Origin of the sequence: Zobellia sp. OII3, from assembly GCF_002211465.1 — a bacterium.
Lineage (GTDB): Bacteria > Bacteroidota > Bacteroidia > Flavobacteriales > Flavobacteriaceae > Zobellia > Zobellia galactanivorans.
This window is the reverse complement of the sequence record NZ_MWRZ01000001.1, coordinates 1,672,475-1,756,401: the sequence shown is the minus strand read 5'-3', so window position 1 is coordinate 1,756,401 and position 83,927 is coordinate 1,672,475. Positions and strand designations below refer to the sequence as shown.

Sequence of the window (83,927 nt, the reverse complement as noted above, 5' to 3'; positions counted from 1 at the left end):
CTATAAAAGTTTTCTTAAGTTAGTTGGCAAAATTAAAAAATAAAAAAAAAAAAAAAAAAAAAAACAAACTAACAAAGAAGATGCTCACCAACAAACCTACCACCCTCCTACTCCTTTTATCCTATACGTTTCTAGCTTGCGGGCCCAGTTTCGGTCAAGATAAAAACCAAAAAGTCGACCGTCCTAATATCATATATATCCTTGCCGATGATTTGGGCTATGGCGATGTTAAAAGCTTTAATCCGAAAGGCAAAATCGCGACACCAAACCTCGACACCATGGCCGCCAATGGCATCAAGTTCACTGACGCACATACCTCATCCGCAGTGTGCTCCCCAACCCGATACGGCATTTTAACAGGGCGCTATAATTGGCGTAGCTCCCTAAAAAGTTTCGTTTTAAGCGGCTATTCAAAATCTTTGATCAAACAAGAGCGCACGACCGTGGCCGAAATGCTAAAAATCCAAGGCTATACCACCGCTTATATCGGAAAATGGCATCTTGGTTGGGATTGGGCGATCGAGGACGAAAATGCCAACTTAGAGCATGACAAACTGAATGTAAACCCAAAGGTTGATTTTTCCGTCCCTGTAAAAAATGGGCCTTCTACCCACGGCTTTGATTATTCGTTCGGATTCTGTGGTTCTTTGGATATGGCCCCATACGTCTATATCGAAAACGATAGGCCCACCATGGTGCCGACGAAAACCACTGTATCCGTAGACGACAAGGGGATTTGGAGAAAAGGACTTACTTCAGACGATTTTGTACATGCCACGGTACTACAAGATCTAACGGACAAAGCCGTAGGTTATATAGAGAAGAACGCAAAAGACAGCTCGCCTTTCTTTTTATACTTCCCCTTACCTGCCCCACACACCCCAATTCTACCGACCACTGAATTTTTAGGTAAAAGCAATACCAATATGTACGGAGATTTTGTAATGCAAGTAGATGATGTGGTACGCCAAATACGGGAAACCCTAAAAAGTCAAGGCATTTCAGAAAACACGCTATTGGTATTTACCAGTGATAACGGGTGTTCGCCAAAAGCCGACTTTAAAGAGCTTGAAAAGGTTGACCATGACCCCAGTTATGTTTTTAGGGGAACCAAAGCGGATATTTTTGAAGGCGGACACCGCGTACCCTTTATCGTAGAATGGCCAAGCAAAGGGTTGAAGAACGCAAGTTCCGACAAGCTTATCTGCACGACGGACTTCTTTGCGACCTGCGCAGAGCTAACCGGCTACGAAATTCCGGATACGGAAGCGGAAGATAGCTACAGCATGCTTTCTTTGATCAAAGGCACTAAGGATAAAGACATTCGTGAATATATAGTCCACCACTCCATCAATGGGTCTTTTGCCATTCGACAAGGTGACTGGAAACTGAGTGTTTGCCCAGGCTCTGGTGGTTGGAGCTATCCTAGACCGCAGGATATAGAAAAAGAGAAGCTTGATTTACCCGATATGCAGTTATACAATTTAAAAGACGATATCGGTGAAACCAAAAACCGGATCGAGGACAATCCTAAAAAAGCCAAAGAGCTAAAAAAAGCCCTTAAAAAAATAATATTGGACGGGCGGAGTACCCCTGGCGTAAAGCAGAAGAACGATGGCATGGAGGGCTGGAAGCAAATTGAAGGAATCGTAACCAAGTAACGCTTTAAGTCCTATCTATGAAAAACAAAAAATGGCTTATAATTGGTTGGATCTTCTTCGTTGCAAGCCTATCAAAGGCATGTAAAGTGCCTTCCCATACTTATATCCTAAAATCCCCGGACCAATCGATTGAACTCACACTTGCCCATACCGATGGTATTTTAAGTTATTCTATCTTCCAAAATGGACAACAAACACTTGAAAATTCAGCGTTGTCCATTTTTCCGAATACAAAAGTAAAAGTAACGGACACCAAGATTACTTCCTTCTCTAATACCTGGAGTCCGGTTTGGGGGCAGTTCAGTAAAATTCAAGACACGTATAACGAGCTAGAGGTGTCCCTAGATTATGAAGGTGTTCCGGCTACCCTATATATTCGTGCCTATGATGGCGGCAGTGCCTTCCGTTTTATGACCGATGAATTCCCTATAGCTAAAAAACCTGCCTTTTACATGGAATATGGACTCTCCGCTTCCGACAAAATCTATATGCCGGCCGGGGAAAGTATGCCGATTGGCCCTATTGTTTTGAGTGATTTGGAGCGAATGGATTCTATTCCTTACCGCTGGAAAGTACCTTTGGTAATAGAGACCGATCAAAGCAAATACATATCGCTTCTCGAATCAGATTTGGTAAGCGCTCCCGGTTTTTCCGTAATCGATTTTGAATACGATAAGAAAAAAGGGAAACTCATTTCCAATAACGAATTTACTTCCGAAGGAAGCAAACTGACAACCCCTTGGCGCTTGGTTCTCATAGAAGAAAACATAGGTGACTTGCTCACCAACACCATTCCACAAAATGTAGCCGCACCACTGGCGCTCGAAGATACTTCATGGATCAAGCCCGGAAAAACGGTATGGGATTGGCGTGTGCACGGATATACCGCAGCAGATGGATTTACTTACGGAATAGACACGGAAAGCTACTTACGGTTTATCGATTTTGCCGCAGAGAACGGTATTGAATATTTCATAATCGATGATGCTTGGTATACCGATGTTTCCAAAGGACAAATTGAAATGTCAGACAAACTCGATTTGCAAAAGGTAATGGACTATGCAAAAGAGAAAGGAGTGTCCGTATTGTTGTATTATGACAGACGCCAAGGAGATTACGGAGATGCCGCACTTTTCCCGTATTATCAAGAATTGGGCGCCAAAGGAATTAAATACGGCTTTATGGGAAGCAATGTTTCCTTTACAAGGGAGGCCATTAAAAAAAGTGCAGAAAGTGAACTTTTAATCGACTTTCACGATAGTCCGGTACCGTTTACCGGGGTTACCCGAACCTATCCGAATGCCATTACAAGGGAATATTGCCACGCCCAACAAGACTCTAGACGGGCCTTCACCCCACAAGCCTTTATTCGCATGGCATTGATAAACGCCTTGCAAGGCCCCTTGGATATGAACAATGGTGTATTTGATATCACCGGAGTCAATACTGGGGAAAGGGAAAAAGGCCCGAAAGCCAAAAATCTATATACCACGGTCACTGCGGAAGCAGCCAGAACCTTGATTATTTTTAGCGGGCTTGTGTGCATTCCAGATGCCCCGGAAGCCTACACCGAAAAAAGCGACCTGTTTGAATTTATTAAGGAAATGCCCATAGGACAATGGGACGAGACCAAAATACTCCACGCCAAAATGGATGCTTACATCTCTACGGCAAGACGACATAACGCGTCTTGGTTTATCGGTTCTGTTTATAATGAACCAGGAGGCGAGTTACCTATTGTCTTGGATTTTCTGGAAGCTGGAAAGGCGTATGATATTACCTATTATGAAGATACCGATGCGACTCACTTTAAGACCAAGCCGGAAGCCTATCAGGTACGAAGGGGAAGCGTAAAAAAAGGAGATGTTATCAATGCAAAAATAGCGCCCGGCGGTGGGCATTGTATGTGGATCAGACCAAGTAAGAAGTAAAAAATGACAATGAGAACAAGTACCATAAATAGTATTTTAGCTTGCCTTGGCATAGCGTGTTTAGTTTCCTGTGGAAACCAAAAACAAAGCCTTGTACCAAATAAAAAACCGAATATCCTTTTTATTGTGGTCGACGATTTGGGCTATACCGATTTGAGCGTTATGGGAAGCCCCTTTTACGAAACCCCCAATATTGATAGTCTGGCAAGGTCGGGTACTATTTTCACCAATGGGTATGCCACCTGCGCCGTTTGTAGTCCATCCCGGGCGAGTTTGTTGAACGGACAGTTTACGGCAAGACACGGGCTCACCCAATACGAAGGGGCCAAATCAGGACAGGCTTGGAAAGAGCTCAACCGACATACCAAATTGCTGCCTCCGGAATACAAACATCACTTAGACCGAGAAGATGTTATTCTGCCCGAAGTTTTAAAGGATAATGGATACACCACTTTTTTCGCGGGAAAATGGCACTTAGGAAGCAAAGCGGACCACTCCTTGCCCACAGACCATGGGTTTGACATCAACCAAGGCGGATATGAGAAAGGCGGCCCCTATAGCGGAGGTTATTTCTCCCCTTTCAACAATCCGCAAATGACGGACTATCCCGAGGAAAAAGGGATGTCGCTTTCTATGAAGCTCGCAAAGGAAACCTCAACGTTTATTAGGGAACAAAAAGACTCAACATTTCTAGCCTATCTCTCATTTTACGCCGTTCACTCCCCTATACAGACCACACAGGCCAAATGGAAAAAGTACAGGGACAAGGCCGAACGTATGGGCATTGCCGAAACAGGTTTTGAAATGGAACGGGTATTACCGGCCAGAAAATACCAAGACAATCCCGTATATGCAGGTTTGATAGAGCAAGTAGATGAGGCCGTTGGCAGTGTTCTACAAACTTTAAGGGACCTCGACCTCGACAAAAACACCATAGTGGTCTTTACTTCCGATAATGGAGGAGTTACCTCGGGGGATAATTTTTCTACCAATCAACTCGATCTTCGCGGGGGTAAAGGCTATCAATGGGAAGGCGGATTGCGCGTGCCCTATTTTATCTATGTACCGTGGATGTCACAAAAAGGAACCCACAACCAGGTACCCGTTTCCGGTGCCGACCTATTCCCCACCCTTCTAGATTTAGCCGATATTCCCCTTCAGCCCGAACACCACGCAGATGGGGTAAGCCTTGAGCCACTGCTAAAAGGAGGGCGCATTGCCGAAAGACCTTTGTATTGGCACTATCCGCATTACGGCAATCAAGGAGGGGAGCCCGTTTCCATCATGCGAAAGGGAAGCTGGAAAATCATTCATTATTGGGAAGACGGCCACACGGAACTTTATGATTTAGATACGGATTTGGGAGAAACCAAGGACCGCTCGACTGAAAAGGAAATCCTGACACTTGAAATGAAAGAAGAGCTCTTGGCCTGGCTGGAAGCTATGCAAACCGAATATGCCGAAGAAGACGCTTCATGGAACGAAACCGCATGGAAACAAAAGCTGGAAAACAATAGAAATATTTTGATGCCTCGATTGGAAAAACAACGCGAAAAGATGTTATCTCCAGATTGGCAGCCCAATACAAATTGGTGGGGAAGCCAACTATAATAAAAACTCAACATAATAAACATGAACACAACTATCACCCACCCGTACCTCATACCCCTACTCCTTATCATGGCCATGACCGCCTGTAAATCGGAGAAAAAAGAAACCCAAGTCCCCAAAGCCGTAGATACCCTAACCTTTACCCCTTACGAGGATGATTTAAGCTTTATGAAAACCTATACCCCGATAATAGAACTATCGGATCCATCGGGCAAGTCCAAAGTCGCCCTAGCCCCTAATCTACAAGGTCGAGTAATGACCAGTAGTTCATCAGGACCAGACGGACGAAGTTATGGATGGATCAATAGGGAACTTTTTGAATCACAAGACACCCTAGAGCACATCAATGCCTTTGGTGGAGAAGAACGTTTTTGGCTAGGCCCCGAAGGCGGGCAATATTCACTGTTTTTTAAGGAAGGGAATGAGTTCAACTTAGAAAACTGGCAAACTCCAAGGCTTATAGACTTAGAACCTTTCGATATAAAGAGCAGTGCCCCGAACAAGGTGGTATTTACCAAAAACGCCGCGTTGACCAATTACTCAGGATTTCAATTCGACTTGGGCATTGAACGTGAAATAACACTTTTATCCCCAGAAGAAATACAGAAAGAACTTGGTATAGGTACATTGGGGGAAACTAGGGCCGTGGCCTATAAAACCACAAATACCGTAACCAACACCGGAAAAGAGGACTGGAAAAAAGATTCCGGACTGGTATCGATATGGCTCTTGGGCATGTTCAACCCTTCTCCTAAAACAACCATTGTCATACCCTATATCTCGGGTAATGAAGACCGATTGGGCGCAGTCGTAAACGATACCTACTTTGGCAAAGTCCCACCAGAACGATTGGTTGTTCGAGAAAATGTTCTCTATTTTAGCGGTGACGGACAGTATCGGAGCAAGATAGGCCTACCTCCCCTTCGCGCAAAAAACATAGCGGGCTCTTATGATACGGAACACAAAATACTGACCATTTTAAAGTACAACAAACCCGAGGGCATAAGCGATTACGTAAATTCGATGTGGGAAATACAGGAAGAACCCTACTCGGGAGATGTAATCAATTCCTATAATGACGGCGCCCCTGCTCCCGGCAAAAAGCCCCTCGGCCCTTTTTACGAACTGGAAACCTCCTCCCCTGCCTTGGCACTAAAGGCCGGTGAGAGCGGAACGCATATCCAACACACCTTTCATATTGAAGGGAATGAAAATAGCTTGGCGCCCATAATAAAGCAAGTATTCGGAGTAACCATAGATGACATCAAAAAGGCCTTTAACTAAACCTATGGCAAGAAATCAAAAATCAAATCGCGCAAAGTGGCCAAAAAAAAGTACGCTTTATCCTATCAGTCTTTTTATGATAGCCCTATTCGCTTTATCAAGCTGTAAGCAAACCAGTGAAAAAGCGATCAAAAAACAAGAAACCGATGACCCCCTTAAATCGGTCCGGTTTACCTACCAAGAGGTCAAGGGCATTGGGCATGACTCCCTTTTTAACAGACGAGACAATAGCGATATCATTCAAGTGGATGGCACGTATTATGTTTGGTACACAAAAATGGAGAGCCCCCAAACCGCAGGCTATTGGGGTTCTATCTGGTATGCGACCTCCGTAGACGAGGGACTTACTTGGAAGGAAGAGGGCATGGCACTGGGGCTAGGCCGTGAAGGGAAATTTGACAGTCAATCGGTTTTTACCCCCAACATCTTAACTTATGAAGGGCGGTATTACCTGTATTATACAGGAGTGAAGCCTACACCCGGAAATAAGGACCATATATTCGAAAACAATTCGATAAATGATATAACCGCCATCGGACTTGCAGTAGCCGATCATCCGAAAGGGCCTTTTAAGAGGGTGGAAAACAATCCCATACTTGAAATCTCCCAAACACCGGAAGCCTTTGACAGCTATAGGATCGATGATGCCAGTTTATTGGTAAGGGACGATAAAATAGGGCTCTATTACAAAGGGCGCTCCATTATCCATGGTAAGCAAGGACCTTCAAAAACACAAATGGGCGTAGCTTACGCGCAACGACCGGAAGGTCCCTACGTAAAACATAAGGCTCCCTTACTCGACAAAAGCCACGAGGTTCTAATTTGGAAAAAAGATAAAGGCGTTGCCGCTTTGGCCTCGATCAGTTCCTCCATCAGTTATGCCGAAGACGGCATTCATTTTATAACACTTCACGATAGCCTGACCGATATCCCACAAGCCCCAGGTCTATACCGACCTGATCTTGAAAGCAGCGAACACAAAGCAGAATTTCCGGTTTGGGGCATAGCCATGAAAGGAAGAAAGGGCCTAACCTATTTGACGCGATATGAAATGAAGTAAAAACAACAAACTATAATCATTCGGTGACGGGGCAGGGAAATAACCTCGTTCAAACACACCGAACCGGCCTTCGTTCTTTTTCCTCTTTTACCCCAAAAAATACTTCCTTCAATGGGGTGTTTTCAATCACCCGTAGTCAACCTCTCCTCAAACCAACATGACTTAGTCGATTTTAAAGGCGCAAAATCATGTAAGATTGTTTCCTACAAAACAAAAGCCCCTAAAAGTTTTATATTTTTTCAAAACTACCGTATTTATTAAAACTTCAAGATTAGCATTGTCATGTGTTTTCCTGTAAAACAACTACATACATATTGAAATAACCTACATTTTAAGTAAGATAAAAGTCTATTTAGACTACAATAACAAAATCTTAACATTTCATATTTGTAATAGCTATTCATTATGATATGTTACAAGCTAAATACATTTTATGAGGTTATTATATATCAAAAGAAAAACAAGAACAGAAAAACACTACAGTGAAAAAATGGGGGCCCTGACCACAAGGGTAACTTCTATCAAACGCTACTTTTTGGGGCTGCCCATCAGCACCCTGCAGAAATACCGTAAAACCTATTACGGAAAAATAAAGAACTACGACGACTGTCAACTCTTTATCTAAATACAACCACAAGACTTTACTTAGAAATTCACAAGAACTCCTTAAAACAAATTCATGAAAGTACTAGTAATCGGAGCCGGAAATATGGGATTGACCTATGCTGAAGGCATGTCTAAATCTAAATTGCTCAAAAAAAAGAACATCATGGTGCTAGACAGTTCCGAAGAGAAACTGAAAGAGCTAAATGAAATGGCGCATTTCGATGCCTTTAAAAAGTTGGAAGAATGTGTGCCCCAAGCAGACATCATCTTTATTGCGGTAAAGCCCTACCACGCCAACGCCTTGTTCGAGACCATTAAACCTTTGGTCCATTCCGACCAAATCTTGATTTCCATTATGGCCGGCGTTACCATTGATGCCATAAAAACACATACCGGCCTGAACAAGATCGTTCGCGCCATGCCCAACTTACCGGCCAAAGTCGGCAAGGGACTCACCTCTTACACCTCTTCAAAGGAGGTGTCAAGAATAGAGCTTTTGACCGTGGAAAGCCTACTCGACACCACAGGAAAGTCCATTAGGGTACGCGACGAGAACTTTATAGACGCCTCTACGGGCATATCGGGCAGTGGCCCGGCCTATGTCTTCTATTTTATGCAAAGCATGATGGAGGCCGCCCTACAAATGGGCTTTTCGAAAGAAGTATCGAGTGTTTTGGTGAGCGAGACCTTTACTGGCGCCGTTGAGCTCTTCAACCAGAACAACCTTAGCCCTAATTCTTGGATGGACCGTGTGGCCAGTAAGGGAGGTACCACACAGGCGGCCCTAGACTCGATGGACGACAACAATGTCAGCGAACTGATCAAGGAAGCGGCTTTTGCAGCTTTTGAGCGCGCAGTGGAATTAGGCAAAGAGGAGAACTATGCATAAGGAACTCATCGTTATAAAGGTCGGCACCAACGTAATGACCAATAAAGACAATCGTATCGTACGCCCCGTACTCCGCCGGTTGGTAGAACAGATTGCCGAGCTCTATGAGCGTGGCATCATCACCATTTTGGTCTCTTCAGGTTCGGTAATCGCGGGCAAGGAAGTATTGGGCAATTCAAGTATTGAAAACGATACCCAGAGAAGACAGGTATATTCGGCCATCGGCCAACCCCGAATGATGCGCCTTTACTATAATATTTTTCATGATTACGGTATGAAATGTGCCCAAGTACTGCCCACCAAACGCGATTTTAGTCCAGGCGTACACCGCCAGAACATGATCAAGTGTTGTGAAGGCCTGTTAGCCGAAGGGGTCATTCCCATAGCCAATGAAGACGATGCGGTATCCGTTACCATGTCTATGTTTTCAGATAACGACGAGTTGGCCAGTTTGATCGCACAATTGATGAATGCGGATAAGTTGATCATCCTCACCGATATTGACGGACTTTACACTGGCCATCCGAATGCCGAAGACAGTGACCTTATTCCACATGTAGGACCGGAAGACAATTTTGAAGCCTATATCAAAGACAGTAACAAGGCTGCCGGTGAAGGCAGGGGCGGTATGGGCTCAAAACTAGACTATGCCCAGCAGGCCGCCGCCAACAGCATACCCACCTATATCGCCAACGGAAAAAAAGACCGTACGATAATCGATATTATAGACGGAAAAAACGTGGGGACCCGAGTGGCCCTCGAAAAACAGGAAGTATAAATGAAACTGATTACAACGGATATAAAGAACAAGGTACTGGATTCCATGGTCCGCATTTTGGACAAAAACCGAACGGAACTACTGGAAGCCAACAAGAGAGACCTGGAACTTTTCAATAAAAACGACCAAGCCCTCTATGAGCGGCTGATCGTAGACGACAAGAAAATAGAAGAAATGATCGCGGCGGTACAAAAGGTACGTTCGCAAGAGGATCCCGTAGGAAGGGATATTTCTGAGGAAGAATTACCGAACGGCTTAAAAGTGACCAACAAAACAGCGCCTTTTGGCACTATAATGATCATTTACGAATCACGGCCCGACGTTACGATCGAAGCGGCCGTACTAGCCTTCAAAGCGAACAACAAAATTCTTTTAAAGGGTGGTAAGGAAGCGCTTCACAGCAATACCGTACTTGTCGATTTTTGGCATCGTGCCCTGAAGGAAAACAACCTTTCGACCGATTACATTCAACTATTGAACCTCAACCGCGAAGAAACCCGGGCCTTCTTGAAAAATCCAAACCAAAAGCTCGACCTGATCGTCCCAAGGGGAGGTGAACGGTTGATCGCTTTTGTAAAGGAACACGCCAGCTGTGCCGTATTGGTAAGTGGAAGGGGCAATAATTTTTTGTATGTCGATGAGCAGGCCGACTGGGAAATGAGCCTACAGGTCATATTAAATGCTAAAACCGCCAAGATATCGGCGTGTAATGCCTTGGACAAAATCCTTATCCACACCAATATTGAAGATTTTTCGCGAAAAATGATGGACTTGGCACACGTACTAAAAGAAAACGGGGTAAGCCTTTTGGTCGATGAAGGCGCGCAAAAAGTATTGAAGGACGAAGCTTTAATCCCCGAAACATCGGTTTGGAAAGAAGAGTTTTTAGCCCTGAAATGTTGCATCGGCACCGTAGAAAAAACCGAGGATGCCATTGAAACCATCAATGAACACTCCGGAGGACATTCAGCGACCATCATGACACAGAACAAGGAAACCGCCCTACGGTTTATGGAGCAGGTAGATTGTGCAGCCGTCTACCAAAATGCCTCTACCCGTTTTACCGATGGCGGAAAAATGGGAGTTGGCGCAGAATTGGCCATTAGCACCGATAAATTGCACCATCGCGGCCCATTGGGGCTCAAGCAGTTGGTAACCAATAAATACTATGTCTTTGGCGAAGGACAAATAAGGGAATAAAAAAGGGAGCGATCAAATCGCTCCCTTTTCTTTTTTTACTTCATGCTTAGCGGTGGTCAACGATCAGTTTACGATCAAACACCTCTCCGTCGCTTATGGCAATTCGGAGGAAATACACTCCGTTCGTCAAGCCGGAAACGTTCAATTCATATTCGTCCTCACCCGTTTTCAGAGCTTCCCCCAGGTGTACGCTGATCAATCGGCCCGAGGCTTCATGAATGCGTACCTGTACAATCTCGACCTCCGGGTTATCTAACCTTATTTTGGTTTGCACTACCGCGGGATTAGGAAACAGATGTACTGCATTAGGTACCTTTTCGCTATAAAACTGGGTATCGGCTATTGCTTCTACTTCTAGGTTTCCTGCGATAATTTGTTCTTCGAACGTTTTTCCACTACCTCCACAATTCGAGGCCGTACCCCCAAGACCGGAAGGTAGGTCGCCGGTTTTGGTCAAGAACAATTTATCGAGCCCCAGACCATCTTCCCTGTGGCCAATTTCAATTTTATTGATACCCTCTATAAGCTCAAAACTTCGGGGTTTGCTCAATTGTTCATTAAGGTGTACCCTGTGCCATACGAATTCATTACTGGCGGGAATACTGTTCCATCGCACCCAAGCCCCGTTGTTCACACGGATCCAGAAACTATCGTTGACACCTGACGGCGTCCTTACGAGTCCGAAAATAGCATAGGTACCTTCGCTTACCGAAACATTGTAGGTCAATACCGCAGCCCCTATACTTCCAGAAGAAGAGTTAAAGCCTGTGGGTGGCACCACATATTTGCCACCTGACCGGGAGGAATCCTCGACTACGGTCCATCCCGAACCAAGCACACCACACTCCGCCTCTATCCAAACTTCTTCTTGGGCATCGTTATTGACCGTAACAGCGACCTCGTCAAAAGCGGTCCGGCCTTCATCATCCGTAACCGTAAGTCGCAGTACATATACCCCTTCGACCAAGAAAACGGCCTGTAACTCCAGTGTATTGCTATTGGTCATAATGGCCGTATCCGGTCCTGAAACCTGAGACCATTGGTAACTTACGGCCCCACCGTCAGGATCATGGCCGCTTCCCACCAAGCTGGTTTCATTAGCTGACAAATCGATTTCAATATCATCACCGGCATGGACTACAGGATCGAACTGAAGTACGGAGCCGCTTCCTATGATCTCAATGGCCGACAGTTTGGGTTCGTTTCTACCATCGCTGCCTTCCGCATCGAAGACCAAGTTCAACCGACCATCCTCGATAGTCGCATTAAAGCTTTTTATCACTATGGTCTCCGAACCTGATTCTGCAATAATATCAAAATCGTCGAGTATTTTAGTGCCTTCCATTTCTACATCAAAGACGCGTCTGCCTACTGCTCCCGAAGCCCCTCCTTGGGCGCCCCAAAAGATTTCGGCAAAATGAAGCACCACTTGATAGCTTCCGTTCGGAACGGGAATATCATAGGCAAAGACCGGTGGCAAGGCACTGCGTTCCGTTTTATACAACTGGGGTACATTGGCACTCGCATTGGTATACGCCTTGCCTCCCACAAAGTATTGGTCGGCCGCAAACACCTGACCGTTATGGGTCATTTCAGGTCCACCGGCATTGATCCGTAAGGCAAAGTCGTTGACAACGGGCTCATCTACCTGAACGGTGACCGTATGTGTATCGGTCTTCCCTTGGGCATCGGCAACGGTCAGACTGACCTCATATACACCAGGATCAACAAAGGTATGAACGGGATTCATTTGTGTAGAACTACCGCCATCTTTAAAGTCCCATGTATAGGAGACCACTTCCACATCATCGATCGAACCGCTACCGTTAAAGTTCACTTCTAGCGGTGCCACACCATTTAAAGGCGTTGCACTGGCAAAAGCGACCGGCGCTTCGTTAACGGCACCTACACTAACAATCTCAATGGCCGATAGCTTGGGCTCGTTTTGCCCATCCGGTGCATTGGCATCAAAACCAAGGTTTAGCACGCCGTCGACAAGGGTTAGGTCAAACGTTCGGGTCACCACGGTCTGTGGTCCCACTTCATCGAAGATATCGTAATCGTCCAAAATGGTATTTCCTTCCATGACCACGTCGAACACACGTTTTCCTACAGCACCCGTTCTTCCACCTGTAGCGCCCCAAAAGATCTCTGCAAAATGCAAGGTCACCTGATATTCACCGTTTGCCAACGGAATGTCATAGCCAAAATTAGGAGGCAATGCACTGCGTTCGGTCTTGTACAATTCAGGTACTTCGGCACTGGTATTCGTATAAGATTTACCTCCTACAAAATCACGGTCCGCCACGTAGACCTCTCCGTTATGGGTCAATTGTGGGCCTCCCGCATTGATTCGCAAGGCAAAATCACCCACGACTACCGGCTCTTCGACCACCACGGTCAGGGTTTCCAGATCGGTAAGTCCTTCTGAATCCGTCACCGTTAAGCTTACGGTATAGGTTCCTTCAGTGTTATAAACATAGACCGGATCGGCCAGCGATGAAGTATCACCGTTTCCGAACGACCATGCGAAATTTAGGTTTTCCGCACCATCGTCATCAGTTGAATTGCTTCCTGTAAAACTCACCTCCAAAGGAGCCTCCCCATTTAAGGGCGTAGCCGTAGCCACGGCCTCGGGTGCCTCATTCGCTGCTTCAACGACGATAGTCACCACATCCACACCAACTTCACCTTCCTCATCGGCAACGGTAAGGGTAACGTCAAAACTCCCTGCATTGGTAAATGTATGTTCAACAAGGGCTCCTGAACCATTTGCCGTTCCATCCCCAAAGTTCCAAGTATAGCTTACAATATTTTTATCATCACTAGAACCATTGCCATCAAAACTCACGACCAAAGGAGCCGTTCCTGTAGAAACATTTACCCCTATGGATGCGTATGGTGCCTGGTTCTGTTGTGTTTCTTCCTGAACACTTACATTCTCGAACACTGCCGTCGTAAGTTCATCATCGTTATGGGAAGTGGTAGCCAGGCCTACAAAGATAGTTTCGTCCATAGGTAAGACCTTCGATCCGACGAGGGTCCAATTTCCATTTGTTTCAGAAACATATCCGGTAAAGGTATTACCCGAACGCACTAATCGCACATAGTGGGGGAAGCCTCCCGGAACCGATTGTGGCGTTGTAAAGTTAGCACTACCCATTGCAGCACCCTTGACCGGACGATCTTGGAAGCTATGCCCTACCCCACCTAAGTTGTTGGGGTTAGGCGAAATGACCATTTGGGCAAGAACCGAATTGGCATCCAGATCATTTCTCATCATGACCCCTGCTTTGGCCCAGACACTGGTTGCTTCCAAACTCATTACTTGTGCAACGATTTCACCGTCACCGGTCAACTCTCTGTATACGTAATGGAACTCATCGGCACTGCTCCAAATATCGGTACCTGAAGCAGTGACCTCATATCGACCGTTCTCAAAACAGGTTTCTCCCGCTATTTGAACCGAGCCTATATCGCTATTGGCCCAAGTATCAGGCAATGCACAAGGAAGAACCGCGTCATCTTTACTTAATATCTCAATACCCGATAGTTTGGGTTGATCGATACCATTGGTGCCCCCTGCATCAAAATGCATATTTAAAACACCGTCTTGTACCACAACCTCGAACGTTCTCACCACTGGGGTTTCCGGACCTGACACAAGGTTAATATCGAAATCATCAAGTACGGTGTTTCCTTCCAAAGAAACATCAAAGACACGTTTCCCTACGCCTCCGGAGCCTCCACTTGTAGCGCCCCAATAAATTTCAGCAAAGTGCAGGGTCACCTCATAGGTGCCATTTTCCAAGGGAAGGTTATAGTCAAATACAGGTGGGGTAGCACTACGCTCCGTCTGGTACAACTCAGGCACCAATGCATTGGCATTTTCAAATACCTTACCGCCAACGAAGCCTTGATCCTGTACAAAGGTTTCCCCTTGGTAAACAAGCTCTGGGCCACCTACGTTAATCCTCAAGGCAAAGTCAGATACCACAGCCTCTTTGGCCTCTACCTGCACGGTAATCGCATCTACCAAATCACCCTCATCGGTAACCGTCAAGGAAACATCGTAAACACCTGCCAAGGCATAAGAATGGTTTACGATAGCCGTAGTAGCCGTATTTCCATCCCCAAAATCCCAAAGATAGCTGAGCGATCCTTCGGGATCGTTCGATGCACTACCGTCAAAATTAAACGATAGGGAGTTTGCCCCGTTCAATGGCGTGACTGCGGCAATAGCGGTCGGCCCTGTATTAGGCGGTGCCGAAACCGTAATCGTCGTCGATGCCGTTCCTATTAAATTCCCATCATCTATAACGGTAAGGACGACTGTGTAAACACCAACCGAGGTAAAGGTATGGCTCGTATCAGGATCGGTGCTATTTGCCGTTCCATCTCCAAAATTCCACTCGTATCGTAAGGTAGCCGGATTTTCATCGGTCGACCCACTCCCCACAAAATCAACATACAAGGCAGCTTCCCCTTCCTGTACACTACTTTGAAGCATGGCTACTGGAGCTTGATTCTGAGGGGTAACGGTTATGGAAACCGTTGCCGTAGCCGAAAGTCCCGTTTCATCTTCAATCGTGTACTCAAAACTATCGGAACCGACATAACCTGCGTCGGGCGTATACAAAACAGAGAGCCCATCGCCTTGAAGCACAGCTTCCCCATTTTGAGGTGTATCTACGGTAACAATCGTAATGGCCTGACCATTAGGTTCCGTATCGTTCGCCAACAATCCCTCCAAAAGAATGGCCGTATCTTGAGTCGTTTCTATATCATCACCCACGGCAAGCGGAGCTTCGTTTATAGCGACCGTCAAGGTTGTGGTAGCCGTAAGACCATTGAGGTCTACCGCCTTCAACACTACCGGCACACTACCCGTAGCATCTATAGGGGCTGTACCCGAAACCGTAGCGGCCTGGGCATTATAGGTCAACCAAGATGGAAGGCTTCCCCCGTTTACCGTAGCTGTTACGGTCAACTCATTACCCACATATCCTTTGTCAAAATACGAGGCGACATCTATGCTGAACTCCTCCCCTACATTGGCCAAATACTCTTGGTCGGGCTGCGCCGTCGGTACGGCCTGAGGACGGATGTTTATGAAATAGAACGTATTATCGTTCCAATCACAATTTGCCGATCCCGCACCGCAACCGTTCTGAACAAAATCTTGTAATACGATATATTCGTTCGGAACTATATTGCCATTGTGGTCGATTACCTTGTAAACCCTAGCCCCCAACAAGTCAGGTCTATTCCCTGAAATATTGTTTCCTCCGGTCGTTAGGTAATTGGCAACCGCAATTCTAAAAGGCTCGGAAATCGAATTACTAGTATCAAAACTAATTACTCCCGAACCATTCTTAGGCAATAAGGTCTGGTAGTTGCTTCCCGTATGGGAAAAACTGATTCCACCAACGGTTTCCGTACCACCGACCTCAACAAATCGGGCTCCGTTTGAACCCGTACCGTGTAAGGCCGATAATTGAATACCGATAACCGGTTGATTTGGATCTGCCTGAACAAAGGCATCGCTCAAAATCAAATCTCCTTCATAGCCTGCCTCAATATTTGCCTCAATTGGAAAATTGGAGCTTGGTCTGTAGGCAAGGTTATTGGGCGGGGTAATACTTCCCTCATCGTTAACAATACTCAACATGCTAGATTGGAAACCAAAGGCATCGAAGACTTCCTGTGCATTGATTTCATCCCCTCCTTCAGGCTGGGGCGCGTAACCTCCGTGAAGCACGGCGGTACTGCTCAACGCATTGTCCGCACTCGAAACAATTTCAATATCTTCTACAAAAATACCATTGTTGCCACTTCCCGTAGTCGCTATAAAGGTAATGTCTACATCGGCATAACTTCCTGACGGAATCGTAATAGGCAATTGGGCCGTGTTCCCGTTCGCATCGAGTAATTCAAACGTATAGTCGTTGGCATCGGATATATTGACTTCGGTCACGACTAAATCACCCGTACCCGTATTATTCAAGCGCATGACATTTGTATCATGAAATTGAGCGGAGCCGGGACTACCCAAGCGATAAAAGGTATAATAATCATCTGCCGGAAAACCTCTATCGGTACCTGGTACCTTGGTCATATTTTCTATGGCCAACAAAGCACCCGTTGGGGTTTCTATAGTAAAGTTGTACGTCTTGGCAAAACTATTGCCATTGTTATCCTCGGCCGTAACGACAAGGGTATGGTCTCCTTCGTCGGCTATATCGAAGGCGTCGGTATAGCTTTCAACCGGCGCTCCATCAAGCACATATTCTATAAAGGCTATGCCTCCACTTCCGCTTTCATCGGTAGCCTCTAGAGCGATATTTACCGCTCCCCTAAACACATCGGTAGCTCTTTCATTTCCATTGAATGTCGCCAAAATAGTTGGTGGCAACAAGGAGCTATCAACAGGGGCCAATCGAATATAACTCACCTTGGCGTTATCTCCGGCAGGAGCCAAAGACAATCGCAGCAGACCATCGGTCACCTCTACCCGTTCGGTATTTTGAAAACTTTCATAACTCTCGGGAACGATACTTTCTTGATCATAATCGACCACAACAACCCCATTTACATCTAAGACATGGTTGCTGTCCGCATAATCGGGATCACCGGCAACACCAATATTCACTGAGTAGATACCATTAGGTACCTCTACTATCCAATCGCGGAGCGGATAGGTATTGGCCGACCTATGCCCTACAATGGAAAAGGTCTTTACCAAGGCATCGTCGTTCGTACCCGTATTTCTATTCCTTGCATTGGCCGCGGCATCGGCCGGGGTAAGCGTACCTGGTATTACCCATCCATAGTTAAGGTCTCCGAGAACGGTATTTTGTACGCCATAAGGTGCACCGACATCATCGATATACCCCTCTGGGGATACCTCCAATTCATCCGGATCTTGAAAATTGAACTGATAGGTATAGACCAACTCGTTGGTAATTTCCAAGGCAATACTCACAACGTCACCTTCATAGTTTGCCGCCGAAGCGCTGATCGTAGCCTCATAAGACCCGATGGGCAAACCTGCAACATCGACACCCACTTCAAATGCCGTACCCATTTCAAAGGTATCGGGAAGAACAACCCATTCCTCGGTGCTTTCCAAATTTATTTCTGATGAGGTAATCCCTCCGTTTCCGTTTAATGTCAACGATTGTAAAGGCACGTTCTCTTGGTTGATCGAAGTAAAGAAACTCATATCCTCCTTATCAAAATCCAAGGCCAATACGCCACTTTCGAAAGGAATTACATTATCGATGATAAACATATAATCTTGATAATCGCCATTGGAGGCATCCTCAAAAGCTATGAGGTAGCTATTTTCAACAGCATTTCCTTCCCTATCATTTACGGGATATATCCTAACCCTATGGGCCACTCCACCGGTGTTAATTGCATCTTCGGTATAATTGAACCTACCAAAGGATTGCGATTCCACGTAGAATCCGAATACCGCGCCTTGGGGATCAAAAGTGTCGGTACCTGAGGAAATGGGCGGAAATAGGGTCTGTGCATTTGCTATATCATCTGCCAGCACCCCTACTTCATGGGTGACCACGGTTCCATCGTTGGTATACCAACCGAAAGGCAATTCTTCCCTTGGGGAATAGCGTCCAACGGGAGTAACCTTAACGGGTTGCTCGGATGCCTTCACCCATCTTTCCACTTCTACCTCATCACCTACAGGAGAAGGATCCGTGGAGCTGGACAAGGACGTCCATCCTACCGAAATACCGATTCCCAAAGCATCGACAACATCTTGCAAGGCAGGTTCCTGACCTCCTTCAAAACCAGATTTTTTCAAGGCATGCAACCCTATTTCAAGGCTGGGGGTATCTGTATCATCACTTTCTAAAGTAAGTACAGCATCTTGATAACCTAAGTCCGCTCCGTCTAAACTGGGTGTATAGGTCAAAGTATATATTTGACTTTCCCCTGGGTTTAGCGTTACGCCGCCCGAAGGTTGAACAGCACTGAATTGACTTGCGAAAGTACCTGTTAGGCTTGCACTCGCAATATTTAGCACGGCATTACCGTCATTGCTTACCTCTACCGTTTTTGTATCGGTGTTGCTTCCTTCGTTGTTCGTTGTCGCTTCAAAAATGAGCTCATCGGGAGTAGCCACTATGGATGGCCCCATGCTTGCCGGCGTAGCCGCCCTTAGCAGGGTCAACCGAGCAGTTCCGTTATTGTCGCGGTCGTATTCCGAAATATAGATATTCCCTGTTGTGGGGTCTTCCACCACATCCAATGGATCATCAAAACCACTAAGTCCTGGAATACTACTATAGGCTTCGGCAATATCGCCGCTTGATTTGGGGTCCAATACCAATAAGTCGTCCTGTCCGCTAAAACGGACTACCATAAGAAGGCCCTGTAATTTTCCTTCAAAGGCATCACTCTTATATTCTATGGCTCCGTTGGGCGATTTGTTCTTTCCAAAATCAAATGCAGGTTCACGATAATTTGGATCTGGCGCCAAATCATCGGGGTATTTGCCCACATCGGTATAGGAGGCCTCCACCTGACCGGGCAATCCACTATATGAAATACCACCGTGATTCAAGATAAACTCGCCCCTGTAAGGGTTGGGGTGGCCATGATACGACCCTCCCTTGGTCTTGAACAACCAGTCTTTTTGTGTTTCCCCGCCTAGTAATTTAGGAGCATTGGGTATTGTGGTCAAGCCATCGATACGCCTTGCCAACGGATAATCAGAAGTTGAAGGCGAATTGGGCGAACTATTATTGTTACCGGCGGTTCCGTTGGTAGGCACATATAACCAACCATTGGAATGCCATACCAAATCATAGGCATTTCGAATACCCGATGCGAATATGGTCAAGGGGGAATTGGTCGCATACGGATTGTAGGTAGCATCACTCATTTGCAGACTACCGTTTGGAGCGGCATTGATCACCGAAATATCATCGGTAGTATACACGCTCAAGGGTAGGCTATTGGGCAATTTGTCCAATTCCAACTTTAAGATAGCCGCGGCCAAAAGGCGTTCGGGCCTATTGCCCCAATTGCCATCGGGACTACCACCTGCCGAGTTACTACCTTGGCTGATATATAAATCGCCTTGGTCATCAAAGGCTATACTGTTGGTCAAGTGATCGTTTACCGACCTAGGCAAATGGATAACAAGATCTTCTACCGTAGACAAATCCGATCCAGTCAAACGCGAGAGTTTGCCATCCCACTCCGGTCCACCCGAAATAGAGGCCTTACTATGGGTTACATAGGCTACAAGATTATCGGCAGTAGATGCTGGATCGAATGCCAAACCAATGATCAATCGGTCATCGTTGCCCCTAGCGCCGGTTTCAGGATGGGCCGAGCCTTGTAAGGGTGGACTTAAAATCTCTAAATTGCTCAAAGTGCCATCAATAGCCATATCCCACCTATAAATTTGGCCATCTGAATTAAAGTTGCCAATGGTACTGGCATATAGCTTACCATCGGGTCCGATCACCAAACTCGAAAAACGTTGGTTATCTACACCGGGGCCTAAATTGGCCACACCCGAAACCTTGGTAAATTCAACTCCTGTCAAATCTCGAATAGGTATGGTTCCATCATCGAGTTCGCCCGTTTCAAATGTAGATTCAAAAGCACGGAAGGGTATTCTATCATTTAAATCGCCCCTTCGGTTTGCCTCTATGTCACTCGTAAGAACAAAGCGATAGGTCGTAAATTCCTTTAAATCTTGAATCGGGGTCAAGGTAATGGCGTCTCCCCCTCCCGTATCATTGGAATTGGAAGGCACTATAACATCTCCGCCTGCGGTAACCTCAAATAGATTAATATTGCCCGCAAGGGTGTTATTATCTATTTCATAATCATCAGGAACGATAACCTCAACGTTAATCTGAAAATCTTCGATTCTCACATCGTTGGCATTATCGGCGGGATTAACATTGGCGAAATACGGTTGGACAACGCCACTGCCTTGGGTAATTTCCAAAGAGTTCAATTTTGTATTGAAACCACCGGAAGCATCTATGGTAAGCCTACCATCGGTAACCGTGACGTTGGCCACTCCCGAAGAGAACCTGGTAGAAGCGCCCTCGACCCCAGTAGGCGAATACCTATTTATGGCATTGACACCTTCAATGTTTATGGTATGCAAAGGTTCCGTACCCGCCTGACCATCAACATTAGGATCACCTACGCCTACGGCCACCGTGTAATTTCCATTGGGTACCTCCATTTCCCAAATTCCCTCTTGCCCCTCAGGTTTTACGTTTTGATACTGCATATGCACTAGGGTATTCCGTAAAATGTCGATTCCCGCAACCGCTCTATTGCGAACCCTTTCGGAGAGGTCCAAGCCCGTTGTTCCGTCAGTAGCCAACCAACCGTAGCTATATCCATTACCGCGATCGGCATACGCCAAACCGGAATCTACCAGATATCCTGAAGGTGGTACGTCTTCGGGAAGCGAAAAATTGATCTTAACCGGCTCAAAGGCCACCACATCATCGGAAACTATCCTAAAATGTTCGAAAGTATGATTTACATTGGCAGTGGTTTCCCTTCGTTTTGTATTGAAGATACCCGCGAAAGACAAGTTATCATAAGAAGAATTTCCGGCAACAAAACCCAAGGGTAGTGGCAAAGAACCCACTTCAACCTCAGCTCCACCGTTCAAGGAGTAGTATCCAACAAATAGACTGTTCTCAACATCCACGAATAACCGCAGACCTACGTTACTCGAATGTAAGTCCGTAATATCATCGGCTTTAATGGATTGTGAAGTCGACGAAAGACCATCTAATTCAGACAGTAATTCTACCCTATTGCCATTAGAAGCCACCAACTTTACATAGTTATCCTCATCGAGACCGAACCACACCCCGGCCTGCTCCGAATTATTCGAGCCATCGCTATACGGGTTCACCAAGGAGGTTTCTATACTAAAACTTCCGTAGCTATCGGCATCGACGGCTACCCCCAAGGTATTGATCTGTGAATTTACATCTGTGCTCGTTCCGGCACCTGGACCATTACGCAGATAGGCGATACCATTTGCGGCATTTAGAACCAGATTGCCATTGGACAAGCTTATCCTACCGGGTTCGTACCCCGGAACATTGGGATTGAAAGCAGTGCCATCTACCGCCAGTCTTGCCGAGGGATTATCGACCATGGTAAAGCCTGTATTGGCCAATCCGCCTTCGGTCCCGTCAAAATTCAAAGAAAAGGGCAAGCTTACCTCAAGCTCGTCACATTCTAAAATACTAATAGGGGAGCAAGCTAGGCTAGGTGCATCGTCAAAAGGTTTGATATTTCTGACAATGACGACAATATCTTGGTAGTCAAATCCGGAAATATGTTCCTCCGTAGCGATAATATAGGCATTCTCTTCCCCAGGAAGCTCATATACCCGCACATGATGCGGAATGGCATCGGCGAATGTATTGAGGGCATCTTCGCTAAACAAATGTCGGTCGCCAAAGAATGGCCATCGACTATAGAAACCAAAACTCACCGCGCCTGGGTCAAATTCGGTTGCCCCCACGATTGGTGGGTTAAGTGTCTGTCCGTTACTAGCGGGACTATTGGAAACCGTAAACAATTCCGAAGTAGTATTGACATCACCACTGACATACCATCCAAAGGCCACTACCGGAGTGGTATTGGTAGGTCCGTACACACTCAACAACTCTACGGTAACCGGGGCGTCAACGGCCCTTTCAAATTTTTGAACGGCTACCTCATCACCTAAAATATCATTATAACCGCTGCCATTCGGTAAATTAATGAGGTTGGTCGTAGGATCGGTATCCCCCACGTTTACGGCGCCATCGCCTAACTGGGTATCCAATATCCATTGCAATGAAGGCTCATTATTTCCTCCCAGTCCCGTTTTACCCAGACCGTTCAATGGCACGACTACGGGTTCGGCATTGCTGCCCGTCAAGGTCAATTCCGCCGATTTAGGTCCGTTCGATGTCGGTGTAAACAGCACCTGGAACGAGGCCGAGTTCTGAGCGTTTATCGAGGTCGGCAAACCGACAATCGAAAACTGATCTTGGTCCGCCCCTGAAATTTGGGCCTGGACATCCACCAAACTGGCATTCCCCAAATTGGAAAGCAAAATCTCGCTCGTGAATGATCCCGAATTGGAAATAGCATCACCTGTTACCTTTTCCGTATCCAATACGATAAGTGGTGTAGGCGAAGCCTGATTACTAGGTTTCAGCAATACGATTTGGCTTCTTCCATAGTCCGATACATATATATTTCCGTTAGAGGTATCCTCCACTAAATCTAGGGGGTCTTGAAAACCTGTAAACCCTGGTATTCCCTCCTTAAAGGTCGATATATCCCCTCCTGATCCGTCGGGCACCAAGGCGATGATATCACTTCCCCCACTGTACCGAACCACCAATAAGGCCCCTTTTAAGTTTCCGTTTTCGGCATTACTCCGATATTCGATAACCCCGTTGGGCGATTTATTGAATTCAAAATCAAAGGCTGCTCCTCTATAGTTTTCGTCTGGCTGCACATTGTCATAAGCAGATTTGCTAACATCGGCATCGCCTCGGTTTAAGACAAACTCACCTCGGAACGGATTCGGATGTCCGTAATACCCCATAGTGGTATTAGGGTTAATCCTAAACAACCAATCCCGCTGTACATTGTTTCCGTTTGAAAAGGGAACAACAGGATACAAGGGGTTGCTATGATCGTAAAACGAACCATCGGGCCGTCGTGTGCCATCAATAGATGCCGGAGCATTACTACCGCCTGCGGTCCCGTTCGCCGGTACGTACAATTGTCCATTGGAATGCCATACCAAATCGTAGGCATTACGAATACCTGTAGCGAACAATTTTAAAGGTGCATTTACGTAATACGGATTGTATAAGCCATCCAAGGTCGGGGAATTGACATCCACGTTGTTTATCGCCATGGCATCCCTCGTGGTCCTTACGTTCAATGGTAAAGTACCCGGTAAAAGGGAAAGATCCAACCTCAGCGTTGCAGCCGTCAATAAACTTTCTTCCCTATTGCCCCAAGAGTTATCGGGTTTCCCTGCGGCACTATTACTCCCTTGGTTAAAATAGATTACATTGGGTTCTCCGGGTCTAAACGTGAGACTATTGGTTAAGTGATCTTTGGTAGACCGAGGTAAATCGGTCACCAGCAATTGTTCGTTTTCTAGGTTGGCCCCAGTGAGTCTAGATATTTTTCCATCCCAGTCCGGAGCGCTATTCAAGCCTCCCGAATCGTGCGAAACGTAGGCGATCAAGTTAGACGAGGTAGCCGCAGGATCAAAAACAAGCCCCACGGAAGTACGGCTTCCTCCATAAGCGGTTTTCCAAGCCGTAAGTACTTCCTCATCGGTCAGGGTTCCGTCCGTATCTATGTTCCATCGGTGAATATCCCCTGAGATTTCCAATCCGTACAACTTGTCATCAGGTCCTATGGTAAGGGTCGAATATTTTCCATTTGAACCCACGACGCCCGCATTGGTAAATGAAACGTTGTCCAAATCGGTAACCGGTCCGGTATTTCCATCACCTGTAGTAAATGAAGAAGTAAAGAATTCGAAAGGTTCCCCTACCAAATCCAACACCCCATCAATTTCAAAAACATAAACGGTATTGGCCTCCAATGGGAGGTTCGGTACCAAATTAATGGCATCGCCACCACCGGTTCCATTAACACTGGCCCCAATAGGGGTAGTACTCCCTTGTTTAAACAAACGTACCGTAGCGTTGGTGATGGTCGTATTGTCAACCCCCGCATTACCATTGGTATCGGAGTTTGGAAGAAAGAGGTTATTCGCGGAAACACTAGTGCTCACCGATACCCCCGTAGCTCCCTCAGGTGGGGTTATCTCGACTACCTTTGGGGTCTGTATACCCACGGAAGTGGCCACTATCTGCACACTATTGATTTTTGTATTCTTACCGGATCCACCTAAGGGATCAAGGGTGAGTCTATTATCGCTAACATTTACTATGGCACTTTCCGATGTAAACCTGGAACTTGCACCGGCCGTACCCGTAGGCACATAGTCGTTCACCAAGGTCACCCCTTCGGCATTTATCCTATGGGCGGGAGTATTGGATGCAGGAGTATCGACATCGGGGTCACCTACGAAAACCGTTACCAAATAATCACCGTTCGGCACTTCAATTTCCCATTTGGCATCGGCCAGGTAACCATTGGATGCATTGGAGGAAACATCCCCATATTGCATATGTATCAGGGTATTGTTCAAGTCGCTTACCCCTGAGACGGCCCTGTTTCTTCCATTTTTGGATAAATCGGCGGGCTGTGATGTATTTGCATCCAACCATCCATAAGAAAAACCGTTGCCCCTATCGGCATAGGCATCACCCCCATCTTTTTCATAACCTGCCGGAGCGTCCGTAACCTGATCTGAAAAATTGATGTTTACCGCAAAATCATTGACCGCTTCGGTAATTTCCAAATTGATCGTCATTTCCGCATTGGCATAGCCCAGATCAGGTTGATCGCTTGCAAAAACGGTAGTACCGTAAGAGCCTACGGGAATATCCGAGCGAACCTCAAATTCTATTTCGCCCAATACCGGATCCGTTGGCAAAATCAACCACGAAGCCGCATCGGGATCATCGGAAAGCACAAAGGTGGGATTACCCGAGCTGGCAGAAACGGTAACACTCTGCGTAGCGATATCGGAGCCCTGTTCCCCGCTAAAATTCAACTCGTTGATATCGAAGGAAAGGACTAAGGGCTCTGGCTCCCCTTCTACGGCAAAATCCTTGAACAGGGCCGTAATGCTTTGGTCTACATCCGCTCTTCTGTGCGTGGTGAATATTCCGGCAAAGTTCAATAGCTGTGCCGGATTTTCGGTATCGTAGGTACTTCCTGAAAAATAACTGGCCGGTACGGATAAACTGTTCGTTCCGCCTTGGGAGACCAAGACTTCGGTTCCCCCATCAAGTGAATAATATCCCGAAACCGTATTATTTACGGGATCAAATTCCATACGCAGATTAATATCTCCCGTATTTGAGGCCAAATTACCCGTATTCAATTCAAAGTAGGCCGTTTGGGAGGAAGTCCCATCCATGTTCTCTAAATGTAGCTGGACTTTCCTAGTCGTGTTCCCCGTTTTTGCGACCGCTAATTTTACGATATGATCCTCATCAAGCCCATACCAAATACCCGCCTGTTGCGAATTATTTCCCGCACTCACGGAAAAATCGGGATTTTCGAGAGTAGCCGATACGCTGAATACGGTTGACGGTAGGGGCAAACCAAGGCCCAAGGCATTCATTTGTGAATTGGTCTCCGTACTATTCGGTGTGCCCTGAGCGGGCAACTGACTGTAAAAAATACCTTTAGTACTTGTTATTGAGAGTCCGGAAGCATCCCGTCCCAAAAGACCGGGAGCGTATCCGGTAATATTTTCATCGGCAAGGCCGTCATCAGAAGCCAACCTGGCACTCGGTTCCAACACCATGGTAAAGCCCGAGTCGGACAACTTGCCATTGGCTGTGGTAAAGTCGAGCGCTAAGGGCAGTGATGCTTCCAATTGATCACAAGGCAACGAACTCAAGGGGCTACAGGGCGAGACCTCAACCACGTCGTCAACATTGACCGTGATTTGGGCAGAAACGGTATTCGTTCCATCACCGACCTCGACCGTAAGTACATATTGTGCTACGGTCTCGGCATCTAAGGGAATTAAGGTAGTTAGTTCCCCATTGTTGGGATCTAGGGCAAAGGTTCCAGCATCGTTACCTGCGGTAATCGCGTAGGTCAAGGGATCCGAATCCGAATCGGAAGCCACTAGGGTAGCAATGGAAGTCCCCACAGGAGCATCTTCCGCAATAGCAAAGACTTGATCTTCCATAAGGGGAGCTGAATTCAATTCCTCGGTCACTACTACGGAATAATCCGAAGCGAGACGTATCCCTCCAATTTTAGCATCGTTGGTACCCACCGAACTGATGAACAAGCGATCGATCTTGGGGGTTCCCTCTACTGTATGGCTTCCTGCCGCGGTCCATACCGTCTGGGCCAAATCGAGCTTGGGTTCAATGGTCCAAGAATAGGTAATGGTACCGGCCCCATCCCATTCGCCTTTTACCACGAACTGGAAGGTCTTATCAGATTCTACCGGTAAATTTCCGTTATCGGACCCGGGGCCTGCCAAGCCAATTCGGGCTATAAGGCCACTACTGCCATCACTGGCCACCTGTTCCCTTACCCATTGATCTCCAGGCACATCATCAGCGATGAGAATAGCCGTACGGACCCTGTTGCTTACGCTCCCCACCTTAAAATAGGTGCTAAAATAAAACGGCTGGTCGGCCTCCAAGGTTATCGGGGCTTCCGTTAAGGGTATCAAGTCGTGCGTATGGGCTCCATTGGAAAAATCAAGGGACTGGGTGGTGTTTGGGGTAATTCCTTCCCCTAAAACCGGTATGGCCACGTCAACGGGCTTCTCCTTGAGCCATTGCGTAGGTGCCACCTCATGTAAGTTACCCAGGGCATAGGTATCAAAATCATCTAAAAAGGAAAATGATGAAGGCGCAACCGACGTAACCGTCAAGTCTATATCCAATACGGCCGGAACAAAACCCTTTGCCGTAGCAATAACCTGTGCATTTCGGACATCCCCTACTAAGAGGGAAGTTCCGTCAATAGTAAATTCATATGATCCGATATCATTTTTTACAGGAAGGGTAAGCCAACCGTTACTAGCGGTTTCGTCAATATTATCATTGATGGCCAAACCAATATCAACGGCACCCGCACCGGCCAACTCGGCGACAAAGCTTGTGCTTTCACCCGCTTCTATGGTTTGGTCGGCAATAGCCGGAGTAAAGGCCAATATTCCGTTTACGGGGCTTGCGGTAGTTTCCACCACATCGATATGCGTGATTTTGGAGTTAAATCCACCTGTTCCGTCAATTGTCAACAGTCCATCGGATACCTGTACCACCATAGTGGAAGTACGTACTTCCTGCTCAGCGGGAACAAAAGCGGAAATAATGGAGTAGCCTTCAACGGTAGCACTATGTCGACTATCGGTATTCCCCACGGCCTTATCCCCAAGTCCTATGGTTACCTCATAGACCCCATTGGGAATTTCCATTTCCCAGAACAGTTCGTTCTTTCGGGCCTGGGCGTTGCCCCAACCTGAAATATTGTCCCCTTGAAAATGGACCAAGGTCCCTTCCAATTTTTCCTGAAGTGGAGCCGCATTATAATTCGATATATTCCCTAATCGCATACGACCGACCCCTGTAGCGTTGCCCGCAACTTCCTCCGAAGCATCAAAAGGATTTCCTGAGGAAGCCAGTTTCCAACCATAGCTGTAGCTATTCCCATTCTGGGTCACGGCAGCATTTCCAAAAGCTTTTCCGTAGTCGGCCAGATATCCGGCTGGAGGAATGGTCACGCTAGGGTTATCTTGAAAATTGATATGTGCCTCAAAGGGAAGTTCTTCCTTAACCACTATAACCGACCAATCTTGGGTCGTAGCGCCATCTTCCGCCGTAACGGTATAGGTAACCGGACCATTACTGAAATCAACGGGCACTCCGGATGCCGGAGTACTATTGGCCCCTGAAGAAAGTGTAATCTGCGGAGCCAAGGCCGTTAGGTCAGAAGTATTATCCACTTCTATGTTTATGGTATGTGCTTCGGTATCTATTAGCGCAGCCCCTGTTTCGTCTAGGAGTACAAAAGTTGAAATGTCCGTTTCCATATTGGCCAAGATGATTTCATCAACAGAAAAATCCTTATACGAAACCACCATGTTTCCAGAGGTCGCCCTTCTGGTGGAGGTCATGATTCCGGCATAGGTCAAAGCCGCGCTTGCACCATCGTTGTCATGGTCGACCCCGGCAAAAAATGAAGTCGGTGCCGTCATAAATTCGTCCACCCCCGTTACCTGAAGCATTTCACCCCCGTCTAAACTGTAATAGCCCCTTACCGAGTTATCGGAAGGGTCGACCACGAGTTTGAACCCTATGGAAGATACCGTACTGGCCGCAAAGGCCGAAGTATTGAATTCCGACAGGATCAAATTAGCTGAATTTACAGGATCGGTCTGCTCTAGGAGCATCTGTATTTTTTGCTCGGTAGCAGAGCTTTTTACGACTACCAATTTTACAAAATTGTCTTCATTTAGCCCCAACCATATACCCGCTTGTTGTGATTTATTACCTGCCGTAGCGGTAAAATCGGGTTGATCTATGGTAGCGGAGACCTCTATTACATTACTTCCTATGGGGAATCCGGTGCCAAGGGCGTTCATCTGGGAATTGGTAAGCGTACTATTGGGAGTCCCCGAGAGTTGGCTATAATTTATCCCATTGGTCGCCGTAAGGTTTAAGCTTCCGCCACTAATCGAAATATGGTCAGATAAGAGTCCGGGCACGTTCGGATCGGCACCAAGATCATCAGCCGCCAATCGGGAAGATGGTGGATCTACCATGGTAAATCCGGAATTAAGAACCCCTGCATCCGAACCGTCAAAACTTAGGCTCAAGGGCAATTCAGATGCTATTTCTGCACAGTTTAAGGTACTAATAGGCGAACACTGGGTCTGCCCAAAAGTAAATGTGGTCAACAAAACCAATACGGTCAGGAGAGTAATTTTTTTCATACGCTAATGTGTAAAGTTGATTTGGAATTCAGATTTTGAAGACGAAGCGGGTAAGCTTCGTTGGTATGGGGGAGAAAAATAAATGGGGGAGAAAAATGAGCACGAGTACTCGACCGGTAGATATAACGGATAAAATTGATGGGGGAAGATAATAGGGTAATCGGTAACGTTCCGAAATGACGAAAAACGTCACTCCAGACACTTGGTTTGGTCTGCTTCATTTTTAATAGGTCGGTTTGGTCAAACAACTACTAAAATCCAAGCAATGTGGGAAAAATAAAAAGTAAGAATTCGTGGGGTTAATTGTTTTAAACCTAAGCGATTTATTTGGATTACCGCGATAACACAAATTTAAAATAGCTGATATACAGTCTTTTGTCGACGAAATGCATAGTGGTCGTTTTAACGTATAAAATCAATGATGTCTTTTCTTACGTCTTATTTTCATTTTTCTTATTTTAGTATGATATAATTACCTCTAGTCATAATGGAAAAAAATGCTCGAGGGCCTATTTCTTCTATTTTAAACCTTAAAACGAAGCAAATTGCAAGTCAATATCATTATTGTATTGTCAAAAATCAGCCAATGAAACAGAAAAAATTGCACCACTTGTCGAAAAAAGCTGTGTGTTTCGCAATTATTGACGTTACTATCTGTATCTCGATTTACTGTATTCATTCGGCAAGCCTATTTTTTCAAACCGGGCCTCGCCCATAATTATAGCAATATGTCCATAAACTTCACCCCAACATCGAACAGGCCTGAAAAGAAAACATATGAACAGCATACGGAACACCTATTGGAAAAGCTATACCAATTAAAACATAGATTTCAATCTTCTTATTACGCCCATTCAGACGGCAAAAAATATGAGAAAGCCCGAAATTTCAATATACGCTTAAGCAATATTCTGTTCAAGGTGAACCAATTGTTGGGTACTTTTGAGACGGCACAGCAAAAAAACTACAATCTTATCGACAACGAGATCCAAAAACTTGAAAGAGAACTAAAGGAGCTAATCTGCTAAAGGCCGAAGTGGATTTCTTTTGACTATATTTATGGTCTACATAGAACTATATGAGAAAAAACTACTACAAAATATGTGGAGCGCTTGTTGCATCCCTTTTTCTACTTATATTTTTATGTAATCTCATCATAAGTTCGTCGGCTGAAGGAAAAACTTTTAACAGCCTTGAGGCCCTTCCTAAGAATAGGGTGGGTATCGTACTCGGAACTTCAAAAAAACTAATTGGAGGGCTTCCCAACCCGTATTACACCTTCCGAATAGAAGCAACCCTTGAGCTTTATCAGGCCCAAAAAATAGATTTTGTCTTGGTCAGTGGCGACAATGGCACACGTTACTACAACGAACCGAATACCATAAAGAAGGATTTGATATCCAAGGGCATCCCTGCGGAAAAAATATTCTTAGACTTCGCCGGTTTTAGGACCCTGGATTCAATGGTCCGTGCCAAAGAGGTTTTTGGATTAAACGATGTAACGGTTATATCCCAAGAATTCCATAATCAACGAGCCATCTACCTGGCCGAAAAGAAAGGTCTAAAGGCTATTGGCTACAATGCAAAAAGTATTAGTGGCAGACAGGGCCTAAAGGTTCGTTTACGCGAATATTTAGCGAGGGTTAAAGTCTTTATCGATTTACTGTTCAACACACAGCCCAAATTCTTTGGCGAGCGCGTTGACATCAAATAACCCCTACCATCGTACCCTAATTTTTCCCAGGAACATATTCGACCATTTGCAAAGCATCGTCATTTTTCGCAAACACCATATATTTACGACCTGAAGCATTGTTTTTTATGAACGCTGCGGTTTTCACATCACCCTTAACGAACAAGCCACTCTCATATGGAAAAAGCGACTTAAAGCCTCCTTTACCATTCCCCAAAAGCAAATTTCCATAACTTCCATCATTTCGGGGTGTTTCAACTTCAGATTGGTACAAATTTCCCGACAGCAGCGCATCGGCATGACCGTCACTATTAAAATCGTCAATGAGGATACTATTGACCGAGGAGAATTGCGTCAACGCATCGAGCTGGTGCACTTTGAATTTAAAGTTGCCTAAATTTTCGATATAGGAACTGGCAAAGGTAGTAGCCCCGTAATGCAATGAATTTTTCAATTCTTCCTTACCGTACACCGTTGACAGGTCGGCTGTCCCAAAATCATCATAACTAGGGAATTTCTTTTTTATAAAAGGCATCTGATCTGATGAACATTGCCTACCCCTTAACGGATAGACCTTTCCTTCTTCATGGTAACCCAATACGATATCTAGTGTGCCGTTCCCATCAAAATCGCTTGTAAACACTTCAAACGGTGCTTCTACAGAGGCTTTGTATTTATAGTTTTCACCTAGATTGCCCACTATAAAATCCATATCCCCATCTTGATCAAAATCTGCCGTAGCCACACTAAACCACCAACCCACCTGATCATCCAAACCGGCCTTAGTGGTGCTATCTATAAATTTACCCTTGTCATTTTCGATAATCTTTACGGGCATCCACTCCCCTACGACAATCAGGTCAAGATCATTATCACTATCGACATCTACCCATTGCGCTTCCGAAACCAAACCGAATTCCGCCATAAAAGGCGCCACATCTTGGGTGACGTCAACAAATTCAATTTTACCTGCTTTGCTTTCGTTTCTAAGCAAATAACTCTTTGCCGGAAAAGGATACTTACCCGGCACCAATTTTCCCCCAACAAAAAGATCTATATCGCCATCATTATCAAAATCGCCAGCTTTGACCGATGCCCCGCTTGTCACTATTTTCGGAATGGCCTTCGCTCCTTTTGCAAACTTACCCTTTCCTAAATTTTCATAAAACCGATCTTGATAGTAGTCATCGTTTTCCTTTGCTTCATTGCCCCCCGAGACCACGTACAAATCAAGGTCGCCATCGCCGTCGGCATCGAAAAATTCCGCTGCCAAGTCTTCATGCATTTTATCTTCTTTCCATGGATGGCCCGACGGCTCAAAATCACCGTTCGATTGCTGCAGCCATAATTCGGAGCTTTCGTTTTTCGCCCCTCCTATATAAAAATCATCCAAACCGTCATTATTTACGTCACCCACGGCTAAAGCCGGACCGTTCTGGGAGAACTTATGGGGTAGCAATATTTCACGTTGAAAGTCGTCAAAATCGTTCTCCTTGTGCTCGAAAGTATTTTTTAAATCGTGTGATACATCCTTAAAGAGAAATGCGTTGTCGCTAGATACATCGTTCGAAAGGCCGCTCTGGGCATCATCGTATTTCAAAACCAACTCTTGGTTCGTTGGCACATCTTTAAGCGACTGACGTTTTCCATCGGGCCAGGTTATCGATACCTTGTCTATTACGTTCTTTTGCCCCGTACCGTAATGCAGTCTATTGCTTACCGACGATTGAAACCCTCTTGACACATAAAGTTCCTTAGACTGCACAACATCATCATACTGCAACGAGATTCGTGCCCCAATACCATTTATATTGCCTTTTTCACCCCTTAACTTGACGGACAAGTAATTATTATCAGGCGCCAATTCGCGACTGTTATTCCGATAAACCGTCACGGGATCATTTATATTGTTTCCGACAATATCCAAGTCACCATCGTTGTCTAGATCAGCGTAAACGGCACCATTTGTTGCGGTAGGTACATTCAATTTCCAGGATCCGTTCATTTCGGAAAATGTAAAATCGCGATTGTTCAAATAAAGTAAGTTTACTTCCTTCTTTTCTGGCATTACCGCTAGAAGGTCTCTATAGTACGATGCAATCAGGGAATCTTTATTGCCATATTTTTTTATATCGTCATATAGTTTTGCTACCCGTTGCCTTTTGTAAATAACAAAATCGTTATTTCGAAATGAGCGCAGTACCCCATTGGAAACAAATACATCTTGCCATCCGTCATTGTTCATATCAAAAAACAAGGGAGCCCAGCTCCAATTGGTCTTTGAAAGCCCGGCGAATTGCGCCACATCGGAAAAAGCCGGTACCGTGCTATTTTCCAACATATTACCATTATTCAATTGTAGTGTATTGAACATATATTGATAATGGAGCCCCTTGCCAACGAGGTCGTGAAATCGTTTGGGATTCATACCGCTCATATTGGTCTTTAAATCATAGTTGTTATTCGAAACCATGTCGACCGATATAAAATCGAAATAACCATCATTATTGATATCGGCGATATCGTTACCCATCGAAAAATTGGAAATATGATTGGTAGCCTGCTGAACCACCTCTTTAAAGGTCCCATCCTTTTGGTTGATATACAGGTGGTCTTTCTCGGAATAGTCCATACCAATGACCATATCGGGCCATTGATCATTATTCAAGTCCCCAATGGCAATACCGAGACCATACCCAATACCGTTGTCGACAATCCCCACCTTTTCCGAAACATCGACATATTTACCTTCGTTGTTCTGAAATAACCTATTGCTACTATATTCCGATTTTTGGCCGAGGAGTTTGTCGATATTCGATTCGGTTTCTGCAGGATCGATACCGTGGTTTAAAAGAAACATATCAAGATCCCCATCTTTGTCATAATCAAAAAAAGCAGCTTGGGTAGAATAATGGGCAAGATCAAGACCATACCGGCTTGCCTCTTCTACAAATTCAGGGACACCTTTATCATTTACCCCTTGATTGATGTAAAGTTCATTTTTTCGATGTTCGGGATTGGGATAATTTCCCGATTTCGAAATATAAATATCGAGTAGTCCGTCTGAATTGATATCGACCATGGTTACCCCCGTAGGAAAGCCCGTCTTTCCTTTTAATCCAGCTTCGAGCGTCTTCTCCTCGAACACCAAACCTCCCTTATTGAGAAAAAGCTTATTGCTATATAAGTTGGATATAAAATACAGGTCTTGTAAGCCATCATTATTTAAATCCCCTACCGAAACTCCGCCCCCGTTGTATAGATACTCGTACAACACCCCATTTATGGTAGGACTCTCGTTGATAATATTTACAAAGTTCAACTGTGTTTCACTTGGTGACAGTATCGTAAACAGGGGTTGGGAGACTTCCTTAGATCCTTGTTTACCTAAAGACGATTCCTTTTTTTCAGCGCATTGTAAGAACAACATACAAATGACTACAATGGTATAATAACGGCGACTCTTCATCTCTGCTGATTTTGGCATTCCATTTCTCCCTGCTATTCGGTCAGACCCTATTATAAGTAAAAGAAAATAATAAGTCCTTAAAAACCAAATGATTTTCCAAAGGAAGGGATATCCTCAGGAAAACCATTTGATCATTTTACTGTATTAAAAAAACGTATTGGGACCAGATATTCTACTCCCCCGTACCGTTTGCTAATAATTCTCATTTTGAATCAGCACCCCATTACTCAAATCGATTTCGCGCTGAGGGATAGGGAAGTAATAATGCTTTGGTCTGACGAAGGTTCGAGGAGGATCAAACTGCCCTCTATCTTCGGCATAAATAGCTGCGATATCGACAATATTGGCCTTATCCCAGCGCATCAAATCTTGATGGCGTTGATTTTCGCCAACGAGTTCAACCCGTCTTTCATGGATAAGTTCTGGCATATCGGCATTTTCAATCGGAGCAAGTCCGGCCCTTCTTCGTACTTCATTAATCTCAAAATCACCAGAACCGGCACCATTTAAACGAATCTTGGCCTCAGCAACCAAAAGATATACATCGGCAACCCGTAATACGGGTACATTCTGATCACCATTTAAATTACCATCGGCCTTGTAGTTGGCATATTTGGTCAAGCTATACCCCGTTTGTGTCAAATCGGAGGTAAATTCTACAACTCCTCCTTCACCTCGGTCGACCATGTCCCCGGGGCTTAAAATTGAATTGGCCAATCGTACATCACCTTCTTCAAATTCATTCACAACATTTTCGACCGGGTCATGAAAATCCCAACCACCCCATGGTCTGGGCGCATCGAACATCTTGGGCACATCGGCCCAATTTTCCTCTCCTTGTACGGAAAATAACATTTCGGGGTTATTCTCGGTCTCAGGCACAAAGTTATCCCTAAAGTTAGTAGCCAATGGATATGGCCCACCAATTACTTCTTCTCCTGCATCAATGGATTTTTGAAACTCCTCTTCGTAAAGATATAGTTTTGCCAAAAGTCCGTTTGCCGATCCCTTATTGACCCTTCCTAAATTTTCGGCATCGTGGGTTTCGGGCAATAGACTGGCCGCCATGACCAAATCAGCTTCTACTTGGGCACGTATGTCGGCCAAAGATGATTTGGGGATATTAAAATTGCCTTCAATAGTGTTGGCCTCCAAAATTAAGGGCACCTCACCATACAGTACGGAAAAACGCCAGTAGGCGAAAGCACGTAAAAAATGAGCTTCACCCAATATTCTGTCTTTAAGGGCCGCATCGATATCTTCAATACCGGGAACATTGATCAAGACCGAATTGGCTCTGGATACAATCTCGTATTTGGCACCCCAACCGCTTCGAAAGCCATCATTACTGGGATCGAACGTAAAGTTCTCCATCGCTTCTTCATAACCGTGGTCACCAGCCCTAAAAATATCATCGGAACAATTGTCGAATACGTTTTCACTGTGACCGTACAAATCTTCCCAACGCAAAGGTTCGTACATGGCCGTGGAGGCCGCATTGGCATCTGCGCCATTTCGCCAAAACTCAGCCGATGTCGATTCCCCGTAAGGAATTGTATCCAACACTTCTTCATTACAACTTATTATGATTCCGGCTATAAGCAGACAGGGAAAAACCTTTTTTATTATCATATTATTTTTCATGGTTCTTTTTTCTTAAATTAAAAACTAAGGTTTACCCCTACCAAAAAGGTTCTAGACTGAGGGAACTGGGCAAAATCAACATTCTGCTGTAGGTTACCATCGGTTAGCCCCAATTCTGGATCCAAACCTGAATAGCCTGTTATTGTGAATAGGTTTTGAGCGGTGACATATAAGCGTAAACGGCTCAAACTAATTTTTTCGATATAGTCACCGGGCAAGGAATAGCCGATTGTCAGGTTTTTTAAACGAAAATAATCGCCAGATTCTATGAACAAATCCGAAGTTCTATGGTTAAGGTTCGTACGAAGCGTAGACACTCTTGGAATTGAGTTACTCGTACCCGGCCCGGTCCATCTGCCTTGAATATCGGAATATACGTTAAAAGGATAGGAAGCATCAAGACCTTGCATTCTGTCCGCATTGTAAATATCTACTCCCGCCGCACCTAAGAAAAAGGCGGTAATATCAAAGCCTTTATAGGCGATGTTGGTATTGATACCATAAGTAACATCTGGGTGTGGACTTCCTATTATCGTTCGGTCTACATCGTCGATTACCCCATCTTCATTAATATCGACAAATCTCACATCACCGGGCACCGCTCCCTCTTGCAGGGCATGGGCATCGACCTCATCTTGTGTTTGAAAAAGGCCATCTGCCTTCCACCCATAGAATGTTGCTATAGGCTCCCCTTCAAAGGTCCGTGTCAGTTCTTGGTTAGGTCGGCCATAAAAATCAGAGGCCAAGAAATTGCCATCTACCAACTTAATGACCTTATTCTTGACAAAGGCCGCGTTGGCCCCTATGCCATAGCTGAAATCCCCTTTGGAATCTTGCCAGTTCAATTCAATCTCGAGTCCCTTGTTCTCAACTTTTCCAACGTTCTGGAACGGAGAGGAAATCGATCCCTGACTACCAATGGCAGGAGGCTGCAACAACATATCTTCCGTATTCTTTATAAAATAGTTGAAATTAGCTGTCAGCCTATTATCCATCATACCCACATTCAAGCCAAAATTACTCATCACCACCGTCTCCCATGTTACATCTGGGTTGGCATAACTAGCTTGGGACACACCTTCTACCTGATTGCTTCCATCAAGGCCAAAAGAATATTTTCGACCTGCACTTAGTCTCGCCAAATATTGCAACCTTGAGATATTTTGGTTCCCCAATTCACCCCAACCTCCGGTCAACTTAAGGTCACTAATGAATGGAACGTTAAAAAATGATTCTTCAGAAAGTCTCCATCCTAAAGAAAAAGCAGGGAAGGTTCCCCTTTGATTGCCATCCGCAAAGCGAGATGATTCATCTGACCTTAAGGTAGCGGTAACTAAATACTTATCCTTATAGGAATAATTCAACCTTCCGAAAATTGATTTCAAACCATCATGTGACCGGAATTCATCTGCCGTATCAGCATCTCCATTTTTTAATAGTTTCTGGCTATCGGAAGATTCTACGTTAAACGTTCTTGCACTGAATCCCTGTGAATCGAAAGATTGTTCGGTATAGCCGGCAACTCCCCCAACCACATGGTCTCCAAAGACTTTGTTATAAGAAAGAAAATATTCCATTAGAAAAGAATAAGTTTCGCTATACCCTCGGTACCTACTGCTAGTTCCTCTCTGTCTAATTTGATCCAAAATCTGCGCACTATACTCTCTTTGATCGTTCAACTCGGCATCCACGCCCAAATTGGCCTTAAACTTCAAAGCCGGGGTCAGTGTGATTTCAGCGGCCACATTTGATAAAATTCGAGTGGTCCTGTTTTTTGCGTCGTCGATATCGACCGTATATATTGGGTTGTTGATGTCGCCGAACTCACTACTTACTTGAGATGAGCTATATGTTCCATCTGAATTACGTACAGGAAGGCCTGGATGAAAGCGAATAGCACTCCAAATCAGCCCTGATTGCGCCGAAGTGGTATCAAAGTTATTGCTGGCACGGGTGGAAAGCGAAAGGTTTTGCTCGATCTTCAACCAACTATTAATCCTATGGTCAGAGTTTATTTGTAAGCTAAGACGATTGGCCTGAGCCTTTTCGATAACCCCTTGCTCATCATAATATCCCAAACCAAACAAGAAAGACGATTTCTCACTTGATCCCGTAATGGTCAAATCTACGTTCTGGGTTGTACCGGTTCTGAACAGCTCATCTTGCCAATTCGTTCTTTGGGTAAGATATTCGGAATCTTCCCAAATCTCATTAACGGGTAGACCATCGTTAACGTAACGTTCCCTTTTTATCGCAGCTAACCCAGGCGCATCGAGTACGTCAATAGTCTTGACAACATTAGAAAAGCCAACATACGAATCTAACGTCATTTGGGTCTTCTCGCCTTTTCTGCCTTTTTTCGTTGTTATAATTACAACTCCATTGGCAGCACGAGTACCATAAATTGCCGAAGCCGAAGCATCTTTCAAAACTTCGATAGACTCGATATTATTTTGGTTTACCCCGGCAATACTGCTTGTAGGCACACCGTCTATAACGTATAAGGGGTCTGAATTATTAACCGTTCCCGTACCACGGATTCTTATTGAAGCTCCAGCTCCTGGTGCTCCACCGTTGTTGACCACTTGAACACCGGCCAGTCGTCCTTGGAGTACTTTATCTACACTCGATACCGGTAAATTTTTAAAATTATCACCACTTACGGAAGATATAGCCCCGGTAACATCCTTTTTCGCCGTAGTACCATAGCCCACAACAAAAACCTCCTCTAATTGAGAGGCATCAGGTTCCAATGAAACATTAATCGTCGACTGAACTCCTACTTGTATTTCTTTTGTGGCATACCCTAAATAAGATATAAGCAAGAAATCACCCTCACCGGTAACCTCTATTGAATAATTGCCATCAAAATCGGTGGTAACCCCAACAGTCGTGCCTTTAATGAGTACGGTAGCTCCAGGCAAAGGTTCTCCGACCTCATCGGTAACCTGCCCCGTAACAGTAGTCGATTGAAACAAGTCATTTGAGTATGCAAGTTCATACTCAAAATTAGAATTTACAGGATTAGCATTTACGTTGGCAACAAATGCTAAAGCAAGGATACAGGTCAATAGGTTGCCTTCCGATAGACCGAACTTTCGTGTAAAGGAAACCGAATGCCCTCCATAGTGTTTTTTTTTCATAATAAGTAGTAGTTAGGAATTAGTTGAATATATCATTTGGCACCAATTCCCAAACCTACTTAGTACTCAGTGGCAACTTTCACCTTAGTAGAATTGAAATAAGACTCCATACAATAGACGTTAAATATACACTTAATGTCGATGCGCCTTTCCAAATCTGCCTTTATTTCATAAAAAAATATTAATTTTTTGCCGGTATATTTACGTTTTAAAGTAAAACCCTACATAGTCGATATTAAAATCTTCGTTTTTTAAAACAATGGAGATTTAAGAACATAAAATTTTAGCCGACACCTCTAGATTAAACTATTAATTTAGGCGGCTCATACAAAGAAATGCTATCCAAACTGAAAATCCTTCTAAAAAACCTCGGACCCGGACTACTGTTCGCCAGTATGGCGATAGGTACGTCACACCTAGTTCTGTCTACCAAGGCCGGTGCCCAATACGGCTGGGTCATGGTCATACCCATTTTGCTCGCCAATGTTTTCAAATATCCTTTTTTTGAATTCGGCGTACGCTATACCAACGTTACCGGAAAAACCTTGACCGAAGGCTACCTCAACCGTGGAAAAACCTATTTGTGGTTTTATGGTTTCATTACCTTGGTATCGACCTTTACCATTTTAGCGGCACTTTATACGGTGACGGCCGGGCTATTCATTAACCTTTTAAAGATATCGCATGTTTCCATAGACATGATCGCCTTGGCCCTATTCTGCTTTATCAGCATACTGTTGATCGTTGGCAAATACCGGTTTATGGAAGTTTCGCTAAAATTTATCGTTTCACTCCTCTTTATTGCCCTGCTGGCAACGACGGCAGTGGTGATTTTTAAGGGCAGTGTAGAACGGATACCCGATTTCACGCCGCCGCCCCTCTTCGACAATGTGGGCATTCTTTTTCTGATCAGCCTAATGGGATGGATGCCGACTACGGTTGAAGCTTCAAGCTGGGTCAGCCTATGGAGTGTAGAGAAATGGAAGACCCAAGCAAAGCCTTCACTTTCCGAATCATTACAGGAATTTAGGGTTGGCTATTATACGACCTGCCTGCTAGCCCTATTCTTTCTGACTATCGGATGTATGACGCTTTACGGCACTCAAACCGAACTCAGCGGTAACGCCGTTACCTTTGCCGATCAAATCGTACAGCTGTTTACCGCACATATAGGCCCATGGGCCTATATCTTGATTTCGGTAGCGGCCTTTGCTACCATGTTCAGTACGTGTATGACCGCCCATGATGCCATCGCCAGGGTCAGTATCGACATACTTGAACTCGGGCTCCCACGCTTAAAGCTGTCGGGAAACAAGCGTATTTTTGCCGTAGGAGTAATCGTTTTGGCACTTGTAAACTATATTGTGGTCAGTTCCTTTAGTGCCAATATGGGACAATTGGTTTCCCTAGCCACATTTGTATCTTTTGTGGTAGCGCCCATTGTGGGCTACATGAACCTAAAAAACGTTATGAGCGATGAAATACCACAGGCCCATCGGCCTAAAAAAGGGCTGAGGATTCTCACCTATGCCGGTATCTTGTTCTTATCGCTCTTCTCCGTTTATTACTTCTACATCGTAGTCTTTTAATCAAAAGAGAAGGAGCAAGCCCCTTTTTTCTACTGGCTTAACTCGTCATAGTTTTCTATAACAAAAAGCGTTCTCAAGTTTTGTTTATGAAGAAAATCGAGACAATACACTCCGTTGGTACAATTGTTCAAGATTTTCTCTTCCCCGTATCCTACCGCTTTGGTAATATTGCTCGGTGAAACACCCTTGTTCAACAAATACTTCTTTATATTCTCCGATCGCTTTTGAGAGAGCCGCTTATTGGTGCTATTACTTCCCCGGCTATCGGTATGTGTTTCGATGGCAATCTTTAGACGCGGAAACCTTTTGACGGCATCTACCACCTTATCAAGCTCGGGCGTCATCTCCAAGGTAATATCGGTCCTTCCCGAAGCAAAGTAAAAGTTGTTGGTGTGCAATACTTTCTTCCCTTCCTTCTCCCTAACAATATCATCAAAGGAAAGTAACTCTATTTGCAATGGCCGCTTCTGTATTTCGGCCAGTTCTTTTGGATTGTAGCTTTCCTTAAAGGTAGAGTAGCCGTTTTTAACGACTTCCAAGGAAACCATGTCCGTATAGGGTATTTCCACCTTATAATCCCCATTCTTGCCCGATACGGTTCTACTTAAAACCTCTCCTTGAACATCAAGTACTCGGACCTCAACGCCAGCTATAGGTTCATCATAGGGAGGCTTTACTATTTTACCCCTAAAAATCAAGGTTTTAGGACCCGGTTTTTCGGCAATTTTAAAGCCGTAGATATCGTCGTTGCCTTTTCCGCCCGGCCTATTGGAAGAAAAATACCCCATAAGCTCGTGTCCCTCGCCCGGCCTAATAATAAAGCCGAACTCATCGTATTTTGAATTTATACCCTGCCCTAAGTTTACAGGTATACTAAAATCATCACCGCTCCCTATATTACTGCGGTAAACATCCATACCTCCGTAACCGTAGAAAACATCGGAAGAAAAGAAAAGGCTATTATCAAACACAAAGGGTGCTATTTCGTTACCGGGCGTATTGATTCGCGGTCCTAAATTGATAGGCTCAGACATAACTTGGCCGTTGTTGGTCACCACATAGTAAAGATCTGTGCCCCCATAACTATCTTCAAAATTAGCGGCAAAGTACAGACGCTCGTTTTTATCATCGTAAAATGGATAGTAGAAGGAAGTACTCAAATCGCGCAATAAAAAACGGAAAAGCCCACCCTCATAGGCCATCCCTATGGACAAAGCATTCTTTCCCTTTTCATCGAAGGTCAAGTTCTTACCGTCGGCATTTGAAAGCACGTAATACGTACCACCTGCGGCTTCGGAATAAAAGGGTGTAGATTTATGGAACGGCGAATCGGGAACGCCTTTATACAGGCTTACATTATCGAGGTTCCCCCCCTTTTCAATATCGGCTTCGTAGATATCGAGGTAGGACTCGCCCGAAGGACCGTAAACCCGTTTCGATTTGCTCTTTCTTCCACTACTGAACAACAGTTTATCGTTGTAAAAGGCTGGTGAAAAATCTGAAAACGCACTATTGGTATTCAGGTTAAACACGAAGAAACCTGCAGCCTCGGTTTCCTTTTTTTCACGTAGGAGGTAATTGAACTCCGCGTTTTCTACCAACTCGCTCGCAAGCTCATTGCTTTTTGATTTCAAAAAGGCCCTTATTCTTTCTTGTTCCGAGATTTTACCGAAACTCTGCAACATCTTATTAAAACGATGGGCAGACATAATGGTATCGTTCTTATGGATATCAAGGTATATTTTTGAAGCCTTGTTGTACTCACCGGTTTTAAAATACGAGTCGGCCAGGTTCAACAATTGATGGTTGGTAATGAACTTACCCGATTGCATTTGTTTCTTATACTCCTTAATTGCCTCTTCGTAGGCGTAACTATAGAAGTATCCATCGCCCTTAGATGTCAGCTCTTGACCAAGGGAAGACCCTATGGCCAAACTAAATAATAATATGAAGATTCTGAATTTCATAGTCTAATATTAGAAAAATCTAGGCGTATCGATTTGTTTTGGTTTTCCTTTCAAGCTCTTTCCGCTTCCGCCGGAGCCGTCTCCCCTACCCAAATAAAATTTGAGGATCACTTCATGCGAACCGCTACTGAACTCTCCAAGTGGATTGGTATTGTAGTCATACGAATAGCCGATAAAACTACCATTGGTTATCTGAAAACCTACGAGTCCGCTCACGGCGCTCCCCAATCGGTACGAGGCTCCCATGGTAAACCTATCGTTGAACAAAAAGTTGGCGCTAAGGTTTGTATTCACAGGCGCCCCATTGATATAGTTGATCAAGAAAGCCGGTTTAAACTTTAGGGTTTCCGAAAAATCGAAGACATAGCCCCCAATAAAGTTGAACTGCAGCTTGTCTTCTATAATCGTGGCCACCTCATCGTTATAGATGCCATCGGTCAAAAAGTTCGGTATCGACGCCCCTAAGTACCAGATATCGTCTTCGTATAAAAAGAACCCGGCACCAATGGTCGGATAAAACTTAGAAATGGTCTCACGCCCCAAAATAGGTTCGCCCGGATTTTCAAACGTACCTTTTGAAAAGTCAACGTTCAAAAAAGAGCCACCGGCATCCATACCAAAGGAAAGCTTCGTATTGTCAGAAACATTAAATTGGTACGAATAGGCCAATTCAACGTAGGTTTGGGTAGACGGCCCTAACTGGTCGCTTATAATATTAAAACCGAGCCCGTTCTTTTCGTTGGCAAAGGGTATATTGGTACCCAAACGAATGGTGCGCGGCGAACCTTCGATATCAAGCCATTGGGCCCGATAGGTCGCAGCAATTTCCGGATTCTGTACCGACCCCACATAGGCAGGGTTGAAACTACCGATGTTATACATATACTGCGTATACTGAGGTTCTTTTTGAGCAAAGCTGTTTGCCGATATAAACAATACACCTATAGTAAAGCAGATGTAACCGTGAAAGGATTTTAGTATTCTATTCTGCATTATCCGTATTATCTTATAAGCTGGATCCAGCCTTTTTTAGTGGTGGTGGTTTCAAAACCTTCTACTTCTTCCTCTAAGGTTAAATTTAAAACATAAAAGTAAGTACCGTCAGGCGCTTCCTTACCCTTCCATGTTCCGTCCCAAATAACCTCATCGGTCATTTGATCACCTTCGAAAACCACTTTACCGTACCTGTTAAATATTTTTATGGAATAAACAATTGGTATTTCACGTTCATCACCGTCCTCATCTACATATTTTGTGTTAATTTTTAATTCCTCATTCTCTCCATTTCCATTCGGAGAAAACATATTGTAGATTATTCCAAAGTCAACCTGTGACCTTTCCCAAACATTGACTGTGGCCGTAGCCCTGTTGTTATCGTAATTTCCTTCACTTTCGGCTGGAGAAGATCTTGTTATTTCCGCGGTGTTCTCAAAAGTACCGGCGATAGGAAGCGCCATCCTAATTTCAAGAACGGCAACCTCGTTCCTAATCAGTTCGGGTATACTCCAAATTCCCGTTTCAGGTATGTACTCGCCTTTATCTGCCGTACTACTGATATACACCAAACCACTATCGACATCAGAGGAAAGGGTATCTCGGACTATTATTCTCGAAACCGCATCTTCATTGGATTCGTTCGTCACCCTTATAGTAAAGATTACTTCTTGTCCGACCAATGGGTTTACCCTACTCAAGTTTCGGTAAGGCCGTTGAACACCCAAGGTGTCATCTTCTTTTACGATCCTAGCAAATTTTTCCAATACCAAATCGATGCCTTCGGGCAAATCAATATTCAATGTCACCTCAGCAGTATCGTTTTCAGGGTTGTCGTCTACCGGAAAGGACTGTAGTAATTCGGCACGGTTGGTATAAGGCCCGCCGTCAAGTACTTCTGCCGTTAGGGTCATAGTGACCGTCCCCCCTTCGGATATCTCTGGAATGGTCCACTCACCCGTAGTCAATACATAACTACCGTCGGAGGTGTTATGACCTTTATAGTCGAATCCTTCTTCCAACATCTCCCCTATGATAACGTTCCGAACAATTCTATTGGATAGATTATTTACCGTAATGGTAAAAATAACCTCATCGCCTGCAATGGCCTCGGCCTTATCAACCGTTTTCATCACTTCAAGATCAATGGGTGTCGGGTCACAGTTTCCGTTGTTGATGTCGGGATCACAAGCATCTAAGGGATTCGTTCCATCAGCTTCTTCTTGTCCATCGGTAATTCCATCACCATCGGTATCACATAATCCGTTAGAATTATCAGGCACACATGGATTATCGTTACCGGGATCCAATTGATCCACAACCCCGTCCAAATCAGAATCCAACACATTGGAATCCAAGGCATCGATTATACCGTCGCCATCCTCATCCAAGGGATTGGCAGGATCATCACCTACTTCGTCCCCATCGTTTATTCCATCATCATCGGTATCGGGATTGTCGGGATCGGTTCCTAGGCTGGCTTCCACTCCTCCTAACAATCCATCACCATCATCGTCGGTATCACAACTGCTGACGGCGATAGAAACTTGGGCCGTTTCGTTTTCACAAGGTGCCTGGGCCCCTGTTGTTGTATAGGTAAACACATAGGTACCGCTAGGCACTCCTTGAAAATCTACCACATTATCCGCATTTGGACTCACATTGACAGGGCCGTCGAACCATGCCCAAGTACCGGCACTGGCGATAACCGAAAACGTATTGTCTAAATCAAAGGTGGTAGTACCATATCTTTCGTCGTTACAAGAAGATGCATCCTCTGGGCTACCTGCGGTAACAGCCGGATTAATCGTAGCTATCACCTCGGTTCTTTCCGAGATACAACTATTGGCTTCAGCCTCGACAAAGTAAGAAGCGGTACGCGTCAAATTATTGATAGTGAAACTCGCCCCTGTGTGTAAGGGCGAACCACCCGTGGCACTTGCATACCAATTAATGGTAGCATCATCCGTTGCGGCAGCGGTAAGAACAACCTGGCCCGGCCCACATCTACTGTCCCCTTCGGTATCCGTAATTTCCGGTGTTGGGTTTACCACCAACGATATGGTCTGTACTGGCCCATCACATTCCAGTGCCGTGTCATAGTAAAACGCATAATACGTTCCAGGCAAGGGATTGGTTATCCTATTGGGCGGAACAGGAGTACCTACTGGATTCCCGGCATTCGTTGCCCATCGTAAAACGGTACCTGCTGGGGCACTACCTTGAATATAGTCGGTCAACGAAGTAGTAATCTCATCACAAAAATCAGTAGGAATGCTCCCATTTACAGCGGGAGCTATCTTGGCCGCACATTTATTACAATCTTCAACGGTAATAATTACCTGTGTAGAATCGTTTTCACAAGGAGCTATGGCTCCGGTCGTAGTATAGGTATACACATAAGTACCGGCCGTTTTACCACTAAACTCGACACGGTCATTGGCCCCTACCGGCTGAACCGTCTCAGGCCCTGAAGAATAACTCCAAGTACCCGGAGCTTCTCCCGTAATCAAAGTACCAAGGTTTACGGCGGTATCCCCAAAATCACCATCCGTGTTATTACACAGCGTAGTTGCCGTAGTAGTACCTGGAGATGGCGGGGTGTTAATAGTTATGCTAACCGGATCACTACTGGCGGTATAACATGAATTGTCGTTCGCCCAATATACGGCGTAATAGGTACCCGACGCGGTAACCGTGGCGTTAGCCAACAAGTTAGCGACTGCCGTTGGGTTGGCCGTTGTACTCCACCTCAACGAACTACCCGCAGGGGCACTTGCGGCACCGCCAACGACAAAAGTATTTAAATTGACACTTGTGCTGGGCGGATTACAAAAAGTCGTCGGCCTTGCTCCATTGATGGCAGGCGGGGTATCCCCGGCCACACAGTCATTATCAAGAATAGTAACCGTTCTTCCCGCAACACCAGGCTGGTTGACTGAAAACAGGGTAGTATTACTAGGGGTACCCAATTGAAGGATTGCGGTTTCGTTGGGTTCGGGATCCGTATCGTCAATTACATCGATAAACAGGTTGACCTGGTTTACCCCGGCCGGAAAAGAAAGTTGGCCTTGGGTAAGATTGGTCACCGTTCGAACCACATAATCGACATTTCGGGTGGCGGTACTTGCAGCAGTAAAGGAATAGGGCACCGTAATGGGCGTTCCCGTTCCGTTGGCCTTATCCAATTTCACTACATATTGCCCCAGATTGGCTGCACCTGGTGCTTCTACTTCGGCGGCATTGGCATCCAGTCTTTCCAAGGTAAAGGTCCCTTGGTCGTCATCGGCGATGTTGATTGTAACTGACTTTTTATTGGAATCAATGCTACCGGCTCCTAATACCGAAACAAGGGTCACCACAATAGTTTCTGTACCCTCGACCAAGCCGTCGTCATTGATATTTACATCAATGGTCAGCGACCCTTCATTGGCGGCATTTAAACTCACGGTCTTTGTCAGGCTTTGGTAATCATCTCCTTCCGAAGCAGTACCCGCTACCGAAAAGGTAACCACACTGGGAATCGCCGGGTTAGAACTCCTTGATATGGTAAAGCTCGCTCCGTTGGGAGTCCCATCGGTCTCGGCCGCTTGGTTATCCGACGAAGTAATGGAAATGTCCTGAGCCATCAACGATTGGCCGGAACTAAGTAGAACCAACAATAAAAATGCTTTGCCAATGGTTCTCAGGTCATTGACAGAACGAAGTATTTTCTTTTTCAATTTCATAACTGTCCTTTGAATACAAATTCAATACACAGCAAATAAAGTAGGTCGTGGCTAAATGGGCGTCAATATTACTAAAAAAAATCGTCCTCAACCTTAAATTAGGGGTTAAATCAAGGTTTTACGGACAAACTACATAATATACGGAATAAAGATCAACTCGGGATATCTGCCGATCGACTTTCTGTTCCCGGAACAATTTTTCTTACCAGTCCTTGAAGCACTTTGCCGGGGCCGACCTCGATAAACAGGGAAGCTCCGTCCTTCACCATTTGTTCCACACTTTGCGTCCATTTTACGGGAGCGGTCAATTGCGAAATCAAGTTCTTCTGAATTTCCGCGGAATCGCTCACAGCAACGGTAGTCACATTCTGATAAACCGGACATTTCGGACTAGCAAAAGTCGTATTCTCTATGGCCGCCGCCAGTTCTTCCCGGGCAGGCTCCATCAAGGGAGAGTGAAAAGCGCCACCTACGGGAAGTACCAAAGCCCTTCTAGCTCCCGCTTCCTTCATTTTCACGCACGCTTTTTCAATGGCTTCCACCTCACCTGAAATCACCAATTGCCCAGGGCAGTTATAGTTCGCCGCAACGACAATACCCGGTGTCTCCTCACATATTTTCTCTACAAGGGCATCCTCCAAACCTAAAACCGCTGCCATAGTACTGGGCTGAAGCTCACAGGCTTTTTGCATGGCCAAGGCACGTTGTGATACCAATTTTAAACCATCTTCAAAACTCAAGGTTCCGTTGGCCACCAAAGCGGAAAACTCGCCTAAAGAATGACCGGCCACCATATCCGGCTTAAAACTGTCGCCCATTACCTTACTTAAAATAACCGAATGTAAAAAAATAGCCGGTTGCGTAACCTTGGTCCGCTTCAAGTCTTCAGGCGTACCTTCGAACATTATATCCGTTATCGGAAAACCAAGGATATCATTGGCCTGTTCAAAGAGTTCTTGGGCCAAGGGATAGTTCTCGTAGAGGTCTAACCCCATACCTACAAATTGCGCTCCTTGTCCGGGAAATATATATGCATTCATTATTTTTATTTTTTAGTGGGTGCAAAAATAGCAAATAAAGTTCAAGTGCCAACCTCGGCCTTAAGGCGTCCTATTCTTTGAACCAAGCCGAGTAGGTGACGTAATTGTTTGCTATACGATCGATCTCGCCCGAACTGAGTTCCGGACTTATATCTTTTATCTTTTTTGCCGGTGTACCGGCAAAGACGCTTCCGGCCGGCACATGGGTGCCCTTGGTCAGCACTGCTCCCGCAGCTATAATGCTATTGCTCTCTACCACACAATCATCCATAATGATGCTTCCCATCCCTACCAGCACATTATCCTTTAGGGTACACCCATGAACAATGGCGTTATGCCCTATGGAAACATTATTACCGATAGTGGTGGGCGATTTTTGATAGGTACAGTGCACTATGGCCCCATCTTGTACATTGACCTTATTTCCCATTTTTATATAGTGCACATCGCCCCGAAGTACGGCATTGAACCAAACACTACATTGGTCGCCCATACTTACCTCTCCCACAATGGTGGCATTTTCAGCAATGAAACAATCGTCTCCGAATTGTGGGGTCTTTCCGTTAATCGTTTTTATCATCTTGGTGTTTTATTCTTGTTCTTTCTTTAAAAATACGCCAAAAGCTCTTTCTTTTTCGAAGCTGAGACCAATAGTTCCTTTCCGTTCGAAACTACTACACTACCGCCTTTTCCCTTTCTGTACTTGACCACCTCATCAACGTTTACCAAATACGATTTATGGATACGGGCAAAGGAAAAATCGGTCAGGGCCTCTTCAAAATACTTTAAAGTCTTGCTTACCAAAATCTTTTTGTTCTCTAAATAGATCTCGGTATAATTATCATCGGCCTTGCAATAAAGAATATCGGCCACGTTCAATACCTGAAACCCATCTTGCTGTGGCAGGGTTATCTTTCCTTGTACCGATTTCAACTTCGGTTGTAAGACCTTATCTTCGAGCTCGTTCTCCTTTTGTTTGATTTCCTGAACATATTCCACGGCCTTTACGAGCTCGTCGATATTTATGGGTTTCATAAGGTAATAGGCCGCATGGCTGTTCAGGGCATCCATGGCATATTGGTTATAGGCCGTTACAAAAACGGTTTCAAAGGAACGGTCGGGCAATTGATCAAGAAGGTCAAAGGCATTTCCGAAAGGCATTTCCACATCTAAAAAAACAAGGTCAAGATCGTTTTTGGAAATAAGGTCAAGTCCTTCTTGGATTGACGCCGCCTCTCCCAAGAGCTTGACGTTTGCACAATATTTTCCGAGATAGTTACGCAAAATCTCCCGGCTATTGGCTTCGTCTTCAACAAGTATGGCATTTAAAGTCATAGTAGTTATTTTTTTAGGAAGGCCCCGATCAATCTTTACGGAGCACAAATACCACTTTCGTGCCCGAACCATCGGTCGTGAGGTCGGAAATAGTGACATCAACCTTGTTTTTGTACATATCGTTAAGAATGGCTATTCGCTTTTTGATATTGCCCATCCCTTTCGATTTTTGTTTTTTCTGGTTCTCCGTCTTCAATTGTCCCGATTTCTTTCTACCGATACCGTCATCGGTTATCACGATCTCTATGGATGTCGAACCCTTTGGTCTTACATCGATTGTCAAGCGCCCCTTATCTTCCTTATAACGGAGTCCATGCCAAATGGCATTTTCAATATAGGGCTGCAATAGCATGGGCGGAATTTCAAATGCCGATACATCGACCTTCTTATCTACATTCAATTGATAATCGAACTTATCGGGAAATCGGGAATGCTCCAATTTCACATACAGCTCCAACTGTTCCAATTCTTTGGCCAGCGGGATAAAGTCCTCTTCGGAATTCTCAAGCACCGAACGCATCAATGTAGAAAACTCACTAAGGAAGCGGTTGGCACTGCGTTCATCGCTCTTGGCGATATAATTATTGACCGAATTGAGCGCATTAAAGATAAAGTGGGGATTCATCTGTGACCGCAAAGACTTTAAGGCCAAGAGATTATTTGCCAATTTCTGCTGTTGATTGCTCCTATAGAAGAAAAAGGCGGCCAGCCCCAATAGGATCATTCCGAAAATAAGGGAATAGATGATCCACCTTTGGCGCTTATTGCTTTCCTGAATCAATTGCTGTTCGGTCAAGGCCAGGTCGTACTTGCTTTGCGAAAGTTCGCGTTCTTGCTCCAATCCCGAAATACGGTTTTGACGCATTGAGATTTCCCTATTGAAACGCGCCGCCCTGGCGATTTCCTGTTCTTTACGCACATATAGGGTATCTACCAAGGACACATAACTTCTATAGGTTTCAAAGGCCTTGGGATAGTCGCCCTTATACTCAAAAACCTCCGACAATTTTCTTGTGGCGTCTTTTTGAACCACAAGGTCGTTTTCAGAATCGGCGGTCTCAATACTTTCCTTTAGGTAGGGAATGGCCTCGTCATACTTATCTTGGGCAATGTAGGCATTGGCAATTTTATAATTAATGCGTTGCGGGGTGATAGAATCCAATTCGTCCCTTGCTTCGCGTTTGGCCGTTTTCCCCTTGGGAAGCGTTTTTAGTTCGCTAAGACTTTTTTTCCGCAATTCAATTTCGGCACCATATAGGTTCTTCTGATTGTAAAAATCAGCTACCTTTTCCTTTTCCTGTACGGCCCGTTTCGGCTCCAAGTCTTCGGTAAGTTGCAGCGAGCTATTGTAATACGCACCGGCCTCGACCAATTTATCATCTTGCGCATAGGTATCGGCGATCTTTGAATTCAGGTCGGCCAATTTGGGTGTTATTTGGTTTTTTTTGGCCACTATGAGTCCTTCTTCAAAAAAAGCAAGGGCCTTCTCCACTTGATCTAAGCCGCGATAGGCATCGCCTAGGCTTTCGTTCAAACGCACTTTTTGATAGGGCACCAACCCTTCTATTTTTAACAGGGGAAGGAGTACCGTTTCCGCTTCCGAAAACTGCTTGTTCTGAATATATGCTTCCGCTAAAAGCAGGGTCGTTCGTGTAGATTTATAGGCTTCTAAGGCATCTATGTAATTCGTAATGGCCAAATCGTACTGGTTGTGGTATTGGTAAACCTCCCCTAAGGCGACCAAAGACTCGGAAAGCGATTTCTTATCGGCCTGCTTGCCCAGAACGGCAATGGAATTGGTGATATAATCGATACTCCTTTCTATATCGCTTTGCCTATAGACATTGGCCGAATCGAGATAGGCTTGGTGCAGATTGCTTTGGGGCTTGGCCATTTTACCGCGCCGCAGCTCCTTCTGCCCCCATACACTTATGGTGGAGCATCCTATAAAAAGAAAAAGCAATATGTGGCGAATTGAACCCATTTGATTATTTGTACAACGTAAACTTAATCGAATTATGCGTCACTAAAAAACGTACCTCTTCCCTAATTCCCCTAAAAACTACCTTCCGTAAAGGCTTCACGCATCCAAAAGAAGCGTTCCCTCTTTGAAAACGCCACTTCCCTCAAAGCCGGTTTTACACGAAATAAGTTGCTTCTACTTTTACCCCATCAACAACAAATAATACGAATAAATCACCCCCTCTAAATAGGGCCTTAAAAAAAATAATTATGAAACACACAAAACAGATTCTTGGATTAGCCCTTATGTCATTCGCCCTTACAACCATGTACGGTTGCGAACCAAAGGCCAAAAAAACGACAGTAGCACCGGTAATGGCCCAAGCCCTTAATGTTCCAGAAAAGGACAAGCCCAAAAACAACACGGTCAAAATTGCCCTATTGTTGGATACCAGTAATAGTATGGACGGACTTATCAACCAGGCCAAATCACAGCTTTGGGATATAGTAAACAAGTTCACCCACGCCAAATGCGGCAACGAGCAACGGCCTGAATTACAAATTGCGCTCTATCAATATGGAAACGACAACCTATCTTCCAATGAAGGATACATTCAACAAGTATTGAACTTTAGCGGGGACCTGGATGAAATTTCGGAAAAACTGTTTTCATTGACGACCAACGGAGGCGAGGAATTTTGCGGGGAAGTCATACACACCTCATTAAAGCAACTAGACTGGGGCAATAACCCCGATAACCTGAAAATGATTTTTATTGCCGGTAACGAACCCTTTAACCAAGGCAAGCTCAACTACAAAGACGCAGTGACCAACGCCAAGGAAAAAGACATCGTGGTCAACACCATCTTTTGCGGTAACTACGAACAAGGCATCAATACCGAATGGAAGAACGGCGCTACCTTAACGGGAGGGGAATACATAGCCATAGACCACAACAGAAAGGTGGTCCATATCGACACGCCTTACGACGATGTTATCATTCAACTGAATTCAAAACTGAACCAGACCTACATTTCGTATGGAGCCATGGGAAGTGCCAAAATGGAGAAACAACGCGTACAAGACGACAACGCCTACGAACTCGAGGAAGCCGTTGCGGTTAAACGTGCCGTCAGCAAAAGCTCTCGATTGTACAACAACAAGCAATGGGACCTGGTAGATGCCTCCAAAGACGAAAGCTTTAATATTTCCGAAATCAAAAAGGAAGAACTCCCCAAAGAATTAAAGGAAAAATCAGAGACCGAAATAAAGGCTTATATCGAAGAAAAAAAATCAGATCGCGCCAAGATTCAAGCCGAGATCCAAGAGCTGAACGCCAAACGCGAGAAGTTCATTGCCGAACAACAGCAAGAAGGCGAAAAAGGAGAACTTGAAAATGCCATGTTGGAAGCCATCAAAAAGCAAGCAGCCAAGAAAGACTACAAGTGGGAAGAATAATTAGCTTCCATAACCAAACAAAAAGCATCCCGAAATTTCGGGATGCTTTTTTATGTTTTCTATTTGGATTACACCACTCTACTGTGCCGCAGGGCAATAACAATCATACTTGCGCTCCTTTTGACCAAAATCGTAACCTAATGTTATTTGGTGAAAACCTCCGCTATCAAAACGGATATCCCCTGTTTGGTAAGAGTAATTGTACGACACCATAAAATTACCGATGTTGGCCCCTACGATAGGTGTAAACAACTGTAAACGCTGTTCCCCAAAACTATCCGAAGTAGCAAACTGGGCACCATCAAAACTTCTACGGTACGAGAGTCCGCCCCAAATACGTCCAAAATCGACATCCTTGTAGACCTTGGCGTTTAAATCTATGGTTTTCTCTTCGGTGAATTCACTTAACTGAAACAGTACCGAAGGCTCGAATTGCCATTCCTGCTTCCCGAAAACATATCCTACCGAAAACAAATACCGGCGTAAATTATCGATAACAGGTATATTATCATTTGCCTTTCCATAACGATAAAGGTTACGCTTGCTCCCCAACAGATTGGTCACTGCCACATGGGCATAAAATTCCATCAAGTTGTATGAAAAGCCCAAATCAATATTAAAATAGCCCTCGCTCAGTTTTATACCGGCAATGGCATCATCGGGCCCAACCGAAACAAATTCGGACTCATCGAGACTACTTTGCAGGTAGGTCGGACTCAGGCCAAATGAAAGCTGGTTCAAATTTCGACCGTCACCACCGAGTTTTAGGTGATGGGCATATGTAGCCTTAAAACCGGTTTGCGAATGATATCCATTGGCATCATTAAAAAAGATAGCCCCCACCCCGCTGTTACTTTCTCCAATTCTAAAATTGGCATTGATGGTCTGCAGATTGGGAGCGTCTTCAACACTAAACCACTGCATTCTTGCGGTGGCCCTAATCTTTCCCCCATCACTGATACCCGCCATAGACGGATAAACAAGGTAATAGTTATCGGAGAGGTAATCAAAGTATACGGGTATGCCCTCTTGAGCGTTCGATGGGATTGCAAAAACGAGGGACGCCAGCAAGAGCAGGAAACGGTGTTTCATCGGTTTAATATAGAGGATGATTATTTTATCGACTAAATATAACATATAACGGACGAAACGCAACATTATTATATCCCCGTTTCAATACACACCGTTCAAAAATTAGGTTGTATTTTTACAAAAATTTTGACACCATGAAGGAGTATACGATTACGGTTGTTAAGACCAACAACCCTGCGATTCTTAAATTTGAGACAAATCATTTTTTGACCAAGAGCAAGAATTACGAGTTCAAAAACATAGATGAGGCCAAAAATTCACCTTTGGCCCAACAACTCTTTTACCTTCCGTTTATCAAAACGGTATATATCTCTGGAAACTTTATCGGGCTTGAACGCTACGACATCGTTACTTGGGACGACGTAAAGGACGAAGTGGCCCAACAACTGGTAGATTACCTAAATGCAGGAGAACCTATCGTAAACGAGGTCGAGGAAACTGTCAAAAAAGTGGCCATTACGGTATATGCCGAAGTCACTCCCAACCCATCGGTGATGAAATTCGTGGCCAACAAACCAATTGTTCCCACCGCCTTTGAATTCAAAAACATAGATGAGGCCAAAAATTCAGAATTGGCCAAGCAGCTATTTACCTTTCCGTTCGTAAAGGAGGTTTTCTTTGACCTGAACTATGTATCCGTAAGTAAGTATGACGTTGCGGAATGGGAAGACGTAACCATGCAATTGCGCGAACACATACGGGAATACCTGGCCAATGGCAACGAAGCCGTTTCCGAGGATGCCATAGCGGCAACAAAGGAAGCAAGCGATACCACTTCGGCTCCAACCCAAGCAACGCCGGAACTAGACGATACCTCCCAGCAAATCGTAGATATTCTAGAAGAGTATGTAAAACCTGCCGTAGCCAGTGACGGTGGTAATATTCTCTTTCAGTCATACGAAGAGGAAAGCAAAACTGTAAACGTAATTTTACAAGGCGCCTGTAGCGGTTGCCCTTCTTCAACCTTCACCCTAAAAAATGGCATCGAGACCATGCTTAAAAATATGATGGGGGACAAAGTGAACGAAGTGGTCGCCCTAAACGGCTAATGAACTAATTTTTATAGGTTTAGAATCAACAAACCTGTCCGATATTTTCGTAATTTAAAGCGAACTATAAAAAATAATGTATTATGGCAGTTTTAAAAGTTATAGAAGTATTGGCGAACTCTGACAAAGGTTGGGAAGACGCGGCGAAGCAAGCCGTTGAGCAGGCCTCTAAATCAGTAAAGAACATCAAGTCGGTTTACATCAACGAGCAAAGCGCTACGGTAAAAGATGGCAAACTGGACAATTACCGTGTAAACGTCAAGATCACTTTCGAGGTCAAGTAAGCACGAAACATTTTTTTAAAAAGGCGCTGCACTTCATGTAGCGCTTTTTTTTGATGCCCACCGCAAACCCTGATCATAAAAAGTACCGCCCCTCTATTTTGGGCACATACGAACAAAGTATTACCGCATTCGATTTACAGATCCTCCATTAACAATAGTTTAATGATTTGTTTTTGACCGAAACCCCTGTATTTAGTAAGTTGCGCCCTTAAAATAAAGCATATAAATGGAAGAATTCGCAAACTATCAAGAACACATAGACAAGGCCATAGAATGGGCTTGGAAAGTACTACCCGATGTGATCATGGCCACCATTATTTTGGTCTTCGGCCTATGGATCATTCGCTTTATAAATAAAATGGTCCGTAAGTTTTTTGAGAAGAAGGACTACGACCTGGCTTTGGAGAGCTTTTTACAGAGTTTTATAAACATCGCCCTCAAGGTACTGCTCTTTGTTCTGGTAGTGACCCAGCTTGGCGTTAAATCATCGTCATTGATCGCCATTATCGGTGCGGCCGGTCTGGCCATAGGACTTGCCCTCCAAGGGTCGCTTTCCAACTTTGCAGGGGGCGTACTCATTTTGCTCTTCAGGCCTTTTAAAATAGGGGATTTTATTTCCGCCCAAGGCGTAGACGGTACGGTCAAGGAAATTACCATCTTCTACACCAAATTGACCACCTTCGGCAACCAATTGGCCATTATACCCAATGGCGAGCTATCAAACAACAATGTCGTTAACTATAGCGCCATGCCTACACGAAGGGACAATATTAAAGTAGGGATAGGCTACAGCTCAAATATCAAGACCGCCAAAGAAATCATGCTCGACATCTGCGCAAAAAACGAGAACGTTCTAAAAGACCCAATGCCCGAAGTATATGTAGATGGATTGGGAGACAGTTCGGTAGACCTGACCTTGCGCTATTGGGCCGAGAACCCGGTGTTTTGGGCTGCACATTTCTTTATTATCGAAGAAATCAAAAGACGATTTGACGAAGCGGGAATAGAAATACCTTTTCCACAGCGCGACGTACACGTCAAGGGACAAGCGATAGAGGCTTAACCCCCTATTTCTTTTTCTGTTGTAGGATAAAATCCTTTAGATAATACGGTTCAAAGTAAGCGACATCTTCAAAATCGCTTGCTTTGAACTTTTTATATGATAATTGGGCCATTTCCTTTGCCGATGGCACTATGGTGGTATCGAATGTAAGCTTAGGGTGAGATAATAGCGTTTTACACTTTTCCGCACCGCTGCCCACCAAAACGGCTTTTCCTTTTTGTAAAAAATCTGAAAATGAATTCTCGTCTATAATCTCGGCTTCGGTAGGTCTCACTTGATTTTTATCCTTATCGAAAACGGCCGAATAAACTTCCATACGCCGGGCATCTAGCACGGGAATGATATAATCGATATCGTTTGACGTTACCTGTGTAGCCATACTCGTCAGGGTAGCGATCGAAATCAAGGGCACCTCTAAGGCAAAACACAGCCCCTTGGCCGCCGAAACCCCGATACGCAAGCCCGTATAAGACCCCGGGCCTTTACTCACGGCGATGGCATCAAGCTCCGACACATCTACATTGACCTCCTTTAAAACATCTTGAACAAAGACATGCAATTGTTCGGAATGTGAATAATTGGGCGTATCATGCTCTTTAATGGCCAATATACGTCCGTCTTTGGCCACACTGACCGAACAATTGGTAGTGGCGGTCTCTAAGTTTAAGATTATGCTCATAAGGGTACAAAGATAGGTGAGACGGTTGAAATTAGCACATAAAAAAAACCTGTTCGACACGAGGCCGAACAGGTTTTCAATTTCTATGTACAAATCTCTATTTAAGCTCTAGGGGCAGTCCGAAATAGAACTCCAGCACCTTAAGTCTAAAGATATAATCATATTTCGTACGGATCAATTCCGCTTCGGCATTGTCTACCCTTGATTGGGCCTGGCTAAAATCGAAGGCATTCATAAGACCTACCTCGTAGCGTTCCTTTGAATATTCATAGGCCAACCTTCTGGCTTCCAAGGTTTTTTGGGCAGCTTCATAAGCTTTCGAAAAACTTTTCACATCTACATAGGCCTGATTGATATTGGTCTCAAGATCCAACTTTTCTTGCTCGAGCTGCAGCTTGGCCTTTTCGACATTGATCTGTGAGCGCTTGATGTTGTTTCTGACCCCAAAGCCATTGAATATGGGAATATCCAATCTCAAACCATAAGAAATACCATCATTGATCCACAATTGGTTGACAAAGCTTTCAGCCGGAACAAAGACTCCTGTAGTATTAAATCCGCCTTGATCCGAATACCGGGTATTATAGTTAAAAAAGGCTCCCAAGGTAGGATAAATAGCCCCTTTGGCAATATCGAGATCCTTCTTCGCCAAATCGATATTCGACTTCGAAAACTTAATATCGTTTCTAAAGGTCAAGGCCTCGGCAAAAATCTCTTTGGGCGATTTTGTAAGAACTTCGGACGGAGGCACTTCAAAATCGGCATCCAATACATCAAAGTTCTCGTAATCGGTTATTTGAAGCAGTTGCGCCAGGTTGATACGCGAAATCAACACTTGGTTCTGTGTATTGACAATCTGTTGTTCAAGATTGGCGGCGGTAGCTTCGACCTCCAAAAGATCACCCTTGGGAAGCACGCCCGCTTCCACCAATTCCTTGGTTCGCTTTAGATCCTGTTCGGTAACGGCAAATTGGGCCTCGAACACTTTAAGCGACTCTTTGTTCGACAATATCTGCAAATAGGCATTGGCCACGTTCAAACGAATGTCATCCTTTAAATCGTCTAAACGATATTGATTGGACAAGGCATTCAGCTTGGCACGGTTGAGCCTATGGAAATTGCGCAATCCGTCAAAAAGCGTCAAAGAAGAAGTCAGGCCTCCATTGGCGGACAGAATTGTTGAAGTTACCGGTTCATTGGTCGTAGGGTCGAACGATAGTCCCGTACTACCCGTCATACTTGACGATGCGTTTAAATCGGGCAATAGGGCCCCAAGCGCATCCGACCTATCTATTTGTGCGTTTTTCAAATCGAGCTCGTACTGTTCTACGGTAAGGTTATGCTCTACGGCATACGCCACGCATTCCTCTAACGTCCATTTTTTATGCTGGGCGGAAATAGCACCGATCGAGCACAAAAACAGTACGATTGTTAATTTAAGATTCATGTTTTGATTTTTTGATTATGATTGATGATTGTTACTCTTCACTCTTTCCCTCTTCCCCTTCTTCGTCTTCCCCTTTTTTGATAGGTTCGGTTTTGTTCCACACCTTTACCTTGTCGGATTCCGTCAAGCCGGAAACGATCTCAACGTTTACCCCATCGGAAATCCCTATCTCTATATCCCTTCTTTCAAACTTCTGGTCACCCGTTTCTATCTCGACATAGGGTTTATCGGTTTTTTTATCAAACTGCAACAAGGCCTCGGGAATCACCAAAACATCATCTTTTTTCTCCAATACCAATGAGGCATTCGCACTATACCCTGCCCTGATAAATACGCCTTCCTTAACCTCTACATCACCTTCGATCTTAAACTGTACCGCACCCGTTTCCTCGATTCCCTTTGGTGCTATAAAACGAAGTTTTGCATCGAGTTCAGTTCCTTCAACCGCCCCTAGACTGATTTTCAAGGGTGTTCCGACCTCTAACTTGGCCACTTCCCCTTCGTCGACCTTTCCTTCAAATATCATCTTGCTCAAATCGGCAATGGTCGCAATGGTGGTACCATCGTTAAAGTTGTTACTTTCAATGACTTGATCGCCTTCTTCTACCGGTATTTCCAAAATAGTGCCCTCTACCGTGGCACGTATATTGGTATTAGCGCTAGTAGAGCCCCCGGCTGACCCCTGTCGGATGATCTGATAATCGGCCCTTGCATTTTGAAGTTCTTGTTGGGCCTGGTCGTACTGAAGCTGCAAGCTGTTGAAATCTTGACTCGATATCACCCCCTTATCGAACAAGGCCTTGTTTCTATTGTATTCGATCGTCACATTGTTAAGGGCCAACTCGGCATTTCGGACCCTGCCCCTAGATTGGTTGAGGGCTTGCTCGTTCGGCACGACCTTAATGGTCGCTATCAAATCACCCGACTTCACCTTTTGGCCCTCCTCCAAAAATATTTTCTGGATGATACCTGAAATCTGTGGTTTGATCTCTACCTCATCTTCGGGTACCACCTTGCCCGTGGCCACCGTTTTCTTTTCAATATTCGATATAAAAGGCGTTTGGGTCTCGTAGGTAACCGCATCCTTGCTATTCGATTTTATAAAAAAGGCCGCAGCCCATAAAGCGCCTAGTACCAAAATACCAATTAAGATATATTTTACGATCTTGTTCATTTCTTAGGAGTATTTGTTATCTATTGGTTTTGTTGTTATGCATTTTGTTACACAATTGTGCGTTATTCTTCCCGTAGGGCATCAATCGGCTTGATACTCACCGCCCTTTGAGCCGGTATGAGTCCGATTAAAGTCCCCAACACCACCATAATGACCAAGGCGCCTATGACGTAGGGTATGGGCACGGTAGGATTGGTATAAGGAAAATCGATATCCTGTGTCATACTATTGATTCCCGCCAAAGCCAGCGCCCCTAGAATGATACCCATGATACCCGCAATTACGGTCAAAAAGACCGATTCAAGAATAATCTGGTTGCGCACCTCGGCCGGTGTAGCCCCCAAGGCCCTTCGTACGCCCAATTCCTTCGTCCTTTCCTTTACCGAGATCAGCAGAATATTACCAATGCCGATAACCCCGGCCAAAATGGTGGCAATACCAACGATCAATGAAAGAAAGGTTATGCCATCGGCAAAGCCTACAATTTTATTGAACTGCTCCCCTAGGTTAAACGAACCGAAGGCCCGATCATCATCGGGGTGTACATGATGAATATTCTTTAATAGGCTTTTAATATTTTCCTCGACCTTTACCACATCGGCATCATCATAGGCCGCAATGGAAAACCACCCAACGTTATCACCAGTATTGTATAGTTTTTTGAAGGTAGTAAAGGGAATAAAAATATCTCCGTCACCCCCAAATCCACCACTAGCTTCGTACTTATGGACCCCAACCACCTGAAAATAGACATTGTCGATTTTAAAGTAGCCCCCAATCGGGTTTTCGTCCGCGTCAAAAAGTTCCTTTTGTGTACGCTCGCCGATTACGGCCACTTTTCGCGCTTGCTCGATGTCTTCGTCATTGATAAACCGACCTCCGTCGTAAATTTTCTTGGGTGCTATTTTAGTAAAGGCAGGATAGTCTCCGAAGAGGGAATAGCTTCCCGTTTTGTTCTTACGGCCAATATTTGCGGGAGGGGCACCAAAGAAGCCCCGTACATTACGTGGGGCAATATATTGCACTTCGGGAATACGGTTCTCGATCATTACCGCATCATCAATTTTCAACTGCATCTGTCTGCCCGTCTTGTAGCCTTCGTTCGGCATACTTGTGCTTTGCGCCCAAACGAACATACTGTTTCTTGCAATGGTCTCGAACATACTCTCAAAACCATTATCCATGCCCTTGGCCGCACCGGAAAGGGCGATATAAATAAAGATGCCCCAGAGAACCCCCACCACGGTGATAACGGTCCGCATCTTGTTCTTGCTGATGGAACCGAAAATTTCTTGCCAAGTATTTCTATCGAATATAAATCGCATATTATTCGTCTCTTAGGGCTACAATGGGTTTGATACGGGCCGCACGCCGAGCGGGTACATAACCGGCAATAGCTCCGAAAATTATTAGAACAATGGTAGCCGAAAGGGCAATACTCGTGTCTATATAGGGATTGGTAATAAAAAAATCCTTCAGTTTCTCTCCCAAGGAGCTTAAAATGGCAATTCCTATGAGCATGCCCACAAAACCCGAAACCGTAGTAATAAATACCGATTCCAACAAAATCGTTCCGATTACGGCCTTAGGTGTAGCCCCGAGGGCTTTTCGTATACCCAATTCCTTCGTGCGTTCCTTGACCACAAAAACCATAATATTACTGATACCGATAATGCCGGCGATAATGGTTCCGAAGGCCACAAAGCCCACTATAATCTGCAACACCCGCGCAAACTGTTGGTTTTGCTTCAACTGATCGGCTATATTTCTAATGAAGATGCCGTTCTGGTCTTTTGGATTGATGAATTTTTTGGAACGGAGAAACTTATCAAGGCTCTTATCTAGGGCCATGGCTCCGGCATAGCCGATTTCAGGCTTAAACCCTACAACGATCTGGTTGATCTTGTCGGTATTCTTTTCAATCAATTGACGCGTGGTGTACGGTATATAGACAATACGCTCCTCATTATCACCCCCATCATCTTGAAAAACCCCGATTACCTTAAAAGAGCTTCCTCCCACATCGATATACTTGCCTATGGAATTTTTGTTACCAAAAAGATCCTGTTCCACCAGACGGCCGATAACCGCATACTTGGTCTTGTTCTTTATATCGAGTTCGTTCAGGTAACGGCCCTTCATCATGATGGTCATCTCACTAAACTGGTGTGCCGGACCCACGGCCTGTGTTCTGTAGCTATTCGATTCGTTCATATAGCTAACGGTATCTTGACGGGTTATTCTTGGACTAATATACTCTACGAACAAGGGGAAATTCTTCTGTATGTCCTCGATATCACTATTGTCGAATTCAATAGTCCGATTCGATTTATACCCTTTGTAAGGCATGGTCGTCCTTCCTGGAAATACAAAAAGAACATTGGTAGCGTCATCCCCGAAAAAATCGTCAAAGGTATTGATGAGTCCGTTTCCAAAACCAAAGAGCACCACAAAGATAAGAATACCCAGAGCCACGGTAAACCCCGACAAAAACGTACGGAGTTTGTTTTTCTGAATCGTCTCGAAAATTTCTTTCCAGTTGTCCCTACTTAACATATTGAGCGGCCCTAACCTGTTCTACTTTTTTGTCTTCGACAATTACGCCATCCTTTAAATGTACGATACGTTTGCACATATGGGCAATGTCTTCCTCGTGAGTTACAACAAGGATCGTATTTCCCTTGTCATTTATATTTTGAATAAGGTCCATTACCTCATAAGACGTTTTACTATCCAAAGCACCCGTAGGTTCATCGGCCAAGAGCACCTTAGGCTCGGCAGCCATGGCACGGGCAATGGCGACACGTTGTTTTTGTCCGCCCGAAAGTTCATTGGGCAAGTGGGTGGCCCATTCTTTTAAGCCTACCTGCTCTAAATACTTCAACGCCTTTTCTTCCCGTTCTTTTCGGGGTACTTTTTGGTAATATAGGGGCAAGGCCACATTTTCCATGGCCGTTTTGTAGTTGATCAAATTAAAAGACTGAAAGACAAAACCTAAGAATTTATTCCGATACTTGGCCGCCTTGGTCTCGTTCAGGTTCTTGATAGGAACGCCATCTAAAGTATACGAACCGGAATCGGCCTCGTCCAACATTCCCAAAATGTTCAAAAGGGTAGATTTTCCCGAACCAGAAGAACCCATTATAGCTACAAGCTCACCTTCAGCAATACTAAAATTCAATCCTTTTAAAACATGTAAGGAGTTGCTTCCCATTTTATAGGATTTGTGAAGGTCTTTAATTTCTATCATGATGGTTTTGTTAATTGTATTCGGAATTCTCAAAACAATATGGAAATAAGACAACTAAGTTGCCCAATTGTTACAAGAAGTACTCCAAATTTTCTGTTAAAAAAATATACTAGCCTTTCTCCTCTTCCTTTTCTATGGCATTCCAGACCTTAATCTTGTCCGACTCCGTAATGCCCGATTTCACCTCTACGAAGATACCATCACTAATGCCCAGTTCAATATTACGTCGCTCAAAGTTCTGGTCTCCGTTGGCAATCTCAACGAAAGGAGCTTTGGTCTTATCATCGAACTGCACCAAGGCCTCCTTAATGGCAAGCACACTGTCGGCCCTACCCAAAATGACCGATGCGTTGGCACTAAGGCCCGCCCGGATAAAAACAGAATCTTGTTTCTTCAAGGTACCCTTGATTTCAAATTGAATGGCCCCGTTCTCTTCTTTGCCCTTAGGGGCGATATAATCCAGAACCGCGTCAAAGGTCTTTCCTTCCAATGCGCCCACGGTAATTTCAAGGGGCAGGTTTTCCTTTATTTTTCCTACTTCACTTTCATCGACCTTTCCTTCAAAAATCATTTTGTCGACATCGGCGATAGCGGCAATGGTCGTTCCTTCATTAAAATTATTGCTCTCTATGACCTGATTTCCGACTTCCACGGGAACCTCTAGCACCATACCACTTACGGTAGCCCTTATTTGGGTATTAGCGGCGTTGCCATACCCCTTTGCCGTTCCCGTCTTTACAATATCGTAGCGTTTATTGGCTGCGGCATACGCTTGTTTGGCCTGGCTATAAACTACCTCGGCCCGTTCCAAATCGACCTTAGAGATGACGCCTTTGGCAAAAAGCCCCTTTTGGCGTTCAAGGTTTCGGAGCTGGTCATCTAAGTTTATTTTAGCCTCGTCGATATTGTTTCTGGCATCATTAAGGGCACTTAGGTTGGGCACTACCTTTATTCTACAGAGCAGATCGCCCGACTTCACATAATCGCCCCCCTCTACAAACACCTCTTCGATTACCCCTGAAATATTAGGTTTGATCAACACTTCCTCTAAGGGTAATATACTACCGGTGGCCACCGTTTTCTTTACGATAGTCTTCTTAACGGCCTTTTCGGTTTCGTAGACCACTGGGTCTTCGGCATTCTTTTGATAGAGGTAATACATAGATCCGCCAAAGGCTATCACTATGAGCAAAAGAACGATTCTAGTTACTGATTTTTTCATTTTTTACGATTGATTGATGTTACTCTATTTGTTCTTATTAAAACTTCCTATTTAGGTTTACTATCATTCCGTTCGGAGGGCATCTATCGGCCTCACTTTAATGGCACTCTGGGCAGGAATGAATCCCGCAAGGAGTCCCGAAACAATAAGAATGAACAAGGCACTTATCACCACCCCCAAACTTACACTGGGGTTCAAGAACATATCTACCGGACCATTCATATCCAACAATGTGTTTACCCCATAGATAAAGAGGGCTCCCAATGTGATACCCGCCATACCTGAGATAATGGTCAAGAAAATAGACTCCATTAAAATCTGTAATTTAATAGACCAAGGATCCTCGCCCAAGGCCCTGCGAATACCAATTTCCTTGGTACGCTCCTTTACCACTATGAGCATAATGTTACTCACCCCGATAACTCCTGAGAGCAAGACCAAGATTCCGACGAAATAGGCAATAAAGCGCAAGGCCCCAAAAAGGCTCTGTACCCTTTGGAACTGTTCGTAAAGATCAAAATGCCCCACGGCCCTTTGGTCATCGGGGTGTACTTTGTGATTCTGCTTGACCACGGCCATAATTTTATCCTTTATACTGGTTATAGAGGTACCATCGTTGGCGGTTATGGCCATCCACCCTACATCATTGCCCCGATTAAAGGCTTGGGAAAAGGTGGTGAACGGCACATATATTTCTTTCTGTGCCTCTTCACCATCGCCGTCGTTGCTTTTTTTCTTGTAGGTACCGACTACCATAAAATTGACGCCTTGAATTTTAATAAAGCTCCCCAGCACCTCTTCATCCTTATCGTAAAGTCCGGCCCGCACCCCTTCGCCAATAATGGCAATTTTTCGTTTCTCCTTAATATCATTATAATTCAGAAAACGCCCCGAAGTCATGGTCATGGGGTCTTGCTTACTGATTTCAGGATAGTCGCCATACACATTATAGGCCCCGGTCTTTATACCGCGTACCACATTGTTGGCCCCGTTAAAACCTCCAAGTTGATTTCTTGGGGAAATAAACCTTAAGTTGGGCACCTTGTCCCTAATGGCCTGCACGTCTTCAACCTTAAAAAGAAAACTTCTGTTCTTAGGAAGCCCCTTATAAGGCTTGGTCGTGCTTCTCGACCACATAAACATGGTATTGGTGGCAATATCACCAAAGTCTTGCATAATACCATTTTCAAGTCCCTTACCTGCAGAAAGCAACAATATCAAAATGAATATGCCCCAAAAAACACCAAAGGCCGTCAATACGGTTCTGAACCAATTACTGGTCAATACTTCCAAAATTTCTTTCCAACGGTCTTTATTGAACATGATTACAAAATCAAAAGATTAATGAGCTTGATATTATTCGTCTCTCAATGCGTCTATGGTATGAATATTTGCGGCCCGCCATGCCGGAAAAAATCCCGCTACGGCTCCGGCCAACACCAATACAAATACCGTAGAAATGGCCACGGTAAAATTCACCGATGGGTTCACGATATAATCCACTTCGATATGCGGGCCTAGAAATTCTAAAAGACCCATACTGAATATGAGTCCCGCAAAGCCCGATATGGCCGTAATAAAAATAGACTCATGTAAGATCATTCCAACAATGGACCAAGGTTTGGCCCCCAGTGCTTTTCGTATACCGATTTCCTTGGTGCGCTCCCGCACCACGATCAACATAATATTGCTCACGCCCACGACCCCGGCAATAATGGTACAGATGCCTACGAACCAGAAAAACAAGGCTATGTTGTCGGTAAGGCTATAGTATCTTTTAGCCTCTTCCATCGCGCTCCATACAAAAATGGCATTGGTATCATCGGGTGCAACGGTATGCGCTTCCTGCAAATAGGTCCGCAACTTGTTCTTAAACTTGATGGAATGCGCCACCACCTCTTCAAAATTATCGGCCGGAGGCAAGGTATAAGCCAGGTTGTTCAGTCGGTCGCCCCCATTAAAAACTTGCTGGGCCGTTGTCATCGGTATATAGATGCGTTCTTCTTCCCGGTCTTCCGTTTCATTAAAAACCCCAACGATTTTAAAGGGCAGCCCCGAAATTTTGACAAACTCACCTACCGGACTATCGACATCGGAAAAAACGTCGTCGGCAATTTTCTTACCGATGACAGCAACTTTGGCCATGCCCCGTTCGTCTTGATAATTGAGAAACCTGCCCGCCGACATGTTTTCGTTCTCGATCATCTGAAATTGCCACGACACGCCTTGCACCTGATACACCAAGGCCTCATTTCCGTAGGTAACGGAAACGTTGCGAACAAAAATTCTGGGGGATTTAAATTGAATATCGTCTTCGAGTAGCCTAGCCGAAAACTCGTAATTGGCATTGGTCAACTGGATATTTCTTCCAGGATTCAAGCCTTTGTATTTCTTTGTGGTGGTACCGGGCCAAACCCAGACACTGGTTGCCGCATCTTGCTCAAACTCGTGGGCTATACCATTACGGAAACCTTGACCAAACCCCAATAGAATGACCAATATGAAAATACCGGAAGCTACGGATAAGCCTGTGAGAAAGGTCCGTAACTTGTTCTTACGAATAGTATCGAAGATTTCTTGCCACCTCTCGATGTCGAACATGTAGTTGATTTTGATTGATTGATTGATGAATACGATTTATAATCGTACAACTACAAGACAAGAATTGAGGGGCTTTGTTACAGCTTAATTCAAAAAAAAATGTTAAACTTCCTCAGTAGACCTGTTTTTCATCTTTCTATACACAAAGTAGAAAAGTCCCGCAACAAGAATATACGGTAAGGCCATAAGATAGACTATACCGTTGTTTATACCTTCCGCAGCCTTCATATCACCACTACTTTCAAGGGCGGCCCTACACATGGCACATTGGGCTTCAAGCGTATCGGGCAGCATGAGGCCGATTATTATCACGAATACAAACAAAGTCTTTTTCATTCTACTTTCTTCAAAAGTTAAATGCACCTATTCCCCAATCAAGCCGGATAATAAGGTGAAATCATTAGGTAAACCACTACACCGGTAATCGCTACATAAAGCCATATAGGAAAAGTAAGCTTCGCCCATTTTCTATGCTTTTCAAACTTTTTCAAATAGGCAAAAGCATAGGTTTTAAGCACTAAGGGTATGATAGCTATCGAAAGAACGATATGGGTTATCAATATAAAAAAATACAGGTATCGCACCGCTCCTTCCCCTCCATACGAGGTAGATTCAGACGTCATGTGATAGGCTATGTACATCAACAAAAACAACACGGAAAGACCAATACAAGAAGTCATAATGTTTTGATGCAGTTCCCGCTTACCATTTTTTATGGCCCAAACCGCAATCAACAACAAAACCGCGGTAAGTCCGTTTATCGAGGCGTATATAGGAGGAAGAAACCCAAGACGTTCCACATTGGGGATTTTAACCCCGAACAATATGGCCACCACAACGGGCACTACCACCGAAACCACGGTAATCAGCTTATTGAACTTTTTTTCCTGTAGTACTGTCTGTTCCATCTATTCCGCCAATAAACGTTTAATATCTTCTTTTAGGGCTGAAATCTGTTCTTTCTCCCCATGTTCGTTCACTCCCTTTTTCTCGGTTATAGCTCCCCTGTAATATATAATAGGATTACCGAACTCGTCGGTTCTTGAACGCAGGTAACCTTCCTTATCGACCAATGCAAACAGTCCAGAATGCTCAAAGCCACCTGGGGCATCGGGCATTTCTGCCGCAAAGATGTTGAACCCGTTATTGGCCAGGTCATACACCTGCTCTTTGTCTCCCGTCATCAAGTGCCAATCTTTATCATGTATGCCGTACTTTTTGGCATAGGCCTTTAGCACCTGTGGGGTGTCGTAATCGGGGGTAATCGAAAATGAGGCTATACCAAAGTTTTCGCTTGCCTTAAACTCCTCTTGCAAGACCACAAGGTTCTCGGTCATCACAGGACATATGGAAGGGCAGCTTGTAAAGAAAAACTCGACAACGAATACCTTTCCCTTGAAATCGGCATTAGACACCCTTACACTGTCTTGATTGATAAAATCAAAGGCGGGAACCTGTTTCTTCTTATCGTTCAAAGTAATATAGGCCAAGGGCGCCTCCTTAGGCTTCACGTTCATACGATCGTTCTCCACAATGGTTCCTTTTGAAATTCGGTCAACGATCTTAGGAACGAAGATGATTCCAAACACAAGTATTACCAAAGACACCCAAACGTACGTATACTTTTTCATGTTCACTTAGAGATCAACAACCATTATTACTTTGCCCTATCGGCATTATTCTTTTTAAGTGCAAGGCGGTATTCTGCCAATATAATTTTAATATCGTCTTCCATCTTATTGTTCAACTCGGCTACCGAAGTTGAATCAAAGCCATATTTTGTACCATCGTCTTCGTCATTCTCCCTACCACGAAGGTTCAAATCCTTATCTATGATAAAAACGTAAGGGGTACCCAGATTTTCATCGAGGCTTATATCGGTCTTCAGTGATGCGAAAAAATCGGTAATTTGGGCATCATCGGCAAAGACAAAGTTCCATTTTTTCATATCTACCAAATGCCCCAATTCGCCCTCAAGGGCAGCCACCATATCTTCAGTCCCCTTTGGAACGAGCATGACGAACTGAAAATCATTGAACTCGTAAAAGCGCTTATAGATCTTTTGGTTGAGGTTAAAGGCATTCCCGGCCTTGCTATCGAGGTTTTTCCCTAAAAAGCCCACTACGGTAATCTTATCTTTAAACGACACCTTGGCCGTTCCTATATGGGCCACATCGTCAACGCCATTGGTCAATATGGGAAGCTTTCCGAAGTTATTAACGCCAGAGGCAAAGAAGAGGTATGCCACGATAGGCAGTATGAACAATACGGTCAAGACTACAAACTTTTTCACCTGCATATACGAAGAACTTCAGACAATGAAATTAATACTTACAAAAATAAAAAAGACGGTCGTGAAACCGTCTTAGTATGCTGTTAATTTATAAAACTATTCACTTAAAAATTCCACTGAATGAATCCATTCTTATACACGTTATAAACGTAGTCGGCTTCAAAAAGAAGAATAAAGACCAAATAGGCCACAAGGAAAATCGGAGTCCATACAATAGCCCTTCTCAAAGAGCTCTTTTCATCTCTCAAGTGCATGAAATCCCATGCAATGTAGTAAGCCTTCACCAAGGTTAGAATAATGAATACCCAGTTGAGCAATTTCATCCCCAAAAAGTGTGAATGGGTCAAAACCCTTGGTTTAGCAATACCCAAGGCTACCTCTATAGCGGTAACGATAGACAAAAAGATAAGTACGCCCCATATTTTTTGGGTATTGGACTTAAATTTTAGAAGCCCCCTGAAAATCTCTAGTTTGTGTGCGTGTGCCATTTTATAATCTCAATTTCGTTAGATACCGTTTACAACGGAAAAGCTATTGTTCTTGTTATACCAGATAGAAAAAGGTGAATACGAATACCCATACCAAATCCACAAAGTGCCAGTACAGTCCTACTTTTTCTACCATCTCGTAGTGCCCTCTGCGCTCATAAGTACCCAAGACCACATTAAAGAATATAATTACGTTGATTACCACCCCTGAGAAAACGTGGAATCCGTGAAAGCCCGTAATAAAGAAAAAGAAATCGGCGAACAATCGGCTTCCGTACTCGTTACGAATTAGGTTAGCCCCTTCTACGACGTATTTACTATCTTTTATCTTTTTTAAGGATTCCTCCCTGGTAAGTAGTGTTTTATGACCTTCGTTCTCACCTTCCTGAACGATGGCCTCGGTACGAATAAGGATGTTCGGATGTGCCTTAAAACCTTCGACCACCTCATTTAAGGAATAGCTAGGCAAATAGCCCTCATCGAAAAACCAAACTCCGTTCTTACGTTCATGTTCGGTACGTTCGGTAGGAATGGTCTTTGCAAAATCCCTAATTGCAGCACGCTCACCGGTTTCGGCATTCACGAATTGTAGAATTCTACCACCATTGGTTTCTACCGCGCCATAATCACCTTTGATAAAAGTACCCCATTCCCAAGCTTGAGAGCCTACGAATATAGCACCACCGATTATGGTCAAGAACATATACCATATCACGGCGTTCTTCTTCATTTTGTGTCCGGCATCTACGGCCAATACCATAGTTACGGAAGACATAATCAAAACGAAGGTCATAAACGCCACATAAATCATGGGGTAGTTCCCGTGGAAGAAAGGAACGTGGGTAAATACCTCATCGGCAATAGGCCACGTTTCTATAAATTTAAACCTTGAAAAGCCGTAAGCGGCCAAAAATCCTGAAAATGTCAAAGCATCGGAAACGATAAAGAACCACATCATCATTTTCCCATATGATGCTCCTAAGGGACGATTTCCGCCTCCCCACACGTTTTCTTCCGCCGTACCAGTTGTTATCGTTGAATCCATATTATTTGTAGTATGGTTAGATTTTGCACAAATTTATAGTTTTCTTATGTATCGTGAAAGTCGAATACTAATGAAAACCCACTTTATTTTAATTTATTATTCCACGAAATACATAAATGCCAGTAAATAAACCCATAAGAGGTCTAAAAAATGCCAAAAAGTAGCTCCTAAATCTACCCCTAAGTATTCTTGAGGGGAGTATTTTCCTTTAATTTGATTGTACAGCACCACCAATAATGAGATAATGCCCGCCGCAACATGCACAATATGCACCATGGCGATCAAAAAGACGTATGATAATTTTATGTTGCTTGTCGGACCGGTAAAATAATATCCGGTAGCGATCATTTCCGAAAAACCTTTGAACTGAAACACGACAAAAGCGATACCCAGCCCCAGAGTGACCAACAACCAGTTCGTACCCATTTTCGACTGCCCCAGCTTTATGGCTTTTTTGGCCATTATATAGGTAAAGCTACTGGAGACAATGATCGCCGTACTCATAAAGAATGAATTTGGCAACAGCAGGTCACTGATCCAGTCTTCACGCGAACTACTTACGATATAGGCACTGGTCCACCCAGCAAATCCCATGAGCAGGCTAACAATACCGAACCAAAGCATCATCTTCTTGGCCCTATCGTTCTTTTCCTTCCCCGTTCCTCTTGTTAAATCCATCTTATTAAATAAACTTATCTATTACGTAAACTACCTGCATTAGGGTTATGTAGCTAACACTGGCCAACATCAATTTGCGGGCGGTAAGGTTATCCCTTCGCTCATAGAGCAAAAAGGCAAATACCAACATAACCATACCCATTAGAAATATAATTACCGCGGCCGGTATGGAAAGCTCCAATCTACCCGTAAAACCAAAAGCGGGCACAACTGAAATGACCAACATCCAAATGGTATACATTATAATCTGCAATGCAGTTCCCTTATCCTTTTTCCCGGTAGGAAGCATTTTAAACCCTCCTCTTTTATAGTCATCATCAAGCATCCAACCCAAGGCCCAGAAATGCGGAAACTGCCAAAAAAACTGTATCATGAACAAGGTTCCCGGCTCAATTCCGAATTCGTTCGTGGCAGCTACCCACCCCAACATAAAGGGAATGGCCCCAGGAAAAGCCCCAACAAAAACGGCCAAGGGCGTCTTGGTCTTCAAAGGCGTATAGCAACTTGTATAAAGAAATATGGAAATAGCGCCGAACATGGCAGTCTTAGGGTTCAATACATAAAGTGAAACCACCCCGAGAACGGTAAGCAAAATGGCGATGAACAAGGCCTTGTTAACAGACATCCTCCCCGAAGGTATGGGCCGGTTTTGGGTTCTTTTCATCAAGGCATCCAGATCTTTTTCAATAATCTGGTTGTACGCATTGGACGCACCCACCATACAATATCCACCGAAAGCCAATAACAACAACGAGACACCTTCTATTTGTTCGGCCCCGAGTAAGTAACCCGCCAAAGAAGAAAAAACCACGCTTATAGCAAGCCTAGCTTTCGTAATCTCTTTAAAATCGGCAATTGCCAGTGCCAAGGTAGGAGCCGTTGCCGTATTCACCGCAGTCTTCATTCATCTTTTTTCGAACGGCAAAGATAGCCTTCACCCTCTATTTTTGCAACCAATTGTACATCTTTATCTTATGTACGGCCACGATATTGAAACCACCCTGCCGCGCGCAAAGGTAAAACACAAAAAAACCCGCCTACAATTAGGCGGGTTTTTAAGTAAACATTGAATATATTTTATTGCAACTTAAAGGTAATAGGAATACTAAATGGAACCCTTACAGCCCTACCACGTTGCTTACCTGGTGTCATTTTAGGAAGCTTGCTGATAATACGTGCAGCTTCTTTCTCTAGGTTTTTGTCCGGACCACGCATTCTAACGTTACCGATGCTACCATCTTTTTGAATGGTAAACATTACACTCACCCTACCTTGAACACCCATTTCCTGAGCGATTTCCGGGTATCTAAAGTTTTTACTGATATGCTTTTGCATCATTTTCTGGAAACAAGCCCTTTTATCGGACTCGCCTTCACAACCTGGAAAAATAGGCACATCTTCAATAACCGCAAAAGGCACATCTACATCTTCTACCTCTTCCTCAACGATTACATCCTCTACTTCGATAATCTCTTCTTCTTGACTGGTTTCAGTAGACTCGATTACAGTTTCTTCAACTTCTTCCTCATCTTCTACAACCTCAATTATTTCTGGAGCCGCTGGCGGTGGTGGTGGCGGAGGGGTCTTAATCTGCTCCGTCATAGGAACTTCTTCGTCCAATTCATCGTCAACATTCATTGAAATATCGTAGTCATTGGTTTTATCGTACGTTTTCCATTCTAACGCACCGTAGACCAATGCCATTGTAAGTGCCAGACCAATAACAAAATAGAGCCCGCTATTACGGCCTATATCTGCTTTCGGATTCTTTTTCGGTTCCATATATTTGAATTTTAATGTTTGCTAATTTAATTAAATATTCCTTTAACAAGCAACTAATTTTTCCATTTTAACCACCTTTCCCCTGAAAAAAGGGATTTTGCAATGAATGCCCCGGCAATTGCACCCACACTATTGGCCAATGCATCTAGAATATCGCCATGACGATCAGTTGTTAAACTGTACTGTAACACCTCAATAATTATACCATAAACAATAGCCACCATTGCAGCGTACCAAACCGATTTTTTAAGTGGCGTATCGGCCTTGGTCCGTTCCCGAATAAAGAAAACCCCCAAAAAGGCGGCCCCAAAATAAAAGCAAAAGTGAACGACCTTATCGAAATTGGGTATATCGATGTCAACGCCATCGCTATCCGAAAAAGAAACAAGGCTGGAAACGGTCACAAACACCATCCAGCCCAGTAATGCAATTGTATACTTATAGTTCTTAAGCACCTATAAGAGCCTTGTAATCGTCGGCAGACAAAAGTCCGTCTACCTCAGAAGCATCGCTAAATTTTATTTTCACCATCCAGCCACTTCCATAGGGGTCTGAATTTACGTTTTCCGGAGCATCTTCCAAAGCTTCATTGAACTCGACAATCTCTCCGCTCAAAGGTTGAAATAGATCCGAAACCGTTTTAACGGCCTCTACCGTACCGAACACCTCTTCCTTATCCAAGGTCTCATCAACGGTCTCCACTTCAACATAAACGATATCGCCAAGCTCGCTCTGGGCGAAATCGGTAATACCTACCGTTGCTATATCACCATCGATTTTGACCCATTCGTGATCTTTTGTGTACTTTAATTCTGCAGGTATGTTCATGTTCTTATTTTTATGGAAGCAAATGTAAAGTTTTCTGAAGTAGTTTTCAAAAAAACGAGATGAAGTTGACAAGTAATTTTAGAAGGCTTCGCCAATACCTTTCAAGCGGTGCCGAAAATCCAATCAAAATAGAAGCTCACCTTCTTTAGTTACCGAAATTATACCTTAAGGTAAAGCCGGTATTTATAGTGGTCTGTGGAAAAGCGGTAGAAACGGCAAACTGTGAGAACGAATGATCATAGAAGAACAAGGCGTTCAAGTTTTTACTCAGTGCATAATCCGCAGTAAACTTGATCGATAGCAAGTTTTGACCCGAGGTGATCTGGTTATTGTCAATATCCAAGTTTCTTATAATAGTAATGTTGTCCCTCAAGGTAACATCCGCCTTTAAGTTCAAGTCTCCTTTTAAACGGGTCTTGTTCCCTCCTATGTTGGTCACGAACTTCACATCCTTAAAACGATAACCTAGTCCGACGGTATATTCCTTACCGTTCATTTCGGTCATTAAATTATTATCGAAACTAAGCGCCAAGGTTCTGCTGGTTCTCATTTCGGCCAAGATACTGACCGAGTTTTTCATTTCGAAATCAACACGCACCAAGGGGTTGAACTCATCGTTCAAGACCACGTTGTTCAAAATAAGGTCAGACATTCTATCCCCTGTCTCCGGATCTAGGGCAGGCAAGCCATCATTTTCCAACTGGACTTTCTCGAGGTTGGTCTGAAAGGAATTGATACTATATGCCGCGCGATAGCCATGACTAAGTGAAAATCTTTGGAATTTCTTCTTGAACCACTTATTTCGCATAAGTCCCGTATACTTTAAGTTCCAGTTAGGAATAGGAATCTGACGGAAAGCATCTAGGTTCACCCTTTCGGCATCTTGCCCGGTATAGGCTGCAAAGAAGGCCGGAAGCAATACGTCTTGTTGTGTTTTTCCGTATTTTTCGGGAAAGCCGGTATCGGGATCTATTACCAAATTTTCTCCCCGATCGGCCACCAAGCGGTTAGCGATGGTAATACGGTTTTGCTTGAACTGTTCAAAAGTCTTTGAATCGAACTCATCGCTTTTATTGAAAATCGTACCGATCATAACCGTAGAGATACTGAAATTACCGTAATCGTTCCCTAAAAGGTTATTGTACTCGAATTCACCGTTCGCATTTTTCGTAACACTAAAGTTCTCTTGATAGCTATTCGAAAACTGTCTATCGGCAGATAAGTCTATGGTCAGGTCTTTAATAGGCTGTGCGGTGGCCGTAATGTTCAATTGTCGGTTTACATTCTGAACGAACTGCTCATTAAACTCACCAAAATCGGTCAACCATCCTTTTCTTGCGGCATCAAACCGTACATCGGCCTGACTACCGAACACAAAACCGAAAGACGGTCTCAACGACCCTACAAAGCCGACCGACTGGGTATAGCCAGGCAGCACCTTACCCCTACTTTCGTTATAGTTTACGTTCAAGCGTTTCACCATGGTGAGTACGTCTACTGCCGTATTGAACAGTCCACTACTTTTCTTTTTGGTCTTCTCGCCATCCGAAACCGGGTTGCCCGCCTTATCTTTTCGTACCGGAGCCTTACTGGCACTAGACTTCCCACTGCGCTTTTTAAGTCCTATCATATCGTAGAACTTTTGCATGGTCAAATTGGCCGTAATATTATGGGTACTGGCATTCTGCACCGTATTGATATCCCTTCCCGTTACTACCTTCAATGCATCACCGCCACGTTGCCAATCAAAGTTACTGGTATAGCTGTATTGTGAATTTATAAAATCAAGCAATGGAATCTTACTGAAGGGAAGATCATAATTGAGTTCCAACTGCTGGGCATGCCGATTCGGCTCACCTAAATCCCAGAAGCCATCCCAAAGCCCCAAGGTTTCATCTACAGCAGAGTTAGGATCGGAAGGGTCTTCAAAATAATTACGTACAATATGGTTGTTACTCGCGGTCATGTTCAAGCGCAACGACTTGGTAAGACTGTAGTTGACCGCATATTGCCAATTGAACTGATAGTTTCTTTGTTGCAATGTCGGCAAATCTAATTTATCTACCCCTTCTTCAACGACATCCCTAAAACGCTGTTGGTTGAACTGTCGGTCTATATTGGAATTTACAGATACGCTTGTAGGCAGCAGACTAAGGTTCAATTCCTTTAACCACCTCCAATATCGACTGGTAAACAACGAATCGTTCTTCATAAAAGGAGCTACCTCCACAGGTTTGAAGCTATGGTTGTACACAAAGCCGGCGGCAACGTTCTTATCTTCCAAGGCCGCTATTTCAAAATCCCTGTGATTGGTTTCGTTATAGGAATAATTAAAAGTAAAGTTCTCGATATCGTAAAAATTGGCCTCGGCCTCTTCCCCCCTATCTTTACGCACCCCAATAAAGTTGATGCTTGTTCTCTTTGTATAATCTTCCGCCTGCTCTTCGATCGCATCCGGATCGTCGCCAACGGCAATTCTATCCTCGAGTTTTAAATCGTCGTAAACCGGATCAAACTCAGGGGTTATCATCTCTTCCGACACCCCATAGTTAAACGGTATTTGAATGCCCCATTTTTTAGGAAGCAATTGACCTATATTTACGTTTGTTACCAAATCATAGGAAATGGCATCTTCACGGGCACGCTCGTTCGGCATTTGATCAATGGCGCCAAAACCGGAGGTACTTGTACTTCCCGTTGCGGAGATATTCGCAAAATCGGCAAAATTGGCATCAACGGCGGCCAAAGCGGCCCATCCTCCCTCGTTATCCAATCCGGCCAAACGAAGCTCATTGAACCATACTTCACCACGGGCCGGAAAATCGCTTACGTTTTTCACCCCCACCATCATACTACGGATGCTTCCCAAAGAAGGGTTACCCTGAATACCGATACGCAATTGACCCGGTGTTCTTGGAGCAAATTCATTTACGGAAACCACTTCCCCATTGACCACCTCAAAATATCTAATCTCACTCAAATCCGTTCCGGAAATCCAAACCGACTTCACCTTGTTCAAGTCCGCCAATAGAATTTCCATTTGGTTGTTATCGGGCCAAACCGCAGATTCAGAGCTAGACCCAAAAGGTGTAAACTCCAAGGGAATTTCCAACTGATAGAAGTTTTCCGAGAAATCGGTTCCTATCCTAAGAAAACCGACCAAAGGTTCTTCCACATTATAGGTATCCGTTTCCAAGATCTTTTCGGCATGAATGAACATTTTCAGCTTCTCGTACTGACGTATATCTATATCAAGGTTCTTGAACACCCCTCGCGAATCTCTAGGCTCAAGGTTTTCGACCACAAAAGAAAGCGATTGCTCGTTTTGCTGAATGATCGTATTATTATTGTTCAGTTGCTCACGACGTACTCCCGGAGGCAAAACATAGGGAATAGGACTCCTATTCTCATTTTCCTGAATGTTAACCGCATTTACATCTAAGGTAGTAGCATCATCCGTTGCATCGGGATCGTCCTTATCGAGCGACTTCACATAGGTACGCCAATCACCACGTACCAAATCAAGGGTAGCAAAACGCAAAAGCACATCGCTAGAAAAACCGGTCATATACATACGCAATGAGCTGATCGACCTAAAATCGTTGATTCCGCCAACGGCCGCCGTAAAGTCACTTAAGGGAATTTTATATTGGATCCACCTTGTACGCACCGTACTTCCGTTCGGAATCCTGTTGCCTGAAAGCACCAATGAATCGCGAATATCGGTAACGTATTTATCGTTAATGGTCGTATTCGGTTTGATCGGAATACGGTATTCGTAATAGCTGTTCACCGTGTTCATGGTCAGGTCACGGTCCATATCCTCAACATCGGGTAAAGTGGTCGACCCTCTATTATCGTTGGTTACCTGTACCGGTGAGTTGCCCTGTGGGTTATTAAAGTTCAAATAGCGATTCAGTATACTTCCGTCGCGCTGCAAGAAGTATTCGTAATTATCCAAGGCGGGATCCTCAGGGTTTTCGTTGCCGTAAATAGCCGCTTCGGCCGCATCGTCTAAACCGTCAAAACCAACATCTTGTTGAGCACGGCTCTCTTCATTCACATCAAATGCATAGACCAAGGCTTGGGTTGCCGGAACAGGACCCCAAATAGGATTTTCAGGTTTTACACTACCCTCACCATTTATCGGCAATCCATTTTCATACTGCTTTAACCCATCGGCCAAAATATCTTCGGAAATAGTACCAAGGTTAAACACCAACTCACCTTCGCTTGTGGCCGTACCGTCAAGATAGGGATCCATAACCCAAAACTGAACAAACTCCACATTGGCCTGCTCAAAGTTCGTGCTGCTCAACGAGCGCATTATACCACCCCATTTATCGTTGGGCGATTCGGTCTGAAAATTCGGATTGGCATTATAAGGCCCCTTCATCTCAGGATAGTAAGCCAAGTCAAGTGTAGTCTGCTGACGCGTCTGCCCTTGTGCCTGTTCTATTTTAGGAAATACCTCATCGATATATATTCTTCGCGTGGCATTGGTGGAAATATCATTGTCACTTATACTCGATGGTCTTTGGTTGGTATAGAATATGGGGTCTATGGTATACCACGCCATTTTTGCCCTATTGAAGCCGGTTTCAAGACCTTTCTGGGTAGGCGAATCTAAAAATTCAAGCGGCGTACTGGCAAGGGTCCACCCTAAGGAGGAACGAATATCGATCAATGCCTGAGCCCCCTCGAAATCGTCTAAATAGGTCGTGGTTTCGCCTTCAAAATCGGCATTTTTAGGCGAATTCGGTTTTAACCAAGCCACTTCACCCCGAACCGAAAGGTTCGATGGCACATCGGTATCTATATTGGGAAGTTTATTGACCAGTCGGGTCAAGAAGGGGACTTCAGTGGAAAAGTTTCCATTGATTCCAAATACGGTATTGTTCACCGGCTCAACCCCAAAATTGGATTTTTGTGTCAGGGGGCGTTCGTTCAGGTTCAACAAAGTCGCGCCCAAAACAAAGTTCTTATTAAACTGATGCTCTACGTTTACCCCGGTAAACCGACGTGTTTGCTGCCCGAATACGGCATTGTTCTCTACGGAAATATTGATAGGGGTATTGGAAGCTTCCAGACTAGGATCAAGAATCTGTACCGTACCCGCTTGATAATTCACGGTGTAATCGATACCTTCTTGCAATTGCCTTCCTCCAGCGGTAACCCGAACGGAACCTCTTGGCACATTAAAGGCACCAATGGGTATACCATTGCTTCCTTCCGACTTATACTTTCCTTTTAGAATAAATTTATCCTTTTCAGGATTCTGTAAGGCCGCCGATTTCGTCAGCTCGTACATATCCCTAAAAACATATTTTTTCTGGTTCTCGTTATAGGAGTTTTCAGCATTGTAATCCCCCCCGCCTAAACGGTTGAACAAGTATTCCCCGAAAGGCTCGACCTTTGTAAAAATTATTTGTCCGTTCTCCGTATCTACCGTTATACCCGGTACAAAATCGAAAAAACCGTCACCTCCGGGTTGTATATCGTTATAGACATTAAGCCTGTCGAAATTAAATATCTCTAGCAGTATACGTTCTTGCAAAGGTTTCCCCCCATCCGTTTGGTTCGGAAAATCCTCTACTGGCGTAATATAGTTTCGTGGCGTGGGGTTCGAATAAAGAATATTCATCTTAAAATCTTCTTGGCTCAACCTAAAGGCGCCCGTAGCGTAGATGTTCTTCATCATCAAATCCCAAATAGGATCCGAAACATTGGTGATATTACTTTTCAGTAGTTTTAAAACCAGTGTATTGTTATTGATTACAGGATTATCGACGGCCCCTGAAACCGTAGTGGCATCTAGCCCACCGTTGGCGAACTCACCCACTTGATACACTTGGCCGTTGTAGGTATATTGAAAAGCCACGGCCAAAACCTCGTCATTGCTCAAACGTTGGTTCAAGGAAATGTACCCCAGTTGGGCATTAAATTGAAAGTCCCTTCCCTGCTCCAGTTTCCGTGCATTTTCCAGGTAAGCGTAATCAAAACCCTGGTTCGGCTGGTATCCGGCTATATTGAAGCCTTGTTCTATGGTAGACACATCGCGAATACTTTGGGTAAGCGCTCCACCCTTGCCTATAAGGCTGGGGTCGTAATTATTGGCGTTGTTACGCGGCAACTGGTTCGGTTGACCCGATGTATTGGATTTAAAGAATTGCGCTGGGGCATTTTGTGAAATTCGGGTTTTGGCCTCTCCGGCCACCAAGGGATCATACTCCCCCAAATCTTGTATACCGACAACATTACGGACATTCAAGGTTTGTTGGCTTCTATTGGTCACCCAAACCTCTAAACGCGTAATCTGGACTTGGCTCTTGATATACGGGTAATTGGCCAAGGCCGCATCGTAGTTATCCCTAAAATACTGGGCTAAAAAGAAATGTTTGTCTTCGTCGTACTGTAGGGCCGAAACCGAGAAATCGTTAACGGTACCACCACCTTGGGCCACTACGGTATTGTTTTGTGAACGTTGTTCGGAAAATACCGCGGTCACCATGGTCTTACCGAACTGCAGTTGTGTCTTAACCCCAAAAAGGCTTTGTGCCCCGGTGATCAACGAACTATTCAACGGCATATTTACGTTACCTACCTCAATAGACCTGATGATGTCATCTTCGGTGGGCGTATAGTCTAATTTTACAATGTTCTGAAAATCGAAAGTAGCCTCGGTATCGTAGTTTGCCGTTACCTGTAATCGCTCCCCTATTTTACCCAGCATACTCAAACTGATACGCTGATCAAAATCAAAGGATAGATTGGTACGGTTTCGAGGGGATAAGGAAGGGTTGTCGTTCTTCTGCCAGATGACCCCAAGGTCCATCGCGACGGAACCCTGTGGAATAACCTCTATGGTATTGCCTCCAAAAACGGATTGAAAGAAATTATTATTGACATAAAAGTTGGGCAGTAAGTTTTTTCGAGCTTCTTCACTACCTTCCTTTTTACCTGCAAAGGCATCTGATTTTTCCTTAAAATAATCTTTGATACCCTCTTGGCGCACCAGCTCGTAATACTGATCAGGAGTTAAGATCACAGGGTATCCAATATCAAAATCACCTACCTTTTCAGAATAGATGTACATATTCAAATTGGGATCGTACTCGTATTTACTAACAATACTTTCAGGGTTTTCCATTTTGAGTTTACCCAAAGAAAAACCCGTCTTTACGGAATCCACCTGCTGTTCTTCCTTATCTTCATTTTCGGTTTCCTGGGCATAGGTTATTCCCGTTGAAACAATCAAAAATGAAAATAGGAGAGTAAGCTTAAATGTTGATTTAAGAAATAGTTTGGCCCCTGTTTTCAAACTTGTTATAAATTTTTAAGCGCAAGTTTAATAATATTCTCTACGCTGAGCGAGGGGTCTTGGGCAAGTACTTTATCAACTACCTTTTCGGCGGATCTTCTTACAAAGCCAAGAACCTCTAAAGCAGATAACGCTTCTTCTTTATTTGTATTGTTCGCAGCAGCGGAAACTTCACCTATATCGTACACTTTTAGAATCTTATCGCGTAGATCGAGAATTACGCGTTGGGCCGTTTTGGCCCCGATACCTTTTATCGATTGAATCGTGGCCACGTCACCATTGGCAATGGCATCCCTAATTTGGGCGGGCTCCAACGACGATAACATGGTCCGTGCGGTACTTGATCCAATACCGGAAACCGAAAGCAAAAGCCGGAAAATTTCGCGTTCCGATCTTTCGGCAAACCCGAACAAGGTGTGAGAATCTTCTTTCACCTGTAGATGGGTGAACAAACTTATACTCTCAGAGTCGCCCACCTTGGCAAAGGTATTGAGCGAAATATTGACAAAATAACCCACCCCTGCACATTCAATTACGACATAGGTCGGGTTCTTCTCTACAAGTTTTCCTCTAAGATGCGTGATCATGTTCGGGTGGTTTTGGGGTTATTTTGTCCGGCCATTACAGCCGGACTATAGTTGTTATTTGGCCTGAGCCTTGGCCTTTCTTCTTTTTTCTCGTTCTTGGGCATCTATAACGGCAACCGCGGTCATATTCACCATTTCATCTACACTTGCCCCCAATTGAAGAATATGTACCGACCTTCTCAGCCCGACCATGATTGGACCAATACTATCTGCCTGGTTTAATTCCTTCAATAATTTATACGTTATGTTCGCCGCTTCTAGATTTGGAAAAATCAAAGTATTGACTTTTTTGCCCGCTAGTTTAGAAAACGGAAACTGACTTTGAAGCAACTCTTTGTTCAAGGCGAAATCGGTTTGGATCTCACCATCTACCACAAGCTCAGGATTACTTTCATGTAAAATACGAACGGCCTCCCTAACCTTTTTGGCATGGGGATGGCTCGATGAACCAAAGTTGGCGTAAGACAAGAGAGCCAACACAGGCTCAAAACCGAAGGTAGACGCTACGTTGGCCGCGTTTTGGGCTATTTCGGCAATCTCTTCGGCATTTGGATCAATATTGATAGAAGTATCGGCCAAAAACAACGGCCCCCTATCGGTAATCATAATATTGACCGTAGACACCTTCTTCACGTTCGATGCCCGACCAATAACTTCAAAAATTGGTTTCACCACTGTCGGATACGCCCTTGAGTAGCCGGAAATCATTCCATCCGCGTCACCTTCGAGTACCATCATAGCCCCGAAATAGTTGCGTTCCCGCATTCTTATTTTAGCACTGTAAAGAGTCGTACCGCTGCGCTTTCTACTTTCCCAGAATTTGGTAGCGTAACGTATGTGCTTTTCGTCAAATTCTTTGGACGTAGGATCAACGATTTCTATATCGGCATCAAAATCCAATTCTTTTTTCAGCTCTAGAATGATCTCTTTTCTTCCCAAGAGAATAGGCTCTGCAATACCCTCTTCGTGAACGATCTGAGCCGCCTTAAGCACGTCAAGATGGTCGGCTTCGGCAAAGACGATACGCTTTTTATTCATTTTAGCCCGGTTGTGCAACAAACGCACCACCTTATTGTCATTCCCCGATCGTTGTAAAAGCTCCTCTCGGTAACGGTCCCAATCTTCAATAGGGTTTTTAGCCACACCACTATCCATCGCCGCTTTGGCCACGGCCGGTGGAATCTCCGAAATCAGACGTTGATCAAAAGGTTTAGGTATTATATATTCTTTACCAAAAGTCAACCTGGTTTCCCCATAGGCAATGTTCACCTGCTCAGGTACCGGTTGTTTGGTCAATTCGGCCAAGGCCTTAACGGCAGCCATTTTCATTTCTTCGTTAATGGTC

At 44.5% G+C, this 83,927-nt stretch carries 51 protein-coding genes (1 of these 51 cut by a window edge); 16 read left to right on the top strand and 35 right to left on the bottom strand.

Features of this window, described 5'->3' with window-relative positions; all coding sequences use genetic code 11:
• The first annotated feature begins 80 nt into the window (after positions 1 to 80).
• The 9 genes from B4Q04_RS07130 to B4Q04_RS07090 all read left to right on the top strand — a co-directional run bounded on the left by B4Q04_RS07130 (position 81) and on the right by B4Q04_RS07090 (position 11,020).
• Positions 81 to 1,661, top strand: a complete 1,581-nt coding sequence (locus tag B4Q04_RS07130) for a sulfatase family protein (protein ID WP_088696415.1) — start codon at positions 81 to 83, stop codon at positions 1,659 to 1,661.
• Between the two features lie 17 nt (positions 1,662 to 1,678).
• The gene (locus tag B4Q04_RS07125) at positions 1,679 to 3,592 is read left to right on the top strand and encodes a glycoside hydrolase family 97 protein (RefSeq protein ID WP_088696354.1); all 1,914 of its coding nucleotides are present in this window, start codon (positions 1,679 to 1,681) and stop codon (positions 3,590 to 3,592) included.
• A 9-nt stretch (positions 3,593 to 3,601) separates the two neighbouring features.
• The gene (locus B4Q04_RS07120) at positions 3,602 to 5,203 is read left to right on the top strand and encodes a sulfatase (protein ID WP_088696414.1); all 1,602 of its coding nucleotides are present in this window, start codon (positions 3,602 to 3,604) and stop codon (positions 5,201 to 5,203) included.
• 21 nt (positions 5,204 to 5,224) lie between these two features.
• Complete coding sequence (locus B4Q04_RS07115) at positions 5,225 to 6,487, top strand: DUF6786 family protein (protein WP_088696353.1); 1,263 nt, start codon at positions 5,225 to 5,227, stop codon at positions 6,485 to 6,487.
• Between the two features lie 76 nt (positions 6,488 to 6,563).
• Positions 6,564 to 7,547: a family 43 glycosylhydrolase gene (locus B4Q04_RS07110; RefSeq protein WP_088696413.1), complete on the top strand. Its 984-nt coding sequence runs from the start codon at positions 6,564 to 6,566 to the stop codon at positions 7,545 to 7,547.
• A 433-nt stretch (positions 7,548 to 7,980) separates the two neighbouring features.
• Positions 7,981 to 8,172 carry a hypothetical protein gene (locus tag B4Q04_RS07105; protein WP_013993774.1) on the top strand — a complete coding sequence of 64 codons (192 nt, stop codon included), beginning with the start codon at positions 7,981 to 7,983 and terminating at the stop codon, positions 8,170 to 8,172.
• Positions 8,173 to 8,226: 54 nt separating this feature from the next.
• Entirely contained in the window at positions 8,227 to 9,042 is an 816-nt protein-coding gene (proC, locus tag B4Q04_RS07100) for a pyrroline-5-carboxylate reductase (protein WP_013993773.1), read from the top strand.
• Positions 9,035 to 9,820 carry a glutamate 5-kinase gene (gene proB / locus B4Q04_RS07095; RefSeq protein ID WP_088696352.1) on the top strand — a complete coding sequence of 262 codons (786 nt, stop codon included), beginning with the start codon at positions 9,035 to 9,037 and terminating at the stop codon, positions 9,818 to 9,820. The genes proC and proB overlap by 8 nt, the downstream gene beginning before the upstream one ends.
• Positions 9,821 to 11,020 carry a glutamate-5-semialdehyde dehydrogenase gene (locus tag B4Q04_RS07090; RefSeq protein WP_088696351.1) on the top strand — a complete coding sequence of 400 codons (1,200 nt, stop codon included), beginning with the start codon at positions 9,821 to 9,823 and terminating at the stop codon, positions 11,018 to 11,020.
• Positions 11,021 to 11,066: 46 nt separating this feature from the next.
• On the opposite strand, the gene B4Q04_RS07085 is transcribed toward B4Q04_RS07090, so the two are convergent.
• On the bottom strand, positions 11,067 to 29,678 hold the full coding sequence (locus B4Q04_RS07085; RefSeq protein WP_088696350.1) for a malectin domain-containing carbohydrate-binding protein: 18,612 nt from the start codon (positions 29,676 to 29,678) through the stop codon (positions 11,067 to 11,069).
• A gap of 728 nt (positions 29,679 to 30,406) precedes the next feature.
• Between B4Q04_RS07085 and B4Q04_RS07080 the strand changes: the two genes are divergently transcribed.
• Positions 30,407 to 30,706, top strand: a complete 300-nt coding sequence (locus tag B4Q04_RS07080) for a hypothetical protein (protein WP_013993768.1) — start codon at positions 30,407 to 30,409, stop codon at positions 30,704 to 30,706.
• Positions 30,707 to 30,756: 50 nt separating this feature from the next.
• Positions 30,757 to 31,392, top strand: coding sequence for a vancomycin high temperature exclusion protein (locus tag B4Q04_RS07075; protein WP_013993767.1), 636 nt, complete (start codon positions 30,757 to 30,759; stop codon positions 31,390 to 31,392).
• Positions 31,393 to 31,408: 16 nt separating this feature from the next.
• Here B4Q04_RS07075 and B4Q04_RS07070 read toward each other — a convergent pair whose 3' ends face one another.
• The 3 genes from B4Q04_RS07070 to B4Q04_RS07060 all read right to left on the bottom strand — a co-directional run bounded on the left by B4Q04_RS07070 (position 31,409) and on the right by B4Q04_RS07060 (position 39,627).
• Entirely contained in the window at positions 31,409 to 34,840 is a 3,432-nt protein-coding gene (locus tag B4Q04_RS07070; protein WP_161496049.1) for a VCBS repeat-containing protein, read from the bottom strand.
• Positions 34,841 to 35,032: 192 nt separating this feature from the next.
• On the bottom strand, positions 35,033 to 36,484 hold the full coding sequence (locus B4Q04_RS07065; RefSeq protein WP_088696348.1) for a RagB/SusD family nutrient uptake outer membrane protein: 1,452 nt from the start codon (positions 36,482 to 36,484) through the stop codon (positions 35,033 to 35,035).
• Positions 36,485 to 36,501: 17 nt separating this feature from the next.
• The gene (locus B4Q04_RS07060; RefSeq protein WP_088696347.1) at positions 36,502 to 39,627 is read right to left on the bottom strand and encodes a SusC/RagA family TonB-linked outer membrane protein; all 3,126 of its coding nucleotides are present in this window, start codon (positions 39,625 to 39,627) and stop codon (positions 36,502 to 36,504) included.
• Positions 39,628 to 39,962: 335 nt separating this feature from the next.
• Here B4Q04_RS07060 and B4Q04_RS07055 point away from each other — a divergent pair, with 335 nt between their 5' ends.
• Entirely contained in the window at positions 39,963 to 41,216 is a 1,254-nt protein-coding gene (locus tag B4Q04_RS07055) for an NRAMP family divalent metal transporter (RefSeq protein ID WP_088696346.1), read from the top strand.
• Between the two features lie 29 nt (positions 41,217 to 41,245).
• Here the strand turns inward: B4Q04_RS07055 and B4Q04_RS07050 are convergent, their stop codons facing one another.
• The 7 genes from B4Q04_RS07050 to B4Q04_RS07020 form a co-directional block, all read right to left on the bottom strand.
• On the bottom strand, positions 41,246 to 43,183 hold the full coding sequence (locus tag B4Q04_RS07050; protein ID WP_088696345.1) for an OmpA family protein: 1,938 nt from the start codon (positions 43,181 to 43,183) through the stop codon (positions 41,246 to 41,248).
• Positions 43,184 to 43,192: 9 nt separating this feature from the next.
• Positions 43,193 to 44,176: a type IX secretion system membrane protein PorP/SprF gene (locus tag B4Q04_RS07045; RefSeq protein ID WP_013993761.1), complete on the bottom strand. Its 984-nt coding sequence runs from the start codon at positions 44,174 to 44,176 to the stop codon at positions 43,193 to 43,195.
• A gap of 8 nt (positions 44,177 to 44,184) precedes the next feature.
• Positions 44,185 to 47,904: a gliding motility-associated C-terminal domain-containing protein gene (locus B4Q04_RS07040; protein WP_088696344.1), complete on the bottom strand. Its 3,720-nt coding sequence runs from the start codon at positions 47,902 to 47,904 to the stop codon at positions 44,185 to 44,187.
• A gap of 152 nt (positions 47,905 to 48,056) precedes the next feature.
• Positions 48,057 to 48,944: an ACP S-malonyltransferase gene (gene fabD / locus B4Q04_RS07035; protein WP_088696343.1), complete on the bottom strand. Its 888-nt coding sequence runs from the start codon at positions 48,942 to 48,944 to the stop codon at positions 48,057 to 48,059.
• 70 nt (positions 48,945 to 49,014) lie between these two features.
• Positions 49,015 to 49,524: a gamma carbonic anhydrase family protein gene (locus tag B4Q04_RS07030; RefSeq protein ID WP_013993758.1), complete on the bottom strand. Its 510-nt coding sequence runs from the start codon at positions 49,522 to 49,524 to the stop codon at positions 49,015 to 49,017.
• 26 nt (positions 49,525 to 49,550) lie between these two features.
• On the bottom strand, positions 49,551 to 50,279 hold the full coding sequence (locus B4Q04_RS07025; RefSeq protein ID WP_088696342.1) for a LytR/AlgR family response regulator transcription factor: 729 nt from the start codon (positions 50,277 to 50,279) through the stop codon (positions 49,551 to 49,553).
• Positions 50,280 to 50,307: 28 nt separating this feature from the next.
• On the bottom strand, positions 50,308 to 52,263 hold the full coding sequence (locus B4Q04_RS07020; RefSeq protein WP_088696341.1) for a histidine kinase: 1,956 nt from the start codon (positions 52,261 to 52,263) through the stop codon (positions 50,308 to 50,310).
• 248 nt (positions 52,264 to 52,511) lie between these two features.
• Here B4Q04_RS07020 and B4Q04_RS07015 point away from each other — a divergent pair, with 248 nt between their 5' ends.
• Entirely contained in the window at positions 52,512 to 53,699 is a 1,188-nt protein-coding gene (locus B4Q04_RS07015) for a vWA domain-containing protein (RefSeq protein ID WP_013993755.1), read from the top strand.
• 78 nt (positions 53,700 to 53,777) lie between these two features.
• Here the strand turns inward: B4Q04_RS07015 and B4Q04_RS07010 are convergent, their stop codons facing one another.
• Positions 53,778 to 54,791 carry a type IX secretion system membrane protein PorP/SprF gene (locus tag B4Q04_RS07010; RefSeq protein ID WP_013993754.1) on the bottom strand — a complete coding sequence of 338 codons (1,014 nt, stop codon included), beginning with the start codon at positions 54,789 to 54,791 and terminating at the stop codon, positions 53,778 to 53,780.
• Between the two features lie 134 nt (positions 54,792 to 54,925).
• Between B4Q04_RS07010 and B4Q04_RS07005 the strand changes: the two genes are divergently transcribed.
• The 3 genes from B4Q04_RS07005 (at position 54,926) to B4Q04_RS06995 (ending at position 57,187) form a co-directional block, all read left to right on the top strand.
• Complete coding sequence (locus B4Q04_RS07005) at positions 54,926 to 55,840, top strand: NifU family protein (protein WP_013993753.1); 915 nt, start codon at positions 54,926 to 54,928, stop codon at positions 55,838 to 55,840.
• Positions 55,841 to 55,923: 83 nt separating this feature from the next.
• Complete coding sequence (locus B4Q04_RS07000) at positions 55,924 to 56,124, top strand: dodecin family protein (RefSeq protein WP_013993752.1); 201 nt, start codon at positions 55,924 to 55,926, stop codon at positions 56,122 to 56,124.
• Positions 56,125 to 56,350: 226 nt separating this feature from the next.
• On the top strand, positions 56,351 to 57,187 hold the full coding sequence (locus tag B4Q04_RS06995) for a mechanosensitive ion channel family protein (RefSeq protein ID WP_088696340.1): 837 nt from the start codon (positions 56,351 to 56,353) through the stop codon (positions 57,185 to 57,187).
• Positions 57,188 to 57,191: 4 nt separating this feature from the next.
• On the opposite strand, the gene tsaB is transcribed toward B4Q04_RS06995, so the two are convergent.
• The 23 genes from tsaB to B4Q04_RS06880 form a co-directional block, all read right to left on the bottom strand.
• The gene (gene tsaB, locus B4Q04_RS06990; RefSeq protein WP_013993750.1) at positions 57,192 to 57,866 is read right to left on the bottom strand and encodes a tRNA (adenosine(37)-N6)-threonylcarbamoyltransferase complex dimerization subunit type 1 TsaB; all 675 of its coding nucleotides are present in this window, start codon (positions 57,864 to 57,866) and stop codon (positions 57,192 to 57,194) included.
• A gap of 97 nt (positions 57,867 to 57,963) precedes the next feature.
• Entirely contained in the window at positions 57,964 to 59,313 is a 1,350-nt protein-coding gene (locus tag B4Q04_RS06985) for a TolC family protein (protein ID WP_088696339.1), read from the bottom strand.
• A 31-nt stretch (positions 59,314 to 59,344) separates the two neighbouring features.
• On the bottom strand, positions 59,345 to 60,487 hold the full coding sequence (locus B4Q04_RS06980) for an efflux RND transporter periplasmic adaptor subunit (protein WP_013993748.1): 1,143 nt from the start codon (positions 60,485 to 60,487) through the stop codon (positions 59,345 to 59,347).
• 62 nt (positions 60,488 to 60,549) lie between these two features.
• Positions 60,550 to 61,812, bottom strand: a complete 1,263-nt coding sequence (locus tag B4Q04_RS06975; protein ID WP_088696338.1) for an ABC transporter permease — start codon at positions 61,810 to 61,812, stop codon at positions 60,550 to 60,552.
• Between the two features lies 1 nt (position 61,813).
• The gene (locus B4Q04_RS06970; RefSeq protein WP_088696337.1) at positions 61,814 to 63,043 is read right to left on the bottom strand and encodes an ABC transporter permease; all 1,230 of its coding nucleotides are present in this window, start codon (positions 63,041 to 63,043) and stop codon (positions 61,814 to 61,816) included.
• Positions 63,033 to 63,737: an ABC transporter ATP-binding protein gene (locus B4Q04_RS06965; protein ID WP_013993745.1), complete on the bottom strand. Its 705-nt coding sequence runs from the start codon at positions 63,735 to 63,737 to the stop codon at positions 63,033 to 63,035. Before B4Q04_RS06965 ends, B4Q04_RS06970 begins: the two co-directional genes overlap by 11 nt.
• 109 nt (positions 63,738 to 63,846) lie before the next feature.
• Entirely contained in the window at positions 63,847 to 64,959 is a 1,113-nt protein-coding gene (locus B4Q04_RS06960; protein ID WP_088696336.1) for an efflux RND transporter periplasmic adaptor subunit, read from the bottom strand.
• A 63-nt stretch (positions 64,960 to 65,022) separates the two neighbouring features.
• A complete protein-coding gene (locus B4Q04_RS06955; protein WP_088696335.1) occupies positions 65,023 to 66,282 on the bottom strand; it encodes an ABC transporter permease in 1,260 nt (419 codons plus the stop codon).
• Between the two features lie 33 nt (positions 66,283 to 66,315).
• Entirely contained in the window at positions 66,316 to 67,560 is a 1,245-nt protein-coding gene (locus B4Q04_RS06950) for an ABC transporter permease (protein WP_013993742.1), read from the bottom strand.
• A 102-nt stretch (positions 67,561 to 67,662) separates the two neighbouring features.
• The gene (locus tag B4Q04_RS06945) at positions 67,663 to 67,896 is read right to left on the bottom strand and encodes a hypothetical protein (protein WP_013993741.1); all 234 of its coding nucleotides are present in this window, start codon (positions 67,894 to 67,896) and stop codon (positions 67,663 to 67,665) included.
• A gap of 38 nt (positions 67,897 to 67,934) precedes the next feature.
• The gene (locus B4Q04_RS06940) at positions 67,935 to 68,468 is read right to left on the bottom strand and encodes a DUF420 domain-containing protein (protein ID WP_013993740.1); all 534 of its coding nucleotides are present in this window, start codon (positions 68,466 to 68,468) and stop codon (positions 67,935 to 67,937) included.
• Complete coding sequence (locus tag B4Q04_RS06935; RefSeq protein WP_013993739.1) at positions 68,469 to 69,191, bottom strand: SCO family protein; 723 nt, start codon at positions 69,189 to 69,191, stop codon at positions 68,469 to 68,471.
• A gap of 26 nt (positions 69,192 to 69,217) precedes the next feature.
• Positions 69,218 to 69,853, bottom strand: coding sequence for a hypothetical protein (locus tag B4Q04_RS06930; protein ID WP_046287889.1), 636 nt, complete (start codon positions 69,851 to 69,853; stop codon positions 69,218 to 69,220).
• 104 nt (positions 69,854 to 69,957) lie between these two features.
• Positions 69,958 to 70,341 (bottom strand): cytochrome C oxidase subunit IV family protein, encoded by a 384-nt coding sequence (locus B4Q04_RS06925; protein ID WP_013993737.1) that lies wholly within the window; start codon positions 70,339 to 70,341, stop codon positions 69,958 to 69,960.
• Positions 70,342 to 70,396: 55 nt separating this feature from the next.
• Complete coding sequence (locus B4Q04_RS06920) at positions 70,397 to 71,386, bottom strand: cytochrome c oxidase subunit 3 (RefSeq protein WP_013993736.1); 990 nt, start codon at positions 71,384 to 71,386, stop codon at positions 70,397 to 70,399.
• Positions 71,387 to 71,482: 96 nt separating this feature from the next.
• On the bottom strand, positions 71,483 to 72,064 hold the full coding sequence (locus B4Q04_RS06915; protein ID WP_088696334.1) for a heme-copper oxidase subunit III: 582 nt from the start codon (positions 72,062 to 72,064) through the stop codon (positions 71,483 to 71,485).
• Between the two features lie 4 nt (positions 72,065 to 72,068).
• Complete coding sequence (cyoE, locus tag B4Q04_RS06910; RefSeq protein WP_088696333.1) at positions 72,069 to 72,968, bottom strand: heme o synthase; 900 nt, start codon at positions 72,966 to 72,968, stop codon at positions 72,069 to 72,071.
• Between the two features lie 173 nt (positions 72,969 to 73,141).
• Positions 73,142 to 73,846, bottom strand: coding sequence for an energy transducer TonB (locus B4Q04_RS06905; protein ID WP_013993733.1), 705 nt, complete (start codon positions 73,844 to 73,846; stop codon positions 73,142 to 73,144).
• Positions 73,847 to 73,899: 53 nt separating this feature from the next.
• A complete protein-coding gene (locus tag B4Q04_RS06900; protein ID WP_052725539.1) occupies positions 73,900 to 74,301 on the bottom strand; it encodes a VanZ family protein in 402 nt (133 codons plus the stop codon).
• Entirely contained in the window at positions 74,294 to 74,674 is a 381-nt protein-coding gene (gene gcvH / locus B4Q04_RS06895; protein WP_013993731.1) for a glycine cleavage system protein GcvH, read from the bottom strand. The genes B4Q04_RS06900 and gcvH overlap by 8 nt, the downstream gene beginning before the upstream one ends.
• A gap of 145 nt (positions 74,675 to 74,819) precedes the next feature.
• A complete protein-coding gene (gene sprA / locus B4Q04_RS06890; RefSeq protein ID WP_088696332.1) occupies positions 74,820 to 81,995 on the bottom strand; it encodes a cell surface protein SprA in 7,176 nt (2,391 codons plus the stop codon).
• Positions 81,996 to 82,000: 5 nt separating this feature from the next.
• Entirely contained in the window at positions 82,001 to 82,582 is a 582-nt protein-coding gene (ruvA, locus tag B4Q04_RS06885) for a Holliday junction branch migration protein RuvA (RefSeq protein ID WP_013993729.1), read from the bottom strand.
• Between the two features lie 54 nt (positions 82,583 to 82,636).
• Positions 82,637 to 83,927 carry the 3' portion of an NADP-dependent malic enzyme gene (locus B4Q04_RS06880; protein WP_013993728.1) on the bottom strand. 1,007 nt of this gene lie beyond the right edge of the window, so only the last 1,291 of its 2,298 coding nucleotides appear in the window; its start codon lies beyond the right edge, outside the window — the gene reads right to left on this strand; it ends in the stop codon at positions 82,637 to 82,639.

Coding starts and splice junctions, on each gene's coding strand:
- B4Q04_RS07130 (WP_088696415.1), top strand. CDS start 81: ATGCTCACCAACAAACCTACCACCCTCCTACTCCTTTTATCCTATACG.
- B4Q04_RS07125 (WP_088696354.1), top strand. CDS start 1,679: ATGAAAAACAAAAAATGGCTTATAATTGGTTGGATCTTCTTCGTTGCA.
- B4Q04_RS07120 (WP_088696414.1), top strand. CDS start 3,602: ATGAGAACAAGTACCATAAATAGTATTTTAGCTTGCCTTGGCATAGCG.
- B4Q04_RS07115 (WP_088696353.1), top strand. CDS start 5,225: ATGAACACAACTATCACCCACCCGTACCTCATACCCCTACTCCTTATC.
- B4Q04_RS07110 (WP_088696413.1), top strand. CDS start 6,564: ATGATAGCCCTATTCGCTTTATCAAGCTGTAAGCAAACCAGTGAAAAA.
- B4Q04_RS07105 (WP_013993774.1), top strand. CDS start 7,981: ATGAGGTTATTATATATCAAAAGAAAAACAAGAACAGAAAAACACTAC.
- proC (WP_013993773.1), top strand. CDS start 8,227: ATGAAAGTACTAGTAATCGGAGCCGGAAATATGGGATTGACCTATGCT.
- proB (WP_088696352.1), top strand. CDS start 9,035: ATGCATAAGGAACTCATCGTTATAAAGGTCGGCACCAACGTAATGACC.
- B4Q04_RS07090 (WP_088696351.1), top strand. CDS start 9,821: ATGAAACTGATTACAACGGATATAAAGAACAAGGTACTGGATTCCATG.
- B4Q04_RS07085 (WP_088696350.1), bottom strand. CDS start 29,678: ATGAAAAAAATTACTCTCCTGACCGTATTGGTTTTGTTGACCACATTT.
- B4Q04_RS07080 (WP_013993768.1), top strand. CDS start 30,407: ATGTCCATAAACTTCACCCCAACATCGAACAGGCCTGAAAAGAAAACA.
- B4Q04_RS07075 (WP_013993767.1), top strand. CDS start 30,757: ATGAGAAAAAACTACTACAAAATATGTGGAGCGCTTGTTGCATCCCTT.
- B4Q04_RS07070 (WP_161496049.1), bottom strand. CDS start 34,840: ATGAAGAGTCGCCGTTATTATACCATTGTAGTCATTTGTATGTTGTTC.
- B4Q04_RS07065 (WP_088696348.1), bottom strand. CDS start 36,484: ATGAAAAATAATATGATAATAAAAAAGGTTTTTCCCTGTCTGCTTATA.
- B4Q04_RS07060 (WP_088696347.1), bottom strand. CDS start 39,627: ATGAAAAAAAAACACTATGGAGGGCATTCGGTTTCCTTTACACGAAAG.
- B4Q04_RS07055 (WP_088696346.1), top strand. CDS start 39,963: ATGCTATCCAAACTGAAAATCCTTCTAAAAAACCTCGGACCCGGACTA.
- B4Q04_RS07050 (WP_088696345.1), bottom strand. CDS start 43,183: ATGAAATTCAGAATCTTCATATTATTATTTAGTTTGGCCATAGGGTCT.
- B4Q04_RS07045 (WP_013993761.1), bottom strand. CDS start 44,176: ATGCAGAATAGAATACTAAAATCCTTTCACGGTTACATCTGCTTTACT.
- B4Q04_RS07040 (WP_088696344.1), bottom strand. CDS start 47,904: ATGAAATTGAAAAAGAAAATACTTCGTTCTGTCAATGACCTGAGAACC.
- fabD (WP_088696343.1), bottom strand. CDS start 48,944: ATGAATGCATATATATTTCCCGGACAAGGAGCGCAATTTGTAGGTATG.
- B4Q04_RS07030 (WP_013993758.1), bottom strand. CDS start 49,524: ATGATAAAAACGATTAACGGAAAGACCCCACAATTCGGAGACGATTGT.
- B4Q04_RS07025 (WP_088696342.1), bottom strand. CDS start 50,279: ATGACTTTAAATGCCATACTTGTTGAAGACGAAGCCAATAGCCGGGAG.
- B4Q04_RS07020 (WP_088696341.1), bottom strand. CDS start 52,263: ATGGGTTCAATTCGCCACATATTGCTTTTTCTTTTTATAGGATGCTCC.
- B4Q04_RS07015 (WP_013993755.1), top strand. CDS start 52,512: ATGAAACACACAAAACAGATTCTTGGATTAGCCCTTATGTCATTCGCC.
- B4Q04_RS07010 (WP_013993754.1), bottom strand. CDS start 54,791: ATGAAACACCGTTTCCTGCTCTTGCTGGCGTCCCTCGTTTTTGCAATC.
- B4Q04_RS07005 (WP_013993753.1), top strand. CDS start 54,926: ATGAAGGAGTATACGATTACGGTTGTTAAGACCAACAACCCTGCGATT.
- B4Q04_RS07000 (WP_013993752.1), top strand. CDS start 55,924: ATGGCAGTTTTAAAAGTTATAGAAGTATTGGCGAACTCTGACAAAGGT.
- B4Q04_RS06995 (WP_088696340.1), top strand. CDS start 56,351: ATGGAAGAATTCGCAAACTATCAAGAACACATAGACAAGGCCATAGAA.
- tsaB (WP_013993750.1), bottom strand. CDS start 57,866: ATGAGCATAATCTTAAACTTAGAGACCGCCACTACCAATTGTTCGGTC.
- B4Q04_RS06985 (WP_088696339.1), bottom strand. CDS start 59,313: ATGAATCTTAAATTAACAATCGTACTGTTTTTGTGCTCGATCGGTGCT.
- B4Q04_RS06980 (WP_013993748.1), bottom strand. CDS start 60,487: ATGAACAAGATCGTAAAATATATCTTAATTGGTATTTTGGTACTAGGC.
- B4Q04_RS06975 (WP_088696338.1), bottom strand. CDS start 61,812: ATGCGATTTATATTCGATAGAAATACTTGGCAAGAAATTTTCGGTTCC.
- B4Q04_RS06970 (WP_088696337.1), bottom strand. CDS start 63,043: ATGTTAAGTAGGGACAACTGGAAAGAAATTTTCGAGACGATTCAGAAA.
- B4Q04_RS06965 (WP_013993745.1), bottom strand. CDS start 63,737: ATGATAGAAATTAAAGACCTTCACAAATCCTATAAAATGGGAAGCAAC.
- B4Q04_RS06960 (WP_088696336.1), bottom strand. CDS start 64,959: ATGAAAAAATCAGTAACTAGAATCGTTCTTTTGCTCATAGTGATAGCC.
- B4Q04_RS06955 (WP_088696335.1), bottom strand. CDS start 66,282: ATGTTCAATAAAGACCGTTGGAAAGAAATTTTGGAAGTATTGACCAGT.
- B4Q04_RS06950 (WP_013993742.1), bottom strand. CDS start 67,560: ATGTTCGACATCGAGAGGTGGCAAGAAATCTTCGATACTATTCGTAAG.
- B4Q04_RS06945 (WP_013993741.1), bottom strand. CDS start 67,896: ATGAAAAAGACTTTGTTTGTATTCGTGATAATAATCGGCCTCATGCTG.
- B4Q04_RS06940 (WP_013993740.1), bottom strand. CDS start 68,468: ATGGAACAGACAGTACTACAGGAAAAAAAGTTCAATAAGCTGATTACC.
- B4Q04_RS06935 (WP_013993739.1), bottom strand. CDS start 69,191: ATGAAAAAGTATACGTACGTTTGGGTGTCTTTGGTAATACTTGTGTTT.
- B4Q04_RS06925 (WP_013993737.1), bottom strand. CDS start 70,341: ATGGCACACGCACACAAACTAGAGATTTTCAGGGGGCTTCTAAAATTT.
- B4Q04_RS06920 (WP_013993736.1), bottom strand. CDS start 71,386: ATGGATTCAACGATAACAACTGGTACGGCGGAAGAAAACGTGTGGGGA.
- B4Q04_RS06915 (WP_088696334.1), bottom strand. CDS start 72,064: ATGGATTTAACAAGAGGAACGGGGAAGGAAAAGAACGATAGGGCCAAG.
- cyoE (WP_088696333.1), bottom strand. CDS start 72,968: ATGAAGACTGCGGTGAATACGGCAACGGCTCCTACCTTGGCACTGGCA.
- B4Q04_RS06905 (WP_013993733.1), bottom strand. CDS start 73,846: ATGGAACCGAAAAAGAATCCGAAAGCAGATATAGGCCGTAATAGCGGG.
- gcvH (WP_013993731.1), bottom strand. CDS start 74,674: ATGAACATACCTGCAGAATTAAAGTACACAAAAGATCACGAATGGGTC.
- ruvA (WP_013993729.1), bottom strand. CDS start 82,582: ATGATCACGCATCTTAGAGGAAAACTTGTAGAGAAGAACCCGACCTAT.